This window comes from Thalassospira mesophila, from assembly GCF_002115755.1.
GTDB classification, from domain to species: domain Bacteria; phylum Pseudomonadota; class Alphaproteobacteria; order Rhodospirillales; family Thalassospiraceae; genus Thalassospira; species Thalassospira mesophila.
The window spans coordinates 57,672-145,969 of record NZ_JFKA01000010.1 but is presented as its reverse complement, the minus strand read 5'-3'; the positions used below and the strand labels follow the sequence as shown (position 1 = coordinate 145,969).

Here is an 88,298-nt window from a genome sequence, read left to right as displayed (position 1 = left end):
GCGTCGTTGCAAAGATCATTGAATAATTTCCTTGATCTTTGTGTCGCGGGCGGCTACATAAGCCGCCCGCGATACTTTTTGCGGCAATCGTCAACTCCAGTTGAGGGGCCGGTGTCCTTTTGAGGGCTCCGGTACATAATTACATGGATAGTCAGAACATTCGCATTCGCCTTAAGGCGTTTGACCATCGCGTGCTGGACCAGTCCACGCGCGAGATCGTCAATACGGCGAAGCGCACTGGCGCAGAGGTCCGCGGCCCGATTCCGCTGCCGACCCGCATAGAAAAATACACTGTTCTGCGGTCTCCGCATATTGACAAAAAGTCACGTGAACAGTTCGAAATCCGTACGCACAAGCGTCTTCTCGACATCGTCGACCCGACTCCGCAAACTGTTGATGCTTTGATGAAGCTCGACCTTGCTGCCGGTGTCGATGTCGAGATCAAGCTTTAATCGGGAGTAAGCCGCAATGCGTAGTGGACTTATTACCCAGAAAGTCGGCATGACCCGCGTCTTCACAGACGAGGGTGTGCATATTCCTGTGACCGTTCTGAAGGTTGATAGCCTTCAGGTCGTTGCGAATCGTACCAACGACGTCGACGGTTACGTTGCCGTACAGCTGGGTTACGGTAAGGCAAAAGTTAAAAACGTATCGAAGCCGATGCGTGGCCACTTTGCCAAAGCAAAAGTCGAACCGAAAGCCAAACTTGTCGAATTCCGCGTTAGCGAAGACGGCCTGATTGAAGTTGGCGCTGAACTTTCAGCAGCTCACTTCGTTGAAGGCCAGTATGTCGACGTTACCGGGACCTCGATCGGTAAAGGTTTTGCCGGTGCGATGAAGCGTCACAATTTTGCTGGTTTGCGTGCCTCGCACGGTGTGTCTGTATCGCACCGTTCGCACGGTTCCACCGGCCAGTGCCAGGATCCTGGTCGCGTCTTCAAAGGTAAGAAGATGGCCGGCCATATGGGTGCTGCCCGTGTTACTGTCCAGAGCTTGAAAATCGTCGCTACCGACGAAGATAAAGGTCTGGTTCTGGTGCACGGTGCTGTTCCGGGTCATCAGGGTGCGTATGTCCTTGTCAAGGATGCGGTGAAGCGTGCTGCGCCTGAAGGTCTGCCGTTCCCGGCCGCGCTTAAGGGTGCTGCCCCGGTTGCTGAAGCAGCCGCCGAGGATAAGGAATAAGCATCATGAAGCTCGACGTATTGAATCTGGACGCTTCCAGCGCCGGCAATATTGATCTCGCAGAAGAGATCTTTGGTCTGGAAGTTCGTCGTGACATCCTTCACCGCATGGTCACCTGGCAGTTGGCAAAGCGCCGCGCCGGGACCCATAAGGTCAAGGAAAAAAGCGAAATTTCCGCAACCACGAAAAAGTTCGTGCGGCAGAAGGGCAGTGGCGGCGCACGTCACGGTTCTCGCAAAGCTGTACAGTTCCGTGGTGGTGGCGTTGCGCATGGTCCGCGTGTTCGTGACCATTCGCATGATCTGACCAAGAAATTCCGTAAACTCGCGCTGAAGACGGCTCTGTCGGCTAAAGCAAAGGACGGCAAGCTTATCGTTCTTGATAATGCGGATTTCTCGGACTCGAAGACCAAGGCTCTGGCCGTTGTTTTTTCAAAACTCGGCTGGAAATCGGCATTGATCATCGACGGTGCATCGGTCAACGAAGGTTTTGCTCGCGCAGCGCGCAACATCCCGCAGATTGATGTTCTGCCGCAGGTTGGTGCCAACGTCTATGACATCCTGCGCCGTGACACCCTGGTGCTGACCAAGGGTGCGGTCGAAGCGTTGGAGGCACGTCTCAAATGACGATAATCAGCAAAGAGCGGATGTACGAAATCATCCGCGCCCCGCATATTACTGAAAAGTCGACGTTGATTTCTGAACACAACGCTGTTGCGTTCAAAGTCGCTATCGACGCCACCAAGCCGGAGATTAAGGCTGCTGTGGAAGGTCTGTTCGGGGTGAAGGTCAAGGCGGTTAACACCTCAGTGGTGAAAGGCAAAACCAAACGTTTTCGTGGTATTGCCGGCCGTCGGAGTGATTTCAAGAAAGCGATGGTTACCCTCGTCGAGGGTGAATCTATCGATGTGACGACGGGAATCTAAGACAATGGCTTTGAAGAAATTTAAACCAACATCTCCTGGTCGCCGTCAGCTCGTTCTTGTCGATCGCTCCGATCTCCACAAGGGCAAGCCGATCAAAGCGCTGACCGAAGGTCTGCGCAAGAAAGGTGGCCGTAACAACTCTGGTCGGATCACTGCCCGTCGTATCGGTGGTGGTCACAAGCGTCGTTACCGTATCATCGACTTCAAGCGTAACAAGTTTGATGTTGTCGGCACGGTTGAACGTTTGGAATATGATCCGAATCGCACGGCATTCATTGCCCTGATTCGTTATTCCGACGACGAGTTGGCCTACATCCTCGCACCGCAGCGTCTCGCAGTTGGCGACAAAGTTGTCGCTTCCGACCGCGTAGACATTAAGCCGGGTAACGCCGCACCGCTGAAGAATATTCCGGTCGGTACCATCGTCCATAACGTCGAGCTGAAAGCCGCTAAAGGTGGTCAGGTCGCACGGTCGGCAGGCGCCTATGTGCAGCTTGTCGGTAAGGACCAGGGTTACGCCCAGCTTAAGCTGTCCTCCGGTGAGGTGCGTTTGGTTCGTGGTGAATGCATGGCAACGATTGGTGCCGTGTCCAACCAGGACCAGCAAAATACGAATCTTGGTAAGGCTGGCCGTCATCGCTGGCTTGGTAAGCGTCCTTCGGTTCGTGGTGTTGCCATGAACCCGATTGATCACCCGCATGGTGGTGGTGAAGGTCGTACGTCGGGTGGTCGTCACCCGGTTACGCCTTGGGGCAAGCCGACCAAGGGTAAACGCACCCGCTCGAACAAAAAGACTGACGCGCTCATTATGCGCCGTCGTCATAAGAGCTAACGGAGGAGGCTAGACAATGGCGCGTTCCGTTTGGAAGGGTCCGTTTGTAGATGGATACCTTCTTAAGAAAGCCGATACAGTCCGTGCCTCTGGCCGGAATGAGGTAATTAAGACCTGGTCGCGGCGCTCGACGATTTTGCCGCAATTCGTAGGCCTCACTTTTGGGGTTTACAATGGCCAGAAGTTCCTTCCGGTACTCGTGACCGAAGACATGATTGGTCACAAGTTCGGTGAGTTCTCGCCGACCCGGACCTATTATGGTCATGCGGCCGACAAAAAGGCGAAGAGGAAGTAACGATGGGCAAGAAAGCTGACATCCGTCGGCTGGCGGATAACGAGGCTGCGGCTTCGCTCCGGGCAGTACGCATTTCCCCGCGTAAGCTCAACCTCGTCGCCGAGTCGATTCGTGGGAAGAAGGCAGAAACTGCTTTGGCAGAGCTGACCTTCTCCAACAAGCGTATTTCGAATGACGTCAAGAAGTTGTTGGAGTCGGCAATTGCTAATGCCGAAAACAACCATCAGCTTGACGTTGACCGTCTGTACGTAAAAGAGGCGTCTGTTGGTAAAGCTTTTGTGATGAAACGCTGGCGTGCCCGTGCACGTGGTCGCGTTGGCAAGATCATTAAGCCGTTCTCCAACATCCGCATCGTTGTGTGCGAACGTGAGGGGGCCGAATAATGGGTCAGAAAGTTAATCCGATCGGCCTGCGCGTTGGCATCAATCGTACCTGGGATTCCCGCTGGTACGCCAACAAGGTCGATTTTGCCGGTCTTCTTCACGAAGATCTGGCAATTCGTAAATTCATCATGGAGCGTCTGAAACAAGCAGGCGTTTCCAAGGTGATTATCGAGCGTCCTGCCAAAAAAGCCCGGATTTCGATCCACAGCGCCCGTCCGGGTGTTGTGATCGGCAAAAAAGGCCAGGACATCGAAAAGCTCAAGAATGATCTGCAGAAACTGGCGAATGCCGAAGTGCAGGTTAACATCATCGAAATCCGCAAGCCGGAAGTCGATGCCAAGCTGGTCGCTGACAACATTGCCCAGCAGCTTGAGCGCCGCGTTTCCTTCCGTCGCGCCATGAAGCGGTCGGTTCAGAATGCCATGCGCCTCGGCGTTGGTGGTATTCGGATCAACGCTGCAGGGCGTCTCGGTGGGGCTGAAATTGCTCGTACCGAATGGTATCGTGAAGGTCGGGTTCCGCTGCACACGCTGCGTGCGGATATCGATTATGGCACTGCAGAAGCACACACCACCTATGGTGTTTGCGGTCTGAAGGTCTGGATCTTCAAGGGCGAAATCATGGCTCATGATCCGTTGGCTTCCGAGCGCCGTGCGCTCGAGTCGGCTGGCTCTGGCCGTAAGTAAGGAGATAGAAAGATGCTTTCTCCGAAACGCACAAAGTTCCGTAAAGCCCATAAGGGACGCCTTAAAGGCGAAGCAAAAGGTGGAACGGATCTTAATTTCGGCGCTTATGGCTTGAAAGCCTTGGAACCGGAGCGTATAACGGCGCGTCAGATCGAAGCGGCCCGCCGCGCGATCACCCGTCACATCCGCCGTCAAGGTCGGGTGTGGATCCGGGTGTTCCCGGATTTGCCGGTTTCGCAAAAGCCTGCCGAGGTTCGTCAGGGTAAAGGTAAGGGTTCTGTCGAATATTGGGCAGCCCGCGTCAAACCCGGTCGGATTATGTTTGAACTCGACGGTGTTCCGCTGGATCTTGCACGCCGGGCTTTCGAGCTCGCTTCGGCTAAGCTGCCGATCAAGACCAAGTTTGTCACGCGTCTTGGTGAAGGGGAGTAATTAGTGATGAAAGTTGCTGACCTCCGCGCTAAAAGCGCCGATGAACTGAAAGAAATGCTGCTCGATCTACGGAAGGAATCGTTTAACATGCGGTTCCAACAGGCGACCGGGCAGTTCGAAAATACTGCGCGGGTCCGTCAGGTCCGTCGTGATATTGCCCGCATCAAAACCCTTCTCGGAAACGAGAAGGGTGCCCGCGCGGCCTAACAGGACACGCATAGGAGTTAAGACACATGCCGAGGCGTGTATTGCAGGGGACAGTCGTTTCGACCAAAAACGACAAGACTGTGGTGGTCCGTGTGGAACGCCAAGTCATGCACCCACTGTATAAAAAGTACGTGCGCAAGTCGAAGAAATTCCACGCGCATGATGAAGAGAACCGCTTCAAGACGGGTGACGTCGTTCGTATTCGCGAATGCCGGCCGATCTCGAAATTGAAGTCTTGGGAAGTAGTGGTCGAGGAGTGAATCCTCAGCCCAATTATAGTCAAGGGGTAAACCCATGATCCAGATGCAGTCCAATCTGGACGTCGCCGACAATAGCGGCGCTCGCCGTGTCCAGTGCATCAAGGTACTGGGCGGCTCGAAGCGTAAAACCGCCAATGTTGGTGATGTTATCGTGGTTTCCGTCAAGGAAGCCATCCCGCGTGGTCGTGTTAAGAAGGGTGCAGTACACAAAGCTGTCATCGTTCGGACCGCAAAGGAAATTCGCCGCTCTGACGGGTCTGCGATCCGTTTCGACCGCAACGCAGCCGTGTTGATTAACAACAACGGTGAGCCGATCGGTACACGTATTTTCGGCCCGGTAACCCGTGAACTTCGTTCGCGTGGTTACATGAAGATCATTTCGCTCGCTCCGGAGGTGCTGTAATGGCTGCCAAAATTAAAAAGGGTGATCGCGTTATTGTTCTGACGGGTAAAGACAAGGGTAAAACCGGCGAGGTAATCGCCGCTTTCCCTACCGAAAACAAGGTTCTTGTACAGGGCGTTAACCTGGTGAAGCGTCACCAGCGTGCGTCCGGTGCTGAAACCGGTGGTATCGTGGAGAAGGAAGCGAAAATCAACGTTTCCAACATCGCGATTGTTGATCCGAAAGAAAACAAGCCGACCCGCGTCGGTTTCAAGACCCTCGATGATGGTCGCAAGGTTCGCGTTGCGAAGCTCAGCGGCGAAGTCATCGACAACTGAGGGACGGAAAAATGACGCGCCTGCGCGAACATTACAAGTCAGTGGTGCGTGATGCACTCCAGAAAGAATTCTCTTACGAGAATGTTATGGAGATTCCGCGCCTTGAAAAAATCGTGATCAACATGGGTGTCGGCGACGCCACCCAGGATCGCAAAAAGCTGGAAGGTGCCGCTGCGGATCTCGCGGCCATCACCGGTCAGAAACCTGTTTTCACCAAAGCGAAAAAGTCCGTTGCGGCTTTCAAGCTTCGTGAAGGCATGAACATCGGTTGTAAAGTGACTTTGCGTCGCGACCGTATGTTCGAATTTTTGGATCGTCTGGTGACGATCGCGCTTCCGCGCGTTCGTGACTTTCGCGGTCTGAACAAGAAATCCTTCGATGGTCGTGGCAATTTTGCCATGGGTCTCAAGGAACAGTTTGTTTTTCCCGAGGTCGAATACGACAAAGCCGATTCGGCACGCGGGATGGACATCATCATTTGTACCACGGCTAAGTCCGACGGTGAAGCTCTGGCCCTTCTCAAGGGTTTTGATCTTCCGTTCGGAAACTAACGGAGGTTGGCCCATGGCCAAGAAAAGTGCCGTCCAGCGCGAGCTTAAACGCGAGCGTCTGGCAAAACAGTATGCCAACAAGCGTGCTGCTCTAAAGTCGATCATCGACAACCGCGAGACTTCGTTTGAGGATCGTGTTGTAGCTGTGATGAAACTTGCCCAGCTGCCCCGCAACTCGGCCCCGAGTCGCCAACGTCTTCGTTGTGCGATTTCCGGTCGCCCGCGTGGGGTCTATCGTAAATTCCGCCTGTCCCGTATCGCCCTGCGTGAGCTTGCCTCACGCGGTCAGATCCCGGGCATGGTGAAGTCCAGCTGGTAAGGAGGACATCACATGTCTATGACTGATCCCGTAGGCGATATGCTCACGCGTATCCGTAACGGTCAGCGCGTTGGTAAACCCAACGTTGTCTCGCCGGCTTCCAAACTGCGTCTCGGCGTGCTGGATGTTCTCCAGCGCGAAGGGTTTATTCGCGGTTATTCTGTCAGTGAAATTCGCAAGGGCGTCAGCGAGATTGCTATTGAACTCAAATATTTTGAAGGCAATGGTGTAATCAAGCAGATCGACCGCGTCTCGACCCCGGGTCGTCGTGTATATTCGAAGATCAAAGATCTTCCGAAGGTATATAACGGTCTCGGTATCGCAGTTCTTTCTACTCCGAAGGGTGTACTTTCGGATCAGGAAGCTCGCGAGCAAAATGTCGGCGGCGAAATCCTCTGCAAGGTATTCTAAGGAGAGGGCCAACGATGTCGCGAGTAGGAAAAAATCCGGTGGCTGTGCCAAACGGCGTAACCATCAACCTGACCGAAGCAGTATTCAGTGCAAAAGGCAAGCTCGGTGAGCTCAGCCTGAACCTGACCTCGGATGTAGCCGTTACCCAGGAAGATAATCAGATCTGGGTTAAACCAAAGAATGATAGCAAGCGCGCTCGCGCGCTGTGGGGTACCACCCGTGCCAACATCGCCAACCTGGTTGCCGGTGTCTCGGAAGGTTTCACCCGCAAGCTTGAAATCACCGGTGTTGGTTACCGTGCCCAGGTCCAGGGGAACAAACTGGTTCTGCAGCTTGGTTTTTCGCATGACGTAGAAATGGACATTCCGTCCGGTATTTCTGTCGTTGCCGAAAAGCCGACCCTTATCGCCATTTCTGGCGCAGATAAACAGCTCGTTGGTCAGTTTGCGGCAAATGCCCGCGGCTGGCGCGGTCCGGAGCCTTACAAAGGCAAGGGTGTCCGTTACGAGGGCGAGTATATCTTGCGCAAAGAAGGCAAGAAGAAGTAAGGACTGGCACGATGAACAACGCGAGAAACCTTTTCGAACGTCGCAAGCGCCGCGTTCGTTTTGCGATCCGCCAGAAAGCGGCCGGTCGCCCGCGCCTCAGCGTTCACCGTTCGAACGCGCATATCTATGCGCAGATCATCGACGATTTGGCAGGCACCACTATTGCCTCCGCTTCGTCGCGTGAGAACGGTGATAAAGGCGGAAACGCCGATGCAGCTGTGTTGGTTGGCAAGGCGATTGCCGAACGTGCTGTTGCCGCTGGTGTCAAAACGGTCGTTTTCGATCGTGGCGGGTATTTGTTCCATGGCCGGGTGAAAGCTCTGGCCGATGCCGCCCGTGAGGGCGGTCTGGACTTCTAAGGAGCACGACCATGGCACGTAACCAAAATCAACAGCAAGCGCCGAAAAACCGCGAAGAGACTGAACTCGTTGACAAGCTGGTTGGTATCAACCGCGTCGCGAAGGTGGTCAAAGGCGGTCGTCGTTTTGCATTCTCCGCAATGGTTGTCGTTGGTGACCAGCGCGGTCGCGTCGGGTACGGCACGGGTAAAGCCCGTGAAGTGCCAGAGGCGATCCGCAAGGCCACCGAAGCAGCCAAGCGTAACATGATCCGCGTTCCCTTGCGGGAAGGTCGGACTCTGCACCATGACATTAAAGGTCATTTTGGTGCAGGTCGGGTTCTTCTCCGTTCGGCTCCGGCCGGTACCGGTATTATTGCCGGTGGTGCAATGCGCGCGGTTTTTGAAACCATGGGTGTTCAGGATGTGGTTGCTAAATGCACCGGGTCCAACAACCCCCACAACGTCATCCGTGCAACCCTCGACGCTCTGGTCAATGGCGCTTCACCGCGTCAGGTGGCTGCAAAGCGCGGTCTGAAGGTTGGCGATATCGTTGCCCGTCGCGATAGCGGTTCTGCAGCAGCTACGGCTGCCGCGGCTGCGCTCGAAAAGGAGTAATTCGATATGGCTGCTAACAAAAAAGCGACCGTTCGCGTTACCCAGACCGGGTCGCCGATTGGACGTCCGGCAGACCAGCGTGCTACGCTGGTCGGTCTTGGTCTCAACAAGATGCACCGGACTCGTGAGCTGGAAGATACTCCGGCTATTCGCGGAATGATCGCCAAGGTCAAACACCTCGTCCGTGTGGACGAGGCCTGATTGGCCCAGATCGAAAAGGTGTTGATTGATGAAACTCAACGAACTTGCTGATAACCCGGGCGCCCGTAAAACGCGCACCCGTGTTGGTCGCGGCATTGGTTCGGGCAAAGGCAAAACTTCTGGCGCAGGTCAGAAGGGTCAGAAGTCCCGTTCCGGCGTAGCGATTTACGGTTTCGAAGGCGGGCAGATGCCGATTTATCGCCGCCTTCCGAAACGTGGCTTTAAAAACCCGTTCCGCAAGGAATATGGTGTGGTTAACCTTGGTACCCTTCAGACCGCCGTTGATAACGGTGCGCTTGAAGAAGGTGCAACTGTTACCATCGCCATTCTGGTGGAAAAAGGCCTGGCCCGTCCGCAGAAAGACGGCCTGCGTCTGCTCGCCAAGGGCGAACTTAAGGCGAAACTCGCGATCGAAATCACCGGTGCTTCCAAGTCAGCTATTGAAGCTGTCGAGAAAGCTGGTGGATCGGTTAAGGTTCTGGCTCCGGCAGTTGCCGCAGACGAAACCGCAGAGTAAGCCTCTGTAACGACGTGAGGGTCCGGTTCCATCATGCATGGGCCCGGACCCTCCGATTTTAGTGTATTGGGAGATGAGTGCATGGCATCGGCCGCCGAGCAGCTTGCCGCGAACCTGAACTGGTCGTCCTTTTCCAAGGCGACTGAGCTTAAAAAGCGTATCTGGTTCACTTTGGGGGCGCTTATTGTTTACCGTCTGGGGACGTATATTCCTGTTCCTGGCGTGGATCCGTCCATTCTTGCTGATATTTTCCGGCAGAATGCGGGTGGTGTCCTTGGCATGTTTGACATGTTCGCAGGTGGCGCTTTAAGCCGCATGACGATCTTTGCTTTGAACATCATGCCCTACATCTCGGCTTCTATTATCATTCAGTTGATGACGACCGTTTCTCCCGCTCTTGAGCAATATAAAAAAGAGGGCGAGCAGGGTCGTAAAAAAATTAATCAATATACCCGTTATCTGACTTTGCTGATTGCTACCATTCAGGCCTGGGGCATTGCTGTTGGTCTTGAAAGCATGTCAGGGTCCGGCGGGGCTGCCGTCCACGATCCGGGGATGTTCTTCCGCCTCATTGCTGTTGTTACGCTGGTTGGCGGTACAATGTTTTTGATGTGGCTGGGCGAACAGGTGACCCAGCGTGGTATCGGCAACGGTATTTCCCTGATCATTTTCACCGGTATTGTTGCCAATTTGCCGCGTGCCATCGCCGGGACGCTGGAACTGGGGCGGACCGGGGCGATTTCGGCCTTTGTGATTGTCGGCATCATCGTTATGGCTGTCGGTGTTATCGCCTTTATCGTCTTTATGGAACGTGCGCAGCGCCGGGTTCTGATCCAGTATCCGAAACGCCAGGTTGGCATGAAGGTGATGGAGGGGCAAAGCTCGCATTTGCCGCTTAAAATCAACACTGCCGGTGTGATCCCGCCGATCTTTGCCAGTTCATTGTTGCTGATGCCGTTGTCGGTCGCACAATTTACTGCCGGTGCTGATGCGCCTGCGTGGTTGACGAGTGTGACAGCCCTTCTGGGCCGCGGCCAGCCGCTTTATCTTGCGCTTTATATCGCGCTGATCGTGTTTTTCTCGTTTTTCTATACGGCTGTAGTGTTCAATCCCGACGATACAGCTGACAATCTCAAGAAGCATGGCGGCTTTATTCCCGGTATCCGTCCGGGCAAAAATACCGCAGCTCACCTTGATTTTATTCTGACCCGCCTGACGGTTTTGGGTGCCGCGTATCTGGCTTTTGTATGTATCCTGCCAGAGTTGTTAATCGCGGAATGGTCGGTGCCATTCTACTTTGGTGGTACTAGCTTACTGATCGTTGTCACGGTAACCATGGATACTGTTGCACAGATTCAGTCGCACATGCTGGCACATCAGTATGAAGGCCTGATCAAGAAATCAAAACTGCGTGGACGCCGCCGCTAAGAAAGGCGCTGCGCGACTATCAGGGGGTAACGATGAACATTATCCTACTCGGCCCGCCAGGTGCCGGCAAAGGGACCCAGGCAAAACGCCTTGAAACGGGTCGCGGGATGATTCAGCTTTCTACCGGTGACATGCTGCGTGCAGCCGTTGCCGCCGGTACCGAGCTGGGCAAGCAGGCCAAAGAAGTGATGGATTCGGGTAATCTCGTATCCGATGATCTGATGATTGGCCTGATTTCGGAACGTCTCGACCAGGATGACACCAAAGGTGGTTTCATTCTGGACGGGTTTCCACGCACCACAGCCCAGGCAGAAGCCCTGGATGTGATGCTGGAGCAAAAAGGCCTTGAACTGGACTATGTGATTGAATTGCGTGTTGATGATGCCGCGCTTGTGCGCCGTGTTGTTGGCCGTTATACCTGCGCCAAATGCGGTCAGGGCTATCATGACGAGTTCCAGAAACCCAAGGTCGAAGGTGTCTGCGATGTATGTGGCAGCACCGAATTTAAGCGTCGTGCAGACGACAACGCCGAAACGGTTACGTCCCGACTGGAAGCCTATCACAGGCAAACAGCCCCCATCATTCCATACTACGAAAATGATGGTAAGCTGAAAACAGTTGACGGCATGGCCGAAATCGACGAAGTTACGCGCGAGATTGAAGCCATCCTGGGGTAATTTCCCGGGCTGGTCGTTTTTTGCTTTGCGGGTTGGCGTTTGCTGGCCCGCTTGGCGTCTGCGATTGGCCCTATTGGATCTGCCGCAGGGTTTGTTAACAGGAAACAGGAGTCTCACACAGTGGCTCGTATTGCTGGCGTAAATATCCCGACTGCCAAACGCGTCGTGATTGCGCTTACCTACATCACCGGTATTGGTCCGGCGAAAGCTAAAGAAATCTGCTCGAAAGCTGGTATCGAATCGCAACAGCGTGTTCACCAGCTGAGCGACGACCAGGTTCTGCGTGTTCGCGAAGTAATCGATGCCGATTACGTTGTCGAAGGCGACCTGCGTCGTGAAACCGCAATGAACATCAAGCGTCTGATGGACCTGGGCTGCTATCGCGGTCTGCGTCATCGTCGCGGTCTGCCGGTGCATGGTCAGCGTACCCACACCAATGCCCGCACCCGTAAGGGCCCGGCTAAGCCGATTGCTGGCAAGAAGAAGTAAGGTAGGGGAACGATTATGGCAAAAGCACCACAGACTCGTGTGCGTCGCCGCGAACGTAAGAATATTACGAACGGCATCGCCCACGTCAACGCAACCTTTAATAACACCATGGTTACCATCACCGACGTTCAGGGCAATACCATTGCCTGGTCGACTGCTGGTGGCATGGGTTTCCGTGGTTCGCGTAAATCAACGCCTTATGCAGCCCAGATGGCTGCTGAAGACGCTGGTAAAAAAGCCGCTGAACACGGCATGAAGACTCTCGAAGTCGAAGTCAAAGGCCCGGGTTCGGGACGTGAATCGGCTCTGCGTGCGCTTCAGGCTGTCGGCTTTAACATCACGTCGATCAAAGACGTGACGCCGATTCCGCACAATGGTTGCCGTCCGCGCAAGCGTCGTCGCGTCTAATCGCGCCGATCTGCGGACGACCCGCGTATAGGCCCGGGAAACCGGGCCTGTTCGCGTTTCTCGTTGGGGTGCGTTGCACCTCACATTACCCTAGGCTCCAGTTGCGAAGGTGGGTCTCGTGATTCAGAAGAACTGGCAGGAACTGATTAAGCCGACGAAGCTTGATGTTACCCCGGGTACAGACGCCAGCCGCGTCGGTACGATCGTGGCTGAACCGCTGGAGCGCGGTTTTGGTCAGACCCTGGGCAACGCGCTGCGTCGCATTCTGCTGTCATCCCTCCAGGGGGCAGCAGTTACTGCAATTCAGATCGATGGCGTCTTGCACGAATTCTCGTCTATTCCGGGAGTCCGGGAAGACGTTACCGACATCATCCTGAATATTAAAACCCTGGGCGTGCGCATGCATGCCGAAGGTCCGAAAAAGATGACCCTGAAGGCGACCGGCCCTGGTGCCGTTACCGCAGGTCAGATTGAAACCGGTGCGGATATCGAAATCCTCAATCCGGGTCTTGAGCTGTGCCACCTTGATGATGGCGCGACGCTCAATATCGAATTCACGGTTGAAAACGGCAAGGGCTATGTTGCTGCGACTGCGCACCGCTCTGCTGATGCACCGATTGGCCTGATTCCGATCGATGCCATTTTCAGCCCGATCCGCAAGGTTGCCTACAAGGTCGAAAACACCCGTGTTGGCCAGGATACCGATTTCGACAAATTGTCGATCACTGTTGAAACCAACGGTTCGGTTACCCCGGAAGACTCGGTCGCCCTTGCTGCACGCATTCTGCAGGACCAGTTGTCGCTGTTCGTTAACTTCGAAGAACCCGAAGCGGTTGTCGAAGAGAAGAAAGAAGACGAACTGCCGTTCAACAAAAACCTGCTGCGTAAGGTTGATGAACTTGAATTGTCTGTTCGTTCGGCAAACTGCCTGAAGAACGACAACATCATTTATATCGGCGATCTGGTTCAGAAGTCCGAAGCAGAAATGCTCCGTACCCCGAACTTCGGTCGTAAATCGCTGAACGAAATCAAGGATGTTCTGGCTCAGATGGGCCTGCATCTCGGGATGGAAGTCGGCGGTTGGCCGCCTGAGAATATCGAAGATCTGGCACGCAAGTTCGAAGACCCGTTCTAAAACGGGCCTTCGGCCTGCGGGTCGATATGGAACGCGTTCTGCGGTCCAGCACAGGATGCAAATCCTGATCGGGCAGAATTGCCCACACCGTACGTGCATGACCTGTTTTCAGGGTGGCGTTACGGTTTCACAATCGGTTTCGCGCGCGAAGCCAAGCCAGAAGGAGAGTACCCATGCGTCACGGTATGCACGGCCGTAAGCTTAATCGGACGAAGTCCCATCGTAAGGCAATGTTTGCCAACATGGCTGTTTCGTTGATCACTCACGAACAGATCAAGACGACTCTTCCGAAGGCCAAAGATCTTCGCCCGTATGTCGAAAAACTGATTACGCTGGGCAAGCGGGGCGACCTGCATGCACGTCGTCAGGTCCTTTCGACCCTGCGTGACGAAACGGCTGTTTCCAAGTTGTTCAGCGTTATTGCTGAACGCTACAAAGACCGTAGTGGTGGTTACACCCGCGTTCTTAAAGCCGGCTTTCGTTACGGCGATGCGGCTCCGGTTGCACTGATCGAACTCGTCGATCGTGACCCGGAAGCAAAAGGCGCGGAAGACCGCGCTCGCCTCGAAGCAGAGAGCGAAGCTGAAGGTTCGGACGAATAAGTCCGGTTACCTTGGCCTAAGATACAGACGGGCGGTGCTTTTGGGCACCGTCCGTTTTTTTATGGCTGTTTTTTCGATTGGTGCGTGTATCCCGCATTCTGGCGTCACGGACGGGGCGGATGGCGGGTAAAAGAGCGCTGTGATGCGCCGGATCTGCTGTTTGCTGTGGTCGGTGGTTGCGGGCGGCGGGTTTTGGGCCTAAATCTTTTGGGTCCCATGGTTTTTAACCCGTGTAAACCGGTCCCGGTTTTCGTCTGTTGCCCCGGTCTTTACTGCTTTGGGGCAGGGCGGAAGGTCACCCGTTTAAAAATAAACTGCCCGACCGCACGGGCAGGCACCGCATTTCGGTGACGCGGGTTGTTGAAAACCACCCATCTCAAGCATGGAAGAGAGAAACGTGCAGGCAAAAAAGATCGGAATGTTCGCGTTGGTACTGTCAATGGGGATGGCAGTGCTGGCAGGGGGATGGCATCACCAGGCGGCCGCGTCCGAGCGGCGATTGCCAACCAGTGATGCCGAAATAAAGATGTCGTTTTCGCCGCTGGTCAAACAAACGGCACCAAGCGTGGTAAATATCTTTACCAAAAAGGTCGTCACATCACGGCCCGCCAATCCTTTTATGAACGACCCGTTTTTCAGCCAGTTTTTTGGCAACCGGTTTGGCGGGGCGTTTGGGGCGCCGCGCCAGCGCATTGAGCGGTCGCTGGGGTCGGGCGTGATTGTATCGCCCGACGGCACCATCGTTACCAACCGCCATGTTATTGACGGGGCCAGCGAAATTCGCGTGGTGTTGCATGACCGGCGCGAATTTGATGCCAAACTCGTGGGGGCGGATGAACGCACAGACCTTGCCGTTCTTAAGCTTGTTGACGTGCAAGATGCCCTGCCAACTTTGAAACTTGGCGATTCCGATGATGTCGAAGTTGGTGATCTGGTTCTCGCGATTGGCAACCCGTTTGGGGTGGGCCAAACCGTGACCAGTGGTATTGTGTCCGCGCTGGCCCGTGCCGGTGTCACCGGGCAGGATTATCAGTCTTTCATTCAAACCGATGCGGCGATTAACCCGGGCAATTCCGGCGGGGCGCTGATTGATATGAACGGCGATCTGGTTGGGGTGAATTCCGCCATCTTTACCAAATCGGGCGGGTCAAACGGCATTGGTTTTGCCATTCCGGTGAATATGGTCAAGGTCGTGATGCGCGGCCTGATCAGTGGTGATTTGCGCCGTCCGTGGCTTGGTGCGTCGGGGCAAACTGTGACTGCCGATCTGGCACGCTCGCTTGACCTTGAACGTCCGGGCGGGGTGCTGATCAATGCGGTTTATCCGCAAAGCCCGGCAAATCGGGCGGGGCTTAAAGCCGGAGATGTGGTTGTTGCTGTAAATGGCCTGGAAGTGGACGACCCCAACAGCCTGCGTTTCCGTATTGCCACCCTGGAAGCAACTGGCAATGCCGTGTTGACGATTTTGCGCGATGGCAGCAAACAGGACGTTTCGGTGCCGCTGGAAGTGGCCCCCGAAACCCCCGCCCGTGATGAAACCGTTGTTGGCGGACGCAACCCGTTTGGCGGGGCCAAAGTTGCCAATCTCAACCCGGCACTGGCCGATGAACTGGGCGTTGATACCCTGATGAGCGGTGTTATTGTTCTGGAAGTGCCCGGCAACAGTCTGGCCCGGCAGGCCCGCCTGAAGCCGGGCGATCTGATTACGGAAGTCAACAAAACCCGTATTGACAGTGTCGATGTGCTTAAAAAGGCCCTGCGCACTGGCGAGAAGGGCCGTAACTGGTCAATCGCGGTTAAGCGGGATGGCAAAATCCTGACAGCGGATTATACGCTGTAGGATCATGATATGCGGTGCTCCGGGGCGTGCTTGTGCCGGGGCACCGGTTTGATATGTGCGCGATGAACGCACGAAAGGTTAAAAGACAGGCATGGTATCGTTGTTTGAAAGTCAGGTTGCCCGCCCGCTGGCAGACCGGTTGCGCCCGCGCAAACTGGTCGAGGTGGTGGGGCAGGACCATTTGTTTGGCGATGACGGCCCGTTAACCCGGATGACACAAACACGACGCGTGCCATCGGTGATATTATGGGGGCCGCCGGGCTGTGGCAAAACCACGCTGGCCCGCCTGATGGCCGATATTGCCGATATGGCGTTTGAGCCGTTATCGGCGATTTTTTCCGGTGTGGCTGATTTGCGCAAAGTGTTCGAGCGTGCGCGCGGCCGGCGCAGCACCGGGGCTAGCACCCTGTTATTTGTTGACGAAATTCACCGTTTTAACAAGGCCCAGCAAGACAGCTTTTTGCCCTATGTCGAAGATGGCACCATTACCCTGATCGGGGCGACCACCGAAAATCCGTCATTCGAGCTTAACGCCGCGTTGTTATCACGAAGTCAGGTTCTGGTGTTAAAGCGGCTTGATGACCCGGCACTGGAAGAATTGCTTAAACGCAGCGAAGCCGAAATGGGCTTTGATCTTCCCCTTACCGACGAAGCCCGGATTACCCTGCGTGCCATGGCCGATGGCGACGGGCGTTATTTGCTCAATATGGCCGAAGAACTGTTTATGTTACCTGCCAGCGACGACGGGCCGCTTGGCGTGGCGGAATTGTCGCGCGTGGTGCAAAAACGTGTGCCGATTTACGACAAAGGCGATGACAGCCATTATAACCTGATCAGTGCCTTGCATAAGTCCGTGCGCGGATCAGACCCGGATGCCGCCCTGTACTGGTTTAACCGCATGCTGGCGGGGGGCGAAGACCCCAAATATGTCGCCCGGCGCCTGTTGCGCATGGCGATTGAGGATATCGGCCTGGCCGACCCGCAAGCACAGCAGATATGCCTGGGGGCATGGCAAAGCTATGAACGGATGGGCAGCCCCGAAGGCGAGCTGGCCCTGGGGCAGGCGGTGATTTATCTGGCATTGGCCCCTAAATCCAATGCCGGTTACAACGCCTATAACCGTTCGGCCAAAATTGCCCGCGATACCGGGTCGTTAACGCCGCCGGCGCACATCCTTAATGCGCCAACCAAGCTGATGAAAGAAATTGGCTACGGCACGGGTTATGCCTATGACCATGATCAGGAAGATGGTTTTTCCGGGCAAAACTATTTCCCCGAAGGTATGCGTCGGCAACAGTTCTACGAGCCGGTAGAACGCGGGTTCGAGCGCGATTTGCGCAAGCGCGTCGACTATTTCGCCCGGCTGCGCCGCGAGCGGCAAAAACGCGGTTCCGAAGATTAGGATAAAAACGGAAACAAACATGTGCGTAGTCGATGGATAGTCTTCAATCTGGAAATTGGTATGGTGTTTTCATAACAACATATTGAGTCTGGAGACTTTTCCATGAGCACGATTTTGCATATCGATCCGTCCGTAAATGGCGAAAATTCCAAAAGCCGTCAGTTGGCCCTTAAACTGATTGATCGCATCAAGGCTGCTGATCCGTCGGCATCGGTAACCTCGCGTGCGCTGAATGCCAATGTTGCCCCGGCGCTGAGCGGCGACGTTGTTGGCGCATATTACACCCCGGCCGATAGCCGCAGCGATGCGCAGAAGGCCTTGCTGGCAAATTCCGATACGCTGGTTGGCGAATTGCAGGCCGCGGACACCGTGGTTATCGGCGTGCCGATGTATAACTTTGCTGTTCCGTCAACCCTGAAAGCCTGGAACGACATGGTTGCCCGCGTTGGGGTTACTTTTAACTACACCGAAAATGGCCCGGTTGGCGCCCTGACCGGCAAAAAAGCCTATCTGGTTGTCGCAACCGGCGGCGTTCCGGTTAACAGTGCCTACGACTTTGCCACCCCTTACATGAAACAGTTCCTGGCATTTTTGGGCATTTCCGATGTCACTGTGGTCGAAGCCTCGGGTTTTGCGGTTGATGCCGAAAAAGCAATGGCAACGGCGATTGCCAATGTCGAAGCAGCAGCGTTGCCTGTTGCGGCCTGATGTGCCACGTCATCACGTAATGTAACGCATTTCCCCGTTTTATTCCCCCCAGCGTTGCATTCGACATATAAGACCGGTGTGTTGCGCACCGGTCTTTTGTTTTTGTCGCTGAAAACGTTTAATATCCTTTGGTTCTAGCGGCCTATCTGGCAGAGTGTGCCGATGTATGGGGAAGAAACAAGGGGACGTGCGTGACGCGGTTCATGATGGTGATCATGTGGTTTATCGCAGTGGTCGGGCTGACATTTGCCGGTGTGCGTTTTAGCGGGCTGCTTGATTCAATGTTGCCGCCGGGCGAGCCTGAAATTGTTCGTTTTTCACCGGAAATGCCGCTTCCTGCCCAGCCCAATTTTTATCTGGTATGCGGCGGCAACCGGTGCCCGCCAGCCATTCGCAAAATTGACAGCCCGGTTTTTCAGGTCAGTGCCAGCCAGCTTTTCAGCCGGATCGAGGAAATTGCAGGCACGATGGGCGGCAAGGTAACCCTGCGCAATGCCGAAACCCTGCATTTGCGCATTGTCTTGCGCAGCCCGGTTTTTCGTTTCCCCGACTGGGTCGATTTGCAGGCCGTCCCGGTTGAAGATAACACCAGCCAGCTTTTGGCCTATAGCCGGTCTGTTTATGGTGCCGCCGATTTGGGCGCCAACAAAAGACGGCTAAAAAGGGTGTTATCGCGCCTTGGCGAGGTAACACAGGGCAAAGTCGCCAATTAGGCCGACAAAAAACCTGCTTTCGGGTAAAATAAAGCCCGCCTGGCCGGGTTTGCATATCATTGAATGATGATAAGATTGCCTGTCTGGCCATCCTCTGTTACATCCGGGGCAGTGCGCTTTAAACCCGTGGTGGCTTTTTCGTCAGATCAGGCCACATCACCGGGGCTGCGCTGTAAACGGTTTGACGTCATCTGGTCCGTGCGAAGGTGCTGGTCGCCCGTGCGGTTTTGGCATGTGACATTTGAACAATGAAGGACTAGCTTCCCGGCCATGCAATTTTCACCGATCATTTTTGCCTGTGTGGCCCTGGGTGGGGCGTTGGGGGCTATGTCGCGCTATGTGGTTTCGGGCTGGGTGAATACAGCCCTCGGGCATGGCTTTCCCTGGGGAACCTTCGCGGTCAATATTGTCGGCTCGTTTATTATGGGGCTGGTCATTGAACTGGGCGCACTTAAATTTTCGATAGGGCCTGAAATACGCGCAATTGTTATTACCGGGTTTTTGGGGGCGTTTACCACGTTTTCCACCTTTTCCCTGGATGTCGCGACGCTTTATGAGCGCGGCAATTTCGCGTTGGCGGCCCTTTATGTCACCGTATCGGTTTTTGTTGGCATTTCTGCCCTGTTCGGGGCAATGGCATTAGTACGAGGAGCCGTCCAATGAGCGGTGTTACCCTGCGTCGGGTCAAGGCGGACGAGGCGGAACTTCGCCTGGATCGCTGGTTCAAACGCAACTGCCCGGAATTTACATTCGGTCAGGTCCAGAAATTTTTGCGCGGCGGGCAAATCCGTGTCGACGGCAAACGGGCCAAGGCCAACCAAAGGGTTGAGCCAGGCCAGGAAATTCGTGTGCCGCCGGTGCCGGTTATGTCGGGCGGCGGTGAAACCGCGTGGCGCGAAGGTGGTTATGAACCGCGCGTCAAATCCGGTCCGGCCCAGGTCAATGCCAGCGAGGAAGACTTGCAGGCCCTGCGTGATTCTGTGCTGTTTTATGATGAAGTCGTTCTGGCAATTAATAAACCGGCTGGTCTGGCCGTGCAGGGGGGCACCAACACCGCCCTGCATATTGATGGCATGCTTGATGCGTTAAAGCTTGATAGCAAGGAACGGCCCAAGCTGGTCCATCGCCTGGATAAAGACACCAGTGGTGTGTTGTTGCTGGCACGCTCGGCATCGGCGGCCGCATCGCTGACCCGGGCGTTCAAGGATAAAACCACTCGCAAGCTGTATTGGGCGCTGGTTTCAGGCGCGCCGACTGAACGCGAAGGCATGATAGACGCCCCGCTGGCCAAACAGGGCGGCAAGGGCGGCGAAAAAATGGTGATCGACACCAAGGAAGGGAAGTCGGCGCAAACGATTTATCGCCAGCTGGCCCGTGCGGGGCGCAGAGCCGCCTGGCTGGCCCTGTCGCCGCTAACCGGGCGTACCCACCAGTTGCGCGCCCATTGCGAGGCGATTGGTTGCCCGATTTTGGGCGATGGAAAATATGGCGGCACCAAAGCGTTCAGCGATGGTTTGTCCACCCAGATGCATTTGCATGCCCGCGCAATCGATTTTCCGCACCCGGTAACGGGCTATCGCGTTATTATCGAGGCACCGGTACCACCGCATTTCAGCGAAAGCATGAAAGCGTTGAATTTCGATCCGAAAACGGCAACCAAGTTTTTGACACCCGAAATTCACCGGGAAAAAGAAAAGAAACCATTCCGTCGGGACGATTCCCGACGGTAATGGCCTTGTCCGGGCCGCAAACAACCAGACACCGGCCCGGTTGGCCCCGGATACGGTGTGTGTTCGCATCATCCATTATGGCGCGTTAAGGCCCAAAGCGGGTGATGAAAGCCTTGTGAATGCAGCGTAATTGCGTGGCATGGCCATCCATGCCACGTAAATCGCATTCTTTGGCACGTTGCAGCAGCATTTTGGCAATGCGCTGACGACCCCGTGCGCTGTGAACCAGATTGTCGCCTTCTTCAAGCGCACTGATGATCGGGATGTGTTCACATTCGGCAATAGCGCAGATTTCGTCTTCGTTAAGGTCGCTAAAGTCGAAGCAGTCTTTAAGTGTTAACATGGTTTCCTCCCCCTTTTTCGGGGCCATCCACCATTGTATAACTAAATTCTAATAAATAATAGCGCGCTTTATTTCCCTTTGGGTTGAATGACTTGGGCATTAAATGCGCAGGGCGTTTCTTTTGTCGGGAAGACTCGATCTTTTCCCCGCTATGCGCTAGACGGTAGGGGCACCGTGCGCTGCCGCCGCCGGGATGAGATTTATTCCCCCGTGGCCTGTTGGCAGTTGTCATGAATTGTCATGTTAAACCCATGATGGCGATACGATACAGGGCCTGTGAATGACGACAGATTTGCTTCGACTGGTGATTTTTGATTGCGACGGTACCCTTGTGGACAGTCAGCATGCCATTGCCCATTGCATGGACCACGCCTTTGCCGAACACGGGCTGGATTGCCCCGGCCTTGAGAAAACCCGCACCATCATTGGTCTGAGCCTGCCAGAAGCAATTGCCCAGCTGGCCCGCCCCGCGATGCTGGAAACCACCCTGATCGAGGCCGTCACCAACAGTTACAAATCAGCCTTTTTTACCCTGCGCCAAAGCCCGGATTTTTTCGAACCCCTGTTTCCCGGTGTGCTCGAGGTGATTAATACCCTTGATCAGCGCGGCTGGTTATCCGGGGTGGCGACCGGTAAGGCGCGGCGCGGGCTTGATGCGGTGCTAGACCGCAATAATTTGTCAAAGCGGTTTGTCACCTTGCAGACTTGCGACAACCACCCGTCAAAGCCACATCCTTCGATGCTGGAAGCGGCGATGATGGAAACCGGTGTTGATCCGCGCTGCTGCGCCATGATTGGCGATACCACCTTTGATATCGAAATGGGCCGGGCGGCGGGCATGCTGTCGATCGGTGTGGCATGGGGCTATCACGATCGCGAAAAGCTGCAATCGGCCGGGGCACATGCGGTCATTGACCATTTTGACCAGTTGCCCGCGATTTTGGATGATTTATGGAAACCGGCCGCCGAAACGGCCTGAGGCAAGAGCATGACTGACGAAAGTTTTACCACCGACGGCGCGGATATGGCACTGCTTGATCCGGTTACTGTGGAAATTACAGTACCGCGCGATCCCGAAGCCGCCTTTATCGCCTTTACCGAAAACTTTAATGAATGGTGGCCGCGTGCCAGCCACACCATTTCACGCGAAGAATGCACCGGCATTAAAATGCATCCCGGTCTGGGTGGTGAAATTATTGAAACCGCCCGTGGGCGCACACCGCTGACCTGGGGCAAGATCGAAATCTGGCTGCCGGGCGAACAGGTTGCCTTTACCTGGCATCCGGGCTGGGATGCGGGGGACTATACCCGCGTCAGTGTCAGCTTTGATCAAAATGCCTTTGGCCATTGCGTGATCAAACTGGTGCATTGGGAATGGGAAAATCTGGGTGAAATTGCCACGGCTGTGCGTGATGGCTACATCACCGGCTGGCAGCAGGTTTTTGGCGATGTTTTCGCAACCTATTTGCGGGATGCGAAAAAATAGTCCCCTTGTTTGTGGCGGGTTAACCAGGTCGGGCCGGTGGCGTAATGCCACCGGCCCGTTGGTGTTTTAAGGGGGGGGCAGCGCAGGCGGGCTTACAGAATGCCCCGATCCATCAAATCCTTGCGCAGCTTGGCCGGGTCGCGAAACCAGTGGGTGGCAAAGCCCATTTCGCGGGCTTGTTGAATGTTCTTTTCAACATCGTCAATAAATAACGTGGTTTTGGGATCAAACCCGAACCGGCTGGCAGCGAGATCAAAAATGCGCGGGTCCGGTTTTGCCAGTTTTTCCTGGCCCGATACCAAAATCCCCTCAAAATTTTGCAAAAAGGGAAATTTCGCCAAGGCATGTGGCCATGTCTGGTGAGACCAGTTGGTCAGGGCATAAAGCCGGACCTTGTTTTGGTGTTTCAGGTCTTCGAGTACCCGTTCGGTGCCGCCAATGGACCCGGCCAGCATTTCGGGCCAGCGGTCGCGCCAGGCGGCAATCTGGTCATGGTATTTCGGGTGGCGATGTTGCAGGTCGGGGATGGAATTTTCAAATTCCAGTGCGGCCTTGTCATGCAGGAAGTTCCAGTGCGGGTGGCATATTTCGGCCAGAAAATATTCCATCTCGCTGCTATCGGTGAAAATCTTGCGATAAAGGTGGCGCGGGTCCCAATTTACCAGCACACCGCCCAGATCAAACAATACCGTTTCAATTTCCTGCATTTGTTCCTGCCGTGATTTTAATTTTGCGACCTGCAGACTAGGCAAGTTCACCGATGATTTAAAGTTGCGATGTGATCACCGCCTGCCTTTTGCTGCGTTTTTACAACAACGTGGCATGGCAAGGCGGCGCAAAAGGTGAACCAGATCACGGTGGCCTCGCGCCCCCTCGGGGCCGATTTTCTTTGATAAATGGCGAAAAATCGGCGTTTTCATGCCGATGGCCCCAATAACCGGTTTTTCCATGACAGGACTGTGATTTGCCATTTTGCGGCGGTTGCGGAACCCTTTTTCCCGTAAACGGCTTTTGCCGGGAAAGCTTAACAATATCTGCGCGGTGCGGCATCGCCCCGGCAGGTATTGTTGGAAAACAACAAACAGGAGGCTTGGATGTGTACGCTTGATGGATGTGGGTCACATGATCATTTGGGGCCGCCGCCCAAGGCAACCGATCAGGAACGACGCCTGTTTTTAAAAGGGCTGGCCGTTTTGCCGCTTGCTGTTGTGCTGGCGGACCCGGTTTTGGCGCATGCGGCGGCATCAACCCTGAAAAAGGTCACCATTACTGCGCCAACTGGCGAAACCATGATGGCGGAGGTTATTTTACCGGCAAAGTTACCGGCATCTGCCGTTGTGATGATCCACGAATGGTGGGGCCTGAATGATCAGATCCGCGCCACGGCGGCGGAATATGCCCAGCAGGGTTATATCGCACTGGCGGTTGACCTGTATGGAAAACCCGCAGCAACCACGGCAAACGGGGCCAAGGAACTGATGGCGTCTGTTGACAGTGTTGCGGCAACGTCAAAGCTAAAGGCATCTGTGGCCTATTTAAAAGACCACAAGGACTGCACGGGTAAGGTGGGTGTGGTTGGCTGGTGTTTTGGTGGCGGCTGGTCGCTGAACACGGCACTGGCAACCGATGTTGATGCCTGTGTTATTTATTATGGCAATGTTGCCAAAACACCGCAGCAACTGGCATCGCTGAATGCGCCGGTGATGGGGCATTTTGGCACGCTGGATCAAAACATTAATAAATCGATGGTGGATGGCTTTGAAAAGTCGCTGAAAGCCGCCGGAAAAACCGAATATCAGATTTTCTGGTACGAAGCCAACCACGCTTTTGCCAACCCCACCGGTGGCCGATATGACGATGCCGATGCCACATTGGCCTGGCAACGCACCATGAACTTTTTTACTGAAAAACTTGGCTGATCAAGTCGCCGCATTCACAAAATGGCCGGGCGATTCCTCGTGGCCCGGCCATTTTTGTTTGGATCAACTGTCGAAAATTTACCCGTCCGGGTTAGCGCGGTTGGCCCATTTGGTGGACCGGCGTTCGATGATGTTGAAAAATTCATACATCACAATGCCCATTACCGCGATCACCAGCAAACCGGCAAACACCAGCGGCATGTTGAATTTGGATGATGCGGCCAGCATCAAATACCCGACGCCAACATTCGATGCCACGGTTTCAGAAATGACCGAGCCGACAAAGGCCAGCGTCACCGCGACCTTAAGCGATGCAAAGAAATAGGGCAGGGCACGGGGAAAGCCGACCTTGAATAAAATATCGGTGCGCGTTGCCCCAAGGGATCGCAAGACATCGCGTAATTCGGGTTCCAGTGTGGCAAGGCCGGTGGCAACATTGACCACAATCGGGAAAAACGAAATGATAAAGGCAGTAATGATGGCGGGCACGGTGCCAATGCCAAACCACATCACGAAAACCGGCACCAGTGCCACCTTGGGGACCGAATTAAAGCCGACCAGTAACGGGTTGGCGGCAATGTAAATCGCCTTGCTAGACCCCACAAGCGCGCCCAGAACCACGCCGAAAGCCACGGCAATTGCAAAGCCGAACAGGGTTGTGTAAAGCGTGTGGGTTGCGTGCATCCAGATCGCATCGCGATATTGCCATGCGGCTTCAAGGCTGGCCGACGGTGTGGGCAACACATAAACCGGAATATGAAAAAGCCGCACGATGCCTTCCCACAATAAAAACAGCACAGCCGCACTGATCCACGGGGATGCCTTGCTCAGGTTGGTTCTTTTGGTCATGACAAATTTCCTGACAAAGGCGGTTAGGCGGCACGCACATCACGAATGTGACTGCGCAATTCATGGACCAGATCGATAAAGGGCTGGGTAAAGGTGGTTTCCTGATCACGCGGGCGGGGCAGCGTGTTGTCGCGTGCTACCAGGATGCGTCCGGGCCGCTTGGACATCACATAAACCGTGTCTGCCAGATAGGCCGCCTCGCGCAAATCATGCGTTACCAGCATGACGGTAAAAGGCCGCACCATCCAAAGGTTTTGCAAAATGTCCCACAGTTCCTCGCGGGTGAAGGCATCGAGCGCGGCAAACGGCTCGTCGAGCATTAAAAGGTCCGGCTCGTGGATCAATGCCCGGCACAGGGACGCGCGCTGTTGCATCCCGCCGGAAAGCTCCCACGGGAATTTGTCTTCGTATCCCGCAAGCCCCACGGTGGCCAATAACGCCTTGGCGCGCGCAACATATTCGGCCTTGTGTTGGCGCAGGCGGTTGCGATGCGGTTTTACAATTTCAAGCGGCAGCAACACGTTATCAAGCGTGGTGCGCCACGGTAGAAGGGTGGGGTTTTGAAACGCCATACCGACAATTTTTAACGGCCCCGCCACTTCGTGGCCATCAACAATGACGGTGCCGTCGCTGGGCGGCATCAGCCCTGAAACAAGTTTAAGCAGGGAGGATTTACCACATCCCGAGGGTCCGACAACGGCGACAAACTCGCCCTTGCGGATTTTCATATCCGTCGTATCAAGTGCGAGATCATCGCCTTCGCTATAGCGTAATCTGACATTGCTCAATTCGACAAAACTGTTGGACACAGCTTTATTCTCCCTGCTTGTGTGCGTACGGTTTTGCTTATTTAATTTTGCGGTCTTTTTCGCCCGGCATGTAAATGCTGGTGAAAATATCGGCCACTTTGGGCGGGTTTTGGATGCCAAAAGCCAGGCTGACCTGATCAATCGCTTTGGCCATGCGGTCGGTTGAAATCGGGCCCATGCCATGTGCCAGAACTTCGTCGGTAACGACATTGTCCTCGATCACCATGTTCAGGCGTTCGGTTTCAAGTTTGGTGTCAATTAACGGATCAACTTCTTTTAAGGCCGCAATGGCTTCTGCGGGGTTGGCAATCGCATCGCGCCAGCCTTTAACTACGGCCCGCAAGAAACCACGCAGTTCGTCGCCATGGTTTTCCATCATATCGCGCGAGGCCAAAATGCCGTTGCCATAAAAATCCAACCCGTAATCGGCATATTTGAAGACCACCATGTCTTCTTTTTTAATGCCCTGCGATTCAAGGTTCAGAACAGATGTGAAATAGTGGCCCGAAATGCCGTCCACATCACCGCGCACCAGCATTGGTTCGCGCAGGGGCGGGTCCATGCTTTCCCATTTAACATCATCCATCGACAGGCCGGTGGCCTCGGCGAAAGCCGGGAACAGCTTGCGCGAGGCATCAAAAACCGGCGCGCCAAGGGTTTTACCCTTTAAATCTTCCGGTTTGGTGATGCCGCTTTTTTTCAGCATGAACAACGAAAACGGCGGGCGGTCATACACCATGAAAATCGACTTCATGGCCTGGTCGGGGTGGCTTGCGTTAAATTCGACCAGTGAATTGATATCGGCAAAGGAAATGTCATAGGCGCCACTGGCAACCCGCGTAATCGCCCCGACCGAGCCATTGCCCGAATCAATCGTGACATCGAGCCCTTCGTCGGAGAAATAGCCCTTTTTCTTGGCCAGAATATAAGGGGCGGTATGGCCTTCAAATTTCCAGTCGAGCGAAAATTTGATCGGCGTATCTGCTTTGGCGGCATGTACCACCACCAGTGCTGCGACCCCAAGGGTCAGTGCCGCGACCCGTGATCCGAATTTACCCATTTGTCGAAGTCTCCTGATTGTGTCGCGTTTCGCGACATGTTTCGTTGCCTCAAGCCCAAAACCCGCCTGATACCAGCAAGGGCCGTGCCATATTCGCGCCATCTTTGCCGAACCACAGGTTTGGCGGGCTTTGGCCTTTTGCTGGAATGGGTAAAAACACGGCAACGGAAAATTTTGTGTAAAAAATATGCAATTTACGTAATTAACGGCACCAAATGCCGTTTTTCACATCAAACTGCTTGCGTCTTTTTGCCGTTTTGGGCATATCGCCCTTATGGCAAATGCATCAATCAAACGGTTTTACAAACAGGTTGCGACCGCCCCAGCCGAAAACGGGCAAGGGTGGCGTATTCATCTTGACGGACGGGCGGTAAAAACCCCGGGCAAGGCCGATTTTGTGCTGCGCAATCAGCCCCTGGCCGAGGCAATTGCCGCCGAATGGGACGCGCAGGGTGAGCATATTGTGCCGTCCACCATGCCAATCATGCAGCTTGCCGCAACCGCGATAGACCGCGTGGCCCCAAACCGCGCCGTTGTGATTGCCGAATTAACCGGCTATGGCCGCAGCGACCTTTTATGTTACCGCGCGCAATATCCTGATGATTTGATGCGTAAGCAGCACGAACAATGGCAGCCCTTGCTTGACTGGGCGAAAACCGAATTGTCGGTATCGTTAAATGTCACGCATGGCGTTATGCCCATTGCGCAGGAAGATACTGCATTGCTGGCGGTTCAAGATGTGATCGAACCGCTTGATGATCATGAACTGGCCGCCCTTCACACCCTGATTACGGTAAGCGGGTCGGTTATTATCGGGCTGGCGGTTTTACATCGTTATATCGATGCAAAACAGGCCTTCGACGTTTCCCAGGTTGATGAGATTTATGCCATCGAAAACTGGGGCGCGGATGCCGAGGCCGAAGAAAAGCGCCAGAATCTGCGTAATGAAATTCTTGCAGCCCGGCGCTTTCTCGACCTGTATCAGGGTTAAAACCGCGCCCGATATTGCCGGGCTGCGTGTTTTGTGGCCAGCGACACCGGTGAAACAGCATCCCATTTTGACGATGTGACGTTGCAGGGGCAGGTGTGGCGCGTTGCCCTTTGGCATCGTGTGGCCGTGCCTGCGCGCCAAGGTTTATTCGATTCGCCTGATTTGCGTGTCTTTTAAAGGCGCTGGCGGGTTTTGCACGCCCATACCTTTTAAAAGTGACGGCCTATACAATCGTTTATATTCAGGTCTAGGGTCGAAAAGTGCGCAATTTGGTAAAAATCGTGCAAAAACCGCATTTTCCCGCGAAAATTTAAGCCAGATCAATTGCTGGAATCATTCTTATACCTATACTGTTGTCGTATTAGGGAACGAGAATAAAAGGAAATTGTTGCAGCCGTTCCAGCCGGGTATAGCGATGATTACGTGTCGCTCAGCACCTTGCGGAACATTTTGTTCCGTGCCGGGGACGCAGCAATTAGAACAAAAACATGAATGCGCACAATCATAGCGGGCGAAGGCCCGACCAATCGCATGATGACGGCTTTGCGGCGGGCATTATTGCCGATGACAATGCCACAGCCGCGACGGCATGCGTTATTTACTGCATCGACCTTGAAGATCCTGCGACAAGTTACATCAGTGCCAATTGTGCAGGGCTTTTGGGGGTTCCCGCCCGTGAAATCCGGCTGAAATCGGCCAACTGGTGGTGGGTTTTTGTTCATCCCGATGATTGTGCCGGCTTGCGGTCAACCTGCGATCCTGCCGATTGGCCAAGTCAGGCGATCATACGCCAGTTTCGCCTGCGCCGTCATGATGGCACGTGGGTGCATGTGCTTGACCATGCCATGGTGACCGATACAGGCCCCGAAGGGCACCGTAGCGTTATGGGCAGCATGCGTGCGCTTGGCAGCGGTTCCTGCGATTATGAAACCGTTCAAACCCCGCAAAATCGCACCGAATTTATCCTCGACCATGTTGCCGAAGGGGTGCTGGTCCATGATCTGGCAGGCAAGGTTATCCGCCATAATGCGGCGGCGGCGACAATATTTGATATAGACCCGGCCCGGTTTGAGGGCTGGCACCCGCTGGGTGAAAATTATGCGCTGGTTGACGAAGCTGGCGGGTCGATCAGTATTGCCGACCATCCCGTTAATACTGTTGCGCGCACCGGGCAGCCATTTGAGGCTACCATCCTTGGTATTTGCCGCAAGATTGGCGCGGGGGTCACATGTTGGGTGCGGATGCAGGCCATACCGGCATATCACCCGGTAACTGGCGAATTTGACAGCATCGTCACGTCGTTTTGCGATATCAGCGATGTTTACACCGTCGAAAAGGCAATGGCCGAACGCGAAACGATTTACCGGCAAATGTTTATGCATAACCCGGCGATCAAATTGCTGATCGATCCGCTTAGCGGGCGTATACACGATGCCAATCAGGCGGCATTGACATTTTACGGCTATACCCACGCGCAAATATGCCAACTGAAAATAAGCGAGATTAACGTTCAGTCCGACGATACCGTTGATGCGGCGATAAACCAGACCTTGCAGCAGGGGTCGGCCCGGTTCAGTTTTCACCATCGTCTGGCCAATGGCGAAATTCGCGATGTCGAGGTTAATTCCGGGTCGATTAAAATTCATGGGCGCGAATTTCTGCATTCGATTATTTTCGATGTGACCCAGCGCAATCAATATGCCCATCAGCTTGAAGATGCCAACAAGGAGTTGGTCGAGGAACGCCAGCGCCTTGATGAAATTATTCGCGGAACCAATGCCGGAACCTGGGAATGGAATATTCAAACTGGCGACATCCGCTTTAACGAACGCTGGGCCGAAATTATCGGTTATACCCTGGCCGAACTGGGCACCCCCAGCATTCAGGGCTGGCGCAATTTGTGCCATCCTGATGATCTGGAAAATTCCGATAAATTGCTGACCGAACATTTTGAAGGTCGTAGCACCTATTTCCAGTGCGAATGCCGGGTGCGGCACAAAAATGGCGACTGGATCTGGGTGCTGGACCGCGGCAAGGTTTTTGACTGGGATGCCGATGGCAGACCCTTGCGTATGGCCGGAACCCACAGCGACATCACCCCGTCCAAGGCGATCGAGGAACAAATTCGCCAAATGGCCCTGACCGACCCGCTGACCGGGCTTGCCAACCGGCATCTGTTTAACGACCGGCTTGCTCAGGCCATTCGGCTAAGCGAACGTATTAACCAGAATGTCGCGTTGCTGCTGCTCGATCTGGACTGGTTCAAACAGGTCAATGACACCTATGGGCACCCGGTTGGCGATAAATTACTGATCGAAATTGCCAACTTTTTGCGCTCGCGCTTTCGCGATGCCGATGTGGTGGCCCGTTTGGGCGGCGATGAATTTGCCATTTTACTGCCCGCCATGGGCAACCCCGAAGAAGCACAAATTCCCGCCGCGCGCATCATTCAGGAAATCGGCCGCCCGCGTATGATTGACGGCAACGAAATTACCGTCGGGGCCAGTATTGGCATCAGCTATTGCAAGGGCTGCGAATGCGATGCCGATAATTTATATCGCAAGGCAGATCGCGCGCTTTATCTGGCCAAAAAAGGCGGGCGCAACACCTATCGCACCATCGCGGCCTGTTAGGCCTTGAATGGGCGACACGGCAACAGGGCAGGGCAATGGCGGGTGTTTCACACGCCCAAATTGCCCTGTTTTCGCCTTTTCGCGTTATATGCGCCCCTTCTGATGTGGGTAGACTTTAGTTCGGCCAAATCTGGCATTTTCCTTTGACGTTAGGGAATTCAGGCGTTTGCGCCATTGCGGTATTAAAATATGCCGTGTAAAAATAATTGGCATTCCAGTACCGAATAATGGTATTCCAATTTTGCGCCCGCATCCCGCGGGAAGCTGTTTTAATTCCGGCCGGGCCACAAACAAGGATCAGCCAGCATGCAGGAAATCATCACCAAACTCGAAGAAATGCGTGCCGACGCCGCAATGGGCGGCGGGCAAAAACGCATCGACAAACAGCACGAAAAAGGCAAGCTCACGGCGCGTGAACGCCTTGATGTGCTGCTTGATGAAGACAGTTTCGAGGAATGGGACATGTTTGTTGAACATGATAGCGTTGATTTCGGCATGTCCGAAAACCGCATTCCCGGTGATGGTGTTGTAACCGGTCATGGCACGATTAATGGCCGTCTGGTGTTTGTGTTCAGTCAGGATTTTACCGTGTTTGGCGGTGCCCTTTCGGGGGCACATGCGCGCAAAATTGGCAAGATCATGGATCAGGCGATGAAGGTGGGCGCGCCCGTGATTGGCCTGAATGATTCGGGTGGTGCCCGTATTCAGGAAGGGGTTGAAAGCCTGGCAGGGTACGCCGATGTGTTTCAACGCAATGTCGAGGCATCGGGCGTTATTCCGCAAATATCGCTGATTATGGGGCCCTGTGCCGGGGGGGCGGTTTATAGCCCTGCCATGACCGACTTTATTTTTATGGTCAAGGACAGCTCCTATATGTTCGTGACCGGGCCGGACGTGGTTAAAACCGTTACCCACGAAGAAGTCACGCACGAGGAACTGGGCGGGGCGATCACCCACACCGCCATTTCCGGTGTCGCCGATCTGGCCTTTGAAAACGATGTGGATTTATTGCTGCAAACGCGGCGTTTCATCGATTTTCTGCCGTTATCAAACAAGGAACAGCCGCCTGCGCACAAATGCGAAGACCCGGTTAATCGCGATGATTTCTCGCTTGATACCCTGGTGCCTGAAAACCCCAACATGCCTTACGACATGAAGGAGCTGATCCACAAAACCGTGGATGAAGGCGACTTTTATGAAATTCAGCCCGATTATGCCAAAAACATCATCATCGGCATGGCACGTATGGATGGGCGAACGGTGGGCATTGTTGCCAACCAGCCAATGGTTCTGGCCGGGTGCCTTGACATTGCCAGTTCCAAAAAGGCCGCGCGTTTTGTGCGCTTTTGCGATGCCTATAACATTCCGATTGTCACCTTTGTTGATGTGCCAGGCTTTATGCCGGGCACAGCACAGGAACTGGGCGGGATTATTAAACACGGTGCAAAGCTGCTTTATGCCTATGCCGAGGCAACGGTGCCCAAGGTAACGGTCATTACCCGCAAGGCTTATGGTGGGGCTTATGACGTGATGGCGTCCAAACATTTGCGCGGCGATGTGAATTATGCCTGGCCCAGTGCCGAAATTGCCGTGATGGGGGCAAAGGGCGCGGTGGAAATTATTTTCCGGGCGGACATGAAAGACCCGGCCAAGATCGAAGCCCGGACCGAGGAATACCGCCAGAAATTTGCCAACCCGTTTGTTGCCGGGCGCAAGGGCTATATCGATGATGTCATTATGCCGCATGGCACGCGCCGCCGGGTGTGCAAGTCTCTTTCGATGTTGCGCAACAAGGACATCAAGAACCCCGTTAAAAAACACGGCAATATCCCGCTGTAAGCCCGGAGCATCCAGATATGTTTAAGAAAATCCTGATTGCCAACCGTGGCGAAATTGCCTGCCGTGTGATTAAATCGGCACGAAGAATGGGCATTGCCACGGTTGCTGTTTATTCCGATGCCGATAAAAATGCCCTGCATGTGCAAATGGCCGATGAAGCCGTGCATATTGGGGCGGCCCCGTCCAACCAGTCCTATTTGCTGATCGATAAAATCATCGATGCCTGCAAACAAACCGGGGCCGAGGCGGTTCATCCCGGTTATGGTTTCCTGTCGGAAAATCAAAAATTTGCCAAGGCGCTGGCCGAGGCCAATGTTGAATTTATCGGCCCGCCAACCGGTGCCATTGGTGCCATGGGCGATAAAATCACCTCGAAAAAAATTGCCGCCGATGCCGGGGTTTCCACCGTGCCGGGCCATATGGGCGTGATCAAGGATACGGACGAAGCGGTTAAAATCGCCAACGAAGTCGGTTATCCGGTGATGCTGAAGGCATCGGCGGGCGGGGGCGGCAAGGGCATGCGCATTGCGCGCAACGATGCCGAATGCCGCGAGGGGTTTGAACGCGCAACCTCCGAAGCCGCGTCAAGCTTTGGCGATGATCGCGTGTTTATCGAAAAATTCGTCGAGCAGCCCCGCCATATTGAAATTCAGGTGCTGGCCGATAAACACGGCAACGCGATTTATCTGGGCGAACGTGAATGTTCGATCCAGCGTCGCCATCAAAAAGTGGTTGAAGAAGCCCCGTCGCCGTTTATCGACCCCGAAACCCGCAAGGCCATGGGCGAACAGGCGGTGGCACTGGCGCGTGCGGTGGATTATTGCTCGGCCGGGACGGTGGAGTTTATTGTCGATAAAGACAAAAACTTCTATTTCCTTGAAATGAATACCCGCCTGCAGGTCGAACATCCGGTGACCGAACTTGTGACCAAGCAGGATCTGGTGGAATGGATGATCCGCATTGCATTTGGCGAGGAACTCACCCTGCGCCAGGAAGATGTGACCTTAACCGGCTGGGCGATGGAAACCCGCATTTACGCCGAAGATCCGTTTCGCGAATTTCTGCCCTCGACCGGGCGTCTGGTGCGTTATCAGCCACCGGTTGAAACCGACACCGTCCGGGTTGATACCGGCGTGTTTGAAGGCGGCGAAATTTCGATGTTCTATGATCCGATGGTGGCAAAGCTGGTTACCTATGGTGCGGATCGCGATGAAGCCATTCATCATATGCGCAGTGCGCTTGATGCCTATTTTATCCGCGGCATTTCGCACAATATTCCGTTTCTGGCTGCGGTTATGGCCAATAAACGCTTTCAGGATGGCAATATCACCACCAATTTCATTGCTGAAGAATATCCCGACGGTTTTTCCACCGATGATTTGCCCAATGACGACCCGCAAACCCTGATCACGGTGGCCGCCTATATCAACCAGCGTCTGGCAGAACGCAATGGCGGCATTACCGGTCAGTTGCGCGAAAACGCAGCCCCGATCCCTGAAAGCTGGGTTGCGATCAACGGCGATGACCATACCGCGTTTGACATCGAAATTGACGGTGTTAATGGCGATTACATTGTCGCGATTAAGGATCGCAGTTTTGGCATCGCGTCGAACTGGAAAATCGGGGATGACCTGTTTTTGGGCGAGATTGATGGAACACCTGTTTGTGTGCAGGTTGATGTTGAAGGCACGGGTTATCGCTTGTCGGCCAATGGTGTTCAACGCAGCATCAAGGTTTTGCGCCCCCGAGTTGCCGAGTTGCAAAAACTGATGCCGTTCAAGGCCGCCCCCGATATGTCCAACTTCCTGCTCTCCCCGATGCCAGGCCTTCTGGTCAAGGTATCGGTCGCGGAAGGGCAAACCGTGCAGCCCGGTCAGGAATTGTGCATTCTTGAAGCCATGAAAATGGAAAATGTGCTGAAAGCCGAAAGCAAGGGAGTGGTTAAAACCATCCATGCCGAGCAAGGGGCGAACCTTTCGGTCGATGCGATCATTATCGAGTTTGAAAAAGACGACGCCTGATCGGGGCCGTTTGTCCGCATCACGAATGTTGCTGATTGACATAAACAGCGCCGGGTATCAGATGCCTCGGCGCTGTTTTTGTTTGTTGTTGTGGTATGTCAGCCATCAGAACGCACGCGCAGTTGATCGAATGATAACTTCATTAACATCAATGTCATTGGGCTGGTCGATGGCATCCGGGGTTAGGTAGGTCGAGGATTGTGTAAAAGACACAGTCATCCGGACTTGTTGCACAAAACTACAAGCCGTTATGGTGCCAGATGATTAACCGGCACGGTGTGACCGGGCGCGGAGCATCCTTGCCAGCGATGCCCTGAACCAGATTATCGATGGCCTCTTTGCGAAGTTCCCTGCGCATATTAAATACATAAGGGCGGGGCTTTACCCGTGTCAGGCGGTGGCATATGGTCTGCGTCCTGAAAATAGCCGGGCAACCGGGCGTTTTTTATAAGAAACGATGCAAGAGAGTGTGAATGTTCAAGCTGATTGCCTTTGATGGCGATGATACCCTTTGGCACAACGAGCCGCTGTTTCGCGATGCCCATGTGCGCCTGCGTGAAATGCTGGGAAATCATGGCGATGCCGACAGGGTTGATGAACGGCTGTATCAGGCCGAGTTGGAAAACCTGTCGATCTATGGTTACGGTATTACCGGCTTTACCCTGTCGATGATCGAAACCGCGATTGAGGTTTCGGACAAAAAGATCAGTGCTGCCGAAATTCATGAACTGGCCGAAATTGGCAAATCCATGCTGCGTGCGCCGACCCGCCTGCTTGACGGGGCAAAGACCGTGCTGCGCCATTTTGCCGACCGGGCGGATTGCAAACTTATCCTGATTACCAAGGGTGATTTGATCGCCCAGCAGCTTAAAATCGAACGGTCTGGTCTGGAAAAGCTGTTTGCCGGGGTTGAGATTGTCTCGGAAAAAGACCCGCTGACCTACCGTAACATTTTTGGTCGTTACGGGGTGGAGCCGTCGGAAGCCGTTATGATCGGCAATTCGATGAAATCCGATATTTTGCCGGTGCTGGAATGCGGCGGGGCGGCCATTCATGTGCCCTATGAAATTACCTGGGTTCATGAAATGGTGGGCCAGATTGAAATTGATAACGACCTGTTTTGTGAAGCTGCCGATATTGCGCAGGTGCCCGAACTGATTACATCACTATGCAAACAATGTGCAGGCGAAAGGATGGAAAATGTCTGATTGTGCCGGATCGAATTTAAGTGACGAAGCCGCAACCGGGGGCGGTGTTGCGAGCGAACTTGACGCGCAAACCCGGCTGGAACTTGAAGCCGCCGCCTTTCGCGGGCTGGTCGGTCATTTGCAAAACCGCAAGGATGTGCAAAATATCGACCTGATGAATTTGGCCGGTTTTTGCCGAAATTGCCTGGCGAAATGGTATTTGGCGGCTGCGCGCGACCATAACGTTACCATGGATTATGATCAGGCCCGCGAAGTGGTTTACGGCATGACTTATGATGCATGGAAAGACAATCATCAGGCCCCGGCCAGTGACGAGCAAAAACGCATCTTTAAGGAAAACAGCCATTTGCATGCCGATATTCCCGGCGCCAAATAAGGTGGGGCGATAACTGCCCGGCACGTATGCTATGCGGGCAGTGCAGCTCGGCAATCAGGAAGGTTTACCATGTCACAGACAGACCCCGACCCGGTAACCGGCACCGGCGACATTGCCGTATTGGTGCGGATAGAAGGCCGGGTGCAAGGGGTGTGGTATCGGGCCTGGACGGTTGAGCAGGCCCGCAAGCGCGGCTTGACCGGCTGGGTGCGTAACCGTGCCGATGGCACGGTCGAGGCGGTGTTTTGCGGGGCGCCGTCGGTTGTGCAGTCCATGTTAAGTGCGGCACAACAAGGGCCGGAAAATGCGCGGGTGGAACGTATTCATGAACAAGCGGTGCCGATTGTTGAAGATCTTTCCGGGTTTGAAAAACGGTCGACTCTATAAATAAACCCGGACGGGGTGCTGCTTTGGCGCGATTTGCATAATCGCGCCGAATTTGTTTTGGGGCGGGCCGTGGCGAAAATGGCGCATTTAGCGGTGAATGTCGGGCCAATGATAAAAAAGGGGTTTTCAAGTTCGACCAACATGGCATCCTGTCGCAATCCTGACCGAGCGGTCAACCGCCGGGCAGTTAACAGGGAGCATGATAAGATGAACGTATTTATGAAACTGGCGGGTGCCACTGCACTTGCCACTTTGGTCTCTTTTGCGGCTCAGGCACAGGACGCAAAACCGAATGACGGGCTGAATGCCGCTTTGTGGTATCAGACCTCGGTCGAATATAAAACCACCGCCAAATCTGTTTATGCCGGCGCTCAGCGTTTGCTTGGTGCCGCCATTGGCGACCATAGCTGGACCGCAGCCCTTGAGCAGGGCGACAATTATATGTCCAAATCACCGGCCATCGTGCTTGATGTTGACGAAACCGTTCTTGATAACTCGGCTTATCAGTCATGGGTGGTAACAGCGGATTCATCCTATAGCTCGAAAACCTGGGCGGAATTTGTAAATACCGAAATGTCGACCCCGACCCCGGGGGCGCTGGAATTGACCAAGGCCGCTGCGGCCAAGGGTGTGGCTGTTTATTACGTCACCAACCGCAAAGCCCCGGAAGAAGCCGCCACCATTGCCAATCTTAAAAAATATGGCTTCCCCTATGCCGATGCCGACCACGTAATGGTGCGCGGCGAAAAGAAGGAATGGGGTTCGGACAAAGGCACACGCCGCGATGCGGTTGCCGCCGATCATCGTATTATCATGATGTTTGGCGATAACTTTGGCGATTTCGTCGATGACATGGGCGGTGATGTCAAAGGCCGTATCGCCAAAATGGATGAATATAGCGATTACTGGGGTGAACGCTGGTTCATGCTGCCCAACCCGACCTATGGCTCATGGGAATCAGCCGCCTTTGGTGACAACTGGAAACTTTCGCCAGAAGAACGCCGCCAGATGAAAACCGATGCCTTAAACGATTGGGACGGCCCGAAATAACCGGTTCGGACATCTGATTAAATATCTGATTTATAAAGGGGTGCGATGCGGTCGCACCCCTTTTCGTTTGATCGATTGGGGCAAACTGGTGCCACGCATATCGCGACCCGCGCGCTTATGCCAGTTCTCTATGAGGAAGACTCATGGGGAACTGGTTAGGCGCGACGGCGCCGCGCGGCTTGTGCCGCGAAAGGCAAGGGGTTCAGAGAAGCCCGCCCGCCGACTGAGGACCTCATTGATCGGTTTCGATCAATGAGGTTTGGTATTATGCCGGGTTGACGATTTTGCCGGGATTTAGCGTGTTTTGCGGATCAATCGCCTGTTTTATCGCTTTTAAAAGCTGCATTTTCGCCGGGTCGGCATAATGCGCCAGCTCCTCGACCTTCAAACGGCCAATGCCGTGTTCCGCGCTGATTGATCCGCCCAGATCGGCGACAATATCGTGGATATCGCGGTTTAAATTTTCCCACTGGGCCAAAAAGACCTCGCGGGGCATGTCGACCGGCTGGCTGAAATTGAAATGGATGTTGCCATCGCCAACATGGCCAAACGGGCAGGGACGAATGCCGGGAATGCGTTTTAATGCCTGGGCAATGCCCCGTTCGATCAGGGCAGGAACCGATGACACCGGCACGGAAACATCATGTTTTATGCTGCCGCCCTCGCGGGTTTGGGCGGGGGGGATACCCTCACGCAATGCCCATAAATTGGCGCGTTGTGCCTCGGATTGCGCAATTGTACCGTCGCTGATGAAACCGCTTTCAAGGGCACGTTCCAGCAGACCATGCATCACAGTGGTTAAATCGTCATGCGGGCGCGACGAGGTAATTTCGATCATTGCATACCACGGTGCGACTGTTTGCAGCGGGGTGGTGCAATTTTGAATATGGCGAATGCATAAATCCTGCGCAAACTGGCTCATCAGTTCAAAGGCGGCAATGGCATCTCCGCTTTCGCGCCGGGCCAGTGCCAGCAAATCCAGTGCCGCGTCAACACTTTCAAGGGCAACCCACGCTGTTGCAATCTGGCGCGGGCGGGGAAACAGTTTCAGGGTGCAGGCGGTGATAATGCCAAGGGTGCCTTCGGACCCGATAAACAAATCACGCAAATCATAGCCGGTATTGTCCTTGCGCAATTTGGAAAGGCCGTTCCAGATTGTGCCATCGGCCAACACCACCTCAAGCCCCAAAACCAGATCGCGGGTATTGCCATACCGAATAACATTCAGCCCACCGGCGTTGGTGGCAAGGTTGCCGCCAATCTGGCAACTGCCCTGTGCGCCCAGACTTAACGGAAACAACAGGTCGTGGTTTTCGGCCGTTTGCTGAATGGTGTGTAAGATTGTCCCGGCCTGAACGGTCATGGTGAAATCACGGGCATCGGTATTGATAATCTGGTTCATGCGGCCCAGATTGATCAGGATTTGGCCGTTATCGGCAACGGCACCGCCACAGCGCCCGGTATTGCCCCCTTGCGGCACCAACGCAATGGCTGCGCGGTGGCACAGGCGCACGCAGGCGGCAACTTCATCGGTGCTGGCAGGATAAAGCACAATATCCGCCGCCCCGGTAAATTTGCCCCGGGCCTCGCGGTTATGCTGTTCCAACACGCTGGCATCCATGCTCCAGCCTTTGGGGCCGAGCAGGGTTTGCAAGGCCGCGATCAGCTCGGCGGGAACGGTTGGGGCAGGTGAAAGCGGTGCGGGCATGAAGCGTTCCAAATTAAATTAACAATGTTAACCGGGTGACAGGGCCAGGCCGAGGTTGGGACCAGCTTAACCTCCGCCTCAGCCTAGCCGCGCGGGGCGGCCGCGCGTTTCATGCGGTCGTTAATGGCAATGCCCAGCCCGTCATCGGGGATCGGGCAAATGGCAATGCCTTTGACCCGGCATTGATCGGCCTGATGGAGCACCGCAAACAGGTTGGCCGCCGCCTCGCGGTCATCGCCGGATTTGGACAGCCATAAAACCTGGGCAAACCCGCCTGTGGCGCAATCGGGGCCAAAGGCCAGCAAAACTTCATCGCCGATAGTGCGATCAGGGGTGGTGGCGTTAAGGCGCACCGGCAGGCCCGGCGCATAGTGGCTGCTCATCATGCCCGGCGATTTCGGGGCATCATCGTCGGTGTCGGCCATCACAACATCACAGCCCAGAACCGCGCTTATTTGCTCTGCCGTAATGCCGCCGGGGCGCAGCAGCACCACCCGGTCGGTGGTTAAATCGACCACCGTGCTTTCAAGGCCGACACCGCACTGTCCGCCATCCAGAATCATCGAAACCGCATTGCCCAGCGATGCCGCCACATGGCCCGCCGTGGTGGGGCTGATGCGGCCCGACCGGTTGGCAGATGGCGCGGCAATGGGGCGATCCGCTGCGCGCAACAGGGCACGGGCGATATCGTGGGCCGGTACGCGCACGGCAATGCTGGGCAAGCCCGCGGTGGTTAAGTCGCAAATCGTGCTGTCATCGCGCTTGGGCAGCACCAGCGATAGCGCACCGGGCCAGAATGCCGCGGCCAGTTTATCGGCGCGGTCATCAAACACGGCGTGGCGGGCGGCGGCGTCGCGGTCGGGGAAATGGCTGATCAGCGGGTTAAAGGACGGGCGCTGTTTGGCGGCAAAAATACCGGCCACCGCATCCTTGTTGGTGGCATCGGCACCGAGCCCGTAAACCGTTTCGGTAGGAAAAGCCACCAGCTCACCGGCACGTAATTTGCCAGCGGCCTGGGCCAGGGCACCTTCGGAATAAACACGAATGGTCAGGGCGGGGGACATGGCACCACCATTGATAAAATTTCAATCTGTTGAAATACCTAGCGATGATGGCCCGCAATGACAAGCTGGAACGAATGTCAATTAGAAAAAGGGCATTCTTTTTCACAGGAATTTACAAAAGTTTGTCGGTACTCTGGCGGGAAACTGAAGATGTTTCATCTGAAGAGCGTCAAATGCAGTATTTTGATCTGTTTTTAAAAACACTTGCGCTAAGCGCGGTGGTCGCACTACCGACTTTTGTATTTGATGTGACCCGAATAGTGATGGAGCAGATTTTAGAGCATGTTTCCTTTAATAAGACCCGTTTTGCTGCTCGGCTACGTCGAAATCCTTGTCCGTAACCCCGTTACGCCCTGCGGACTTCTCCTTGCCGAGCGGCAAAATGCGCGGGCAGAATGGGTCTTATTAAAGGAAACATGCTCTAAGTAATTGATTGTATGATCTGAAGCACGATGCTTGTTCAAAGGATAGAAGCGTGAGGACTTTCACGTTACCCTTTTTGTCACAGGAAGAGCCATTCGTCGCTGGTTAATTCGGCGTCATTTGTTTGCAAATCATTTAGATTGGCGTGTATAATTTTCGAGCAAACAGCGCAGAGCCGCCAATAAATGGCGGCTCTTTTACGCTATAGTTCGGTATCGCTCCGCGGTAGTGATCCGAACCGCGTCGCCGTTAGTCCGGCGGCTATTTACGTCACCTACACGTTGTGTGGCGATGTCATTATAGTATTCCCGGTTTATAAAAAAGTCAAGGTTCCTGCGGGTTTTGTGTGCCATAGCGATGGCTTTGGCAATGTTGCATTGCGCCGGGTTTATCATATTGATAACGGGCCCAAAACACCGCGTCCTTGTGCAGGGCAATGCTAGGCGGGGAAGGCGCGGATAAAAAAAACAGCAGGATGAAACAATGTCCATCCTGCTGTTAAGGGTCGCGGCGGTTCTGCCATAACGGGCAATCGCGCCTGAAATCTAGTTTTGATAGGTCACCGGTACTGACGGGCTGCGGGCGACGAAATAGGGATTGGCAAAATCGCCCTTGCCATAAACAAACGGGCGGCCATCCATGTTTTCAACCACGCCACCGGCAGCGGCCAGAACCGCGTGGCCCGCCCCGATATCCCATTCCATGGTGCGGCCCAGGCGCGGGTAAAGGTCGGCTTCGCCCTGTGCGATCAGGCACAGTTTCAGCGAGCTTCCCGCCGGGCGCATTTCACGCACTTTCAAATCGCCCAAAAATGCTTTCATCGCTTCCGGGTCGCCGTGCGAGCGTGAACCCACCACGACGATGCCATCTTTGGGCATCGGGCGCACGGTGATGGCGGTGGTTTTGGGGTCGGTATCGTTTTCAATCAGCTTGGCACCGTCAGGCCCGCCGAAATACAGCTTTTCCAGCGCCGGGGCATAAACAACCCCCATAACCGGCACACCTTTGGCAATCAGCGCGATGTTGACGGTAAATTCGCCATTGCGTTTGATAAATTCCTTGGTGCCGTCCAGCGGGTCTACCAGCCAGAAAAAATCGGTTTCCGTTGATACATCGGGAATATCGCCTGCCGCGGCACTTTCTTCGGATACGATTTTAACATTGGGCGTCAGGGCGTGCAGGCCAGGCAGAATAATGGCTTCGGCGGCTTCGTCGGCCTCGGTGACCGGCGATGCGTCATCCTTGGATCGCACTTCAAAATCGGTTTTATAGATTTCCATGATCGCCGCACCGGCCTTGCGGGCAATCTCGATCAGGCCGTTTTCAAGGGCGTGGGCATTTGCGGGCAAGCCGTTGGTCATGGGAAATCCTTTGTCTGGGGGAATATGTTCATAGGGGATGACCTAGGCAATTTTACAAGAAAGGTCCAGTCCGTATCTTTACCGGTGATGGTTGTGTTCTGCCCAAAGGGTGCCCGGTGCAAACACGGTTTTGCTTTCAATCCCGCGTGTGACAAAGCGTTGCGCTGTCAGCGTGTTTGACCAGTAATCCATCGGCAATCCTGCCTTGCGTTTCAGGTGGCGGGTAAAATCTGTCGGGTCGGGCAGTTGATCCCAGACTTGTGGCAAAAAAAGGCCGCGTTTGTTGCCATCAGATAAAATAATACCGTCCTCAAACGGGGTTAGCCTGTCGATAAAATCGGCTTCGCTTTCAAAGGGAAACGGCTGTGGTTTTGATAATACCGAAATCGACATTTCCAGATCATCCGTCAGGTCTGCCGCCGTAATTTTGGCAAAGCGCGGGTCGTCAAAGGCCGCCTTGAAAGCGTTTTCACACACATCTTGCGCCAGAGCGCGCTGTGCGATGATGGAACCAATGCACCCGCGTAAATCGCCATTTAACTTCAAGGTCACAAAACAGGCACCGGGGTGGTTTAGATCATCTGGCAACGTGTCGATGTTCGCTTGCAGGGGGGCATCCTGCGCCAGCCCATGGCGGATTGACTGGCTGGCAAGGCGCAGCAACCCTTTGCCATGCCGGTTTAGAATGTTTTGGGTGGCATCGGTGAAACCGCTTTCATCATCAGGTAAAATGGCTGTTTCGCTATCGTAAAACGCCCACGCGCCATAGCCAACCACACGGGATGTATCGCCACTGGCGACGCTGGAATTTTGCAGTGAAAGCGTTTTCACTTTCATGTCGCGTTTGCGCGCCACGCGCAGCAAGCCGACAATCGCCAGGCAGCCACAGGCATCGTCAAACCCCAGTTCCTCAGCCCTGAAATTTTCAATCAATTGGCGGGTGCGGTCATCCATTTGGCACGCCGTGGCGTCATCGTGAAAATGCGACAGGTCGGACGAAATCACCATCAGGGTTTCCGGTCCGCCCCACAGTGTTTCAACCACTTCTTCAATCTGGTGGGCGGCACAGCGGCTGACCAGCAGTGGCACAATTTGCACTTCGGGCTGATTTGCGAAAATATGCTGAATAAACGGCAATTCAATTTCCAGCCCGTGTTCCTGCACATGTGCTGCGTTAAGCCGCTGCACCTGCGGCAGGGCCAGAACGCTGTTAATCGCCGCTTCATCCACCGGCACAGTGCCCAGCGGCGTTTCAAACGCGGTGGCATCGGCCACGGCAATACCTTGAAACGCCATGCGATGGGCCGGGCCGATAATCACCAAACGTTTGATGGTATGGATCGCAGGCAGGATGGTGGCAAACCCGTTTGCCGCAATGCCACCGGAAAACACCAGCCCGGCATGGGGCACGATGATGGCCTTGGGCGCGCTTTCATGGGGGGCGTGGGTGGCGGCAGACGCCATCAGGTTTGCAATGGTTGTGCGCAACACACTGGCATCGGCAGGATAAAACGTACCGGCAATGGCGGCGGGGCGAATAATGGTCATGGCGCATCCCTTTTGATCTGCGATCCTTTGCAAAAGATAGCGCGCGAGACTAGATTTTCAAAGGATGCTGCATTTTATTAACAGGCGGACCTGATCATGATGACCGCACCCCCGACATTGCCCGGCATACAAGCACCTTTGGTCGACACCGTGCCGGGCCGTTACTGGCACCGGCTGGATGATGGCCGTATTCAGTGCGATGTCTGCCCGCGTTATTGCAAGCTGGCCGAGGGGCAACGCGGCCTGTGTTTTGTCCGTGCCCGGCAAAATGACCAGATGGTGCTGACCACCTGGGGGCGGTCATCGGGGTTTTGTATTGATCCGGTCGAGAAAAAGCCGCTGAACCATTTTTTGCCCGGAAGCCCGGTTTTGTCCTTTGGTACGGCGGGCTGCAATCTGACCTGCAAGTTTTGCCAGAACCATGAAATTTCCAAGGCAAGGCAGATGGATGCGGTGGGTAGCCTTGCCACCCCCGATATGATTGTGCAAACCGCAAAACAATGGGGCTGTTCGTCGGTGGCCTTTACCTATAACGACCCGGTGATTTTTTTGGAATATGCGGTGGATGTGGCAAAGGCCTGCCGGGCGGCAGGGATTAAAACCATTGCGGTCACGGCGGGCTATATTGGCAAGGATGCGCGGGCAGAGTTTTTTCGCCATATGGATGCCGCCAATGTGGATTTAAAAGGCTTTACCGAGGCGTTTTATCACAAGCTGTGTTCGGCCCATCTGGATGATGTTCTCGAAACCCTGATTTATCTGAAGCGCGAAACCGGGGTGTGGTTTGAGCTGACCAATCTGGTGATACCGGGTGAAAATGACAGCGATGGCGAGTTTGATGCCATGACCCGCTGGATCATGGCCAATCTTGGCCCCGATGAGCCGGTGCATTTCAGCGCCTTTCACCCCGACTGGAAAATGATGGATACCCCGCAAACACCCGCACAAACCCTGATCCGGGCGCGGGAGATCGCGCTTAAAAACGGGCTGCGCTATGTGTATGTCGGCAATGTGCATGACCACGCGGCTTCTAGCACCTATTGCCATAACTGCCATACCCGCCTGATTGGCCGGGACTGGTATGAGCTTTCGGACTGGAAGCTGGATGCGCACGGAAATTGTACTGAATGCGGAATCGCCTGTGCCGGGGTGTTTGGCCCCAAGCCTGGGCAGTGGGGCCGCAAACGCCAGCCGGTGCGGTTAAGTGCTGCGCGGCAGTGAATTAGCTAACGACTAACAGATTATATCACAGAGTTTTCCTGGCTGTTTTCTATTTCCGGCTGCTTATGTGACGAGTTAAACTTGGTTAAATGCACCGGGTATCAATAGGGATAGTTGTGACGTGAGATTTCATGCAAATGGACCAGCCATACCGGACTATTTGTTGCAAAAAAGAGATGAGGGAAGGTGTGTTTTTCTGTGCGGTGCCGGTGTTTCGATTCCAGCAGGAATGCCAACTTTTGTAGGGTTGGCACAGTATGTCATAGATAAATTAGATCCCGATGAAAACGGCGACATAATGCGGGACTTCCTACCTTGGAAAATAGGTGGCAACGGTGCCAAAACCCCGTTGGATCAGTTGTTCAATTCTTTGTATCAGGAATATGGTCGCGATGAAGTGAATGCGATTGTTTCTGAATGCCTTGGAGCGCCAAGGAATGATGATCCAAGTGACAAGCATAGGTTAATTTGTCGAATTTCCTCTGATCGTGATCATCGGCCACAAGTGGTAACAACGAATTTTGATCGTTTGTTTGAGTTTGGCCAAGATGAACTGTTGCAAGTACGCGTTGCGCCTACCCTACCAGTGCTTGAGCATGGAGATTCAATCACGGGCATTACTTATCTTCATGGTCATATTGGGCAACCAGATAGTTACGTATTAGGGAGCGCGGATTTTGGGCGCGCCTATTTGGCCGAAGCATGGGCAACGAATTTTATTAGAGAACTGATTAAACATCATACTGTTGTTCTTGTTGGGTATAGCGCAGATGACCCACCCGTAAAATACCTGTTGCAGGGATTGAGTCAGAATGGCGGGATTGATCAACGCAATTTATATGCGTTTGACCGTGGGCGTCATGAAGACATTGAAACGAAATGGCGAGATCGTGGTGTTACTCCTATAGCTTATTCGGGGGAGGGCAATGATCACTCAGCACTTTGGGATACGTTTGAGGCTTGGGCTGAACGTGCTGATGACCCAAGGGCGTGGCGCGGAAATGTAATAAATCTGGCACGTAAAGGGCCGAGATTAGTAGAGGCATATCAGCGTGGACAAGTTGCCCATGTTGTTCGCACAACAGCCGGGGCGCGCGCATTTGCCAACGCGACACCGAAGATAACGGCTGAATGGCTTTGCGTTTTAGATGTTAATTGCCGTATTGCAGATATTTCTAAAGGCTATGGCGAAGACGCAGAGATATTTGATCCACTGCAAACCTATGGCTTGGATGATGACCCGGCACGCCCCCCTGCGAACTCCTACTGGCAGGCGCGAATTCACGATCATCTGCTTGGCTGGCGGCCCGGTGATGACAATCCAGAAAATATCCATGATCTCGGAGCCTTTCCTGCGGCTGATAATATGCCACTACCTTCTCGTTTGGGGACACTTGTTTGGTGGATTTCTGAACATCTGGACAGCCCAATTGCTGCATGGTGGGCTTTTCGTCAACGGCGTTTACATCCAAGTTTTTTAAAGTTTGTGCGTGATGCGTTAACAAGACAGAAGGATCTGCCCTCCGATGCCCGAAAAATGTGGAACGTGCTTGTTGAGATGCACACAGCCGTTTCAGCTGATCGGCATGGTTCATACTGGTTTGAATTAAGAAGAATGATCGACGTTGAAGGTTGGTCAAACCATGTAATCCGAGAGTTTGAAAATTTTTTGTTGCCTTCATATGCCACGAGTTTTTTAGGAGGTATCAAAAAATCCAAAGCTCCTCTTGGTAGTTGGGCGAATACAGATGTTAAAGACATTGCGAATTTGAGCGTTAAATTTCCCGACCTGCATCAACAGGATTTGGAAATTCCGGACTGTGATTTAGATGTGGTTATTTCTGCGGCGGAGAATTGTTTCCGCCGGGCTATTATGATGTTGCAGGATTTGAATGTATCTTATTACCCTGTTCCGACTTGTTACCCTGGGCGGGAAACAGAGGGAAGGTTAACAGATACACGAACTTCCGGTTTTTTTGACTGGTTTTTGAGTTTATTTTCTCGAATGGTTGAGCATCATCCTGAAGTGATGCGGAACAGGGTCCTGCTTTGGCCTGAAAGTGATCCCTATTTCTTTCGTAAATTAAAATTTTTTGCCGATGCCCATAGATTGCTGTTTTCAGGTGAAGAGGTTGTCAATTTTTTACTTAAAGTTGATCCGGAGATATTCTGGGATTATCAAGTTTCACGTGAGGTTTTGTTTTTGTTACAGGACCGGTGGGGCGATTTTTCACGCAACGAAAAGGAATCGTTGATTGAAAAAATGTTACTTTACTCTGAAGTGGGCGAAGACTTTAAACGAGAAGAAAGTATCCGTCAAGTAGCTTGTTATATCAAGTTTCTGAGTTTGAATGGATGCGAATTGTCGCCAACACATACACAGCGTTTGGCTGAATTAATAGCTACAGTGCCGAATTGGAGAGATGAGTTTGCGAAAGAGATAGTTAGAAAAAGAGGGGGCAATTTTGGATATGTGAAGGTAGATGACGCACCTGCGGTTTTCGATGGTCTTTCAGTGAATGAAGTTTCAGAAAGATTAGATAATATGCCCGGCAGAGGTTGGGGTGATTTTTTTGAGAAGAAGCCATTTATAGGTCTGGTTAAAAATAACCCCAAAAGATCATTGCTCGTTCTCCTTCATAAGGCGCGTCGAGATGAGTATCCGGCAGAGTTTTGGTTTCAATTAATTGATAAATTTCCAGAAAATGTTACCCGGCGATTTCTGTTGGTTTTTGCACGAGAATTAGGGCGTTTACCATTTGAGAAAATTGAAGGAGTTGAATATTATATTGGTCGTTGGATCAATGGTAATCTGAATAAAATTTACACTTTAAGCCCTCTTGTCGCGTGGAGTGTTTTTGACCATTTTGCCTCGAATATAATAATTGATCGTAGTGACCTGGGAGAAGATGGGGCAGCGAAGGTTATTGCAATGGATGAGGCTACCCAAAGGTCTCGCTGTTTGTTTGAGTGTGCCATTAATGAACCGGCAGGGCACGCGATGGACGGTATCCTAAAGGCATTGGAGACTTTAGGGGTAAAAGAAAATGCGGGTATTCCTGGTGCTTTCAGGCAAAGAATTGAAAGGTTCTTGGAGAATCCCGGAAACGAGAAAAATTATGCGGTTTGTATTTTAACTCGTTATATTGGATGGCTTTATTCGGTTGACCCTGTGTGGGTTATGACGCGGCTTGTGCCGTTATTCAGTTCTAATAATGACGTTTCGGAGTTCGCGTGGAACGGGTTCTTATACAGCGAAACTAAGTTTCCGCCAGAAGTTGCGGTGACTGTTAAGCCGTACCTTCTTCAAATTTTTCCAAAAGTATATGAATGGAAATGGCCGGATGGGGATATAGAGCTTGCAGTTGATCTTTTATCGTCGATGGCGATATTTGATGCCAACGAGCCGCATGGGTTGACTTATCGGGAAATGCGAAACTGTCTAAGAAGAATGAATGACCGTAGCCGCAGTCATGTTGTTCATTTTCTTACACGTTTTGGTTGTGAGGAGTCTAATGGCTGGGTTGATCATGTTGTTCCATTCATTACCAATGCCTGGCCGTTGGAACGCAAATATCGAACCAGTAGTTTGGTTGCTGAGTGGGTTCTATTGTTGAGCCGATCTGGAGATCATTTTCCTACAGTATTACAGGCGGTAAGAAAGTTTTTGGTGCCAGTTTCAAGTGGAAATGGACTTTTCAGTCTGGATATGACGTTAGATGACGATGAGCCACTCGTTTCCAGATTTCCTCAGGAAGTTTTGTCTGTTCTTGACGCAATTATACCGGAAACAATGTCTGTGGTGCCGTTCGAGCTGTCGCAAATGCTGTCTGAAATCGAAAAAGCGGCACCCGAACTTTTTCGTACTAGGCATTTTTTGAGGCTTATTGATCTTGTGGAACGTCAGTGACCAGAAGTCGTTTGAAAAGCAGGAGCTTATTTAAATCGACGCCGCCGACATTTGCGATGGATAAGTCAATCATGGGACCAAATAATTTGAACATACGCCCCGCCATTGCCAGCGATGTGGATGCTGTTTTTGCCATTCGGTTGAAGGTTACCGAAAACCGCCTGACCATGGCGGAGCTGGCGACGCGCGGCATTACCAAAACGGCATGGTTTAACTGGCTTGAAAACGGCACCGGCGTTTGGGTGGCCGAAACGGGTGGTGCGGTGGGCGCGCGCGGTATTATCACCGGCTTTGCCATTGCCCTGCCCAAAGAGGCCACCTTGTGGGCGCTGTTTGTAGACCCCGAATATGCAGGGCAGGGCATAGGTTCTGCCCTGTTAAAAACCGCCGAAGACTGGCTGTTTGCCCAAGGCTGCGATGAAATATCGCTGACCACCGAAGCCAACCCCAAAATTCGTGCGCACGGGTTTTATGAACGCCATGGCTGGATTTTAACCGGCGATGCCGACGGTGGTCAGGTGGAATATGTTAAAGGCAGCGCTGCGGGCATGGGCTTGTGGGCGGATGATATGCTCGACATGCCGGTTTAGGCACGCCGGGCACTGGTGTTACCCCTTTTTCAATGGTGCGCCAATCAGTATCGGGGCATAGCGCAGCACGAACAGTAACCAGCCACCAACCCAGCATAAGGTTGCTGCCGCCAGGATTGTTAAATAATGGCTGCCCGCAACCGGGGCGATCAGGCGCAGGGCGGTTGCCAGCCAGATTAGCGAAAACCCGGCGGTATAAAGCGTGCCCGCCACAAGGGCGCGCCCGGTATGGCCCAGTGCCGCGCGCCCACCCACGGCCATGATCATGCAGGCCATGGCCCCGGCACCACCGGCATGAAGGGCATCGTTGATACCGTATAAATCGGGGCGCAGCAGAGCAAAACCGATCAGCATCAGGCTGGTTGGCAGCCAGAAATAGGCGGCGTGCAGCATAATTACCAGTGGTTCGCGAACGGTATGAATACCGCGCCAGCGCGCCAGCCGGGCATAGTGCAAAACCCCCGTTACCATTAAAACAATGGCGGCCCCCCGGTGCCACGGGGTAAAGGCCAGAATGGCCGACGCGATGAGCGCGCCCATGCACAGCGCATCGAAGCGGTTAAACGAAACCGGTTCGGCAATGCCGGGTAATTTCCCGGCGCGGATCAGCCAGTTGCGGGTGAAGCCGGGAATGATGCGCCCGCCAATAAGGGCGATCAGAACCATGAAAACAAAAATACCGGCGCGCGGGAAAAGGTCGGCATCAAGTGCGATAACATCGGTCGCGGCCAGCACGAACAGGGCATCAATGAAGGCAAGGGTGCCAATAATCGCCAGCAGTTTTAAATTGCGCCGGTTGTTGCCCAAAATCAGCTCGCGGGCGGCAAAAATAATCAGCACAGCGAAATAAGACAGCTCGGCGATCAGCAAAACAGCGACATTGATGTTGGCGGCAAAAATCATGGCGACCCTTCCCGCCAGCCAGCACAGGGTCAGCAGGATAATGGCCCGGCCTTGCAGGGGCGGGCGGCCTGTCCAGTTGGCAATCGCGGTGAGCAAAAAGCCGCCCAGTGCCGCGCCGCCAAAGGCAAAAATCATTTCATGACCATGCCAAAGCGCGGTTGTGCCCAGTTGCGGGGCCCACAGCCCGTGAATCATGGATGATAACCACCACACAACGCCAACAATAGCCTGCACCCCGGCCAGCAGAAAGAGCGGCCGAAAAGCCCCCCGCCAGATGGGCCATGTAGGCTTTGATGCCGGGGCAGTTGCGGCGGGATCGGTGATCAGGATGGGAATGGGGCGCGAAACCATGATGTGACCTTGCAGTTCTGATGCGATTTTCGCCATGGTGCATGACTGGAAAATTGCCGCCTTGATTTTTAGCAATTTTCTAAAAGCGACAAGCGGCCAAAATGAATGATTTTTTTGTTTCTTTACGGGATACCCCTTTCTTTCGGCGGGCATCTCGTTAAATTGGGAGGATCGGGTTTTTAACCTGAACAGGATACATTCGCGATATGTCCGCAATCGGGTGGCGGATTAAGACCATAAACAGACCCAGAAAATTTCAGGAGTCCTTTCCGATATGAAGATCACTTTTTCCGATCTCGCAGTTCCGGCTTCCGGCGCGGTTGTGGCCTTTGCCACCGAGGGCGGCGATCTGATGCCCAGTGCTGTTGCCCTTGATGAAGCCACCAAGGGTGCGGTTGCACGGGCGATCAAGGCATCGACCTTTAAGGGCAAGTTCGGCCAGAATTTGCAGGTTCTTTCACCCGCACATGTTGAACTGTCGCGCATTGTTATTTTCGGCATTGGCAGCGAAGCCGAATTTGACGTGATTGCCGCGCAAAAACTGGGCGGGCAGGTCACCCTTGCCGCACAGGCAACCGGCGAAAAAGAAATCACCGTCCTGTTTGATATGGACAACCTCGCCAGCGATTTTGCCACCGGTGCCGCCCTTCGCGATTACCGGTTTGACAAATACCGCACCACCGAAACCAAAGACGACAAACCGGTTTTGAAATCGGTTCTGGTGGCCCTGAAGGAACCCAAAGAAGCCAAAAAGCAGTATGAGAGCGCCAAAAAAGTGATCGACGGTGTGTTCTTCACCCGTGATCTGGTGTCTGAACCGGCAAACGTTCTGTACCCTGAAAGCTTTGTTGCCGAAGTACGTGCTTTGGAAAAGCTGGGTGTCGAGATTGACGTTCTTGACGAAAAAGAAATGAAAAAGCTGGGCATGGGCGCGCTTTTGGGCGTGGCGCAGGGCTCGGCACAAAAACCTTATCTGGTGGTGATGCGCTGGAACGGTGGCAAGAAAAAAGAAGCCCCGATTGCCTTTGTTGGCAAGGGGGTGACCTTTGATACCGGCGGGATTTCGATCAAACCGGCGGCTGGCATGGAAGACATGAAGTTTGACATGGGCGGTGCCGGTGTTGTCTCGGGCCTGATGAAGGCACTGGCGGGCCGTAATGCCAAATCAAACGTTATTGGTGTGATTGGTCTGGTTGAAAACATGCCGTCTTCAACCGCGCAGCGCCCGGGCGATGTGGTGACATCGATGTCGGGTCAGACCATTGAAGTGATCAATACCGATGCCGAAGGCCGTCTGGTTTTGTGTGATGCCCTGACCTATGTGCAGGAAAAATACGATCCGAGCCTGATTGTCGATCTGGCAACCCTGACCGGGGCGATTATCATTGCGCTGGGCTATGAAAATGGCGGGTTGTTTTCCAATAATGATGACCTTTCAACCCAGATCACCAATGCGGGCCTTGCCGTGAACGAGCCGGTCTGGCGCTTGCCGCTTGGCAAGGCCTATGATGATCAGCTGAAATCCGACATTGCCGACATGAAAAACGTGGGTGGTCGTCCGGCAGGGTCGATCACGGCGGCACAGTTCCTGAAACGCTTTATCACCAAGGATCGCCCGTGGGCGCATCTTGATATTGCGGCTATGGCCTGGGCGACCAAAGACAGCGAAGTGGCCCCGAAGGGCGCGACCGGCTATGGCGTGCGCCTGCTTGATCGCTTTGTTGCCGATAATCACGAAGGCTGATTTTGCTTTTACCATGCCGGGGCAGGGACAATCCTTGCCCCGGTGTCGTTTTGCATCGTATGACACATCTATGAGCGATATCTGGTTTTACCATCTGACCAATACCCCGCTGGAGCGGGCCTTGCCGACGCTTTTGTTAAAAACACTGGAGCGCGAAAAGCGCGCCGTTGTGTTGACACAGGGCGACGCCCGGCTTGATGCGTTAAATACCCTGCTGTGGACCTATGACAAGGCCAGCTGGTTGCCACATGGCAGCGCACAGGATGGCGATGCCGAGTTACAGCCGGTATGGTTGACCATCACCGATGAAAACCCCAATAACGCCCAGTTCCTGTTTCTGACCGACCGGGCGAACAGCGAAAAGATTGCCGATTATGAACGCGTGATCATGCTGTTTGACGACCGCGATTTTGATGCGGTGGCCGAAGCCCGCACGCGCTGGAAAACCTGGAAAGATGCAGGACATAAATTGTCCTACTGGCAGCAATCACCGGCTGGGGCGTGGGAAAAGAAAGCGGAAAGCTGATCCTTTCCATGGCGTTGCGGGTGGCCTTCCCGGTGGGCGCTGGCGCTTCGCGGGTTCAGGCAAAAATACCAATTTTTAGATTATCGGTCTTGCGGTGGTTTGATGGTCGGGGATCGTTGATTATTAACGAAAATATGCTGTAGTTTTATGGCGATACATACAAGCCATGCGTGAAATGCATGAAGTGGAGCGTTGAATTACATATTCAGGCATGTTTATATAATTGTCATCTAACGCGCCGATTTGCTTCTCAGCTTGCGGGCGCGTAATAAATACGGCTAAAGCGAGTTGGGCGTGCGCCTTTTGCAACGACCGTCTCGGTGATGCCGCAGACGGTTTTTTTATGTTGAAAAGGAGGGCGCCATGATCCGGCTGACCGACCTGCACAAAACATATCCTGCCCGGCGGGGCAGCCCCGAACATGTTGCGTTGCGCGGTATCGACCTTGATATTGCAGCGGGCGAAATTGTCGGCGTGATTGGCCGTTCCGGGGCCGGGAAATCTACCCTTATTCGCTGCATCAATTTGCTGGAAATGCCAACATCGGGCCGTGTCATTGTCGATGGCACCGATGTGACCACACTTGCGAAACGCGATTTACCGCTGTTTCGCCGCCAGTTGGGCATGGTGTTTCAGCATTTCAATTTGCTATCCTCGCGCACGGTTTACGACAATATCGCCTTGCCACTTGAATTGGCGGGGGCCAGCAAGGCCGAAATTGCCGCCGCGATTGACCCGTTATTGCCGTTAGTTGGTCTGGAAGACAAACGCGACCGTTATCCGGCTGAATTGTCGGGTGGGCAAAAGCAGCGCGTCGGCATTGCGCGCGCCCTGTCGAGCAACCCCAAGGTTGTTTTGTGCGACGAAGTGACCTCGGCGCTGGACCCGGAAACCACCCGGCAGATATTGGCGCTTTTGCGCGATATTAACAAACGCCTTGGCCTGACCATGGTGGTGATTACCCACGAAATGGCGGTGGTGAAACAGCTTTGCGACCGCGTTGCCGTGATGGATGGCGGCGTGATTGTTGAACAGGGTGCCGTGGATGGCATTTTTGCCAATCCGCAACATCCGACAACCCAATCCCTGCTGGCCGACGAATTTCTGGATTTTAAACCCGGTGTGCCATCCCGTGCAGCATCGCCTGCAAGTACATCTATCGGGCAGGAGGGTTAAGCCATGTGGTCCACACTTCTTCCCATTTTAGGGCAGGCGACGCTGGAAACCCTTTATATGGTGTTTGCATCGCTGGCGATTGGCGCGCTGGTTGGTCTGCCTCTGGGCGTGTTGCTGGCAACATCGGGCCGGGGCGAGCTTTTTGAAGCACCGGTTTTTCAAAAAACCATCGGGCCGATTGTAAACGCCACGCGTTCGGTGCCGTTTATCATTCTGGCGGTTGCCATTATTCCGTTTACCCGTTTTGTGGTGGGCACATCGATTGGCACATCGGCGGCCATTGTGCCGCTGACAGTCGCGGCGATCCCGTTTATTGCCCGCATTATTGAAGGGGCGGTGCGTGAAGTTGACGGCGGCCTGATCGAGGCCGCCCACGCCATGGGGGCCCGCCCGATGCAGGTGGTGACCAAGGTTTTATTGCCCGAAGCCCTGCCTGCCATCATTCATGGCCTGACCTTAACGGCGGTTACCCTTGTCGGGTATTCGGCGATGGTGGGGGCCGTTGGGGCCGGTGGCCTGGGTGACCTTGGTATTCGCTATGGTTATCAGCGGTTTCGCCCCGATGTGATGGCCGCCGTTGTTGTGACGCTGATTGTGGTGGTCCAGGCGGTGCAAATGCTGGGCGATCATTTGGCGCGCAAGGCCGACAAACGCAATATCTGACTATTTTACACATTCCCGCATTTAACATTTAAAATGCAGCTTAAAAGGAGCCTTCCCATGCGGTTTTTCAAAACCCTGAGTGCGGCTGTCATTCTGACGGCCAGCCTTGCCATCCCGGCCTTTGCCAAGGATGAAATCAAAATTGGCGTCACTGCCGGCGAACATGAAGAAATCATGGAACAGGTTGCCAAGGTTGCGGCGCAAAAGGGCCTGAAGCTCGACATTGTCACCTTCAGCGATTATGTGCTGCCCAACCAGGCACTTGATGATGGCGATCTTGATGCCAACAGCTTCCAGCACGTGCCGTACCTTGATAACCAGATCAAAGACCGCGGGTATCATTTGTCGGTTGTCGGTTATAACTTTGTCACCCCGATGGGCATTTATTCCGACAAATACAAAAGCCTGAATGACCTGCCCGATGGCGCCAAAATTTCGATCCCGAACGACCCGACCAATGGCGGCCGTGCATTGTTGCTGTTGCAGGCCAAAGGCCTGATCAAGGTTGATCCGGATGCCGGTTTGGTGGTCAGCCCGCTTGATATCACCGAGAACCCCAAAGGGTTTGATTTTATTGAACTTGATGCGGCCCAGCTGCCGCGTTCGATGGCCGATGTTGATGCCGCTGCGATCAACACCAACTATGCCATCGAAGCCAAGCTGAACCCGACCAAGGATTCGATCGCGATTGAAAGCAAGGATAGCCCCTATGCCAACGTGATCGTCACCCGCACCGATGACAAGGATCAGCCCTGGGTCAAAATTCTGGTGGAATCCTATAATTCAGACACCATTCGCGACTTCATCAACAAAAAATATGATGGCGCAGTGGTTCCGGTATTTTAATCGGTAATTCTGACTGGACTTAACGAAAAAACGGCCCCGGGAAATGCTCCCGGGGCCGTTTTGTTTGGGCGACGGGCAATGGTTATGCCCTGATGGTCAGGTAAGCGTTACGCGACCATTATTTCGTATTCTTCCTGCTTTTCCAGCCACAGGCTTTCGGTTTTGGCCAGATCGGCTTTAACCTTGGCCATATCCAACTGCAGCTTGTTCAGGCGGTCGGCACTGCCTGCGGTATAAAGCGACTGATCGGTCAGCTCGGCTTCAATCGCGGCAATTTTGGTGGTGCATTGCGCCATCTGTTTTTCAAGTTTTTCAACTTCCTTGCGCAGCGGGGCGGCAACCTTGCGTTTTTCGGCCGCAGCCTGACGTTCAGCCTTGCGGTCGCGTTTTTGGTCCGGCGTTGCTGCAACCGAGCTTTTGCCTGCCCGGCGATCGGCGCGCGCACGATCCAGCAAATATTGGCGATATTCGTTTACGTCGCCGTCAAAATTGCTGACTGTGCCATCAGCGACCAGCAACAGGCGGTCGGCACAGGCCTCGATCAAATATGGATCATGGCTGATGATGATCACGGCACCTTCGTAATTATTAAGCGCATGGTTCAGGGCGTCGCGGGCATCAATGTCAAGGTGGTTGGTCGGTTCGTCAAGGATCAGCATGTGCGGGGCATCAAGCGTCATCAAGGCAAACAGCAACCGTGCTTTTTCGCCACCCGACAGGTTTTTAACCTTGGTATTGCCCTTGTCGCCTTCAAAGGCAAAGCGACCCAACTGGGCACGAACCTTGCTTTCGATCACGTTGGGCATCAAGGCGGCCAAATGCTGGTAGGGGGTGTTTTCCATGACCAGTTCGTCGGTCTGGTGCTGGGCAAAATAGCCAATCCGCAACTTGTTTGACGAAACCTTCTGGCCGTTCATCAGTTCAAGTTTGTCAGACAGAAGCTTTGCCAGCGTGGATTTCCCGTTACCATTGGCACCCAGCAGGGCAATACGGTCATCCATATCGATGCGCAGGTTAAGGTCGCGCAAAACGGGTTTGCCGTTATAGCCGACATCGCCGTTATCAATTGTGATCAGGGGCGGCGGCAGTTCCTGCGGGCTTGGGAAATCAAATGTGATGCTGCGGTCTTCGACCACGGCAATGGCCGGGCCCATTTTTTCCAGCATTTTGACACGGCTTTGCGCCTGTTTGGCCTTGCTGGCCTTGGCGCGAAAGCGGTCGATAAAAGATTGCAGGTGTTTTTGCTGGGCAATCTGTTTTTCGTAATGCTTTGATGCCAGTTCCATCTGTTCGCGGCGGGTTTTGGCAAATTTATCGTAATTGCCGCCATACAGGGTTAGCTGGGCATTGTGCAGATGAACAATATGTTTAACTGCCCGGTTTAACAAATCACGGTCATGGCTGACCAGAATGATCGTGCCGGGATAGCTGATCAGATATTGTTCCAGCCAGATGGTGGCTTCAAGATCGAGGTGGTTGGTCGGTTCGTCAAGCAGCAGAAGGTCGGGCTGCAAAAACAGGGTGGCCGCCAGGGCGACACGCATGCGCCAACCGCCCGAGAAGTCATCACAGGCGCGCAACTGGGCTTCGCCGTCAAAACCAAGGCCCGAAAGAATGGATGCCGCGCGTGCTTCGGCGGTGTGGGCATCAATATCGGCCAGACGGGTGTGAATTTCGGCAATGCGGTGGCCGTCGGTGGCGGTTTCGGCCTCGGCCAGCAGATTGGCGCGCTCGGTATCGGCGGCAAGCACGGTATCAAGCAAGGATCGCGACCCGGCAGGGGCCTCCTGCGACACCATGCCCATGCGGACACGGGCGTTGAGGCTGATCTCGCCGCCATCAAGCATAAGTTGGCCGGCGATCAGTTTCAGCAGCGTAGATTTCCCCGCGCCATTGCTGCCAATCAGGCCGATTTTGTGTCCGGCCGGAATGGTAAGACTGGTTTGGTCAAAGATCATCCGGCCGCCGATGCGGTAGATGATGTTGGAAATATTGAGCATACTGTCGCCTGTGTAACGGAATCGGTTATTTCTCTGCCCTTCAATAGGGCAGGGGGCGCGAAGACGCAAGGATTCTTGAAACTGTCATCTCGGCGGTTTTGCACCTTTGTATAGGGTGCCAACATGTTGGAACTGCCGGTTTTTAAAGGGATTGTTCACGCCAGAAGGGTGATAAAGGCCCGATGCGTGAAACGCAGGGCTGAAATGCGAATGGTTAACTATGTGTTGCGTTGGGCGAAAAGGCCGTTTATATAGCGCCAACCTCATCTTGGGGGTAATGAAATTTTACAAGTACCTAGGTGAAACCAATGGCTGTCGAACGTACTTTGTCCATCATCAAGCCTGACGCAACCCGTCGCAATCTGACCGGCAAGATCAATGCAGTGATCGAAGAAGCTGGTCTGCGCGTTGTTGCTCAGAAACGTGCTCGTCTCACCCGTGAACAGGCTGAAGGTTTTTATGCCGTTCACAAGGAACGTTCGTTCTTTGGCGAACTGGTGGACTTCATGGTTTCCGGCCCCGTCGTCATCCAGGTTCTGGAAGGCGAAAATGCCGTTGCAAAATATCGCGAAGTAATGGGCGCTACCAACCCGGCAAATGCCGATGAGGGCACCATTCGCAAGCTGTTCGCTGAATCGATCGAAGCAAATTCGGTCCATGGTTCAGACTCGCTTGAAAATGCAGCAAACGAAATTGCATATTTCTTCGCCCAGACCGACATCGTCGGTTAATTCGGGCAGGCCCCGCTTTTGCGGGGGCTGGAAATGTAAAAAACGCCCCGCGCGATATGTGCGGGGCGTTTTTTGTTGTTTGCATATCGGGTTTATAAACCGGAATTTTGACCAGGCTTGTTGCCCGAGGGTCAATCGCGCACTTTGCCAAAAAAGCCGTCGACCGACGAGCGCAAGGATTGCGCGCTGGCGGTAAGCTGATGTGCGGCAGCGGCAAGCTCGCTGGCTGTCATCTGGCTTTCCGAGACGGCAGTCTGGATCGTGCCAGCCTTTTGTGCCGCCTGATAGGTGCCGTCAGACGCGTTTTGCACGTTTTGGGCAATGTCGCGGGTGGCATCGGCCTGCTGGCTCATGGCGGTGGCGATAGAGGAGGAAATATCGTCCATGTTGGAAATGATCCGCGATATTTCCTCGATCGCAGTAACCGATTCGCGCGTGGCGGTTTGAATATCGCCAATCTGTTTGCTGATTTCTTCGGTTGCGCGCGCGGTTTGGGTGGCCAGATTTTTCACTTCGGAGGCCACAACGGCAAACCCCTTGCCGGCATCACCGGCACGGGCCGCCTCGATGGTGGCGTTAAGCGCCAGAAGATTGGTCTGGTTGGCGATATCGGAAATCAGCCCCAGCACTTCGCCAATATGGGCGGCCGAATTGGCAAGCCCCGCCACCAGGTGGTTGGTGTGATCGGCCTGCGACACGGCCTGACGGGCAATTTCGGACGATGTATTGGCCTGCTGGGTAATGTCGCGAATGGAATGGGTCAGTTCTTCGGCGGCGGCGGCAACGGTTTCGACACTGCCATTGGCACTTGATGACGCAAGGTTGACTTCCTCGGCCATCACAAGGTTTGCCTTGCCGTTTTTGGTCAGCGCGGTCGATGTCTGGTCTATTTTGCTGGCCGCGGCGGAAACACCGGTAACCACGGTGGCAATTTCGTGATCGAACTGGGTAATCGCCTGATTGCGCTTTTCATTGGCCCGATCAAGCTGTTCCTGATTTCGGGCTTTTTCGGCCGAAAGCTGTTCTGTTTGTGCCATGTTGCGTTGAAACACCTGCACGGAACGGGCCATGTCGCCAATTTCATCAACATCATCGGTGAAGCGAACATCGGTGCCTGCCTTGCCTGCGGCCAGCGCTTTCATGTCGTCGGAGAGTTGATCAATCCGGCGCGAGATATTGTTGCGGGCGTAAATTGAAAACAGCGCAGCAACGGCAAAGCCGGCAATGGTGATGACAATCATGGTCAGGACGGATGCTTCAACATGCGTGCGCATTTCGGCAACGCCGGTATCCATGTCATCATGAATTAATTCTTCGGCGTCGTCGGCCAGTGCGATGAACTGGTCAAAGGATGCGTCGAATTTTTCGTCGGCACTGCTGCCCGCTTTGAGGTTTGCGTTGTTGCCCTGTGTCAGCTTGGCGTCATAGCGCTGATGGGCGCTGGCGGTGAATTCAGCCACCGATTTTTTAACATGCGCCATTTTGCTTTGCACACCGGCATTCTGGCTGGCAACAAAGGCCCCTTCGTCGTTCTCGCCGCCTGAAATGATGGCATCAACATACCAGGCGCATTCCGCCAGAAGGTCCCACACCTCGTTGATGTCTTCGGTCCCATCGCCCGACATTATTTCTTCAAATACCAGATGGGCGCGGGTGGCGGTAAGTTTGATTTCCATGGCTGCGTCGCCAAGCGGCGCAAGTTCAACCGCGACCTTGTCGGCTTCTTTGCCCATGCCAAGGGTAAAGGTTATTCCTGCTATCCCCGTAATGGCAGTAATTACTGCCATGGTGATGAAGGCGAATAACAGGCGCTGGCTGATATTTTTGTTAAATGGCATTGTTGCTGTCCCCGGATGCAATTGCGTTCCTATACATTGGGGGGCAGACCAGCGGTTCAATAAGCAAAGTTGGCAAACAGCCCACTTTGACCCACAATTTTGGTCATCAGCGGTCTTTTTTCCCGCGATATCAGTGTTTTACCCGTTATAAGGTCGGACCTTGCCGCGTATTCAGCCCAAGGTTAGGGCCGCGCAGCCTTATCGTATTTTAACATTACCAAAAGGGCATGGCGGGCTCGGGGAGGGTGGCACAGCCGCCCGTGTGACCCGAACCCGCAAGGGAAGGTTTGGTACCGTAATGTTTCTGGTTACAGGAAAAAAATCATCAGAAACAACAAGGTTGCTGCTGCGGCCAGAACGTTGGTGAATAAAAACCAGACAAAGTTATGCCAGGTTTTTTCATGTTCGCGCACCAGATTTGCGTCGTATTCACTGCCTTGCATGTCATCCTCCGTAAAGAATGGTGAAATTCCCAGCCCGCTTTGATGTGGCTGTTTTTTGATGGTTTTATGAAACAACACCAGAAGGGTGAATTTGTGCCGCGAATGTAACTATTTAATGGCGATAAAACTGCCGGAATTCGCGCTAATTTTGAACTTTCCCGCCTCTGAAACTCTGCGGTTAACACTGTTAATACCGGGTGTGGCGAGTGGGCCGGGCACAAAAAAACCGCGCGTAATTTACGGGCGGTTTTATCTTTGGCCAACGCGCCTGAAGCGTGCGGCAAAATTTGAAAACGGACAGCTTGCTGAAATTACAGCAAAAAAAGCGCCATTAAAATCACCAGCACAATCACGCTGCCGGTGGAATATTTTACAAAGCGGGTATAGCCCGCATAAATATCTTTATGGGTGTGGGCCTGGTCGTAATCGTTTCCCTGCACAGGGGCCTCCATTTCACAAAAGGTCATCGCCAGAACAATGTGGCACCAAACTGCCACAATCGGGCACAGGGCCGTACCGAAACCGTCGCAAGCAAGGCCGGGTTCGGTGGCAAATTGTTCCGGAGTCATTCCTGTTATAAACGGGCGTGCCATCGCGCGCAAGACGGGTTTTCGCTGCGCAATTCAACCCTTTGCGTAAAACGCGGTGGTTGAACCCGTTTCTGGCAGCAAGCGAAAATCAAAGCTGGCGCCACCATCGACGCCAGCGGTGCTTTCATCCCCGGGCAAGGACCGGGTTGATGTGGGCAAAGTCCGGGCTGTGCGAATCATGCACGGTAACGCGGCCATCATCGCCGACAACAACGCGATCTTCGGCAATCGCGCGGATGACTTGCGGGTAAATCCGGTGTTCCTGGCGCAAAATGCGCTGGCCAAGGCTGGCGGCATCATCATCGGCCAATACCGGCACCACGGCCTGGGCAATAATCGGTCCTGCATCCATTTCGGGCACAACAAAATGAACCGAGCAGCCGGAATATTTAACCCCGGCGGCAATGGTTTGTTCGTGCGCATGCAAGCCTTTGAACGACGGCAGCAGGGACGGGTGAATGTTAATCAGCCGTCCTTCCCAGCGTTTGGCGAAACTTTCGCTGACCAGTCGCAAATAACCTGCCAGTACCACCAGATCGGCACCACTTTGGGCAATCAGCTCGCTGACCGCATGGTCATAGGCTTCGCGTCCGCCAGGATAACCTTTATGGCCAAGGCTTTTGGCCTCGATCCCGGCGGCACGCGCACGATCCAGCCCTTTGGCATCGGGTTGGTTGGAAAATACCAGCACGATTTCGGCGGGGTAGTCAGCGGCAGTGCAGGCATCGATAATGGCCTGCAGGTTGCTGCCGCTGCCCGATAGCAGAACAGCAAGTTTCAGCCGGTTTACTTTTCCCATGCCCGGCCCATGTTTTTAATGATCACTTGCGGGCCATCGCCAGCACGCGGGCCGATGAAGCCGATCTGGCTTACGGTTTCGCCATGTTCGCGCAGCAGGGCCTCGGTCGCATCGGCTTTATCGGCGGCAACAACCACGCACATGCCAATGCCGCAATTAAAGGTGCGCGCCATCTCAACCGATGGAATACCGCCTTCTGCTGCCAGCCATTTGAAAATCGGCAGGAAGTCCCAGCAATCGGCATCAAAAACGGCGGTTGCTGTTTCGGGCAATACGCGCGGCACGTTTTCGGTTAGGCCGCCACCGGTGATGTGGGCAAAGGCCTTTACATAACCGGCCTTGTGCGCGGCAAGGCAGCTTTTGACATAAATTTTAGTCGGTTCAAGCAATGCTTCGCCAACTTTTTGGCCCGGTGCGAACGGGGCGTCGTCGTCGTAATTCAGGCCTGCTTTTTCAACAACCTTGCGCACCAGCGAATAACCGTTGGAATGAACACCGCTCGATGCCAGACCCAGAATAACGTCGCCTTCGGCAACCGTGCTGCCATCAAGCAGGTTGCCGCGTTCGGCGGCACCGACAGCAAAGCCCGCCAGATCATATTCGCCATCGGCATACATGCCGGGCATTTCGGCGGTTTCGCCCCCGATCAAGGCGCAACCGGCTTGCTTGCAGCCTTCGGCGATACCGGCAACCACATCGGTTGCTTTATCGACAGCAAGTTTGCCGGTGGCAAAATAATCAAGAAACAACAGCGGCTCGGCACCCTGAACAACCAGGTCGTTCACGCTCATGGCGACAAGGTCGATACCAACGGTGTCGTGTTTGTCAGCCAGAAAAGCGACTTTCAGCTTGGTACCAACACCGTCGGTGCATGAAACCAGCACCGGGTCGTTGTAACCGGCAGCTTTTAAGTCAAACAGTGCGCCGAATCCACCCAGTCCGCCGGAAACACCGGAACGGCTGGTGGCCTTGGCCAAGGGTTTAATTGCATCGACAAGGGCGTTGCCAGCATCAATATCAACGCCGGAGTCCTTATAGGTGAGGCCGTTGCGGGCGGTCATGGGCGATCCTCGCACTCACTGGATTTAAAAGGGAAAGCGGATAAGCCCGCGTTTATCATCGTCACCCGGCATTGATAACATGGTAGCGATGATAAACGCGGACTTGATAAATTCCGCTGGCCCGAAAATACTCAAACCCGTGATGAATGCAATCATCTGCTGTGCATGGGAGACTTTTCTTTCCGTCATGCGTTACCTATGCAACAAGGTCTCTGTGAAGCTGCGCTGGCAATAAGGCACAGGCAAACCAATTTCAGGGGCCTGAACCATGACAAAACGGGCAAAGAGGCAAACGTGCTGGATCGATTAAAACCAATTCATCTGCTGGCCGGGATTATGACCGGAATTTTTGTGCTGGTTTCAGGGGCAGCAGTGCCTGCCCTTGCGCAGGATTTATATACCGTTAGCGGCGTTCACGTTGATGAAAAAGCCGATAGCGCCACCAAGGCCCGCGACGTGGCGCTTGCCAGTGGCCAGCACGCCGCATTTTCACGGTTGATCAACCGGTTAACCGTTTCGGATGGTGGGGGGGGCGTGTCGATCCCCGATCAACGCACGATTATCAATATGGTGCGTGATTTTGGCGTGTCGAACGAAAAAACTTCGTCGGTGCGTTATATCGCCGATATGACCGTGCGCTTCAAGGCCGACCAGGTGCGGGCGTTTTTACGCAACCGCAATGTTCCCTTTGCCGAAACATCTGCGCGCAAGGTTTTGATTTTGCCGGTTTATTCCGCGCAAGGCTATACCAACCTGTGGGATGATCCCAACCCGTGGCGCGATGCCTGGGGCAAGGTTTCGGGCGATAGCGGGCTGGTGCCGGTGTCTTTGCCCGTGGGCGATCTTGATGATATTGGCACTGTTTCGGTCGAACAGGCGCAAAGCGGTGATCAAACAGCGGTTAACAAAATTGGCCAGCGCTATGGCGCCAATGTGGCGGTTGCCGATGCCACGATGAGTGGAGATGGCGATGCACAATCGGTTGATGTGTCGGTAACACGATATGACGCAAACGGTTCGCCGCAGGTTTTTGGTGTTCATGAAAGCCTTGCTGCGGGCGAGTCGGTTTCGACGATGATGGAACGTGCGGCCGCCGATGTGCGCGCAAAGCTGGAAAGCAGCTGGAAACAGGCCAGCATGATTGATTACGGTGCCAGCGGCGAATTAATGGTGTTTGTGCCGATTACGGGGATGGATGATTGGGCGGGCATTGAAAACCGGCTGGAAAACCTGCCGGTGATCAAACTGATGCGGGTTGTGGCGATGTCACGGCGCGAAGTGCAGATTGACGTTGAGTTTGCAGGCACGCCCGACCAGTTTCGTATTGCCCTGGCGCAGCAAAACCTTGATTTGCAACAAATTGACCAATTGTGGTTTGTTGAACCATCGGGCAGCGACCGGTTGGCAAAATTGATGGCAAATCCCTGATTGTCGGGGATCGCCTGGGGCTATCGGGCAAATTGCCTTTCGCGGTGATGCGGCAATGATATAAGGCGGCATCACGTCTGCGGGGCAGGCCAGCACGGGACCCGCACGATGGGCCGGATTTAAACGGGGACGCACTGCCAATTGGCGTGTGCGGGCCTGTTTTGGCTTTGGTCGTGATGCGATCCGGCATTCTGTTCTGTGTCGCTGCTTTGGCTGATATCGGGGATGGATCGGAAATGGCAACAACCGCTATGGACTTTCGCAGGGTAAACGGGGAACCGACATGACGATTCGCGATCAGGTGCGTTTCTGGCTTTTGGCCTGTGCGGCGTTCTTTTTGCTGGTGTGGCTGTTTTCAAGCATCCTGCTGCCGTTTGTTGCTGGCATGGCGATTGCCTATTTTCTTGATCCGCTGGCCGATAAACTTGAAGCACGGGGGCTTAGCCGCTCGGTGGCGACGGCCATTATCACAGCCCTGTTCTTTCTGGTTTTCATTTTTGTTTTGTTGCTGATTGTGCCCTTGATCGGCAGCCAGCTGGCTGGCTTTCTTGAACGGTTGCCGGGTTATATTGTGGATTTGCGCAATCAGGCTGGTCCTTATATTCAGCATATTACCGATAAAATTGCGCCTGAAACGCTCAACAGTGTTGGCGAATCGATCAAGGGGCAAACCGCCAACGCCATTAAATGGGCGGGGAATATTTTTGGCAATCTTCTGACTGGCGGTCTGGCCTTGCTGAACTTCCTCAGTTTGGCGTTTATCACCCCGGTGGTGTCATTTTATTTGCTGCGCGACTGGGACAAGATCGTTGCCAAGGTCGATAGCTGGCTTCCGCGCCGTTCGGCGGCCGATATTCGCCAGTGCGCGCGCGAAATTGATGTCACCCTGGCCGGGTTTGTGCGCGGGCAATCCACGGTATGTTTGTTGCTGGGCCTGTTTTATGGCCTAGGCCTGACGCTGGTGGGGCTGGAATTCGGCTTTTTGATCGGGCTTATGACCGGCATTTTATCGTTTGTGCCCTATTTTGGCATGATGGTGGGCTTTGCCGTTGGGCTGGGGGTTGCCATTGCCCAGTTTGGCATTGGTCTGGATGTGGTGTTTGTTATTGGCGTGTTTGTGCTGGGCCAGTTAATGGAAGGCAACTTCCTGACACCCAAGCTGGTGGGCGACAAGGTGGGGCTGCATGCCGTTTGGGTGATGTTTGCCTTGCTGGCAGGTGGGGCCGTATTTGGTTTGCTTGGCGTGATGCTGGCAGTGCCGGTGGCTGCCGCCATTGGCGTGCTGGTGCGATATGCGCTGGCGCAGTATCTGGACAGCCGGTTGTATAGCCACGCGCCGCACCCGATTGCGGCCGGTGCCAATGCTGGCGGCGATGTTAATGTTGTTGCCGTGCCGGGGAATGCCAAACAAGTATCGGGCGGCAATGCCGTCGTAAACCCGCAACAACCGGCGGGCCTCGATACGGATACGGGCACGAGTCCCAAAAAATCCGACGGACGAAATGATCCGCAGCTATGATGAAATTGAAACCCCAACAATGACCGCACCGATGATGGAACCCGTGATGCCGCAGCAATTGCCCCTGGCGCTGGAGATGCGCCCGGCACTGGCACGCGCGGATTTCATGGTAACCAATTGCAACCGCGAGGCCGTTGCCTGGATCGACCGATGGCCAGCCTGGCCGGTACCCGCATTGTGCCTGTATGGCCCGGCAGGGTCGGGCAAAAGCCACCTGGCCGAAGTGTGGCGGGCGCGGTCCGGGGCATCAAGTGTGGCCGGGGCCGACCTTATCGGTGCCGATGCCGATATATTGTTGGGCGATGATACCGGCCTTGTGATTGAAGATGCCGATCTGGCCCTTGATGAAACGGTGTGTTTTCATCTTTACAACATGTTGAAAGAACGCAACGGGCATTTGTTGCTGACCGCACAGCAGCCGCCATCGCGCTGGAATGTGCGTTTGGCTGATTTGCGCTCGCGCCTGGGGGCCGCCCTTGTCTGTGAAATTTCCCCGCCGGATGACGATTTGCTGGTCGGGTTGCTGATCAAACTGTTTGCCGACCGGCAGATCGCCCCGGCACCGCAAATTGTTGCCTATATTGTGCCGCGTATTGAACGGTCCTTTGCGGCCCTGGCCCAGCTTGTTGCCGCGATTGACCGCCGGGCACTGGCCGAAAAACGCGCCGTTACCTTGCCACTGGTGCGTTCCGTGATGGAAGAAAGCCTTTAGGTGCGCCAGCGGGTTGGACCGGTCAGGACGCGACTATGCTTTGGCGGGCGATAAATCAGGCTGTTCTTGTCTTACGCGTTGATCATGCCAAAGTGAAAAGGCCCTGTTTTTTGCAATAGGTGGCTGAAACCGTTGGCGCTATACAGGGTGTTCCATTAACAGGCAGGAACAGTTGTGTGATCGAAAAACGCAATCTCGCGAAACAGACCGTTAAATCGCAAACCGATGCCCTGGTGGCAGGGGGCCATGTTTTAGGCTGGCGCGAATGGATCGGGTTGCCCGATTTGGGCGTGCCCCTGATGAAGGCCAAGGTTGATACCGGGGCGCGGACATCTTCGCTGCACGCGACCCATATCGAGCTGGTTGAAATTGATCATAAAAAATTCGTCAAATTTGTTTTGCCCCATTATCGCGGTGACGGGCATGGTCGGGTAAACTGTCAGGCCCCTTTGTTGGCCATTCGCCATATTCGCAGCTCGAACGGCAAGCAGGATGAACGCTATATTATCGCCAGCCATATTGCGGTGGGGCACCATCGGGTGAAGGTGGAATTATCGCTTGCGAACCGCTCCTTGATGGGTTTTCCCATGCTGCTGGGGCGCACCGCGATCAAGGCCGGAAGATTTTTGGTTCAACCGGCAAAATCTTATCTGGCGGGAAAGCCGGAACACGTTTATATGGCCGATCAACCGGTCGGTGAATAACCCAGCCATGCAGGCTGGTGCTATCGGTTTTCCACATCGTCAGCTTTAACGGGAGTTCTTTTTATGAAAATCGCGATGCTTGCCCGCAACGCCAATCTGTACTCCCACAAGCGGCTGGTGGAGGCCGCCGAAGCACGGGGCCATCAGATTGATGTCATCAGTACCTTGCGGGTAACGATGAACATTACCTCGATGAAGCCGGAAATTTATTATGGCGGCGAAAAGCTGACCGGTTATGACGCCGTTATTCCGCGCATCGGGGTGTCGATCACGTTTTTTGGTCTGGCTGTGTTGCGCCAGTTTGAAATGATGGGTGTTTATCCGCTAAATGAATCGGTCGCGATTGGCCGCTCGCGCGATAAATTGCGGTCGTTGCAAATTCTGGCACGGCGCGGCATTGGCCTGCCGGTAACCGCCTTTGCCCATGACCCGCGCAAAACCGACGAAGTGCTTTCCATCGTTGGCGGCGCGCCGGTGGTGATCAAATTGCTTGAAGGCACCCAGGGCATTGGTGTGGTTTTGGGCGAGACCGAAAAATCCGCCAAATCCGTGATCGAGGCCTTCCGGGGTGCCAATGTTGACATCATGGTGCAGGAATTCATCAAGGAAGCCGGCAATTCCGACATTCGCTGTTTTGTTGTTGGCGGCAAGGTGGTTGCCAGCATGGAACGCACCGGCGCACCGGGCGATTTTCGCTCCAACATTCATCGTGGCGGCTCGGCCCGCCCCGTACGTATTACCCCGCAGGAACGCGCAACAGCCGTTGAAGCCGCCAAGGCAATGGGGCTAAATGTTTGTGGTGTGGATATTTTGCGTTCCAACCACGGGCCGGTCGTGATGGAGGTTAACTCCTCGCCGGGGCTGGAAGGCATTGAAGGGGCGACGGGCAAGGATATTGCCACCATGATTATCGAATTCATGGAGCGCGATTACGGGCCCGGCAAGGTAAAGACCAAAGGCAAAGGATAACAAATTGCTGGAATACGACGAAACGACGGCGCAGCAGCGTCGTAAAACAGCTGACTTTGAACTTGGCAACAAGAAAGTCGCACCGGGCACCCGTCAGCTTGTCGATATTCCGATTTCGCTTTTATCCAACCATACCCCGGTCAATTTGACGGTAAATGTGGTGCATGGCAAACGACCGGGGCCAACCCTGTTTGTCAGTGCGGCGGTGCATGGGGATGAAATTGTCGGCGTGGAGGTGATCCGCCGGATATTGAAATCGCCGGTGTTGCGCCATTTGCGTGGCACATTGCTGGCCGTGCCGGTGGTTAACGCGTTTGGTTTTTTAAACCACACCCGTTATTTGCCCGACCGCCGCGACCTTAACCGCTGTTTTCCCGGCAGTGCGCATGGCTCGCTTGCGGGCCAGCTTGCCCATCTGTTTTTGAAAGAAGTCGTCGAGCGGTCGGATTTCGGAATTGATTTGCATACGGCGGCCGCCCACCGCGTGAATTTGCCCCAGATACGGGTGAATGAAGGCGACGAAAAAATCATGTCCTATGCGGAATCGTTTGGCGCGCCAATTATCCTGACATCGCCCTTGCGCGAAGGATCGTTGCGCCAGGCGGGCAAGGATGTGGGCGTGCCGATCCTGCTTTATGAAGCGGGCGAGGGGTTGCGGTTTGACGAAATGGCCATTCGGGCCGGGGTTTCGGGCGTGTTGCGTGTGATGCGCGAACTGGGCATGGTTGCGGCACGGTCGGTGCGGCCGCCGCGTCTGCCATCGTTTAAATCAACGGGCAGCCAGTGGTTGCGTGCCCCGGTTGGCGGGTTGCTGCGAACCTTTAAGGTCGCTGGCGATTTTGTGCGTGAAGGCGATATTGTTGCTGCCGTGTCCGACCCGTTTGGCCAAACCGATACCGAGGTTCTGGCCCGGCAGGACGGGTTGATTATCGGGCGGACCAATTTGCCGATTGTCAATCAGGGCGACGCGCTGTTTCATGTTGCATCGATCAAGCGACCGGCAGAATTGCAGGAACGCCTTGATGCCATTGAGACCCATCTTCAGTCCGATCCGTTGCTTGATGAAGACGAAATCATTTAGTTCCATTGACCATTTTCCGTATGATAACGGGCAAGCCACTGGCGAACTGTGCCGGGCAATGTTATAGCAGGGTTCATGGAAACGATTACAAAAACAGAAGACCTTCGTGTGCTGTGCGAAAGGCTGCGGCAGTTTGACTATGTCACGGTCGATACCGAATTTATGCGCGATTCGACCTATTGGCCGCAATTGTGTCTGGTGCAGGTGTGCAGCCCGGAATTTACCGATACCGGTGCGGCGATTGACCCGCTGGCGGACGGTATTGATTTAACCCCCCTTTTCGATCTGATGCAGGACGAAAGCGTGATCAAGGTTTTTCACGCCGCCCGGCAGGATATCGAAATATTTGTCCATTTAAACGGCAAGGTACCGCACCCGGTATTTGATACCCAGGTTGCCGCCATGGTTTTGGGCTATGGTGATCAGGTTGGCTATGAAACGCTGGTTAACAAGGTTGCGCGCAAAAACGTCGATAAATCGATGCGCTTTACCGACTGGTCGCGCCGCCCGTTATCGTCAAAGCAAATCAGCTATGCGATCTCGGATGTAACGCATTTGCGCACTGTTTATGAAAACTTCCACGAACGTCTGTCGGCCAATGACCGTGCGCCGTGGCTGTTTGAAGAAATGGAACGCCTGACCGACCCCGGTATTTATACCGTGGACCCCGCACAGGCATGGCTGCGGTTAAAAACCCGGTCCAACAGCCCGAAATTTCTGGCCGTTGCCAAGGCCCTTGGCGAATGGCGCGAAACCGAAGCCCAGCGTAAAAACCTGCCGCGCAACCGGGTTTTGCGCGATGATACCTTGCTTGATATTGCCGCCCGCCAGCCGCTTAACGAAAACGACCTTGATAAAACCCGGGGTGTTGGCCGCAATTTTGGCGCCAGCAAGCAGGGGCAGGCGATTATCGATGCGATTAAAGCCGCGCTTGCCGAACCGCAGGAAAACTGGCCCGTGCCCAAGGTTCGCAATGAACTGCCAGCGGGCATCGGCCCGACGGTGGAATTGCTTAAAGTTTTGCTAAAACTGTGCAGTGAAGAAAAAGGTGTTGCCCAGCGTCTGGTCGCATCAAGCGATGATTTGCAAAACATTGCCGCCGACGATAACGCCGATGTGCCAGCCCTGCATGGCTGGCGCCGCGAACTTTTCGGCCAATATGCCCTTCGCCTGAAACACGGGCAAATTGCCCTGAAACTTCAAAACGGTGAAGTTGCACTGGTTGAACTTGCAACGGTACTTGAAACAGCACCTGAAACGGCAACCGACGCCGAAGCCGTTACCGGGGCAGAAGCCGCCGCCGTGGTGAAAATTGAAGCGGACGCAGACGCAGAAGTCTGAGCCTGTTTATTTCGCGCGAGAACATTTAAAACCCCGCCAGTTCACAATTTGAACGGCGGGGTTTTGTTTTGGGTCGTCGTGCCAGCGTAGCCTTCAGGATCTGGCGTTAAACAGTGGGCACGGTGCCGCCATCAATTGTGTATTCGGCGCCATGAACCGACATCGCCCGGTCTGACACCAGAAATGCCGCAAGCTCGGCAACTTCGTCGGGGCGACCGGGGCGGCCAATGGGAATACCGCCCAGCGACTGCATCAGGCCATCGCGGGCCGCATCAAGGGTACTGCCTTGCTGGTCAGCCAGCCGTTCGATCAGGGCGCTGGCCGCTGTGGTTTCGATAAAGCCGGGCGACAGCGTGTTAACCCGAATGCCCTTGGGACCCATTTCCTTCGCCAAGCCTTTGCTATAGGTGCTAAGGGCGGCCTTGGCCGCCGCATAGGCCAGTGTGGCTTCAAACAAAGGCAAACGCCGCTGGATAGAGGATATATGCAAGATCACGCCGCTTTTGCGCGCGATCATGCCGGGCAAAAATCCGCGATCCAGCCGCACGGCAGCCATTAGGTTGGTGTCGAGTGTTTGCGTCCAATCCTCGTCCGACAAACCAAGTGCGCCGCCGCCAGGGGCTGTTGATCCACCGACATTATTAATCAGAATATCCAGCCCGCCCCAGTGCGCCATAACGGTATCGATTACGTGGCGGGTTCCCGAAACCACGGAAACATCGGCACAAATGAACAGGCCGGGGTGATTTTCGGGTGCCGTGCTGCGCGCCGTGCTGGCAACGGTCGCCCCGGCATTATGCAGGCGGTGCAACATGGCATTTCCCATGCCTTTGGTGCCGCCGGTTACCAGCACCCGTTTGCCGGTAAACTCTGTTGGGTCGATTTGATAATGGATGTTGCGCATCAGCCGATCTCCAGCGCTGTAATTTTACCGGCCTGTAATGTGAACAGATAGGTCAGACTGACGGGGGATCCCTTGAAATTACCCGATACATCGGCGGTGACGCGAAGCTGGCCATTGGTGATGGTGGCGGGCGATGTGTCGGCGGCGGAGTGATCGGGCAGGACCGCAGCCGAGGTGACAGCGTGAACAGCATCTGTGCTGCCAATGGCATGACGGATCCATTTTTCGATGGCGGCATGGCCGTCGATATTTTGTTTTTCGTCGTAAACATGGGCATCCTGGCTGAAACAGGCGGCAACACCGGCAAAATTGCGCGCAGTGCAATGATCATAAAAACCGGCAACGGCGGCGGGAAGGGCGATAGACATGGGCAAACCTTTTGTCTGTGATGCATGGATGGGGCCATGCGGTGATTGTGATATCTGCAAGCTGGCGCTATGCTTGAAAATTCACAAGAACCGACAAAAAAGTAAGGTACTTACCTGTGAGTAAGAAATGGGGTTTTGGGGCGAAAACACCGGCTGCCGGTGTTGAAGAAATTTTGAAAATGCTTGAAGGGCGCTGGAAACTGGTGATTTTGTTTCACCTTTTTGGCGGGCAGGTAAAGCGATTCTCGGAGCTGGAGCGCGCGATTGACGGCATTTCGCAAAAGATGCTGATCCAGCAACTGCGCCAGATGGAAGCCGATGGCATTGTGAAACGCATTGTTTATCATCAGGTGCCGCCCAAGGTGGAATATTGCCTGACCGATTGGGGGCAGCGCCTGTGCCCGGCACTTGATGCCTTGCTAAAATGGGCCGATTTGCGCCCGTCAGATCCGGTATCGGATCAAAACGACACCCCGGCAGCCCCAAATGTGGCATCGGCAGTTTAAAAAAGGCGAATGATCCCGGTTGGAAGCATTCGCCTGTATTGGTTTTGGGCGGCGGGTTTGAACGTGGAATTACCCTTGGTTCAACGCCTGTTTTAAAAAGTCTTCCACCGATTGGGGCGGACGGCCAAGGAGGGTGGCAGCATCTTTGCTAACGGTGTTGTAGTCGCCATTTTTGGCCGCCAGATAAATGCCGGAAATGGCGATGACAGCATGTTCGGGCAGGCCAAGGCTGCGCAAAATTCCTTGGTAAACATCGTTGGGCAAATCGGCAAAGGCAATGTTCTTGCCCGTTGCGCTGGCAATGATGGCGGCAATTTCGCTGTGCGTGATGGCCTTGGTGCCGGTCAAATCATAGGTTTTGTTGGTATGCTTTGCCGGGTTGGCCAATACGATGGCGGCAATTTCAGCCAGATCGGTGCGGGGGATGTAGGTAATGCCCGCATCACCTGCCGGTGCCGCATATTGACCGGTTTCAAGGGCGTGCGGAACGCCGCCTAACAACAGGTCGGCATAAAAGCTGTTGCGTAAAATGGTATAGCTTAGCCCGCTTTGTTTGATAAAGGCCTCGGTATCGGCATGGATGGCGGCATAGGTAAAGCCGCTATCGGCACGCGGGTCGATCACGCTGGTATAAATAACGTGTTTTACACCGGCGTTTTTTGCCGCCGTGATGGCCGTGCGATGCTGGCGGATGCGGGTTTCATTGTCGGCTTCGGCGGAAACAATCAGGGCGGCATCAATTCCGGTAAAGGCCTGTTCCATCAAGGCCTGATCGTCAAAATCGCCTTTGCGGACTTCAATGCCTTTGGCACGAATGTCGGCAGCTTTGTCCGGGTTGCGGGCACTGGCGACAATCTCGCTGGTCGGGACAAGGGTGCTTAAATGGGCGAGGGCAAGGGCGCCGAAATGGCCGGTCGCGCCAGTGATCAGTTTTTTCATCATCAATCTCCAAAAATCATGCGGGAAACCGCAATATTGGCGCTGATCCTGCCGTGAATTTGGCATATGATCAATTCGATGGAATGAATGGAAATCATGCATGAATATCGATGATTTGGATTTGGACTATCGGTTGCTGCGCTTGTTTCTGACGATTTATGATCAGGGGTCGGTTACGGCGGCGGCGGTGTTGCTTGGTGTTGGGCAGCCCACCGTTAGTCACGGGCTGGAACGGTTGCGCCATGTGGTGGGCGACCCGTTATTTGTGCGTGCGGGGCGGGGCATTACCCCCACGGCCCATGCGCATGACATGGCACCGCGTATTCGCCATATGCTGGAGGATATGCGCAGCCTGACCCGGATTGACCAGTTTGACCCGAATAACCCGCAACACAGCCTTCATTGCACCATTGGCGCAAATGATTACGAGGCCGCGGTGGTGCTGTCGGCTTTGTTTGCCTGCGTACAGTCGCTGGCGGCCGATATTACCTTTAAAATCCGCCCGGTGCGCCGCAAGCAGGACATGGTTGACAAATTGCGCGATGGCAAACTGGATTTGGCGATTACGCTGGATTACGGCGGGAATGCCAGCGACATCATGCAGCGGTCGTTATTTGATGAAAACGTGCAATGTTATTTCGACCCGCGTTTTCACCCCAACCCGCCCGATACGCTGGACCGGTATTGTGCCGCATCACATGCCCGAATTGTTTTTGATGATGACGACGAAGCATCGGCGATTGATGCGGCGCTGGCAAAACGGGGGCGGTCGCGGCGCACGGTGTTGCAGGTGGCAACGTTTGATAATTTGCCACGGCTGATTTCAGGAACGCCGGTAATTGCGACCCTGCCCATTCGTTTAGCCGATAGTGTGATGGCGGGGTATGCCGTTTGCCGGTGCCCGGTGGTGTTGCCGTCTTACCGGTTTTGCCAAAGCTGGCATGTGCGCAATGCCGCGTCCCGGTCGCACCAATGGCTGCGTGACGAAATATTTCGCATTGCCCGGGTGATTGATGTCAAAAAATCCGGGCTGTGAAGTGATGCGGTTGCCTGACAGGCACTTTCGCGGGTGTGGGATTAAACAACGACCTTGCGGGCGATATCCCAATGCGGGCAGGCGGGATCGGCACTGATTTTTACGCCGCCCACCCAGCGCGTACCGCGATAGATTTCAAAAAAACGTTTGTCCCCGCGCATAATCTGGCTGCCGGTTTCGGTCAGGGTCAGGGTGCGTTCCGGCCATGGCAAGGTGGTGTCGTCAACGCTAAAGGGTGGTTCGGCCCCGTCGGTCACTGTCATCATATCGGCCAGAACATGCCATAGCATGATGTCACCCAAAAACGGCAAGGGTTCCTTGTCGCGCATCAGGCGGCCAAAAACGCGGATGGCGGTTAACGGCCCGGCTTCGGCCAGAATTTCCAGAATCAGTTGCTGGGTCAGCGATAAATCATTGTGGCTGGCGGGCAGTTCGGCCAGATGGCGTTGCAGGGCCTTGGCCATCAAGCCAATCGGCCGGGTGGCCGAGGCCGATTTGGCAAAGGTCGCCAGATCGGCAGGGTTGGCGGCGCGCACCGCTTTCCAGACCTTGCGGCCGAGATCGTAATGGGAATCGCCAATTGGGGCGCGGGTGTTTTCCCACGTCCAGCGCAGTTGATCGGGGGTTAGCTGGCCCAGACCAGTAAATTTATCGACATCGGGCACGGAATTTATGCAAATCAGTTCGACCTTGGCGGGCAAACGCAAGGCCCCGAAAAAATCGAGCAGAAAGGCCAGAATAAGCTGGTCGTAGCTGTCATGCTCGAACCACAAAACAATATGGCGATAATCACCCGCAGCCATCAGCGCACTATATTCTTCGTGCTGGCGGTTTTGGGTTTGTTCGGGGTCCAGATCATAGGCGCTGGCGATAAAATCGGCACGCTGCTGCATTAAGACCGGCAAAGGCACATCTGGCACCGGGCCCTGGCAAAACGGATCGGCAAATTCCTGAAAATGGCCTTTGAAACCGGCCAGTTCCAGATTGTTGCGAATGTCTGATCCGCAACGGATATGCAGGGTGCCCGGCGTGTCGGGCACGGTCATCCAGCCGGTTGCAATTTGCTGTTCGGTCAGCACCATCTGGTCGATATGGGTTTTCATTTCCGGCCAGCTGATAAAGCCGTTTTCGCGCGCCAGAATTTGCTGCGCGTCCGATACCTTGAAATCGGCGGCTTTGCGGTTGGCGGCCTTGGGATGATGTTCCTTCAGGCGCTTGCGGGCATCGGCTTCGTCGGCGCGCAGCGATTTTAGCAAAGTGCGCGACAGCTTTTTTAACGCATCGATATCCAGGACACCGCGGGAAATATCGCCATTTACCGTTTTCGTGCCAGTCATTTCGCTGCGTTCCCCTTGTGCGACATAATCACGCCCCAAATATCGCCAGTTTGTTTCGGCCTGTGCGGCGGTGTTTTACCGGGTATAACACCGCGCCGATCAGGACAAGTGATGCTTTCACATATCAGCTTGCATCAATAATTTCTATTTTACTGTCACATTCCATCAGTTTTGCCAGTTTGGACAGGCGCTGGTCAACGACTTCGCCGTTCAGATCGCCGATGGTTCGGTCCAGGCGCAGGATCAGGGTTTTGCCATTCAGGATCAGTTCGCAATGGGGCAAAATGCCCTCAACCCCGCCCGACAGCGTGTGGCCAAGGCGGATGGCATGGCCAAACAGGCGGCCGGTTTTGCGGGTGTCTTCGTCGAGCAGCCGGTCGCTGGCGGCATCCCCCCGGAAATTGCCGGTATAGCGCGAGCCGATGGTGTAGGCCAAAAACACCCGGTCAACGTGGCTGAGATCCAGATAGGGATGGCGCACAACGCGGTTATAGCTTTGTTCGGCGCGGTAATCGGGGTGGTCGTTCCAGCCGATATCGCCAATGATGCAGGCGGCCAGCCGCAAACGGCGCAAATTAGAGGGCTGTTCGCGAAAGATGGGGTCGGTCCAGCGATATAGTTCTTCGCCGTGCTGATGAAACCGTTCGCTATCTTCGGCAAAACCCAGGCAGGTTTCAAGCAGCGGGTCACGGTCGCGGACTTCTTGTGGCAGCGCTTCAAACATCCAGCCTTCGCGCAGGCCATGGCCGGAAAAGATCACTTCCCTGGCCTTCATCCGCGCCAGCAAATGGTGCATGACAAGGGCGGCATGGGGCAGGCTGTCGGTCCGGCGTTTGGATACGCCGCCAATTTTTTCAAGCGATGCCCGGCTTTGCTGGGAAATGATCTTGGTCAGGTCGGAAATTTCGCTGTTGGGCATGGTCATGTTATGGACCACGGAAATCGGATAATCTTCTTGCGCGATATAAAGCTTGGCAATCGATCGCCACGAGCCACCCACGGCATAAAGCGGCAGTTTTTCGGGCTGGCCCAGCCACGGCACCGTATCAAGGTAATGGTTAACTTCGGCTTCCAGTGCATCGCGTTTGTTGCCAAACACCGCATGGAGGCGCATGGCGCCGAGCGGCAGGCTGACCCGTTGCTGGATTTGCCCCTGATCAAGCAAAACCAGTTCAAGCGACCCGCCCCCGATATCGCCCATGATACCGGTTACATGCGGATCACCCGATATAATGCCAAGCCCCGACAGGCGGGCCTCTTCAAGGCCATCAATGACCTTTACCTGCAGGCCGGTTTCATCGCGCACACGTTGACAAAAAATGTCACCGTCGCTGGCGGCACGCACGGCGGCGGTTGCCAGCACATCAACGCGCGATATTTTCATCGCGCGCAAAAGGGTGGCAAACCGGCGCAGCGCACCGATTGCCATTTCAACCCCTTCGGCATTCAGCTTGCCCGATCCATCGGGGTCACGCCCAAGGCCGCACATGACCTTTTCGTTGAAAATCGGGGCCGGTGCGCGGGTTTGACCATCAAATACCACCAGTCGGACCGAGTTCGACCCGACGTCGATAATGGCAATGCGCTTGGACACCCTGTGATCGGTAAGCATATGTCTGAATGTACCTGGTTATTCTATTCGTCGAGGACCAGTACCGGCACCGAAGACACGCTGTCTTCGTCAAGGGCGCTGCCCCGGCCCGAAAGGGACGGGTTGGTCATGAAATAATCGTTGGCCGAAAACGCATCCTTGCCCGCTTCACAACGTTCATAGGAACCATCTGGTTGTAGATACCAGCTTTGCGCGGTGTCTTTCAAATTCGCAATCATGATTTGTTCGATGATCTGGCGATGGCAAGTGGGGTTTTCAATTGGCACCAGACATTCGACCCGGCGATTAAGGTTGCGTGGCATCCAGTCGGCCGAGGAAATAAACGCCTTGGCTTTGCGCGATGGCAGTTTTGCGCCATTGGCAAACACCACAATACGCGAATGTTCCAAAAACCTGCCAACGATGGATTTAACCCGAATATTTTCCGACAGGCCCGGCACACCGGGGCGCAAACAGCAAATGCCCCGCACAACCAGATCAATTTGCACCCCGGCCTGCGAGGCACGATACAGCGCATCAATCACAACCGGGTCCACCAGACTGTTCATTTTGGTCCAGATGCCCGACGGTTTGCCGGCTTGTGCGTTTTCAATTTCTTTTTCGATATTGGCGATCAGGCTGGGGCGCATGGTGTGCGGGGCAATGGCAATTTTTTCAAGCGAACGCGGGGTGGCGTACCCTGTCATGAAATTGAAAATGGCACCGGCATCGCGGCCCAGGGCCGGGTCGCACGAAAAGAACGAAATGTCGGTATAGAATTTTGCCGTGATCGGGTGATAGTTGCCGGTGCCAAAATGGCAATAGGTGCGAAGCCCGTGGGTTTCGCGGCGCACCACCAGTGAAATTTTGGCGTGGGTTTTCCATTCAAGGAAGCCATAAACCACCTGGCATCCGGCCCGTTCAAGGTCGGCCGCCCAGCGCAGGTTGGCTTCTTCATCAAAGCGGGCTTTTAGTTCGACCATCGCGGTCACCGATTTGCCGGCTTCGGCTGCCGCAATCAGGGCCTTCACAATCGGGCTGTTTTCCGATGTGCGATACAGGGTTTGCTTGATGGCAACCACTTCGGGGTCGCGCGCGGCTTGCAGCAGGAACTGGACCACCACGTCGAAATCTTCAAACGGGTGGTGAACCACCAGGTCCTTTTTGCCAATGGCGGCAAAACAGTCACCGCCAAAATCGCGCACCCGTTCGGGGTAACGCGCGGCATAGGGCGGGAACAGCAAATCGTGATGCAGGTCGGAATCGATCAGCTGTTTAACGTCAACCACGCCCAACAGCCCGTCAACTTTAACAACTTCTTCCGGGGCGACATGAAGTTCGTCGATCACGAAATTCAAAAGATCTTCCGGGATCGAGGCATTGACCTTAAGCCGGATGATGCTGCCACGACGGCGGCGTTTAAGCGCGGTTTTAAACACGCGCACCAGATCTTCGGCTTCTTCCTCGATTTCCACATCCGAATCGCGAATAACGCGAAACAGGCCATGTTCGATCAGATCAAACCCGGGGAACAGTTTGCCAAGATACATCAAAACCGCTTGTTCCAGCGGCAAATAGCGTTCGGTTTTGCCCGGCAGGCGCAAAAAGCGGCCTATTTTGGGCGGCATGGGAATAAGCCCGCGCATATTGTGCCCGTCAGAGGGGTCAAACAATTGCATGACGATGGCAAAACCCAGATTGGGAATGAACGGAAACGGGTGCGACGGATCAATTGCCAGCGGCGTTAACGTGGGGAAAATTTCGCGCATGAAATAACCGTCCAGCCATTTATGGTCGGTCTGGGTCAAATCATCGGGTTCGATCACGGAAATACCCAGCTGGTGCATGTCGCCGCGCAGCTTTTGCCAGATGCGTTGCTGGTCCTGTAACACCTGGTTGGCATCATAGGTAATGGCGCGCAGCTGCTCGTTCGGGCTTAATCCGTCCTGGCTGATATTGGTCATGCCCGCCCGGACCTGACCGACCAGACCAGCCACACGCACCATGTAAAATTCGTCCAGATTGCTGGCCGAAATTGACAAAAAGCGCAACCGTTCAAGCAACGGATGATTTGGATTCTGTGCTTCTTCCAGAACGCGGCCATTAAAGGCCAGCCAGGAAAGTTCGCGATTGATAAAGCGCTTTTCCGAATCAGTGGTGATTGCACTTGATTGAATTGCCGCAGCGTGTGTCACGCAATGTCTCCTGCCATGAGCCATGTGGTACTGGAATTAAGACGCCACCATGTCTTTCGATCGCGAGTATACGATAACTGTTTGTTAAACTGCAATTTGTAACCCGGAAAAAGAATATGCCCCTGATGGCGTGATATGTGAGTCGACGTGGCAGAATAGCCAATAACGCGCGCAGAAAATCCTACAGTTATATGTCAGTTTTTTACGTGGAACCGATGCGCCTGTTATGGCATTTCTGTGCCTTATAACATTGACCCATCACAAACGAGCCGCTTGTTTATGAAGACCCTGTTGTTATTGCGTCATGCCAAATCAAGCTGGGCTGATCCGGGAAGGGCCGACCATGACCGCGACCTGAATGCGCGCGGGGAAAAGGCCGCACCGGTGATGGGGCGGTTTTTATACAAACAAAACCTGATCCCTGACCTGGTGTGGTGTTCAACCGCACAACGCACGGTGCAAACGGTTGGTTTGTTAGGGCGCAGCTTTGCCAATGAGGCCAAGGTAATTTACGCGCGCGACATGTATATGGCGACCGAAACCGCATTGTTAAAATGCCTGCATCAAACCCATGACGAGGCCGCAACCGTATTGATGGTGGGGCATAATCCGGGGCTGGAAAGTTTTGCCATGCAGCTTGCCGGTGTCGATGAAAACGGGCTGCGCGACGATATGGCGGCCAAATACCCGACCTGTGCCCTGTGCCAGTTTGAATTTGATGTTGATGCCTGGGGCGACGTGGGCTGGGGGCAGGGGCGGCTGGCGCGGTTTGTAAAAGTTCGCGATTTGCAGGCTGATATCGCCAGTGTAACAGACAATATTTCGTCCGATGGTGATAGCGGGTCTGCCGATACTTGACGCGGGCAGGCGAGAAGCGTTTTATACGAACAAATTCATATATGCGCGGCAATGCCCGGCACGATCACGCCGTGATCCGCCCCTGTTTGTTGCGCGTTTGGTGGCGCAAGGTTTGATTTTGAGCGTTTTTTGTTTGACAGCGCCGGTCAGCCATGCACCTTTGCGGCCAATTCGCGGCCCAAAATATAACGAAACCTGGAAAGACCATGCATCCTTATCGCTCACATAATTGCAATGCGCTTCGCGTTTCCGACGCCGATGCCCAAATCCGCCTTTCAGGCTGGATTCACCGCAAACGCGACCACGGCAACCTTCTGTTTGTCGATTTGCGCGATCATTATGGTATCACCCAGGTCGTGATCGACATTTCCAGCCCGCTTTTTGCGGTTCTGGAAAAATCACGCGCCGAAAGCGTGATCACGGTTGACGGCAAAGTCGTTAAGCGGACTGCCGAAACCATCAACCCGAACCTGCCAACCGGCGAGATCGAGGTTTATGCATCGGAAATTACCGTTCAGTCCTCGGCCGATGTTTTGCCGATGCCGGTATTTGGCGATGTTGAATATGGCGAAGAAGTTCGCCTGCGTCACCGTTACCTTGATTTGCGCCGCGACAGTGTTCACAAAAACATCGTGCTGCGTTCTCAGGTGATTTCGGCGATGCGTCAGAAAATGACCGCGCAGGGTTTCCTTGAAATCCAGACGCCGATCCTGACCGCATCCTCGCCGGAAGGCGCGCGCGACTTTCTTGTGCCGTCACGCACCCATCCGGGCAAGTTTTATGCCCTGCCGCAGGCACCCCAGCAGTTTAAACAGCTGTTGATGGTTTCGGGCTTTGATAAATACTTCCAGATCGCACCGTGTTTTCGCGATGAAGATGCCCGTGCCGACCGGTCGCCGGGCGAGTTCTATCAGCTTGACTTTGAAATGGCTTTTGCCACCCAGGAAGATGTCTTTGCAGCGATCGAGCCGGTGCTGCACGAGATTTTTGTCGAATTTGGCGGTGGTCGCACCGTTACCGATTATCCGTTCCCGCGCATTCCGTTTGATGAATCGATGGCGAAATACGGATCGGACAAGCCCGACCTGCGCAACCCGCTGGTTATTTCCGATGTGACCGAAGCCTTCCGGGGGTCGAATTTTGGCATTTTTGCCAAAAATATCGAAACCGGATCGGTGGTGCGCGCCATTCCGGCAACCGGTGCTGCCGGTCGCCCGCGCAGCTTCTTTGACAAGCTTAACGCCTGGGCGCGTGACGAAGGGGCCGCTGGCCTTGGCTACATCGTTTATGATGAAAACGGTGATGCCAAAGGCCCGATTGCCAAAAACCTGGACGCCGAACGTATTGCCCTGATCAAGGAAACCACCGGTGTCGCCAATGGCGATGCGGTATTCTTTGCGTGTGACAAGCCGCTGGCGGCTGCCAAGTTTGCCGGTAAATCGCGCGAAAAAATTTGCAATGACCTTGGTCTGCGCGAAGAAGGCATGTTCAAGTTTTGCTGGATTGTTGACTTCCCGATGTTCGAGGAAGACGACGACGGCAAGATCGAGTTCAGCCACAACCCGTTCTCGATGCCGCAGGGCGGGCTTGAATCGCTTGAAAACATGAACCCGCTTGATATTAAAGCATGGCAGTATGACATCGTTTGTAACGGTATCGAGCTGTCATCGGGTGCCATTCGTAACCATCGCCCGGACATCATGTACAAGGCGTTCGAAATTGCCGGTTATGGCAGGGACGTGGTCGAAGACCGCTTTGGCGGCATGTTGAACGCGTTTAAATTCGGCGCCCCGCCGCATGGTGGTTCGGCGCCGGGTGTTGACCGTATTGTCATGTTGCTGGCCGATGAGCCGAATATTCGCGAAGTCATTGCCTTCCCGCTGAACCAGCAGGCACAGGATTTGATGATGAATGCGCCGTCTATGGTCGATGATCGTCAGCTCAAAGAACTGCATTTGCGGGTTCAGTTGCCGCCGAAGGCCAAAAAGGACTGATTTTAGCGCGAAATGACGCGATAATTTCCCAAAAGGGGCGTTCGGCATGGCTGATCGCCCCTTTTTGTTGCCGATTTGCCAATGATGTTACCCATATATTAACGTGCTATGCGTCAAAATTTAAAACAGACGGTTTATTCGGCAGGAGACAGGCCGTGAAAAGATTTCTGATAGCAGCAGCAGCTCCCTTGTTCCTTTCTGCCTGTGGCGGATCGGGCGATGGCACCACATTGTCGAGCCTGGCGGATGATTTGATCAGCTATGTTACCACCGGGCGGACCGTGGCCGAAAACCAGCGGGTGCTGGTGGCCGGGCAGGGATGCGACAGTGCCGCTTTGCTTTTTGGCGAGGGGGATTGCAAGGTGGGTTCCGGGGCGGGGGGTGCCTCCGGGTTTGTTGCCCGCGATACGCACGGCGTCGGGCAGCAGCTTTCAGGCGCACAATCAACAATTTATGCTGTTAATGCTCCGTCGGAAGACTGGAGCAATCCTGGTGGTTATGCCCGCCTGCATCCCTATCATAATTCCGCCGACATGGTGATTGTCGCGGTGCCGCCAGCGGCAAGCCAGCTTGATGGCAATGGCACCGGCGCGGGGTCGATAACCTCACCGGGCAAGGCCGACAGCGTTGCCGATGATAACGGAAATGCTTCTCATTCTGATGCCGATATCTCTGCCACGCCTGAAGGTGCTGTAAATTCTGTCCCAGCCACCGGGGATGATGCCGTCGCCCCTGCGGGCGGCGCTGGCCAACAACAGCCATCGCAAGCAGCCGGGGCCGCCATGATGTCGTCGCTGGCAGGTGCGGATCGCGTGCCCGCTGGGGATGGAACGGATGGTGCTGTCCCTGCTAAAGCCAGCAAGGCGGGTGCCACCGCCGGTACACCGGCTTCCCACGCGACTACCTTGCCGCCCGCCCCGAATGGTGCGAAGGGCGCAAAAAATGCGATCTCTAGTGATGCCAAGCCGCAGGCTCCGGCGCAGGATGGTTCTGGTGAAGCGGCCAAGGATACTGGTGACAAAGATTTCGCGCCGTTATCAAAGCATAGTGACGCTGCTGCGAATGTCGGGTCTGACGGGTCGTCTGTTGGGGGGGGCGATGGCAAATATGTGGTTCTGGGCAGTTTTACCAGCCACAAACGGGCGCAAAATGCCCTGGTGCAATATGCGCAATATCATCCGCAATTGATTCCTGCGATGGTAGCGGGTACGCCTTATCTTAGAATTGCAGTCGGTCCCATGAATATGTCGCGTGCAAATGATCTGCGCCTTGTTACTGCCAAAAATGGCATCAAGGATTCGTGGATTGTCAGCATGACGGGCAGCGGAGAATAGATTTGCCAGAAAATTTGCGAAACGCGGTGGGCCGTCAGGCGGCACTTGCCCTGACGGTGATCTTTGGTGCTGCGTTGGGAGGATGCAGCGCGCAGGCCGGGCCGTCCCCGGCGGCAAACGGGCTGGTTTCCCATGTGGCGGAATATCGGTTACGGCTGGTTTCAACCAGCGCCAACAGTTCGGTCATTGCCGCACGCGGGGCCTTTGGCTTTCGGTTTGAAAAGGTCTGCGACGGCTGGATTTCCGAATTGCGCAACTCGCTGATTTTGCAAGGCCCGCAAGGTGGTGCGATCAATTCATCCTATAGCATGACCCAGTGGGAAGATTTCGCCGCCAAACATTACCGCTTTCGCGTGCGCGATTTTCAGGACGGTTATCTGACCGACGAAGTAAATGGCAATGCCGAACGCCAGGATGACAAGGTGGTTGTGCATTACGAAAAACCGGTTGAAGTAACCGAAGAACTGCCTGTTGATACCCTGTTTCCGACCCAGCATTCGATCAAGCTGTTGCAACGCGCGCTTGATGGGCAAACATTTGCCAGCGACCGGGTTTTTGATGGTGGCGGCGATACCCCGACCTATCAGATTTCATCGGTGGTTTCCGGTGCGATACCCGCCGATAACAAGGCCAAAGACGAAGACCATATTGCCAGCAACCCGTTTCACCGGATTAGCATGGCGTTTTTCCCGATCGAGAATGATGACGAACGACCGGCTTACGAAATGTCGATCGATTATGGCAAAAACGGCGTTGCCCAGGGGCTGGTGCAAAATTACGGCGACTTCAAATTAAAGGGCGATTTGATCCGGGTGCGTGAATTGCCTGCCCCGCAATGTGATTAAGTAGCATTCCGGCATACCCGTCTGGTGCAAATACAAAATGGCCTGCCAGCATGATGTGCTGGCAGGCCATTTTGTCGAGAAAGCGTGGTGTTATTGTGATGGATCAAGCCACGACACTGTCCTGATCGTCGTGGCAATAAAGGTCATAAAGCGTTTTGATCACGCGAATGGCCTCGTCTCCATGCAGGGAATAATAAATGGTCTGCGCTTCGCGGCGCGTTTTGACCAGATGGTCCCGTCGCAACCTGGCCAGATGCTGGGACAGGGCGGACTGGCTTAGCCCGATAATCCGTTCCAGTTCCCCGACCGATCTTTCACCGTTGTGCAATTGGCACAATATCATCAACCTGCTTTGGTTGCTCATGGCTTTAAGCAACCCACTGGCCCGTTCGGCTTGTTGTTCTAATTCTTTTATTTCCATTTGCCTCACTTCATCCCGGATTTACCCCCGGTTGTGAAAGTGTGATAGTTTACCCCGATATCACAGATGAGACTACGCTCATTTTCTCACAACCGTGGCGTTTTATAGACTTCTGGGGTCAAGAGCAATCCCATAGGCGTTGTAAACCCTGTTCGAAAGTATCGCTTTTCCTCTTTTCGGACAGGGTATCTGGCAGGAGTCGAGTGTTCACAACATTTTACGGCGATTTTATTAAAACTGTCAAAATAGGCCTTTGGTCGCGGTTTCTTTTGGATATGCGATGATCTATGCCAAGGAACGCCGTGCCTTGCGTGGTAATGATATCTGAACTTGCTACCGATTCTCTGGCAGGTCAACCCGGCTGTTGCATAACGGCAGCGGAGAGTTGTGTCTGCAAATTACCATTTTGTGGCAAGATGTTGCGTGGCAGGGTTGTTTTGCGGAACGATCGGCGGAAATTTTAAAAAACAGATTGGGGAGGGAGCGGGCAATCATGGCGACACTGTTTGTCACCCATCGCGCCTGTATTGACCATGACCCGGGCCCGGGCCACCCCGAGCAACCTGACCGGTTGCGGGTGATCCAGCGGGTGCTTGAAGCCGAGGAATTTATGTTTCTTCATCGCGAAGAAGCCGCACAGGGCGATATCGAACTGATCAAACGGGTGCATGACCCGGCCTATGTTGATGCTGTTTTTGCCAGGATACCGCAAAGCGGCGCGGTGTCGCTTGACGGGGATACCTATATCTCGGCCGCCTCGGGCGAGGCGGCGTTGCGGGCTGTGGGCGGGGCCTGTGTCGGGGTTGATGCGGTTATGGAAGGGCACGAACGTAACGCCTTTGTCGGGGTGCGCCCGCCGGGCCACCATGCCGAATATGACCGGGCGATGGGATTTTGCCTGTTTAACAATGCGGCCATTGCCGCCCGGTATGCCCGGGAAAAATACGGCATCAAGCGGGTGGCGGTGATGGATTTTGATGTTCATCACGGCAATGGCACGCAGGATTTGTTCTATCACGACCCCGATCTGTTTTATTGCTCCACCCATCAATGGCCGCTTTACCCGGGAACCGGCGACCCCGCCGACCGGGGCTGTGCCAATAATATTTTGAATGTCGCCTTGCCAGCGGGCGCGCAAACCGCCGAATTGCATGCTGCCTTTAACGATTATGTGGTGCCGGGCCTGACCGGGTTTAAGCCCGAGCTTTTGATCGTTTCGGCGGGGTTTGATGCCCATCGCAACGACCCGCTGGCCGGGCTTTGCCTTGTCGAAAGTGATTTTTCCTGGATCACCGAACAGCTTTTGGCGGTGGCTGAACAATGCTGCGACAACCGGCTGGTGTCGATTCTGGAAGGTGGATATGATTTGCCATCGCTGGCATCGTCGGTGGTGGCGCATGTTCGCGCCTTGATGATGGGGTAATTTTACCGCGCTGTAGCGCAAAAAACAGCGCGTTTTCCGGTTTGGACCTGTTCCAGGCCGGGGGCTTTGTGTTGCCCTGTTCTGTGCTTGGGCGTAAACTCCGCCCAGCCAATAAAAAGGAGCAAACATGTCCGAGACAAACACTGTCATCCCTAAAGATATCGCCAAGCTGAGTTTTGAAGACGCATTGGGTCAGCTTGAAACGCTGGTGCGTCAGCTTGAGCAGGGACAGGTTGGCCTGGATGACGCGATTGCCTCCTATGAGCGTGGTGCGGCGTTAAAGCGCCATTGCGCCGACAAGCTGCGTGCCGCTGAAGAGCGTATTGAAAAAATTACCCTGGGTGCCGATGGCCGCCCGGCAGCAATAGCCACTGAAATCGAATAATTTACATTCAAGGCGGAGTCCCGGGTGAGCTATAACCTGATTTCTGCACTGGGAGAGGCTTCTGCCGATCTGGGTGCCATGCTTGACAAGATCCTGCCGCGTCCCGACGGGCAGATAGAACAGCCGCTGTTTGAAGCCATGCGTTATTCGACCATGGGCGAAGGCAAACGGTTGCGCCCGTTTTTGGTGCTGGCCGCGTCCGAGCTGTTTCGCGTATCGCGGACATCGGCGCTGCGCGTGGCGGCGGCCATTGAAATGGTTCATACCTATTCGCTGATCCATGACGATTTGCCCGCCATGGATAACGACGACTTGCGCCGTGGCAAACCCAGTTGCCACAAACAGTTTGGCGAAGCGACCGCGATTTTGGCCGGTGATGCCTTGTTAACCCAGGCTTTTGAAGTGCTGGTGGATGAAGAAACCCACCCTGACCCGCGCGTTTGCACCCAACTGGTGCGGGCAATGGCGCGGGCCGCTGGCCCCTATGGCATGGTGGGTGGACAAATGATTGATCTGGCAGGCGAAGGGCAAAGCCTGAGCGAAGCACAGGTTACGCATTTGCACCTTCTTAAAACCGGGCGGATGTTTGCCTTTGCCTGCGAAGCCGGGGCCATTTTGGGCAAGGCCCCCACCAGCATGCGCATGGCCTTGCGCGCCTATGCCCACGATATGGGGCTGGCGTTTCAGATCAAGGACGACCTGCTTGATGTTGAGGCCAGCAGTGCTGATTTGGGCAAAACAGCGGGCAAGGATGTTGAGCAGGAAAAATCAACCTTTGTTAAATTGCTGGGGTTAGAACAGGCGCGCGAACAGGCGCAAATGTTATGTGATCAGGCAATTGACCATTTGGGTGTTTTTGATGGCGAGGGCGAACCTTTGCGGGCGGTTGCGCGTTTTGTGATTGAACGGCAACGTTAACCACACCAAAGGGTTTGTTCCGCCTGACATGACAGCGCATTCCAACAATAAACCACCCTATAGTGCCGGTTTTCGCGATCGGGTCTTTGATACGGACCCGTTCGCGCTGGCTTTGTGGTACCCGGCCACCGCGCCCGAAACGCCGGTGCGCCATATGGGGGTTGCCAGTATGGCGGCGCGCAATGCGCCTTTTGCTGCGGGGGGCCCGTTTCCGCTGGTGATGATTTCGCACGGGTCGGAAGGGCACCGGTTTGTGCATTTCTGGCTGGCGGAATATCTGGCACGTCGGGGCTATATTGTGGCCGCGCCGCAACATGCGGGCGATAATTATATTGATGCGGCGGATGCACGGTCGCTGACAATTATTGAACGCCGCCCGCAAGAAATGCGTCAGGCGCTTGATTTGTTGCTGACCCATGATGCCATTGCCCCGCAAATCGACAGCGGTAAAATTACCGCTTTGGGGC

95 protein-coding genes and 1 pseudogene (1 of these 96 only partly in view) are annotated in these 88,298 nt (G+C 54.4%); 72 read left to right on the top strand and 24 right to left on the bottom strand.

The genetic code is table 11. The features are described 5' to 3' along the window. The first annotated feature begins 143 nt into the window (after positions 1 to 143). From rpsJ to TMES_RS17835, 33 genes are all read left to right on the top strand, one after another. A complete protein-coding gene (gene rpsJ, locus TMES_RS17995; protein WP_007091508.1) occupies positions 144 to 452 on the top strand; it encodes a 30S ribosomal protein S10 in 309 nt (102 codons plus the stop codon). A gap of 16 nt (positions 453 to 468) precedes the next feature. Continuing rightward, positions 469 to 1,182 (top strand): 50S ribosomal protein L3, encoded by a 714-nt coding sequence (rplC, locus tag TMES_RS17990; protein ID WP_085585100.1) that lies wholly within the window; start codon positions 469 to 471, stop codon positions 1,180 to 1,182. A 5-nt stretch (positions 1,183 to 1,187) separates the two neighbouring features. Beyond that, the gene (gene rplD, locus TMES_RS17985; RefSeq protein ID WP_085585098.1) at positions 1,188 to 1,808 is read left to right on the top strand and encodes a 50S ribosomal protein L4; all 621 of its coding nucleotides are present in this window, start codon (positions 1,188 to 1,190) and stop codon (positions 1,806 to 1,808) included. After that, complete coding sequence (locus tag TMES_RS17980) at positions 1,805 to 2,107, top strand: 50S ribosomal protein L23 (protein WP_085585096.1); 303 nt, start codon at positions 1,805 to 1,807, stop codon at positions 2,105 to 2,107. Before rplD ends, TMES_RS17980 begins: the two co-directional genes overlap by 4 nt. A gap of 4 nt (positions 2,108 to 2,111) precedes the next feature. Next, a complete protein-coding gene (gene rplB / locus TMES_RS17975; RefSeq protein WP_085585094.1) occupies positions 2,112 to 2,939 on the top strand; it encodes a 50S ribosomal protein L2 in 828 nt (275 codons plus the stop codon). 16 nt (positions 2,940 to 2,955) lie between these two features. After that, entirely contained in the window at positions 2,956 to 3,234 is a 279-nt protein-coding gene (gene rpsS / locus TMES_RS17970) for a 30S ribosomal protein S19 (RefSeq protein ID WP_008892178.1), read from the top strand. Between the two features lie 2 nt (positions 3,235 to 3,236). Next, on the top strand, positions 3,237 to 3,617 hold the full coding sequence (gene rplV, locus TMES_RS17965; protein WP_085585092.1) for a 50S ribosomal protein L22: 381 nt from the start codon (positions 3,237 to 3,239) through the stop codon (positions 3,615 to 3,617). Further along, positions 3,617 to 4,303 carry a 30S ribosomal protein S3 gene (gene rpsC / locus TMES_RS17960; RefSeq protein ID WP_085585090.1) on the top strand — a complete coding sequence of 229 codons (687 nt, stop codon included), beginning with the start codon at positions 3,617 to 3,619 and terminating at the stop codon, positions 4,301 to 4,303. Before rplV ends, rpsC begins: the two co-directional genes overlap by 1 nt. A gap of 12 nt (positions 4,304 to 4,315) precedes the next feature. Beyond that, positions 4,316 to 4,735, top strand: coding sequence for a 50S ribosomal protein L16 (gene rplP / locus TMES_RS17955; protein WP_073953856.1), 420 nt, complete (start codon positions 4,316 to 4,318; stop codon positions 4,733 to 4,735). 6 nt (positions 4,736 to 4,741) lie between these two features. After that, a complete protein-coding gene (gene rpmC, locus TMES_RS17950; protein WP_085585088.1) occupies positions 4,742 to 4,942 on the top strand; it encodes a 50S ribosomal protein L29 in 201 nt (66 codons plus the stop codon). A 26-nt stretch (positions 4,943 to 4,968) separates the two neighbouring features. Next, complete coding sequence (rpsQ, locus tag TMES_RS17945; protein ID WP_007091498.1) at positions 4,969 to 5,202, top strand: 30S ribosomal protein S17; 234 nt, start codon at positions 4,969 to 4,971, stop codon at positions 5,200 to 5,202. A gap of 34 nt (positions 5,203 to 5,236) precedes the next feature. Next, positions 5,237 to 5,605, top strand: a complete 369-nt coding sequence (gene rplN, locus TMES_RS17940) for a 50S ribosomal protein L14 (protein WP_085585086.1) — start codon at positions 5,237 to 5,239, stop codon at positions 5,603 to 5,605. Continuing rightward, the gene (rplX, locus tag TMES_RS17935) at positions 5,605 to 5,922 is read left to right on the top strand and encodes a 50S ribosomal protein L24 (protein WP_085585084.1); all 318 of its coding nucleotides are present in this window, start codon (positions 5,605 to 5,607) and stop codon (positions 5,920 to 5,922) included. Before rplN ends, rplX begins: the two co-directional genes overlap by 1 nt. Before the next feature lie 11 nt (positions 5,923 to 5,933). Then, positions 5,934 to 6,473 carry a 50S ribosomal protein L5 gene (gene rplE / locus TMES_RS17930; protein WP_085585082.1) on the top strand — a complete coding sequence of 180 codons (540 nt, stop codon included), beginning with the start codon at positions 5,934 to 5,936 and terminating at the stop codon, positions 6,471 to 6,473. A 13-nt stretch (positions 6,474 to 6,486) separates the two neighbouring features. Further along, the gene (gene rpsN, locus TMES_RS17925; protein WP_085585080.1) at positions 6,487 to 6,792 is read left to right on the top strand and encodes a 30S ribosomal protein S14; all 306 of its coding nucleotides are present in this window, start codon (positions 6,487 to 6,489) and stop codon (positions 6,790 to 6,792) included. Positions 6,793 to 6,804: 12 nt separating this feature from the next. Then, on the top strand, positions 6,805 to 7,203 hold the full coding sequence (gene rpsH, locus TMES_RS17920; protein WP_085585078.1) for a 30S ribosomal protein S8: 399 nt from the start codon (positions 6,805 to 6,807) through the stop codon (positions 7,201 to 7,203). Positions 7,204 to 7,217: 14 nt separating this feature from the next. Next, complete coding sequence (gene rplF, locus TMES_RS17915; protein ID WP_085585076.1) at positions 7,218 to 7,751, top strand: 50S ribosomal protein L6; 534 nt, start codon at positions 7,218 to 7,220, stop codon at positions 7,749 to 7,751. Positions 7,752 to 7,762: 11 nt separating this feature from the next. Then, on the top strand, positions 7,763 to 8,110 hold the full coding sequence (gene rplR / locus TMES_RS17910; protein WP_085585074.1) for a 50S ribosomal protein L18: 348 nt from the start codon (positions 7,763 to 7,765) through the stop codon (positions 8,108 to 8,110). A gap of 11 nt (positions 8,111 to 8,121) precedes the next feature. Then, positions 8,122 to 8,706 (top strand): 30S ribosomal protein S5, encoded by a 585-nt coding sequence (gene rpsE / locus TMES_RS17905; RefSeq protein ID WP_085585072.1) that lies wholly within the window; start codon positions 8,122 to 8,124, stop codon positions 8,704 to 8,706. A gap of 6 nt (positions 8,707 to 8,712) precedes the next feature. Beyond that, complete coding sequence (gene rpmD, locus TMES_RS17900) at positions 8,713 to 8,907, top strand: 50S ribosomal protein L30 (RefSeq protein ID WP_085585070.1); 195 nt, start codon at positions 8,713 to 8,715, stop codon at positions 8,905 to 8,907. 28 nt (positions 8,908 to 8,935) lie between these two features. Next, on the top strand, positions 8,936 to 9,424 hold the full coding sequence (gene rplO, locus TMES_RS17895) for a 50S ribosomal protein L15 (protein ID WP_085585068.1): 489 nt from the start codon (positions 8,936 to 8,938) through the stop codon (positions 9,422 to 9,424). Between the two features lie 81 nt (positions 9,425 to 9,505). Next, complete coding sequence (secY, locus tag TMES_RS17890) at positions 9,506 to 10,852, top strand: preprotein translocase subunit SecY (protein ID WP_085585066.1); 1,347 nt, start codon at positions 9,506 to 9,508, stop codon at positions 10,850 to 10,852. 32 nt (positions 10,853 to 10,884) lie between these two features. Next, complete coding sequence (locus TMES_RS17885; RefSeq protein ID WP_085585064.1) at positions 10,885 to 11,529, top strand: adenylate kinase; 645 nt, start codon at positions 10,885 to 10,887, stop codon at positions 11,527 to 11,529. Positions 11,530 to 11,649: 120 nt separating this feature from the next. After that, positions 11,650 to 12,018 carry a 30S ribosomal protein S13 gene (gene rpsM / locus TMES_RS17880; RefSeq protein WP_085585062.1) on the top strand — a complete coding sequence of 123 codons (369 nt, stop codon included), beginning with the start codon at positions 11,650 to 11,652 and terminating at the stop codon, positions 12,016 to 12,018. Between the two features lie 15 nt (positions 12,019 to 12,033). After that, positions 12,034 to 12,426, top strand: coding sequence for a 30S ribosomal protein S11 (rpsK, locus tag TMES_RS17875; protein ID WP_085585060.1), 393 nt, complete (start codon positions 12,034 to 12,036; stop codon positions 12,424 to 12,426). A 118-nt stretch (positions 12,427 to 12,544) separates the two neighbouring features. Then, a complete protein-coding gene (locus tag TMES_RS17870; RefSeq protein WP_085585058.1) occupies positions 12,545 to 13,561 on the top strand; it encodes a DNA-directed RNA polymerase subunit alpha in 1,017 nt (338 codons plus the stop codon). Between the two features lie 173 nt (positions 13,562 to 13,734). Continuing rightward, positions 13,735 to 14,163, top strand: coding sequence for a 50S ribosomal protein L17 (gene rplQ, locus TMES_RS17865; protein WP_085585056.1), 429 nt, complete (start codon positions 13,735 to 13,737; stop codon positions 14,161 to 14,163). A gap of 418 nt (positions 14,164 to 14,581) precedes the next feature. Further along, on the top strand, positions 14,582 to 16,003 hold the full coding sequence (locus tag TMES_RS17860; RefSeq protein WP_245835503.1) for a DegQ family serine endoprotease: 1,422 nt from the start codon (positions 14,582 to 14,584) through the stop codon (positions 16,001 to 16,003). A gap of 91 nt (positions 16,004 to 16,094) precedes the next feature. Further along, positions 16,095 to 17,405 carry a replication-associated recombination protein A gene (locus TMES_RS17855; RefSeq protein WP_085585052.1) on the top strand — a complete coding sequence of 437 codons (1,311 nt, stop codon included), beginning with the start codon at positions 16,095 to 16,097 and terminating at the stop codon, positions 17,403 to 17,405. 102 nt (positions 17,406 to 17,507) lie between these two features. Continuing rightward, positions 17,508 to 18,113, top strand: a complete 606-nt coding sequence (locus tag TMES_RS17850; protein ID WP_085585050.1) for an FMN-dependent NADH-azoreductase — start codon at positions 17,508 to 17,510, stop codon at positions 18,111 to 18,113. Between the two features lie 191 nt (positions 18,114 to 18,304). After that, on the top strand, positions 18,305 to 18,826 hold the full coding sequence (locus TMES_RS17845; RefSeq protein WP_143589716.1) for a DUF1499 domain-containing protein: 522 nt from the start codon (positions 18,305 to 18,307) through the stop codon (positions 18,824 to 18,826). 270 nt (positions 18,827 to 19,096) lie between these two features. Further along, the gene (gene crcB / locus TMES_RS17840) at positions 19,097 to 19,489 is read left to right on the top strand and encodes a fluoride efflux transporter CrcB (RefSeq protein ID WP_085585046.1); all 393 of its coding nucleotides are present in this window, start codon (positions 19,097 to 19,099) and stop codon (positions 19,487 to 19,489) included. Continuing rightward, entirely contained in the window at positions 19,486 to 20,556 is a 1,071-nt protein-coding gene (locus TMES_RS17835) for an RluA family pseudouridine synthase (protein WP_085585045.1), read from the top strand. Before crcB ends, TMES_RS17835 begins: the two co-directional genes overlap by 4 nt. Positions 20,557 to 20,641: 85 nt before the next feature. Here TMES_RS17835 and TMES_RS17830 read toward each other — a convergent pair whose 3' ends face one another. After that, positions 20,642 to 20,899 carry a hypothetical protein gene (locus TMES_RS17830; RefSeq protein ID WP_085585043.1) on the bottom strand — a complete coding sequence of 86 codons (258 nt, stop codon included), beginning with the start codon at positions 20,897 to 20,899 and terminating at the stop codon, positions 20,642 to 20,644. A 280-nt stretch (positions 20,900 to 21,179) separates the two neighbouring features. Between TMES_RS17830 and TMES_RS17825 the strand changes: the two genes are divergently transcribed. After that, on the top strand, positions 21,180 to 21,878 hold the full coding sequence (locus TMES_RS17825; protein WP_085585041.1) for an HAD-IA family hydrolase: 699 nt from the start codon (positions 21,180 to 21,182) through the stop codon (positions 21,876 to 21,878). Between the two features lie 9 nt (positions 21,879 to 21,887). After that, positions 21,888 to 22,385, top strand: a complete 498-nt coding sequence (locus TMES_RS17820; RefSeq protein WP_169718851.1) for an SRPBCC family protein — start codon at positions 21,888 to 21,890, stop codon at positions 22,383 to 22,385. A 92-nt stretch (positions 22,386 to 22,477) separates the two neighbouring features. Here TMES_RS17820 and TMES_RS17815 read toward each other — a convergent pair whose 3' ends face one another. After that, positions 22,478 to 23,092 (bottom strand): HAD family hydrolase, encoded by a 615-nt coding sequence (locus TMES_RS17815; RefSeq protein WP_085585039.1) that lies wholly within the window; start codon positions 23,090 to 23,092, stop codon positions 22,478 to 22,480. A gap of 387 nt (positions 23,093 to 23,479) precedes the next feature. Here TMES_RS17815 and TMES_RS17805 point away from each other — a divergent pair, with 387 nt between their 5' ends. Beyond that, the gene (locus tag TMES_RS17805; protein WP_085585035.1) at positions 23,480 to 24,304 is read left to right on the top strand and encodes a dienelactone hydrolase family protein; all 825 of its coding nucleotides are present in this window, start codon (positions 23,480 to 23,482) and stop codon (positions 24,302 to 24,304) included. Between the two features lie 78 nt (positions 24,305 to 24,382). Here TMES_RS17805 and TMES_RS17800 read toward each other — a convergent pair whose 3' ends face one another. From TMES_RS17800 to TMES_RS17790, 3 genes are read right to left on the bottom strand one after another with little or no spacing between them, the layout of a single operon-like run. Beyond that, a complete protein-coding gene (locus TMES_RS17800) occupies positions 24,383 to 25,153 on the bottom strand; it encodes an ABC transporter permease (protein WP_085585033.1) in 771 nt (256 codons plus the stop codon). Between the two features lie 23 nt (positions 25,154 to 25,176). Further along, a complete protein-coding gene (locus TMES_RS17795; protein ID WP_085585031.1) occupies positions 25,177 to 25,962 on the bottom strand; it encodes an ABC transporter ATP-binding protein in 786 nt (261 codons plus the stop codon). A 37-nt stretch (positions 25,963 to 25,999) separates the two neighbouring features. Next, the gene (locus TMES_RS17790) at positions 26,000 to 27,022 is read right to left on the bottom strand and encodes an ABC transporter substrate-binding protein (RefSeq protein WP_085585029.1); all 1,023 of its coding nucleotides are present in this window, start codon (positions 27,020 to 27,022) and stop codon (positions 26,000 to 26,002) included. Between the two features lie 274 nt (positions 27,023 to 27,296). Here TMES_RS17790 and TMES_RS17785 point away from each other — a divergent pair, with 274 nt between their 5' ends. From TMES_RS17785 to TMES_RS17750, 8 genes are all read left to right on the top strand, one after another. After that, positions 27,297 to 28,013: an ATP12 family chaperone protein gene (locus tag TMES_RS17785; protein ID WP_085585027.1), complete on the top strand. Its 717-nt coding sequence runs from the start codon at positions 27,297 to 27,299 to the stop codon at positions 28,011 to 28,013. Positions 28,014 to 28,501: 488 nt separating this feature from the next. Continuing rightward, positions 28,502 to 30,646 carry a diguanylate cyclase domain-containing protein gene (locus TMES_RS17780; protein ID WP_085585025.1) on the top strand — a complete coding sequence of 715 codons (2,145 nt, stop codon included), beginning with the start codon at positions 28,502 to 28,504 and terminating at the stop codon, positions 30,644 to 30,646. Between the two features lie 306 nt (positions 30,647 to 30,952). After that, the gene (locus TMES_RS17775) at positions 30,953 to 32,485 is read left to right on the top strand and encodes an acyl-CoA carboxylase subunit beta (protein WP_085585023.1); all 1,533 of its coding nucleotides are present in this window, start codon (positions 30,953 to 30,955) and stop codon (positions 32,483 to 32,485) included. 17 nt (positions 32,486 to 32,502) lie between these two features. After that, the gene (gene accC, locus TMES_RS17770; protein ID WP_085585022.1) at positions 32,503 to 34,506 is read left to right on the top strand and encodes an acetyl-CoA carboxylase biotin carboxylase subunit; all 2,004 of its coding nucleotides are present in this window, start codon (positions 32,503 to 32,505) and stop codon (positions 34,504 to 34,506) included. A 473-nt stretch (positions 34,507 to 34,979) separates the two neighbouring features. Then, entirely contained in the window at positions 34,980 to 35,714 is a 735-nt protein-coding gene (locus tag TMES_RS17765; protein ID WP_085585020.1) for an HAD family hydrolase, read from the top strand. Continuing rightward, positions 35,707 to 36,090 carry a DUF1244 domain-containing protein gene (locus TMES_RS17760; RefSeq protein ID WP_085585018.1) on the top strand — a complete coding sequence of 128 codons (384 nt, stop codon included), beginning with the start codon at positions 35,707 to 35,709 and terminating at the stop codon, positions 36,088 to 36,090. The genes TMES_RS17765 and TMES_RS17760 overlap by 8 nt, the downstream gene beginning before the upstream one ends. Before the next feature lie 69 nt (positions 36,091 to 36,159). After that, a complete protein-coding gene (locus TMES_RS17755; RefSeq protein WP_085585016.1) occupies positions 36,160 to 36,477 on the top strand; it encodes an acylphosphatase in 318 nt (105 codons plus the stop codon). Between the two features lie 207 nt (positions 36,478 to 36,684). Beyond that, positions 36,685 to 37,527: a 5'-nucleotidase, lipoprotein e(P4) family gene (locus tag TMES_RS17750; RefSeq protein ID WP_085585130.1), complete on the top strand. Its 843-nt coding sequence runs from the start codon at positions 36,685 to 36,687 to the stop codon at positions 37,525 to 37,527. A gap of 265 nt (positions 37,528 to 37,792) precedes the next feature. On the opposite strand, the gene TMES_RS17745 is transcribed toward TMES_RS17750, so the two are convergent. Further along, entirely contained in the window at positions 37,793 to 39,235 is a 1,443-nt protein-coding gene (locus tag TMES_RS17745; protein WP_085585014.1) for an FAD-binding oxidoreductase, read from the bottom strand. Positions 39,236 to 39,318: 83 nt separating this feature from the next. Then, positions 39,319 to 40,299 (bottom strand): L-threonylcarbamoyladenylate synthase, encoded by a 981-nt coding sequence (locus TMES_RS17740; protein WP_211275950.1) that lies wholly within the window; start codon positions 40,297 to 40,299, stop codon positions 39,319 to 39,321. A gap of 44 nt (positions 40,300 to 40,343) precedes the next feature. Between TMES_RS17740 and TMES_RS22685 the strand changes: the two genes are divergently transcribed. Further along, a complete protein-coding gene (locus TMES_RS22685; protein ID WP_143589715.1) occupies positions 40,344 to 40,640 on the top strand; it encodes a hypothetical protein in 297 nt (98 codons plus the stop codon). Between the two features lie 267 nt (positions 40,641 to 40,907). After that, positions 40,908 to 41,165: a hypothetical protein gene (locus TMES_RS22680; RefSeq protein ID WP_143589714.1), complete on the top strand. Its 258-nt coding sequence runs from the start codon at positions 40,908 to 40,910 to the stop codon at positions 41,163 to 41,165. Positions 41,166 to 41,267: 102 nt separating this feature from the next. Here TMES_RS22680 and cysQ read toward each other — a convergent pair whose 3' ends face one another. Next, positions 41,268 to 42,083: a 3'(2'),5'-bisphosphate nucleotidase CysQ gene (gene cysQ / locus TMES_RS17730; protein ID WP_085585011.1), complete on the bottom strand. Its 816-nt coding sequence runs from the start codon at positions 42,081 to 42,083 to the stop codon at positions 41,268 to 41,270. Between the two features lie 78 nt (positions 42,084 to 42,161). Then, positions 42,162 to 43,631 carry an AmmeMemoRadiSam system protein B gene (gene amrB, locus TMES_RS17725; protein ID WP_085585009.1) on the bottom strand — a complete coding sequence of 490 codons (1,470 nt, stop codon included), beginning with the start codon at positions 43,629 to 43,631 and terminating at the stop codon, positions 42,162 to 42,164. A 99-nt stretch (positions 43,632 to 43,730) separates the two neighbouring features. On the opposite strand from amrB, the gene amrS reads away from it, so the two are divergent. From amrS to TMES_RS17710, 3 genes are all read left to right on the top strand, one after another. Beyond that, positions 43,731 to 44,852, top strand: a complete 1,122-nt coding sequence (gene amrS, locus TMES_RS17720) for an AmmeMemoRadiSam system radical SAM enzyme (RefSeq protein ID WP_085585126.1) — start codon at positions 43,731 to 43,733, stop codon at positions 44,850 to 44,852. Between the two features lie 121 nt (positions 44,853 to 44,973). Then, on the top strand, positions 44,974 to 48,762 hold the full coding sequence (locus tag TMES_RS17715; protein WP_143589713.1) for an SIR2 family protein: 3,789 nt from the start codon (positions 44,974 to 44,976) through the stop codon (positions 48,760 to 48,762). Between the two features lie 71 nt (positions 48,763 to 48,833). Further along, positions 48,834 to 49,352, top strand: coding sequence for a GNAT family N-acetyltransferase (locus tag TMES_RS17710; protein ID WP_158091269.1), 519 nt, complete (start codon positions 48,834 to 48,836; stop codon positions 49,350 to 49,352). A gap of 18 nt (positions 49,353 to 49,370) precedes the next feature. On the opposite strand, the gene TMES_RS17705 is transcribed toward TMES_RS17710, so the two are convergent. Continuing rightward, on the bottom strand, positions 49,371 to 50,642 hold the full coding sequence (locus tag TMES_RS17705) for an NnrS family protein (RefSeq protein ID WP_245835502.1): 1,272 nt from the start codon (positions 50,640 to 50,642) through the stop codon (positions 49,371 to 49,373). Between the two features lie 238 nt (positions 50,643 to 50,880). Between TMES_RS17705 and TMES_RS17700 the strand changes: the two genes are divergently transcribed. The 5 genes and pseudogenes from TMES_RS17700 (at position 50,881) to TMES_RS17680 (ending at position 55,561) form a co-directional block, all read left to right on the top strand. Beyond that, positions 50,881 to 52,350, top strand: a complete 1,470-nt coding sequence (locus TMES_RS17700) for a leucyl aminopeptidase (protein ID WP_085585003.1) — start codon at positions 50,881 to 50,883, stop codon at positions 52,348 to 52,350. A gap of 70 nt (positions 52,351 to 52,420) precedes the next feature. Continuing rightward, complete coding sequence (locus TMES_RS17695) at positions 52,421 to 52,876, top strand: DNA polymerase III subunit chi (protein WP_085585122.1); 456 nt, start codon at positions 52,421 to 52,423, stop codon at positions 52,874 to 52,876. A gap of 363 nt (positions 52,877 to 53,239) precedes the next feature. Further along, positions 53,240 to 53,968, top strand: a pseudogene (locus TMES_RS17690) (methionine ABC transporter ATP-binding protein); the annotation flags it as partial. A gap of 87 nt (positions 53,969 to 54,055) precedes the next feature. Next, on the top strand, positions 54,056 to 54,715 hold the full coding sequence (locus TMES_RS17685) for a methionine ABC transporter permease (protein WP_085584999.1): 660 nt from the start codon (positions 54,056 to 54,058) through the stop codon (positions 54,713 to 54,715). A gap of 57 nt (positions 54,716 to 54,772) precedes the next feature. Continuing rightward, positions 54,773 to 55,561 (top strand): MetQ/NlpA family ABC transporter substrate-binding protein, encoded by a 789-nt coding sequence (locus TMES_RS17680; protein WP_085584998.1) that lies wholly within the window; start codon positions 54,773 to 54,775, stop codon positions 55,559 to 55,561. 107 nt (positions 55,562 to 55,668) lie between these two features. Here the strand turns inward: TMES_RS17680 and TMES_RS17675 are convergent, their stop codons facing one another. After that, positions 55,669 to 57,561 (bottom strand): ABC-F family ATP-binding cassette domain-containing protein, encoded by a 1,893-nt coding sequence (locus tag TMES_RS17675; protein WP_085584996.1) that lies wholly within the window; start codon positions 57,559 to 57,561, stop codon positions 55,669 to 55,671. A gap of 308 nt (positions 57,562 to 57,869) precedes the next feature. Here TMES_RS17675 and ndk point away from each other — a divergent pair, with 308 nt between their 5' ends. Then, on the top strand, positions 57,870 to 58,292 hold the full coding sequence (gene ndk, locus TMES_RS17670; RefSeq protein ID WP_085584994.1) for a nucleoside-diphosphate kinase: 423 nt from the start codon (positions 57,870 to 57,872) through the stop codon (positions 58,290 to 58,292). Positions 58,293 to 58,423: 131 nt separating this feature from the next. Here the strand turns inward: ndk and TMES_RS17665 are convergent, their stop codons facing one another. From TMES_RS17665 to TMES_RS22825, 6 genes are all read right to left on the bottom strand, one after another. Then, positions 58,424 to 60,130, bottom strand: a complete 1,707-nt coding sequence (locus TMES_RS17665) for a methyl-accepting chemotaxis protein (RefSeq protein WP_085584992.1) — start codon at positions 60,128 to 60,130, stop codon at positions 58,424 to 58,426. Positions 60,131 to 60,438: 308 nt separating this feature from the next. Beyond that, on the bottom strand, positions 60,439 to 60,573 hold the full coding sequence (locus tag TMES_RS22675) for an aa3-type cytochrome c oxidase subunit IV (protein ID WP_143589712.1): 135 nt from the start codon (positions 60,571 to 60,573) through the stop codon (positions 60,439 to 60,441). Between the two features lie 311 nt (positions 60,574 to 60,884). After that, the gene (locus tag TMES_RS17660) at positions 60,885 to 61,142 is read right to left on the bottom strand and encodes an aa3-type cytochrome c oxidase subunit IV (RefSeq protein WP_158091268.1); all 258 of its coding nucleotides are present in this window, start codon (positions 61,140 to 61,142) and stop codon (positions 60,885 to 60,887) included. 145 nt (positions 61,143 to 61,287) lie between these two features. After that, a complete protein-coding gene (gene purN / locus TMES_RS17655; RefSeq protein WP_085584988.1) occupies positions 61,288 to 61,962 on the bottom strand; it encodes a phosphoribosylglycinamide formyltransferase in 675 nt (224 codons plus the stop codon). Next, entirely contained in the window at positions 61,950 to 63,023 is a 1,074-nt protein-coding gene (gene purM, locus TMES_RS17650; RefSeq protein WP_085584986.1) for a phosphoribosylformylglycinamidine cyclo-ligase, read from the bottom strand. Before purM ends, purN begins: the two co-directional genes overlap by 13 nt. Positions 63,024 to 63,047: 24 nt before the next feature. Further along, positions 63,048 to 63,212, bottom strand: coding sequence for a hypothetical protein (locus TMES_RS22825; RefSeq protein ID WP_158091267.1), 165 nt, complete (start codon positions 63,210 to 63,212; stop codon positions 63,048 to 63,050). A 147-nt stretch (positions 63,213 to 63,359) separates the two neighbouring features. Here TMES_RS22825 and TMES_RS17645 point away from each other — a divergent pair, with 147 nt between their 5' ends. The 7 genes from TMES_RS17645 to rnd all read left to right on the top strand — a co-directional run bounded on the left by TMES_RS17645 (position 63,360) and on the right by rnd (position 70,777). Further along, positions 63,360 to 64,451 carry a DUF2066 domain-containing protein gene (locus tag TMES_RS17645; RefSeq protein WP_143589710.1) on the top strand — a complete coding sequence of 364 codons (1,092 nt, stop codon included), beginning with the start codon at positions 63,360 to 63,362 and terminating at the stop codon, positions 64,449 to 64,451. 283 nt (positions 64,452 to 64,734) lie between these two features. Continuing rightward, entirely contained in the window at positions 64,735 to 65,970 is a 1,236-nt protein-coding gene (locus tag TMES_RS17640) for an AI-2E family transporter (RefSeq protein WP_085584982.1), read from the top strand. Continuing rightward, complete coding sequence (locus tag TMES_RS17635; protein WP_245835501.1) at positions 65,954 to 66,682, top strand: HdaA/DnaA family protein; 729 nt, start codon at positions 65,954 to 65,956, stop codon at positions 66,680 to 66,682. The genes TMES_RS17640 and TMES_RS17635 overlap by 17 nt, the downstream gene beginning before the upstream one ends. A gap of 176 nt (positions 66,683 to 66,858) precedes the next feature. Next, complete coding sequence (locus TMES_RS17630) at positions 66,859 to 67,386, top strand: ATP-dependent zinc protease family protein (RefSeq protein WP_085584980.1); 528 nt, start codon at positions 66,859 to 66,861, stop codon at positions 67,384 to 67,386. A 63-nt stretch (positions 67,387 to 67,449) separates the two neighbouring features. Then, positions 67,450 to 68,355 carry a 30S ribosomal protein S6--L-glutamate ligase gene (gene rimK, locus TMES_RS17625; RefSeq protein ID WP_085584978.1) on the top strand — a complete coding sequence of 302 codons (906 nt, stop codon included), beginning with the start codon at positions 67,450 to 67,452 and terminating at the stop codon, positions 68,353 to 68,355. Positions 68,356 to 68,359: 4 nt separating this feature from the next. Then, positions 68,360 to 69,436, top strand: a complete 1,077-nt coding sequence (locus TMES_RS17620; protein WP_211275949.1) for a succinylglutamate desuccinylase/aspartoacylase family protein — start codon at positions 68,360 to 68,362, stop codon at positions 69,434 to 69,436. 75 nt (positions 69,437 to 69,511) lie between these two features. Continuing rightward, a complete protein-coding gene (gene rnd, locus TMES_RS17615; protein WP_085584976.1) occupies positions 69,512 to 70,777 on the top strand; it encodes a ribonuclease D in 1,266 nt (421 codons plus the stop codon). A gap of 106 nt (positions 70,778 to 70,883) precedes the next feature. On the opposite strand, the gene TMES_RS17610 is transcribed toward rnd, so the two are convergent. Further along, entirely contained in the window at positions 70,884 to 71,681 is a 798-nt protein-coding gene (locus TMES_RS17610; protein WP_085584974.1) for an SDR family oxidoreductase, read from the bottom strand. Further along, entirely contained in the window at positions 71,681 to 72,049 is a 369-nt protein-coding gene (locus TMES_RS17605; protein WP_085584972.1) for a nuclear transport factor 2 family protein, read from the bottom strand. Before TMES_RS17605 ends, TMES_RS17610 begins: the two co-directional genes overlap by 1 nt. 116 nt (positions 72,050 to 72,165) lie before the next feature. Here TMES_RS17605 and TMES_RS17600 point away from each other — a divergent pair, with 116 nt between their 5' ends. Further along, on the top strand, positions 72,166 to 72,555 hold the full coding sequence (locus TMES_RS17600) for a winged helix-turn-helix transcriptional regulator (RefSeq protein ID WP_143589709.1): 390 nt from the start codon (positions 72,166 to 72,168) through the stop codon (positions 72,553 to 72,555). Positions 72,556 to 72,624: 69 nt separating this feature from the next. On the opposite strand, the gene TMES_RS17595 is transcribed toward TMES_RS17600, so the two are convergent. Next, positions 72,625 to 73,497: an SDR family oxidoreductase gene (locus tag TMES_RS17595; protein WP_245835500.1), complete on the bottom strand. Its 873-nt coding sequence runs from the start codon at positions 73,495 to 73,497 to the stop codon at positions 72,625 to 72,627. 97 nt (positions 73,498 to 73,594) lie between these two features. Here TMES_RS17595 and TMES_RS17590 point away from each other — a divergent pair, with 97 nt between their 5' ends. After that, entirely contained in the window at positions 73,595 to 74,530 is a 936-nt protein-coding gene (locus tag TMES_RS17590; RefSeq protein WP_085584968.1) for a LysR family transcriptional regulator, read from the top strand. A gap of 41 nt (positions 74,531 to 74,571) precedes the next feature. On the opposite strand, the gene TMES_RS17585 is transcribed toward TMES_RS17590, so the two are convergent. The 3 genes from TMES_RS17585 to TMES_RS17575 all read right to left on the bottom strand — a co-directional run bounded on the left by TMES_RS17585 (position 74,572) and on the right by TMES_RS17575 (position 79,653). Continuing rightward, a complete protein-coding gene (locus TMES_RS17585; protein ID WP_085585114.1) occupies positions 74,572 to 75,867 on the bottom strand; it encodes a DUF1835 domain-containing protein in 1,296 nt (431 codons plus the stop codon). A 124-nt stretch (positions 75,868 to 75,991) separates the two neighbouring features. Next, entirely contained in the window at positions 75,992 to 77,479 is a 1,488-nt protein-coding gene (locus TMES_RS17580; protein ID WP_085584966.1) for a Ppx/GppA family phosphatase, read from the bottom strand. A gap of 23 nt (positions 77,480 to 77,502) precedes the next feature. Further along, complete coding sequence (locus TMES_RS17575) at positions 77,503 to 79,653, bottom strand: RNA degradosome polyphosphate kinase (protein ID WP_085584964.1); 2,151 nt, start codon at positions 79,651 to 79,653, stop codon at positions 77,503 to 77,505. A gap of 279 nt (positions 79,654 to 79,932) precedes the next feature. Here TMES_RS17575 and TMES_RS17570 point away from each other — a divergent pair, with 279 nt between their 5' ends. The 4 genes from TMES_RS17570 to TMES_RS17550 all read left to right on the top strand — a co-directional run bounded on the left by TMES_RS17570 (position 79,933) and on the right by TMES_RS17550 (position 84,684). Next, positions 79,933 to 80,511: a SixA phosphatase family protein gene (locus TMES_RS17570; protein WP_085584962.1), complete on the top strand. Its 579-nt coding sequence runs from the start codon at positions 79,933 to 79,935 to the stop codon at positions 80,509 to 80,511. A 206-nt stretch (positions 80,512 to 80,717) separates the two neighbouring features. Continuing rightward, positions 80,718 to 82,505, top strand: coding sequence for an aspartate--tRNA ligase (gene aspS / locus TMES_RS17560; RefSeq protein ID WP_085584958.1), 1,788 nt, complete (start codon positions 80,718 to 80,720; stop codon positions 82,503 to 82,505). 155 nt (positions 82,506 to 82,660) lie between these two features. Continuing rightward, the gene (locus TMES_RS17555) at positions 82,661 to 83,839 is read left to right on the top strand and encodes a hypothetical protein (RefSeq protein ID WP_143589708.1); all 1,179 of its coding nucleotides are present in this window, start codon (positions 82,661 to 82,663) and stop codon (positions 83,837 to 83,839) included. Positions 83,840 to 83,841: 2 nt separating this feature from the next. Next, entirely contained in the window at positions 83,842 to 84,684 is an 843-nt protein-coding gene (locus tag TMES_RS17550; RefSeq protein WP_085584955.1) for an EipB family protein, read from the top strand. A gap of 103 nt (positions 84,685 to 84,787) precedes the next feature. Here the strand turns inward: TMES_RS17550 and TMES_RS17545 are convergent, their stop codons facing one another. Continuing rightward, entirely contained in the window at positions 84,788 to 85,105 is a 318-nt protein-coding gene (locus TMES_RS17545; RefSeq protein ID WP_085584953.1) for an ArsR/SmtB family transcription factor, read from the bottom strand. A 493-nt stretch (positions 85,106 to 85,598) separates the two neighbouring features. Between TMES_RS17545 and TMES_RS17540 the strand changes: the two genes are divergently transcribed. From TMES_RS17540 to TMES_RS17525, 4 genes are all read left to right on the top strand, one after another. Continuing rightward, positions 85,599 to 86,528: a histone deacetylase family protein gene (locus tag TMES_RS17540; RefSeq protein ID WP_085585112.1), complete on the top strand. Its 930-nt coding sequence runs from the start codon at positions 85,599 to 85,601 to the stop codon at positions 86,526 to 86,528. Positions 86,529 to 86,655: 127 nt separating this feature from the next. Beyond that, positions 86,656 to 86,913, top strand: a complete 258-nt coding sequence (locus TMES_RS17535) for an exodeoxyribonuclease VII small subunit (protein WP_085584951.1) — start codon at positions 86,656 to 86,658, stop codon at positions 86,911 to 86,913. A gap of 78 nt (positions 86,914 to 86,991) precedes the next feature. Further along, a complete protein-coding gene (locus tag TMES_RS17530) occupies positions 86,992 to 87,831 on the top strand; it encodes a polyprenyl synthetase family protein (RefSeq protein WP_085585110.1) in 840 nt (279 codons plus the stop codon). A gap of 28 nt (positions 87,832 to 87,859) precedes the next feature. Continuing rightward, positions 87,860 to 88,298 carry the start of an alpha/beta hydrolase family protein gene (locus TMES_RS17525; RefSeq protein ID WP_085584949.1) on the top strand. 527 nt of this gene lie beyond the right edge of the window, so 439 of the gene's 966 nt are visible here — the first part of the coding sequence; its start codon is at positions 87,860 to 87,862; the stop codon falls past the right edge of the window.

Bases quoted from the DNA above. Each gene is read 5' to 3' on its own strand.
- rpsJ (WP_007091508.1), top strand. From the start codon at position 144: ATGGATAGTCAGAACATTCGCATTCGCCTTAAGGCGTTTGACCATCGC.
- rplC (WP_085585100.1), top strand. From the start codon at position 469: ATGCGTAGTGGACTTATTACCCAGAAAGTCGGCATGACCCGCGTCTTC.
- rplD (WP_085585098.1), top strand. From the start codon at position 1,188: ATGAAGCTCGACGTATTGAATCTGGACGCTTCCAGCGCCGGCAATATT.
- TMES_RS17980 (WP_085585096.1), top strand. From the start codon at position 1,805: ATGACGATAATCAGCAAAGAGCGGATGTACGAAATCATCCGCGCCCCG.
- rplB (WP_085585094.1), top strand. From the start codon at position 2,112: ATGGCTTTGAAGAAATTTAAACCAACATCTCCTGGTCGCCGTCAGCTC.
- rpsS (WP_008892178.1), top strand. From the start codon at position 2,956: ATGGCGCGTTCCGTTTGGAAGGGTCCGTTTGTAGATGGATACCTTCTT.
- rplV (WP_085585092.1), top strand. From the start codon at position 3,237: ATGGGCAAGAAAGCTGACATCCGTCGGCTGGCGGATAACGAGGCTGCG.
- rpsC (WP_085585090.1), top strand. From the start codon at position 3,617: ATGGGTCAGAAAGTTAATCCGATCGGCCTGCGCGTTGGCATCAATCGT.
- rplP (WP_073953856.1), top strand. From the start codon at position 4,316: ATGCTTTCTCCGAAACGCACAAAGTTCCGTAAAGCCCATAAGGGACGC.
- rpmC (WP_085585088.1), top strand. From the start codon at position 4,742: ATGAAAGTTGCTGACCTCCGCGCTAAAAGCGCCGATGAACTGAAAGAA.
- rpsQ (WP_007091498.1), top strand. From the start codon at position 4,969: ATGCCGAGGCGTGTATTGCAGGGGACAGTCGTTTCGACCAAAAACGAC.
- rplN (WP_085585086.1), top strand. From the start codon at position 5,237: ATGATCCAGATGCAGTCCAATCTGGACGTCGCCGACAATAGCGGCGCT.
- rplX (WP_085585084.1), top strand. From the start codon at position 5,605: ATGGCTGCCAAAATTAAAAAGGGTGATCGCGTTATTGTTCTGACGGGT.
- rplE (WP_085585082.1), top strand. From the start codon at position 5,934: ATGACGCGCCTGCGCGAACATTACAAGTCAGTGGTGCGTGATGCACTC.
- rpsN (WP_085585080.1), top strand. From the start codon at position 6,487: ATGGCCAAGAAAAGTGCCGTCCAGCGCGAGCTTAAACGCGAGCGTCTG.
- rpsH (WP_085585078.1), top strand. From the start codon at position 6,805: ATGTCTATGACTGATCCCGTAGGCGATATGCTCACGCGTATCCGTAAC.
- rplF (WP_085585076.1), top strand. From the start codon at position 7,218: ATGTCGCGAGTAGGAAAAAATCCGGTGGCTGTGCCAAACGGCGTAACC.
- rplR (WP_085585074.1), top strand. From the start codon at position 7,763: ATGAACAACGCGAGAAACCTTTTCGAACGTCGCAAGCGCCGCGTTCGT.
- rpsE (WP_085585072.1), top strand. From the start codon at position 8,122: ATGGCACGTAACCAAAATCAACAGCAAGCGCCGAAAAACCGCGAAGAG.
- rpmD (WP_085585070.1), top strand. From the start codon at position 8,713: ATGGCTGCTAACAAAAAAGCGACCGTTCGCGTTACCCAGACCGGGTCG.
- rplO (WP_085585068.1), top strand. From the start codon at position 8,936: ATGAAACTCAACGAACTTGCTGATAACCCGGGCGCCCGTAAAACGCGC.
- secY (WP_085585066.1), top strand. From the start codon at position 9,506: ATGGCATCGGCCGCCGAGCAGCTTGCCGCGAACCTGAACTGGTCGTCC.
- TMES_RS17885 (WP_085585064.1), top strand. From the start codon at position 10,885: ATGAACATTATCCTACTCGGCCCGCCAGGTGCCGGCAAAGGGACCCAG.
- rpsK (WP_085585060.1), top strand. From the start codon at position 12,034: ATGGCAAAAGCACCACAGACTCGTGTGCGTCGCCGCGAACGTAAGAAT.
- rplQ (WP_085585056.1), top strand. From the start codon at position 13,735: ATGCGTCACGGTATGCACGGCCGTAAGCTTAATCGGACGAAGTCCCAT.
- TMES_RS17860 (WP_245835503.1), top strand. From the start codon at position 14,582: ATGTTCGCGTTGGTACTGTCAATGGGGATGGCAGTGCTGGCAGGGGGA.
- TMES_RS17855 (WP_085585052.1), top strand. From the start codon at position 16,095: ATGGTATCGTTGTTTGAAAGTCAGGTTGCCCGCCCGCTGGCAGACCGG.
- TMES_RS17850 (WP_085585050.1), top strand. From the start codon at position 17,508: ATGAGCACGATTTTGCATATCGATCCGTCCGTAAATGGCGAAAATTCC.
- crcB (WP_085585046.1), top strand. From the start codon at position 19,097: ATGCAATTTTCACCGATCATTTTTGCCTGTGTGGCCCTGGGTGGGGCG.
- TMES_RS17835 (WP_085585045.1), top strand. From the start codon at position 19,486: ATGAGCGGTGTTACCCTGCGTCGGGTCAAGGCGGACGAGGCGGAACTT.
- TMES_RS17830 (WP_085585043.1), bottom strand. From the start codon at position 20,899: ATGTTAACACTTAAAGACTGCTTCGACTTTAGCGACCTTAACGAAGAC.
- TMES_RS17825 (WP_085585041.1), top strand. From the start codon at position 21,180: ATGACGACAGATTTGCTTCGACTGGTGATTTTTGATTGCGACGGTACC.
- TMES_RS17820 (WP_169718851.1), top strand. From the start codon at position 21,888: ATGACTGACGAAAGTTTTACCACCGACGGCGCGGATATGGCACTGCTT.
- TMES_RS17815 (WP_085585039.1), bottom strand. From the start codon at position 23,092: ATGCAGGAAATTGAAACGGTATTGTTTGATCTGGGCGGTGTGCTGGTA.
- TMES_RS17805 (WP_085585035.1), top strand. From the start codon at position 23,480: ATGTGTACGCTTGATGGATGTGGGTCACATGATCATTTGGGGCCGCCG.
- TMES_RS17800 (WP_085585033.1), bottom strand. From the start codon at position 25,153: ATGACCAAAAGAACCAACCTGAGCAAGGCATCCCCGTGGATCAGTGCG.
- TMES_RS17790 (WP_085585029.1), bottom strand. From the start codon at position 27,022: ATGGGTAAATTCGGATCACGGGTCGCGGCACTGACCCTTGGGGTCGCA.
- TMES_RS17785 (WP_085585027.1), top strand. From the start codon at position 27,297: ATGGCAAATGCATCAATCAAACGGTTTTACAAACAGGTTGCGACCGCC.
- TMES_RS17780 (WP_085585025.1), top strand. From the start codon at position 28,502: ATGAATGCGCACAATCATAGCGGGCGAAGGCCCGACCAATCGCATGAT.
- TMES_RS17775 (WP_085585023.1), top strand. From the start codon at position 30,953: ATGCAGGAAATCATCACCAAACTCGAAGAAATGCGTGCCGACGCCGCA.
- accC (WP_085585022.1), top strand. From the start codon at position 32,503: ATGTTTAAGAAAATCCTGATTGCCAACCGTGGCGAAATTGCCTGCCGT.
- TMES_RS17765 (WP_085585020.1), top strand. From the start codon at position 34,980: ATGTTCAAGCTGATTGCCTTTGATGGCGATGATACCCTTTGGCACAAC.
- TMES_RS17760 (WP_085585018.1), top strand. From the start codon at position 35,707: ATGTCTGATTGTGCCGGATCGAATTTAAGTGACGAAGCCGCAACCGGG.
- TMES_RS17755 (WP_085585016.1), top strand. From the start codon at position 36,160: ATGTCACAGACAGACCCCGACCCGGTAACCGGCACCGGCGACATTGCC.
- TMES_RS17750 (WP_085585130.1), top strand. From the start codon at position 36,685: ATGAACGTATTTATGAAACTGGCGGGTGCCACTGCACTTGCCACTTTG.
- TMES_RS17745 (WP_085585014.1), bottom strand. From the start codon at position 39,235: ATGCCCGCACCGCTTTCACCTGCCCCAACCGTTCCCGCCGAGCTGATC.
- TMES_RS17740 (WP_211275950.1), bottom strand. From the start codon at position 40,299: ATGTCCCCCGCCCTGACCATTCGTGTTTATTCCGAAGGTGCCCTGGCC.
- TMES_RS22685 (WP_143589715.1), top strand. From the start codon at position 40,344: ATGATGGCCCGCAATGACAAGCTGGAACGAATGTCAATTAGAAAAAGG.
- TMES_RS22680 (WP_143589714.1), top strand. From the start codon at position 40,908: ATGGCGGCTCTTTTACGCTATAGTTCGGTATCGCTCCGCGGTAGTGAT.
- cysQ (WP_085585011.1), bottom strand. From the start codon at position 42,083: ATGACCAACGGCTTGCCCGCAAATGCCCACGCCCTTGAAAACGGCCTG.
- amrB (WP_085585009.1), bottom strand. From the start codon at position 43,631: ATGACCATTATTCGCCCCGCCGCCATTGCCGGTACGTTTTATCCTGCC.
- amrS (WP_085585126.1), top strand. From the start codon at position 43,731: ATGACCGCACCCCCGACATTGCCCGGCATACAAGCACCTTTGGTCGAC.
- TMES_RS17710 (WP_158091269.1), top strand. From the start codon at position 48,834: ATGGGACCAAATAATTTGAACATACGCCCCGCCATTGCCAGCGATGTG.
- TMES_RS17705 (WP_245835502.1), bottom strand. From the start codon at position 50,642: ATGGCGAAAATCGCATCAGAACTGCAAGGTCACATCATGGTTTCGCGC.
- TMES_RS17700 (WP_085585003.1), top strand. From the start codon at position 50,881: ATGAAGATCACTTTTTCCGATCTCGCAGTTCCGGCTTCCGGCGCGGTT.
- TMES_RS17695 (WP_085585122.1), top strand. From the start codon at position 52,421: ATGAGCGATATCTGGTTTTACCATCTGACCAATACCCCGCTGGAGCGG.
- TMES_RS17685 (WP_085584999.1), top strand. From the start codon at position 54,056: ATGTGGTCCACACTTCTTCCCATTTTAGGGCAGGCGACGCTGGAAACC.
- TMES_RS17680 (WP_085584998.1), top strand. From the start codon at position 54,773: ATGCGGTTTTTCAAAACCCTGAGTGCGGCTGTCATTCTGACGGCCAGC.
- TMES_RS17675 (WP_085584996.1), bottom strand. From the start codon at position 57,561: ATGCTCAATATTTCCAACATCATCTACCGCATCGGCGGCCGGATGATC.
- ndk (WP_085584994.1), top strand. From the start codon at position 57,870: ATGGCTGTCGAACGTACTTTGTCCATCATCAAGCCTGACGCAACCCGT.
- TMES_RS17665 (WP_085584992.1), bottom strand. From the start codon at position 60,130: ATGCCATTTAACAAAAATATCAGCCAGCGCCTGTTATTCGCCTTCATC.
- TMES_RS22675 (WP_143589712.1), bottom strand. From the start codon at position 60,573: ATGCAAGGCAGTGAATACGACGCAAATCTGGTGCGCGAACATGAAAAA.
- TMES_RS17660 (WP_158091268.1), bottom strand. From the start codon at position 61,142: ATGACTCCGGAACAATTTGCCACCGAACCCGGCCTTGCTTGCGACGGT.
- purN (WP_085584988.1), bottom strand. From the start codon at position 61,962: ATGGGAAAAGTAAACCGGCTGAAACTTGCTGTTCTGCTATCGGGCAGC.
- purM (WP_085584986.1), bottom strand. From the start codon at position 63,023: ATGACCGCCCGCAACGGCCTCACCTATAAGGACTCCGGCGTTGATATT.
- TMES_RS22825 (WP_158091267.1), bottom strand. From the start codon at position 63,212: ATGACGGAAAGAAAAGTCTCCCATGCACAGCAGATGATTGCATTCATC.
- TMES_RS17645 (WP_143589710.1), top strand. From the start codon at position 63,360: ATGACCGGAATTTTTGTGCTGGTTTCAGGGGCAGCAGTGCCTGCCCTT.
- TMES_RS17640 (WP_085584982.1), top strand. From the start codon at position 64,735: ATGACGATTCGCGATCAGGTGCGTTTCTGGCTTTTGGCCTGTGCGGCG.
- TMES_RS17635 (WP_245835501.1), top strand. From the start codon at position 65,954: ATGATCCGCAGCTATGATGAAATTGAAACCCCAACAATGACCGCACCG.
- rimK (WP_085584978.1), top strand. From the start codon at position 67,450: ATGAAAATCGCGATGCTTGCCCGCAACGCCAATCTGTACTCCCACAAG.
- rnd (WP_085584976.1), top strand. From the start codon at position 69,512: ATGGAAACGATTACAAAAACAGAAGACCTTCGTGTGCTGTGCGAAAGG.
- TMES_RS17610 (WP_085584974.1), bottom strand. From the start codon at position 71,681: ATGCGCAACATCCATTATCAAATCGACCCAACAGAGTTTACCGGCAAA.
- TMES_RS17605 (WP_085584972.1), bottom strand. From the start codon at position 72,049: ATGTCTATCGCCCTTCCCGCCGCCGTTGCCGGTTTTTATGATCATTGC.
- TMES_RS17595 (WP_245835500.1), bottom strand. From the start codon at position 73,497: ATGATGAAAAAACTGATCACTGGCGCGACCGGCCATTTCGGCGCCCTT.
- TMES_RS17590 (WP_085584968.1), top strand. From the start codon at position 73,595: ATGAATATCGATGATTTGGATTTGGACTATCGGTTGCTGCGCTTGTTT.
- TMES_RS17585 (WP_085585114.1), bottom strand. From the start codon at position 75,867: ATGACTGGCACGAAAACGGTAAATGGCGATATTTCCCGCGGTGTCCTG.
- TMES_RS17580 (WP_085584966.1), bottom strand. From the start codon at position 77,479: ATGCTTACCGATCACAGGGTGTCCAAGCGCATTGCCATTATCGACGTC.
- TMES_RS17570 (WP_085584962.1), top strand. From the start codon at position 79,933: ATGAAGACCCTGTTGTTATTGCGTCATGCCAAATCAAGCTGGGCTGAT.
- aspS (WP_085584958.1), top strand. From the start codon at position 80,718: ATGCATCCTTATCGCTCACATAATTGCAATGCGCTTCGCGTTTCCGAC.
- TMES_RS17545 (WP_085584953.1), bottom strand. From the start codon at position 85,105: ATGGAAATAAAAGAATTAGAACAACAAGCCGAACGGGCCAGTGGGTTG.
- TMES_RS17540 (WP_085585112.1), top strand. From the start codon at position 85,599: ATGGCGACACTGTTTGTCACCCATCGCGCCTGTATTGACCATGACCCG.
- TMES_RS17535 (WP_085584951.1), top strand. From the start codon at position 86,656: ATGTCCGAGACAAACACTGTCATCCCTAAAGATATCGCCAAGCTGAGT.
- TMES_RS17530 (WP_085585110.1), top strand. From the start codon at position 86,992: ATGCTTGACAAGATCCTGCCGCGTCCCGACGGGCAGATAGAACAGCCG.